The organism is Streptomyces sp. IBSNAI002, from assembly GCF_052244475.1.
Lineage (GTDB): Bacteria > Actinomycetota > Actinomycetes > Streptomycetales > Streptomycetaceae > Streptomyces.
Genome location: NZ_JBQPXG010000002.1, coordinates 3,264,263 through 3,374,310, shown reverse-complemented (window position 1 = coordinate 3,374,310; position 110,048 = coordinate 3,264,263). Strand labels below are relative to the sequence as shown.

Genomic DNA, 110,048 nt, shown 5'->3' with positions numbered 1-110,048 from the left:
AACTGGCCGAGCTGGGTGGAGGTCGTCTTGAAGCCCGCCGTCAGCTCGGGCATGACGGTGTCGATCAGTTCCTTGATCGGCTTCTTCGCCTCTGCCCAGAACTTCTCGCTGATCAGGTCCTGGAGGGAGGCCAGTTGGCCTTTCACTCCGGGAAGGACCTTGTTGAAGTCCTTGAAGGCGGCGACGGTGGCACCGATGCCGATCGCCATGCCGCCGAGAATTCCCGGCAGCGCAAGGGACGTTGCCCCGATCTGCGCGAGCGAGGCGGACATCGTGAACAGGTTGGAAGCCGCGGTGATGCCCCAGCCGGCGAGGCCCGCTATCGCGGTCGCCAGGGTGCCGATCATCGGCGCCGACTTGTCGAGGTTGCGGACCATGCGGCCCAGGCGCTCGAACATGTCCCCCAGGACACGGGCGCCGGATAGGGCCTGGAGCATCGCCGCAGCGGTGGCCGCAGCCGACAGCTTGACGCGCGGGATCAGGTCTACGAAGCGGTCCCGCGTGAGGACCGCCATGTGCGCGATCGTGGCCATGACGCCGGTACGCGACAGCTCCGGCTCGATCTCTGCCTTCAGGCCGTCGATGCGGTCCTGGAGGTCGTCGATGTCCCGCTTGACCTTCTGCGTGGCGAGCGCGTCGAGTTCGGGCGTGAGCTGGGCCCGCAGGGTCCGCATCTGCTCGAAGGCTGCTTCGAGCTGCCGCTTCACCTGGGCGACCTTCTGCTCGTCCAGCTTGGGGCGGATCAGAATGCCGTCGAGCTGGTCCTGAATTTCGCCGGCAGCCTGCAGAGCTGCCGCGCGGGACTCCGCGACGAGGTTCCGCTTGGCCTCTTCGAGGGAGTCGCGGTCGAGGCTGACCTTCAGCTCGGTCTCGGCGAGGCGCTGCAACTCGCGGTCGATCGCGGCGACTGCGGCCTTGACCGACGACTCGCTCTCCTGGTCGACCTGGAGCTTGATGTGCCCGATCTCGTCGAGGCGCTCCTCGAACATGTCGATCGCCGCGTTCAGCGAGCCCTCGTCGAGGTCGATGTCGATGTCCGTCTCGCCGATCGCAACGAGGGCGGCCTTGACCCGGCCGATGGCCGCCAGGACAGAGCCCTGGTTGTCGAGGTTCACGCCGATGCGCAGGTCGGACAGTTCCGCCTGCGCCTGGCGCTGAGTCCTGCGGGCTTCCTGTACGACCTGGCGGCCGGTGGCGGAGAAGGTGATGCGGTGCTGGTTCGCTCGGGCCTGGTACTCGCGTACGGCCCTCGTCACCTCGCCGGACATCCCGGCCAGGTCGAGCTTCGTGTAGAAGCGGATCTTTCGGGTGTCGGTCTTCTTGTTGTCGGCGTTGATCGCCCGGACCGCTTCGAGCACATCCTTGCGGGCGCCGGTCGCGTCGGCCTTTGTGCGGATCGTGATCGCGAGATCGTGCTCAATCTTTTCGAGCTTCTTCTTCAGGTCTTCCTTGAAGCCGGACGTGTCCGGCATCACCTTGACCGCGATCCTGCCGACAATATTCGGTTCCGACGCCACGGGCTTACCTCCGCTGGAAGTGCTTGTAAATCTCCGCGACCGAGCGCGGCTTCTTGGCCTTCTTCTTTTCGGCCTTCGTCGCCTGCGGTCTCGGGTACTGCGGGATCTTCGGGGCCTTGCCCTTGCCCCACTGGCCGGTGGCGCGGGTATTCTGATTGATTGCGTCGAAGAGATCAGCCGACAGATGCCGGTCCTGACCCCATCCGAAATTCTCACGACCGCCAGACGCGAGGGCGACCGTAAGGCAGGTATCGGGAAGCCTCTGCACGAGCAGAAGGACGAGAGCTGGAGAAGGGCCCCGTCCTGCGATCACGTCGGACAGGTCAATGCCGAAGTGAAAAAGCAGGTCCGGGTAAAGGCCCTCTCCATACTCATCAATCAGTCCTGCGAGGCCGAGGCTTCCCCCACCTGAGTGCTCTCGCCGTAGTGGCCGAAGATTTCCGCGAGGATCGCGAGGTCGCCGTCTACCTCGTCCAGGAGCTTCGCAGCCCCCTTCTCCGAAGCGGCGATGGTGAGGATTGCCTCCGACAGAAGCTCGGCCTGGTCGGACTCCTCCTTGCCCATCTGCTCCTGAAGGGACATCAGCGCGTCACGCCGGGCCTTGGGCAGGCGAAGCGGGTTGAGGAGCCGAACCGTGTCGTCGCCGACCTGGATATCGGTGCTGCCGTACTTGCGCTCCGTGGCGGCGCGGATGTCATCGAGAGAGTAAGAAGCCATGGGGTTGCGGACCTCCGGAAGAAAGGGGAAAGGGGGGAGCGGACCGAGGGGGAAAGCCCGGCGCGGGCGGGTCCGCAATGCGCCCGCGCCGGGAGTCAGGAGGATCAGGTGGCTGTGCCGGCGGCCCAGGCCGTGGTGTTCCAGAACGCCTTCGAGCCGTCGCCGAGGTTCACGTGCTGCCCGGTGGTCCACTTCGTGGTCGGCGTCGCGATGACACCCGCCAGAGCAGCCAGGTTGGCCGGGACGACAGCGCCCTCCGGAGTGAAGGAGCCCGGCGAGCCAGCAGTCGCGCCGGTTGCCAGGACGCCACCGAGGGGCGTGATCGCGTACGTCCAGGTGTTGTTGCCGTGGACCATGGGCTTGACGCCGATCGGCAGTCCGGCGAGAGACTCGGTGTCCGAGATCGCCATGTCGTCGGATCGGTAGATTTCCGCGCGCGGGGCGTAGAAGGCGAAGTGGTTATCGCCGTCCACGAATACGGCCAGGAATGCAGACTGAGTCGGCTCGGGATTGGTCGGAACGCCGACCGAACCGTCAGGAAGAATGGGAGCGTTGGAGCCGAAATAGAGCTTCAGGCCAGCAGTATCAAACTGCTGCAAAGTGAACGTCATGGTTTCGGTCCGTGCGCTGTACTTCGTGCGCAGGCTCTTGTTCTGAAGGCTTCCGATCGTGGTCGCCTCGCCACCCTCGGACGCAATGCCGAAAATGTCTTCAAGGGAGGTGTGGCCGACGTTCTGCCACGGGCTGAGGGGCGTCAGGAGATCCGCCGGCATGGTCGTGCCGACGGGCGCCGTCAGATAGTTGCCACTGCCCACAACGAGGGTGGCCAGGTCATTGATTGCCAAGAGGCTGAATCCTTACTCGCGCACGCAAAAGGCCCGGCGCCCCGTGCTGGGGTCCGGGCCTTGCGTGATGGGAACTGTCAGGGGGTGTAAGGGCGAGTCCGCGGCTTTCGGATGTGCACGTCGTAGATTGACTCGTAGCGCCACACCCCAGTGGGGAGGTCCGCGTATTGCACTGGGCCTGTAGCTGTCGCCCAGTCCGTCGCCCGCCTGGGCGCGGAATTCAGATCCACGCGGATGATGTGCCCTCTGCGGGGATAGACCTTCTGATTTAGCCAGGCATTCCGCAAGGCGACGCGAACGGCCTCGCTGAGAATTGCCGCCTCTTCGTCTCCATTGGGGTCGGGGACGAAGCAGTTGATGACAACTCGGGCGGCATCTGTAAACCGTGTGTCGCCCTGCCATTGGCCCCAGGTTGGGTCTCGGCGGACAAGCACGAGAGGGAATTCTTCGTGAAGGTCAACGAGCGACTTGACCCTGACTCCGGGCAGGCCCTCGCGCAGTACGGCGAGGAGGAGATCCTCGACGGGTGACAGTTCCGCCATGGCTTTGATGTGGTCGGGGAGTCCTGCCATCAGTCGAGGTGCACCTTCCCCTTCCGCTTCTTCGGGAGGCTCGCGGCACGGGCGAGGATGAACAGGCCCTCGCTGGCGGGGATCACGTCGAGGTAGGTGGTGCCGTCCTTGCGCTTCTTCACCACGATGGACTCGGCCCGGCCGTACTCGATCGACAGAGCGGCGTCCTTGCCCCGCTCGTCGTCGAGGATCACGTACTTGTCGATCCGGCCGTCCTCGACATCGATCGACGCATGGCCTTCTTGGCGGTGCTGGAGAAGCAGGGCCTCGGCCCGTGCGGCGACTTCGAAGCGGGCCTCGTCGAGCGACCGCTGCACGCCGGGCATACGGGCGATGAACTCCTCCAGCTTTTTGCCGCCCACTTCGTCGTAGATTTCTGCCATCAGGGCCGCTCCCGTATGTCGATCGACCAGTGCCTCGTGCGGCGCTCGCCGTGGTGGTAGGAGGGCGGCGTCACGATGTCCCACATGCGGCCCTGGTACTCGACGCGGGACCACAGGGTGACGCCCTCGACGTGGGCGTCCACGATCATGCGAGTCACGTTGATCTGCTGCTGGCCGGGCACCTCGGCCTTGCCGCTGCGCTGGGGGATGAAGGCGGCTCTGACGGTGACGGGGTTGTTCTCGTCCACGGCGATGACCGTGTTGCCGCGCCGGTCGACGGTCTCGGTCGTCCGCCACACGCGCGCGGTCTGGCCGCGTCTGCGCTGCACGCTCACCAGGGGCCCTCGTTCCCGAAGAGAGGGAAGGGCGAGGCAGGGGAGTAGTCGACGGGTACGAGCCCGCTGGTGTCCGCCCGCTGCGGCTTCGTGCCCCAGGCGGAGACGACCACGCTGGTGATGCCGCGCTTGCGGCCGGCAAGCTCCTCCAGGAGCCGGATCTCCTCGCGCGTGAAGTACACGCTGCCTGCGTCCCGGCCGTGCGCGTCGGACCAGGCGAGCGTCTCGTCGCCCGCCCTCGACTGCGTGTAGCCGTTCGGGTTGCGCAGGTACCTCGCCGCGGACTTCAGCACCAGCGTGCGGACGAGGCGGGGCGGGGTGGCCTCGGGCCAGTCGCGGCCGTAGGTGGCCGCGAGGTCTGAGGCGTCTTCCAGGGCTCCGGCCGCGATGCGCAGCTCGTCGTGGTCGAGGTCCCAGTCCAAGCGGCTCTTGAGCTCGTCAAGAGTCGCGTATGCCACTTTCGCCCTCCTTTGGGTGGGTGGATATCTGACGCGAGTTGACCGGCTGCCGAACGTCCAAGACCATCGAGCGATGAACAGAATTCGCCAGATTGGCTTGAAGCGAGCCCTACGCCGAGAGCGCAGCCGCCTCCACGACACTTGCGTCGCAATCAGGCTTGAGCACGGCTTCGGGGATAGGCCCAAGGCTTTGCAGGGGCTCCCCGACGAGGAGTACGAGGCGGTCGTGCGGGCCGAGGCGCTCAGGCGGAGGTCCGCCCAGCGCCGTCGCCGCGCGGCGCAGCTCGTTACTGAGCGTGCGCATCGCGCGGCGACGGGCTGATCATCAGGCGTTGGCCGGGTCGGTCTCGGCCTTCATGCCGGTCGGGGTCCACACCTTCGCGTCGGAGACGCCGGTGATCACGGCCAGCTCGGACGCAGCAGCCGGGTAGTCGGACTTGCCGTCGAGCGTCAGGCGGATGCCGCGCACGAAGTGCTCCTGGGTGGAGACGATCTCCTTCTCGTTGACCTTGTCCCAGCCGACCAGCACGTCAGGCACCGACCGGAAACCGGCGTAGGTGTTCACGACGGAGCGGTCCTGCATGTAGAGCGGGTCGTAGTCGCGGACCCAGCGCAGGGCGATCGACTCGAACGAGGTGGTCGCGCCGTACGGAACGGACTGCGGCACGCTCGGGGCGCCGGAGAGGAAGATGAAGCCGGAGGAGGAGAAGGCGTAGGCCGCGTCCGCCGGGATGGTCTGGTCGACGACGATGTTGAAGCCGAAGCGCTGGCCGATCGAGGCGGTGCGGAGCGCAGTCTCGGCCTCGGAGTCGCCGACGTTCTGCGCCAGGTTGAGCTTCTCGTCGGACAGGAGGGCCGACTCGAACTCGGTGCCGACCAGGAGGTAGCGGCCTTCCTTGGGGGCGTGGAAGGCGTTGAGTACGCGACGGGCCTCGATGAGTGCACCGCGAAGGGCCTGACCGGCGTTGCCGATGGTGACGTTGTACGCCTGGCTGGTCAGCATGTTGACCGCGCGGCGCTGGAGACCGCGCGCGATGGCCTTGGACTGCGGGCGCAGGAGCTTCGACCAGTTGTCGATGTCGAAGTCGTTCTGCTCGTCGGTGAGCTTGACGGCCGAGTAGACGTTTCCGCCGAAGGTCACAGCGAGGGTCCGCTCCGCGTACTCGTCGAAGACGATCGGGTTGGAGCGGTCGTTACGCCACGCGTAGTCGTGGAAGGGCAGGATGCCTTCCACCTTCATGGAGATGGTGTCGTTCTCGGCGCCCTTGAACTGGTCGACGCCCTGCTTGGTGAAGAGGTTGGGAATGAGAAGCTCCTGCTCCAGCATTCCGACAGCCGCATTCACCAGCTTCTGCGGCTTGACTACCTGGTGCTGTGCGGTGGGCAAGGGGGCTACCTCCGAGGGCATGAAGAAACCCCCGGCCGGTCAGCAGGGGGGTTGAGTAAGGGGGGTCATCGGGGCGCTAGAAGCGCCGGGTGCGCCGCGCGAGCTTGCGCGGGTCCATCTCTCCGTCGTCCTCGTCGGACGGGTCCAGGCCGCCGCCGAGGGCTTGCGGAGGTACGGGGGTGAGAAGCGACTGAAGGGCCTTGGCGTCGGCTTCCAGCTCCTCGGGAGTCGAGCCGCGCAGCCGTCCGGCCAGTGCTTCGGGCAGATCGAACTTGCGGGCCACCGTGGCGACGACGAGCGAGTGCTCCAGCTCGGCGTTCTTCGCCTTCACGTCAGCGAGGGCGGCCTCGAAGTCCTCCGGGCTCTTGGCGCCCGACAGCTTCGTCTCGGCGTCCCGCAGCCTGGTGCGGTATCCCGCAGCCTCGCCCCGCACCTTGGCCAGCTCCTTGCGGGCCCAGTCGGGCAGGGCGTCTTCCGCGGTGGTGGTCTCTGCGCCGGCACCGCTCGTGTCGTCCGGCTTGCCGCCGGGCGGGGCTTCCTCGCCTGTGGGCGGGACGGGCGGATTCTCGGCCGCAGCCTCGGGCTTCTCTTCGGGCACTTCACGCCTCCGGGGTCGTGTCAGTGGGAGGCCGCGCCTCCTGGGCTGCGGCTCTCTGCTTTGTGCGGATGAACCGGCGCCAGACGCTCACCGCGCCTTTGCCGGTGTAGCCCTTCGTGACCTTTGGCCACAGGGCCTCGTACTGCCGCGACAGGGCGGTCAGCTCGCTCGACTGGTACTGATCCCGGTTCCAGACCGGCATCGCGTAGCAGTTGCAGTTGTCGTGGTACTTGTCGCCGTCGTTGAAGAGGGCGGACTTCTCGCTCTTGTAGACCGGGCCCCGGCTGATCAACATCGCGCACCAGCCGCAGGGGGTGCCCGTGCGGGAGAGGCGTACGTAGCCGAGGGCTCGCCGGTCCCGGGACATGTGCGTCCAGTTCGAGGACCGGCCCCCGTTCATCGCGACACGGGAGGCGGCAGCCGCCTGCTGTGCGCCCGCCTGGCGGTGGGCGTCATCGGGGTCGGCGTCTTCGACGGTCAGGCGCCGGTCGAGGTTCGCGGGGCCGAGGGCTTCCAGCACGATGCGAAGCTCGGCCTCGGCTTCCCGCTCGATGCGCTCCTCTTCCTCGCGGAGCCCTTCCAGCTCCTCGACGAGGATGCGCTCCCAGTCGGGCTCGTCCTCCTGGTCGTCGCTGTCGAGACCGGGGTCGCTGCTGGATGCCTGGCCCGGCTCGTCCTCGCGGTCCTCCTCGACGACCGGGGCGGGCGAGGCTTCCCCGTCCGTGATGGTCGCGGCCTCACCCGCCGGTTCAGCCGGCGGACGGTAGGTGCCCGCCAGTTCGCCGAACTCCCGCCGAAGGTCGGCGAGGGTCACGTACGCGGGCTCGGGGTGATAGGGGTCGGCGGTCGTCCTGCCGGTCTGGAGTGCCCTCGCGAGCCGGTAGTAGGCCCGAGCGAGATCACGGGACTGGCGTCGCCGTCCCATGACGAGGGTGATCGCCCGGCGCAGCCAGGAGCCAGCCGTAGCGGCCCGCCGGTCGACCGGGACATCCGCCCACAGGGCCATCGCCTCAGCTGTGGTCTGCGCCCCGATCTGCGTCAGCGCGACATGGAAGGCGGCCGAGACCTCGTCGGTCTCGGCCTGCCTCTTCGTTCGCGTCACGCTGCCACCGGGAGCGAATCCGCGGTGACCGGTTCAGCAGTCGCCCGCGTCAGCGCGGAAGCGAGCTGCCCGACCGAATCTTCGTCCTCGGCAAGCTCGTCCCACTCGTCGAGCTCGTTCTGAGTGACGTTCGGAACGCGCTTCCACAAGCCCTTCGCGGGGATGCCGAGCTGCTCCCTCAGCTTGCCCAGCGCGTCAGCGGCCTGGGCGAGGGAGCGCTGCTCCATGTCGCGCCAGAGAACCTCGCCGGAGAAGTCATCAGCCGCCGGCAGATTCTCGAGTTCGGCTGCCAGGCGGAAGACGCGTTCCCATGCTTCGCCGAAGGCCGTCCGGAACTCCTGCACCTTCCGGGACAGGGAAATCTCGGCGGCCTGGAGGGCCTCGGCCGACAAGTTGGCGATCTGGCCAAGCAGCACGTGCGGAGGGACCTGGGCGACCGCGCTGAGGTGGCGGATGCTCATGTCCACCGACTCGATGAACCCACCGAGCGGGGTCTCGTCGAGGCTGCCGAAGCGCACGTCCGGGTCCTCGGCGAAAAGGAACCGCTTCGCGTTGTGGTTGATCGGCAACGGGATTGGGTTGCCCTGCTCGTCGTAGACGACCTCGCCCGTCTCCGGGTCGCGCTGGACCGGCGGAGCCATACCTGTGGCCGTCCGTACCTTCACCGAGGCGTAGGTCTGGGCGACGAGGAGATCAAAGATCGTCTGGTTGATCCGGTTCTGGAGCGGGATCATGGGCTCGACCACACCGACCGTGCGGCCCTCAAGGTCGACGGAGGCCGCGAACCTGGTCACGGGGCATTCGGTCGCGCCGTGGGCCTTGCCCTTGCCGACCTTGACGCCGTCGCTGTCCTCCAGGCCCTTGAAGGTCACCGCGTACTCGAAGCGCCCATCCCACATGCGGGCCCTGCCGACCCGCTCGCCGACAGGCCAGGCAACCACGGTCATGGAGGCGTACGGGGTGTCGTCGTTGGCCGGGTCCTCGTAGAGCGCGCTGGTCCTGAGCGCGGACAGGCCCTTCGTCAGGACCACACCCTTCACGCGCTCGGTGAGGGTGAAGCTGTGCCCGTACGTCAGCGCGCCCTTGTAGACCGCCGACTGTCGCGCGTCGAGGCGCGAGCGCTGCCAGTGCTTCCACTGCGGCGAGGACAGGTCTGTCGCAGCGCCCTTACCCTCCTCGTCGCCCGCGCGGTAGCCATCCACATAGAGGGCCTGCGCTGGGGTGTTGACGAGAAGGGGGGCCCAGTTGGAGACGGCCCTCTTCGCGAGGAGCCGGTACTCGTCATCGGCCTGCGCCGGCATGTACGGATCGTCGTGCCGCCCGTGAAGGTAGTCGTCGATCCGGGACAGCCGGTCCTTGTCCCTGCCGAGGATGGCGAGGAGCTGCACCGCAAGGGCGGCAGGCGTGTGGTCAGCCATGGTTCACCACCCTTGTTCAATGTTTACACTGCTACAGGAAGAAGCCCCGGCCGGTCCGCTTGCGGACCCGCTTGCCACGGGCTCGGAGATCGACGAGGGCCTCGTGCGCGAGCATGAGCGCCGCGTACAGGTCGACCTTCTTCGGGGACTCGCGGCTCTCCTTGCCGAAGGAGAGACCGAAGTTGTTGCTTCGCCGCCGCGCGTTCAGCACGTGCCGGCGCAGCTTGCGGTCGCCGTCGTGCACGATCTTGCGGTCCAGGACCGAGCGAACGAGGCGCTCGTGCGCCATGGTTGAAGCCTTCAAACTCGACCGCATGTCCCAGCCGATCGCGTCCTTGCCCGGCGCCTTCACGGCCAGGCCCTCGCCGTACGTCTCGGACCACTCGCTGATGTAGCTCTCCCAGAGAGCAACGTCGGCGTACATGCCCTGCACTTCGAACGCGGCGAACGCCTCGTGCACAGCGGAGTCGACCTGCGCGCGGGGGACTTCCCAGTCCTTCCCTGCCGGGCCGTCCGGCTTCTCCCACAGCCCCAGCACGAAGGCGCACATGTCGCTCACGCGAAGTGCCACCAAGGCTGTGGAGTCGTCTCGGAGGCCGCCATCGAACCCGATGGTGATCTCGTCGCCGGCACGGAGCTGCCGGTCGTCGTCCCGCAAAACATCCCAGTCGGCCGGGGAGAACAGGGCGTCCTCGCTGGCCACGATCTGATTCAGCCACATCCGCCGCGAGCGCGAAGGAGCGATCGTCGTGTCGAGGATCGACTGAAGGATCGTCTCGACACGAAGCCAGGTGGCATCGCCGCGAATCTTCGGCAGGACGATCCGAATTGCTTCGGGCGTCAGGGGCGTTGCCGGGTGCGCCTCGATGCTGTCGTACATGAAGCCGATGTCCGCAGCGCGGCCTTCGAGGATCTTCTCGAACGCCTCACGCATCTTCTCGGCCACGGAGTCTTCGCCGGGAAGGTAGGCGTTCGTGATCGCCAGATACCGCGAGTCCTTCTTCGTCGCGTTACCGTCGATCGTCTCGTACATGCGGTCGCCCGAGTTGCCCTGCACCCAGTGGTGCGTCTCGTTCAGCACGGTGAAGGTGACTCGGCCACCTTCGAGCGCGCGGAACGAGCTGGTGACCGCTTCGAGTCTCTGCCGGCCGCCGTTCGCACGGATCAGCTCGGCGCCCGCCTTGACGCCGTACGTCTCGATGAACTTGTCGCTCATGAGGCTTGGCATCAGGGTCATGGTGTTGCGGGTCTGGTCGCGGCTGACGGCCGCGATCTGCACCCATGCTTGAGGGTGCGGCACGCCGACCGGCTGCCCGTCCGGGCCCCAGTGTGAGACGCGGCTCGGGCCGACGAACTCGACGAGCGAGATCACGGCGAGGAGAGGGTCTTTCCCCCAGCCCTTGAGTCTCTGCAAGACGCCCTTGCGATAGATGAAGCGTCCTGTGTCATCGACGGCGTACCACCAGAGCACGAAGCGGAGCTGCTCGCGCGTGAAGCGCCAGGGCCCGCCGTCCTCGGCCTTCAGATGCTCTGCGCACCATCCAGCGACCTGCCAGCCGAGTGTGTGCTGCGGAAGCTTCCACGAGCCGCTCGACTCGCGTGTCCAGGTAGGACCGAGGAATGTTGGTTGCAGGGCGTCTATCTCCGACGCGGACATCACTAGGGGAGCGGCCATAACCACCCCCTGAACTTCATGTGCCCCGTTCTCTATGGTGGAGGCAGGCCCATGGTCGCACTTTCGTGGGACATGCTGACAGACGAAGAGAGGTACAGGTGGATAATGCATAAACAGAGGGCTGACCGCGATATCTACGACGAAATAGAGAAGTGCGTCGAAGGCGTAAAAGGGTGGGAAGGTGTCCTGAACCTGCCAGCCGTTCCCTACCGCTGCGTGAAGGGCCTCGTGTTGATCGGATTCGCGTACTGCAAGAAGGATCCAGTAAGGGCTGTCGCCATGCAGGGATGGCGCAACTACGGGGTCGACCTTCTAGGCAAATACCACTGCTCGGAGTTTAGCGACGACGCCAGATGGCCGCTTGCGGGCCATGGGTCAATAGATCCTAGGGCGGAAATCGAGGCCGCCGTAAAATACAGGTCTTAGAGTCCGAGATCCTTCTTGTAGTCGGCGATGGCGAGCACGGCCGCGGACTGCTCCTCAGGCTCAGGCTCGTGCAGCTCGACGCGCACACGGCGCCGGTCGCCCTCGGCGACGAGCAGCCTTTCGAACGCGCTGTAAATGGTCTGGAGCATCTGGCCCGACCTCTTCCCCGACTTCTTGTAGAAGGAGAGGTCTTCACACAGGGAGTAGGCGAGGGCCCAGTCGCTCGCCTGGTAGAAGTCGGCCTGGCCGGACTCCTTCAGGGAGTCCCACAGTCGCTTCGCGATGGGGTGCCAGGTGCGGTCGGCGTTCGGGATCTTCGTGGGCCGGCAACGCCTCGCGTCACGGGCTGCACGCCTCCACCCTGGCGCTCGCGCGGGCGGGCGAGGTCGTCCTCGCGGTTCGGCACAGGGCCGGGCATAGCTCACCTCCTAGCCGATCAGGCCGGGGTGAGCCTCCGTCCTGCGGAATTTACGGTCGTTGCGTCGCCGCTTCGCGGCCAGAGCGAGGGCACCCTCGCGAGAGGACTTGGCCTGGTGATGAAACCCGCAGAGCGCTCGTAGGTTGGTCTCTCGATGGTCATCACCAGGCACGATGTGGTCCACGTCAGTGGCGACTTCCTCGCACCGCTGCCCGTACTGATCGCGGGCAGTGCAGCGGTTGCCGTCCCGCCGCAGTACACGGAGTCGGATACGCGGCCAGTCCGCCGGCAGGCGCTCGCGCCTGTCCGATGAAGCCCAGTTCGGCATCACACCCCCAGGTCGAGCAGTGCGGCGAATGCCGTCGATGCCTGCTGGGGGACGACTCCGTTGCCGAGGATCTGGAGCTGCTGCCCGCGCGTGAGGCCGGGGATCGCGGTGACGTGTCCAAGGGGCAGGCCCATCAGCCACTCGACCCACTCGGCGGTCACTCGGGGGCCGCCCTTGCGTCCCGCCTCTGTGGGCGGGGGAGCGGCGCGGCCGGTCACGCCCTCCCACTGCCGGATGGCGGGGAGGTACTCGCCCCACCAGTGCGCGGGGGAGCTGGGGCCGTGGACCGCAGGCTCGGGCTCGCGGCCATCGCGGATGGCCTCGGAGTACGGGAGGAGGTAGCACGCCTCGTCGTCGAGGGTGGGGCCGTGACCACCAGCTCGACGTTCGGCAGGGTGGCGGGCGCCGCCGTTACTGCCGAGGTTCGAGGTCGGTGTCTTCAGGGGTCGCGACACAGAACCACCGGTCACGGAGGTGAGGTGCGCTAGCTGCGGTAGCTCGTACGCACACCCATCGCGCGCTGTACCCAATCTCGGCCAGGTCACCGAGGACAACTTCGAGGCCCCGCGTCCGGATATTCGAGACGTTTTCCAGGAAGAGGATTCGCGGTCGTACGATGCGAACTGCTTCAACGACGTTGACCCAAACTCCAGAGCGAGCACCTCGAATTCCAACCCGATTCCCCGCAATGCTGATGTCCTGGCAGGGAAACCCTGCGGTGATTGCGTCCACCTCGCCGACGAGCTGATCCCAATCGATCGCACGGATGTCCCCGAGATTCGGAGCATCCGGATACCTCTCAGCGAGGACCGCGCTCGGGCCTGGAGCGCTCTCCGCGACGTACGCGATTCGTCCGTTCACCAGAGGGGCGACAGCCATTCCAAGGCCGCCATACCCAGCGCAGAGTTCAAGGATCTTCAGGCTGACCCCCTACGTGAAAGACGTACTTACCGTGAACGCGTCTTCCTTCAGGTGGCCCTTCGGGCCCCAGCCTGCGAATTACGCAAGGCGTCTTCCTGCTGGCGAGCCCCTCCGGGGCTCAAGCCTCGCGAGCCTTGCGACTTACGTACTTACATATATAAGTCGCAAGTTGATCTTGATTCCGGAAAGACGAATGCCTGTGACTCCCGTCACGCTTCGACGGCGCCCGCAGGGCGACGGCGGTAGAGCAGCGGCGAAGAGAGATGCCGCCCGGAGGGCGGACTCCAGGAAGACGGCAAACGGCTGTAGCGGCCGGAGGCCGCCCCTTCGCGAAGACGTCTTACGTACTTGCGAGCGCCGATAGAGTCGGCGGCATGGACAGCACCTTCACGTACGAGCTTCGTGTGCCGGCGGCAGCCAACGCCGCCGAGGGATGGGAGAAGCCCGCTCACGACGGCGAGATGACCACCTGGGGCGGCACAGCTCACGATCTCGGGCGCCTGGTCCTCCAGCGCTGGCGCGAGACGTGCGAGGGGAAGTACGAGGGACTTCCCGCTGTCGTCGAGGTGCACAGCGACGATGGGCGCTTCGCGATGATCGAGGACCCTACCCCGGCACACGGGCCGACGCTCGCGCTTGAGTGCGCGCTCGAAGACTCCCAGGCCGCAGACTTCGCCCGCGATGTCAAGCGGCAGGAGCTTGCCGAGGCGATGCGGGACGCAAAGGAGTTCGACGGCCTGTCCGTGCGGAACATCGAGCACCGCGTCCGCTCCGTGATGTCCTCGATGGAGGCGCGGAAGATCCTCGGGGAGGACAAGGACTGACCTCGCCGCGGCCTTCATTCTTGTGCAGTGCCGGCGGTTGCCCTGGAAGACGCCTGCACCCCTGCTGACCTGCGTATACGTGCCCAGCGGCGGGGGGTGCGTCGAGGCCCTGATCGACCTTGGAACCCCGGCAACTTGCGTGCTGCTAAGACGCGGCGGACGGGAAAGCCTCGCCGGCTGGGTCATACCCCCACCCCCCGGCCTATGTCTGACCAATGCGGACATGCCATCGCTTTAAGGTGTACATCAGGCAGATATCCAGAACTGTGGATATCAACTGCATCACTGCGCATAGGTGCACGTTAGTAGCGAATGTGCAGAGAAAAGCCAGAGCGGTACGTAAGGCCATAGAGCAGTACACACATGGCAATACATCGCACAGCGGGCGCGTACGCACGCGCGCAAGAGGCTAAGGACTCAGGCCCTCACCAGCGGGCGCGGTTGCGGCGCACCCCGGGCAACGTGTTAAGGTGTAGCCACATCGACCGAACGAACCGGCAACGGGACGGACGGAACGGCGCGCATGATGGGTAAAACCGCAGCTCACAAAGGGAGTTGCGGAACAGCCCGGGGAACGTGTTAAGATGTAGCCACATCGAACGGACCGCAAGGTTCGGGGGAGCGCCAGGCCAAGGGTCCTGGCGGTAGGACATGGGAGTGCCTACCGCTGACCAGGCCGAATGCGAAACTCCACACGATGGATGGTGTAAAGTTGGAACCAACGCCGAGCCAGCCGGTTCGGCGAAACTCTCCGGCTAGTGTAAACTTTGAACCAGCCGGTTCCGAAAGGTAAGGCCACATGAGCGAGTTCGTCTTCTCCGACCGCGATCGGCAGTACGGCAAAGCCGTAGGGCTCAAGCGGGCAGACGGCGACTTCCGGTGCTACCAGTGCGTCGACTTCAGCTTCTACGAGCGGGAGGTCACCGCACGGGATGCAGGGGAGAAGTGCACCTACTGTGCCGGCCCCGTGTTCCTCACGGTCGAGGCCATCGCAGAGATCGAGCGGCCGAAGCGTCCGGTCAACCTCGCAAAGACCGAGGTCCAGCGCTTCCCCCTGCTGACCATGGCCTACAACCTCGGCCGCCGAGCCGAAGACCTGGCCATAGCTCTCGACCGGGCCAACCGCGTCATAGCCCAGCAGGCCGCCGAGATCGACCGCCTGAACGGCATCGAGCCCAAGACAGAAGAGGAGATGGAGGTCATCTTCATCGCGGTCGACCTTGACGCCTAGGTGTGAAGTTTGACCCTACGAAGGCGAAACGCCCTGTGGTCCCACCGTGCCCCTGGTCTGGGTGCGGTGGGGGGTGTCGGCGGGAGGTTCGGTGCCTCCCCCCTGACGAGCCAGCCCGTCAGCCCTACCCCTGGATTCGAGGTCCCATGAGCGCGAAGGTCGTCGCCCCGAGCGACGCGAAGTTCAATCTGATGCTGGTCATCGGGCAGCCATACAAGGGCGTGCCGGGAGCCACACAGACCACGTACGTGCAGGAGTACCTCTCGGAGGAGCCGGACGACATCGATCTGTTCGTGCCGGATGGGTGGGAGCTTCTCGAAGACGAGTCCGAAGAGATCATCCGAGGCGCTCACGACTGCGACTGCTGCGGGATGCACATCATGAACGCCCGCGAGTGTGAAGCCTGCCGGAACGAGGACTGCGACCCGGCCAACTCGTGGCACTGCTTCACCGGCCACTGTGACGGCTCCGGCTGCGCCTTTGAGGGCGAGTGCGAACCGAACCACGAGGTCCGGGTCTGGCGTGAGAGCGGCGACCTGGTCGGCCTGTGGGAGGTCCAGGCTGAGGGGACCGGCCGAATCCTCGTCACGCAGCGCAAGGGGTACGAGCGCGACTCAGAGTCCCGCTTCACCTCCCTCTGGTCCGCCTGGCAGTACGCCCAGGGCTGCGCCGAGATGCACGCCCAGACGCTCCGCGAAGAGTGCGAGTGCGGCGAGGACGACTGCGGCGTCCTGCACGAGCACGGGATCTCCGTGCAAGAGGTCACCTCGAACAGCGACCTCGCACGGGCCTGATCACCCGGCCGCCCCTTCCCACACAGGGAGAGGGCGGGGGCGGCCACCCATGGATGCAAAGGCGAAACGCCCCTCGGGGCGTCAGCGGGAGGCGGTTCCTCCCCTCTGACGATGCCAGCCCGCATCGAACCATCCCCGTACGTGAGGATCACATGAGCACGTCCCTGCCCGACGCGATCAAGGCTGCCGCCGGCATGGTGGACCAGCACCGCGGAGTGGTCTGTCTCGCTCTGGCCACCGACAGCGAGGAACTGCGGCTCGCCGCCCTCCGGTTCCGCAGCAACGCGATTCACAACCTCGCCAACGAGCGCGACGACGAGTCGGGCCTCGCCGGTCACGTCGCTACCGCGCTGGCGAACTTCGCCAACACCCCGGCCTTCTGGGTCGAGCACCACTGGCAGACCATCTTGGCCGCCACTGTCCGCCGTGAGGCGGCAGACCTCGCGCATCGCAGTTCGATCCTGAAGTGGCTCGGCGGGTATGGGGGCCCGACCGACGCCCCGGTCTTCAAGGCGCAGTCCTGGCAGTACAAGTCGGCCGGTCAGCGTGCCAAGGCGCTCGCCGAGGTCAAGGCCGCGCTGACCAAGGTGCGCGACGCGATGCGAGCGGCAGGACTCGCCTCCGTCGAGGGCTGACCTCCCCCCCAACCTTCTCCGGCCGCCCCTGCCCAAACAGGGAGTGGGAGGGGTGGCCCCTACCTCGAAAGAGAGCGCACATGAGCAAGGCAGACTGCGACTTCTGCAACCTCACTGGCACCGCCCGATGGCTCTACGTCCTGCCCGAGGACCGCCCCGTCGTCGGCCTCGCCAACGCCGCAGGCGAAGCGATCATCTTCGACGACGACGGCCTCTGGCACGCCTGCATCGGATGCGCGGGCCTGGTCGACCGCGAGGACATCACCGGCCTCGTCCAGCGAGCCCAGCGACACATAACGAACACCTTCCCCGAGATGTTCGGGCCGGGCGCGGACGACACCTGGAAGGCCATCTCGGCTGCCCGCTACGCCGCCGTGATGTCACCCGGAACCCGCAAGCAGCGGATCTAACAGCCTCCCCACGCAAAGGCGAAACCTCCCGAAGGGAGGTCGGCGGTAGGCGGGCCCTACCCCCTGACGAGCCAACCAGCGTCAGCCCATCTCCAAGAAGAGGACCCATGTTCACGGCCACCCGAGTGCAGCCCCGCGTCTGGATCGGCTGCCTCTCCTGCTACAACGGCGGGCGCCTGGTCGGCGACTGGTACGAAGCCGACACCGCCGCCCTCGTGACACCTGACGATCTTCACGGCCGACCCACGAGCCACGAAGAACTGTGGGTCTTCGATCACGAAGGCTTCTTGGGCGCCATCGAATGCGAGTGCTCCCCGGACGAGGCAGCCGAGATCGCCGAAGCCCTCTCCGAACTGACCGACGACGAGTCGGAAGCGTTCGCGGCCTGGTTCCCGGTTTACGCCGAGCGCGGCGAGCGCTCCGAATGGGTCGCGAAGTTCCGGGACTGCTATCGCGGATTCCATGACAGCGAAGCCGACTTCGCCCGCGAGTGGTTCGAGGAGACCTCCGATCCGGAGGAGGTCGAGCGCCTAGCCGTGTGGCCCTACCGAGACATCGACTGGGAACGCGCCTCGCACGAGCTGTTCACCGGCGGATTCTCGGCAGAGGACGCCCGCGGAGGGGTCCACGTCTTCTGCGTGGACTGATCGCCCCACCTGCCCCGGCCGCCCCCCGCACACAGGGAGAGCAGGGGGCGGCCCCCTCGAACACAGGAAGACGCTCACATGATGCCGTCCATCAAGAACGCCGAGTCGATCGCGTTCAGCAAGATCAAAGAGTTCGTCGCCGAGGTGCTTGCGATCACGCGATTCGTCTCCCAACTCCGGGAGGACTACAACCCCGGAACCGACGACTGGGAAAACCTGTGCGACCTGTCTACGGCTGCTGACCGCCTGGTCCTGGCCCTGCCGGTCGAAATGCTCCCCGACAAGGAGTGGCGTCACGTCAGCCCCGCCGAGTACGCGGCCTGCGACGACATCCTCGCCATCCTCGCCGAGAGCGACTCGAAGTGAACGACGACCCGCACGACATCGTCACGGGCTCGCTCGTCGCGGTGCTGACCCTGGTCGTCATGGGTCACCTGGGACTCATCGGCATCCTCGCCTGATCCACGCAAGAAGCCGCCTCTCCCCACAGGGAGAGGGGAGGGGCGGCCCTGCCCGAAAGGCTACCCAATGTTCACCATCCTCTGCGGCCAGTGCGACAAGGCCCCCTTCGGACTCCAGCCGACCTGCCTCTTCCGCTGCGACCACTGCGGCCACGAGATCACCACCCAAGACATCAGCGTCGACGGCTCCGAGGTCTGGTGCGTCAACCCCTCCGGAACCCTCGGCAAGGTCATCGACCCCGCCGTCTCCATCGCAGACATGGCCGAAGCCATCGACGACTACATGGCCGAGGACCACGACAGCTACGGCGAACTCGAAGCCCTCCGCCGGCACCGCGACGCCACGTACGACCTCATAGCCGCACTCCAGGTCGGCCTTCCCCTGCCCGCCAACGCCTGATCGAGAGACCCCCCATGAAGCACCTGTCCGACCACCCCGACCTGACCGCCGAGAAGCAGCAGATCGACGCCGACATGAAGCACGCCGTGACCTTGGACTTCGGTTCGTACGTCGGCTACCTGGCCCACTACGGGCAGACCCTCGCCCGCATGGCGGAGGAGTACCACCAGCACGAGATCGTCCGCCGACTCCTCACCGAGTACGCCGACGAATCCCTCGACCGCGCCAACGGCAACTGACCGTCCAACTCCACTGAAAGGCAGGGCACATGACCACCGCGCCGTTCCTCTCCTCGTTCCTGCGGCCCAACCCACGCAACGTCGAGAGCCTCCAGGCAGCCTGGGCTCGGAAACTCGAACTCGGCTACACCACCCGCACTGAGCCGGTCGACGAGCCCGAAGGATGCACCCGCACCCGATGCGCCGGAGTCCACCAGGGCTACCCGGGCAGCGAACACCGCTGGGCCCTTCACTGCCTGCTGTGCAACGTCGACATCGAGGTCTTCTACAGCCATATGCGGGAGCGCACCGGCAAGAACCCGGCACCGCCCCGCCGGCACAAGGGGTGCAAGTTCTCCGGCCCCAGCCGCGCCCAGGCCCGCGCCGCCCGCTACGCCGAACTCGGCCTCGCCCTCCCCGCCTGGGACGCCGACGCCCTTGCTCACGCCGCCTGAGCCAACGAAGGAGACCAACATGTCCGACGACGTTCTCGCCACCACCGAAGACGGCCGGTTCCGCGTGCGCCTGGTGCACGACGACCACGCCAAGAACCCGCGCAACGATCGCGACACCCTCGTCCACGTCATCACCATCGACACCCACCACGGCAAGTACCACCCCATCGACCAGGACGGCGGGCCCCTCGCCGCAGCCTGGGACTTCTACGGCTGGAACCGCTGGGGCGGCATCGACAACTTCATCCGCTACGCAGCGATCTACCACGACGCGATCGTCCTCGAATCCAATCCCCACGACGGCCCCCGATCCCTCTGGTACATGACAGGCGAGGAAGCCATAGCCCTCGACTGCGGCCTCCTTACCGAGGGCTACATCGAGGCCGAGATGGAGGAGTACGAAGCCTGGGCCAGCGGGGACGTATGGAGCTTCGTCATCGAACAGCGCGTCGGGTGGACCCGCGACGACGACCCCGACGAGTCCCTGGAGACCTGGGAGCACGTCGACTCCTGCTCCGGCTTCTACGGCGGCACGTACGCCCGAGAGCAGGCCCGCGAAGCTCTCGCCTTCTACGCGGCCCGCTCCACCAACGCCGTCTCGGCCTGACCTCCTAGACCCATCAGCACGGCCGCCCCTGTCCACACAGGGAGAGGGTGGGGGCGGCCCCTCGCGGGAAGAGAGACCATGAACACGACCGAGTCCTTCCAGTACGCCGGGCACGTCGGCCTGTCCTTCGGGACCGTCTACTTCGAGCGCTTGGCCGAGGAGCCCAACGCCAAGCCCTGGGCCGCAAGCGCTCGCCCATGGGTGACCGCATACAGGATCACCGGCCCACGAATCCGCGGGACGGTTCGAATCACCCCCGTCTACGACGAGGCCAGCGAGGACGACTGGGAGTTCCTCCCGTCCGGCTTCTACGTCGGGTACGGCCGGGCCCACTACGCGGCCTGCGAGGGAGACCTCGAAGTGTGGGACTCCCGCCTGACCGAAGGCGTCCACGTCTACCCCAAGCGCACGGCGAAGCGCGAGTTCCCCGTACGCCGCCGACAGACCGGCATCGGGGACTACCCGGCCCCTGCGGGTGTCCGCGACAAGACGCGCGAGCTGATCGGTGCCCTGGTCGAGCTGCACCAGGACGAAGCCGCCCTCCTGCACGAGAAGGCAGCCGCATACGCTCGCCACCAGCGCGAGGCCCGCATCGCCGCCGTCGAGAAGGAGTCCCGCGAGATCGAGGAGCTGCTCCAGACGCTCAACGCACGCGCCGGCACCCTCACGATGCGCCGCATCCAGATGAGCGGCCACGTCTTCGAGAAGACCCTCGCCGACCTCACCCCGACCACGTGAAGCATCACCTTCGCCTGCGCCCGGAAGGCCGACTCCAGTGCACCCAGTGCCGAGCGGCCTTCCGGGACCGCGAAAGCGCCAGCCGCTCGCGCTTCACCTGCCCCGGCGTACACCTCGCCCACGGACTCAGTGGCCAGCGTGAGCACATCGTCTACCCGACATGGGCCCGCGACCGCACCTGCGCAGGGTGGGGCTGCGACGAGCCCGACCCGCAGCACTGGCACGGCCCCGACCCCCTGTGCGACTGGCCCGGATGCGACCTGTGCCTCCACGCCTGCGACTGCGACGTGTGCGAAGGACACGTCTCCGCACCCGGCCTGAACCGACTCCACGACAGCCACGAAGGATGACCACCATGAACACGAAGATCACCGACCTGAAGCCTGGCCAGCACATCCGCGCCACCGGACGCGACACCCGAGGCCACACCGTCACGCGCGAGGGATACCTCGTGCTCGACCCCCAGCTCAAGACCGCCACCTGGGACGGCACCCGAACGAAGGTCTACCGCCTCCACGTCGACCCGGAGCCCGGCGCCGAGGCGACCCGACAGAACTGGGTCTCGATGCTCATGGACTGGACCGTCGAACTCCTCGACGAGGAAATTCTCGAGTCCGCCGGCACCGCGGAATCCGTCAGCAAGTCCGTGCCGCTCGTCGGCTTCGCGGGGGCCGCACGCTCGGGCAAGGACACCGCTGCCGACGTGCTCCTCAGCGCCGGATGGCAGCGCAAGGCGTTCGCCGACAAGGTCAAGGAGATGCTGTACGCCCTCGACCCCCTCATGGTGGAGAAGGAGTACGCGGAGGGAGTGACCAGCCTCCGCTACGAAGTCGACGGCTACGGGTGGGAGACCACAAAGGACGTCTATCCCGAGGTGCGCCGGTATCTCCAGCAGCTCGGTACGGAGGGCGGCCGGGCGGTCCTCGGGGAGAACGTGTGGGTCGACGCCCTCCTCCGCGACTACGAGTCCTGGGGGCCCACAGTCATCACAGACGTGCGCTTCCCCAACGAGGCGGACGCGATCCGCTCGCGCGGGGGCCTGGTGCTCCTCGTCGAGCGGGCCGGGCAAGACCACATTGCCCATGCCGGGCACGCCAGCGAGAACGCCCTCGCCGGGTACGCGTTCGACGGGGTGATCCGCAACGACGGCACCGTGTGGGACCTGTACGAGGGTGTGAGGGAGGCCATCAACGCGGCAGGTGTAAACATGGAACACCTCTGTTAAGGTGAAGCCATGAGATTGACCCCCCGGAAGGAAGAGGTCGAGGCCCTCAAGGCGGTCCTGGAGGACCCCACCTTCGAGAGCGCCGACCAGATGGCTAAGGCGATCTACAAGACATCCGCCGAACTCCTCCAGATGAGAGACCTGTTCGCCCTCGTCCACACCTGGAAGGACGGCCGAAGGGGCCTGAACTTTGGCGCTTTCGGCAGCGAGGCCGAGATCAAGACCTTCGCCTCGAAGATGGCGTTCGGCGGCACCGGTCGCGTGGTGAAGCTCTACAGCCCCGGCTTGATGCTGGCCAACGTGGACGGCAAGAAGGGATGGAAGGGGTACTGCTTCCATCCCGAATGCGGCCACGCCCCCTTCACCCACTCCCTTGCCGGCGCCGCCCGAGGTGCCTGCCATATCCCCACCTGCCCCTGCGGCAAGTTCCAGCAAAAGTAGCCACAGATACGGACATCAACATGACCAGCACCGACCCGGCCGACATCCTCCGCACCCCGAGCGTCACCGAGGCCGAGATCGCCGAACTGCTAGCCCTACGCGGCAAGACGGCACGGGTGTCCGACGGCTTCCTCATCCGCCTTGCCGCCCACTACACGAAGGCCGAGGCCGAAGGCGTCATCAACCCCGCCCGCCACTTCGCGGACTACCTCGGAGTGCAGCGCAACGCCGTACTCACTTACATGCGGATGGCCCGAAACCGCAGCCTCACGCAGACCCCCCGCACCTGAACAGTCGAAAGGACCAGCCCATGAAGACCGTCGAATTCCACATCTGCGAGTGCTCCGGCAAGCGGGCCTTCGCCGACGAGCGAGCAGCAGAGAAGGCGCTCGGCCGGGCCCAGGCCAAGCGTGATCGCTCCGCCGAACGTCGAGGCCAGCGTCGAGCCATCGACCGCGAGAACCGCGCCTACCAGTGCGACTTCGGCATGTGGCACCTCACGAAGCAGTCCCGCCGCTCCTACGAGGAGAACGCCGCCTACTACGCGGCCTGAGTGTAAAGATTGAACCAGAAAGGCCGTCGTGAACCTCAACCTCCGCTCCGACATGACCGTCCAGCTCGTCGACCACAACCTGTCGGACCAGGCCGTCGTGCGCGCCGCCCGCGTCTCCACGATCGGCCAGACCCACCAATCCCCCGACGAGGCAGCCGACCGCGAAACCGGCCTGATCAACTACCTCATGCGCGAGCGGCACGGCAGCCCCTTCGAGCACGGCGGCCTGACTCTCTACATCGAGGCCCCGATCTTCGTCTTCCGGGAGTGGCAGCGCCACCGCATCGCCTCGTACAACGAGGAGTCCGCCCGCTACCGCGAGCTGCGGCCAGCGTTCTACCTCCCGGCCGTAGGCCGCAACCTCGTCCAGGTCGGCAAGGCAGGCTCCTACCGCTTTGAGCCCGGCACGACCGAACAGTTCTCCACCGTTGACACCGAGCTGGTCACCGCTTACGAGACCGCTTACCGCTCCTACGAGCGGATGCTCTCCGCCGGCATCGCCCGCGAGATCGCCCGCGCAGCCCTGCCGGTCGGCATCTACAGCTCCATGTACGTCACCATGAATCCGCGGGGCCTGATGAACTTCCTCAGCCTCCGCACCCACCGCGAGGGCGCCGCCTTCGTCTCCAACCCTCAGCGCGAGATCGAGATGTGCGCTGAGAAGGCCGAGGCGATCTTCGCCGGACTCATGCCGGTCACCCATGCGGCCTTCGAGAAGAACGGCCGGGTCGCCCCGTGACCACCGAGGAGTGGATCGCCCGTGAACTCGCCAAGGCGCCCGCCCCCCGGCCCGAAGATGTCGAGTGGGTGCGCCAGCGGTTCCGGCTCGAAGCCGACGACTGACGCACCCCCCGCTCACTTCTTCCAGATGATCTCGATCAGGTCCGGCCGGAAGGCGTGGTTACCGCCGCGCGGCTGCTTCTTGATCACCACGGCCTCGATGAACCGCTGAATCACAGCGCGCTTCATCGGGGCCGTATACGTCTTCCACTCGCGGATGATCCGCTCAGCGGCCGAGGCGCCCGTCTGCGGACCCATCGCGTTCAGGCCCGCCACCTTCACGGACAGCTCGTTCTGCTTGGTCTCCAGGCGCTTGATCTCCCGCACGAACTCGCCGAGCGGGAACTCGCCCGCCTCGCGAAGCTGCCGAGCCTCGATCATGTCCGCCTCGACCTGGGCCAGTTCCGCGCGGGCCTTGATCAGTTCGGGGTCATCCAGCGCTTCGCCCGGCCGCGAGTCCTTCGCGAGGTTCATCAGGTGAGCCAGGAGTACGCGCTCGACGTGCTCCTCGACCGGCGGGCCGGATCGCGACACTCCGCCGCACCCGCCGTCCGCCTTCCGGCAGTAGTAGTAATAGCCGTACTTCTCATAGCTCGTCGTGCCTCGCGCGTAGTTCCCCGACTGCACGCCATGCCCGCACTCACCACACCGCCCGATGCGCGTCAGCTTCCGCTTCGAGACCGTCGAGCCCTTCTTGCGGCCCCGCCCCTCGCTCTTGCGTGACTTCAGCACGTCCCGGACCGCCCGCCACTCATCAGGGGTGCAGATGGTCTCCCACGTGCCGATGATCGGCGTGCCGTCCGTACGCTCAAGGAGCCACTCGCCGAGGTCGATCCTGCCTCGCCGCTCCCGCTCCGCCTGCGGCACGTAAGCCCGGTACCCGCAGAGTCGCGGATTCGTGATGATGTACTCAACGCTGGAGAACGAGATCGTCTCGCCGGGCGCGCTTTGGGGGCTACTGATCCCCAGCTCGACCCATTCGGCGTGGACTTCGGAGAGTAGCTTGCCGTTCAGGACATCGCGCTGAGCCTTGCGGATCAGCTCGGCCTCGAACGCTTCGACCTTCTCTCCGCCGTCTTGCCATCCGAACGGCCGCCGCCCCTTGTGTGGCTTTCCCTGCATCGCCTCGGCCTTCTTCTGCCGGGCGACCCGTCGCGCGGCGTCCGCCGAGAACTTGTTCGCGATCATCACGTACAGCCGGGCATTGAAGCGGCCGTCGTCTGTCGACAGGTCGTAGTCGCCGGCGGTCGTAGCGAACACCATCGGACGGCGGGCCGTCGCGTAGATGTCGATGAGCTGCTCCAGCTCGCGCGGCTGCCTCGTTATGCGGTCGATGTTGTAGGCCGCGATGCCTGAGATGACGGAGGTCTCCAGGTCGCTCACGAGTTCCCGGAAGTCCGGTCGGACCACCCTCCGTTTGTAGGCGGACAAGTCGTTGTCCACGTACATCCGGTGCAAGGTCAGATGGCGCCCCTTGACGAGGTCGTGCACGTCGTCCTTCTGGCGGGTGACGCCTTCCTCGCCGTCTCGGCCGTCGCCGAGTTCCCCTACGTCGCTGATGCGCGCGTAGCCGCCGACTACTATCCCCATGTGGACTCTCTCGTTCCGGTTCGTGGGCCAGAGTAATCGAACGATGTTTTGATCGTGCGGGGCGAGACCCGCACCTACAGCTTCGAGGCGATGACGAAGGCGGTCCGCCTGATCAACGCGGGCGCCCGCTTCATCTGCACCAACCCCGACGAGACCGGCCCCTCCACCGAGGGCCCGCTCCCGGCCACCGGCGCCGTCGCCGCGCTGATCACCAAGGCCACCGGCAAGAAGCCGTACTTCGCGGGCAAGCCCAACCCGCTGATGATGCGGACCGGCCTGAACGCGATCGGCGCGCACTCGGAGACCAGCGCGATGATCGGCGACCGGATGGACACCGACGTGCTGGCCGGGCTGGAGGCGGGCATGCAGACCTTCCTGGTCCTCACCGGCCTGACCTCGGTCGCGGACACCGAGAAGTTCCCGTACCGGCCCACCAAGACGGTCGATTCGATCGCCGACCTGGTGGACCTCGTTTAAGTCGTTCGGCTGACACGTACGGCGCCGCTCCGGATGCGGAGCGACGCGCGGCGCGTGAATCTCCTTGTTGAGGAGGTTCACCATGCGCAGTGTTCACATCGCTCTCCGTGCCGCCGGGGTGGCCGTCGCCCTGACAGCGTTCTCCGCGGTGACCGCGCCCGCCGCCCTCGCGGGGGAGGAGGACCGCGGCGGCCGCGGCAGCATCGCGGTCGATCCGAATCCGGCCCACCCGGGAGCGCAGGTCAAGCTGCGCGTCAACGGCTGCGACGGCACCAGGGGCGCGGCCAAGTCCTCCGTCTTCGCGAGGGACGCAGAGCTGTACGGCCGCGAGGGCGGCCGCAGCCCGCTCTACGGCGAGGTGACGGTCAGCTCGCACGCCCAGCCGGGCTGGCACTCCGTACGGGTGACCTGCGACGGCCATGACAAGGTCAGCGGCTCCATCGAGATCACCCACCGCCGTCCGAGCCACCACGCCTCCCCGGTCTGGCCGGTCCACGCGGGCGGCGGCGGCATGTCCGCCCACATCGCGGAGACCTCCCGGCTGGCCGCGGCGGCGAAGAAGGACGACCACGGCGGCGACGGACCGGGGCTGCCGCACACGGTCATCGGCGCCGTCCTGGCCGCGGCCGCCACCCTCGCCGTCGCGGGCCGGGCCCTGGCCCTGCGCCGCCGCCGCAGCGGTGACTGAGCGCGTGCGGGCGGACGACGGCCGGGTGGATTGCGGCCGGGTGGGCGACGGCCGGGCGGGTGGCCGCCGGGCGGGCCGCGGATGAACGAGTGGCGCACGAGCGAGGGGCGCATGAGCGAGCCCAGATCCTCCGGAAGCGGCCGACTGCTGACCTTCGCCGCCTGGTCGGTGCTGGTCCTGGGCCTGTGGCTGTGGGGCCGCCAGATCACCGGGGTCCCGGCCCCGCTCGCCGGGCAGGCCGGCGGTGCGGTGGGCCCGGCCCTGCCCGCGGCCCACAGTCCGCTGGCCGCGGCCCTGCCGCAGCGGGTCGACGTGCCGTCCATAGGCGTCCAGGCCCCGGTGATCTCCCGGGGCCTGGACGCGGACGGCGCGATCGAGCCGCCCCCGTACGACAGCCCGGGCACGGTCGGCTGGTGGAGCAACGGCGTGCAGCCGGGGGCCGCCGGGGCCGCGCTGATGGTGGGGCACGTGGACACGAAGTCCAAGCCGGCCGTGTTCTACGGGCTGAGCTCGGCGCAGCCGGGCGAGAAGGTGCGGGTGGTGCGGGCGGACGGTTCGGTCGCCGAGTTCACCATCGAGGACGTACGGGTCTACGAGCGCGCGGCCTTCGACGCGCACAAGGTCTACGGCCAGCGGATCCGGGGCCGGGCCGAGCTGAGGCTGGTGACCTGCGGCGGCACCTATGACAAGGCGGCCAAGGAGTACACGGCGAACGTGGTGGTCTCCGCCTATCTGACGGGCGCCGGGGTCCGGCCGGGCACGGCCGCTTAGCCTCCGCCCCGGAAACACGAAGAAGCCCCTCGCAGTTCTCACTGCGAGGGGCTTCTTCCGTCTGTGCGCCGCCAGGGACTCGAACCCCGGACCCGCTGATTAAGAGTCAGCTGCTCTAACCAACTGAGCTAGCGGCGCTTGCTGACAGGGAAAACTCTACCGCACCTCGAGAGGTGCTCGTGACCAGCCACGCCCGCCTTGTCCGATTAACCCATGTTTAAGGGGTTTATCGTGCACGATATGTCTGGCCGTGCCGCATCTGATGACCCGCCAGATGCGGTTCCGGCTGACCAGTGGACGAGCAGGGGAGTGGACGGAACCGCATGACGATGCAGCCGCCGACGCATGTGCAGACGCCGCCGATGCCGATGCCGATGCCCGCCTTCGAGGAGTACGAGCCCGCGGGCGACTGTGCGTGCCGGGGGTGCGCCCAGCGCCGCCGCACCCTGGCCCGCGCGCGGGCCATACGGCTGCGCGACGGGGGCCACCCCGCCGCCCGCGGGGCCCGCCGGGCGCTGGTCCTGGCCACCGCCGCCGGGGTGGTCCTGGGCGGTGGCGGCGGAGCCGCGGTGGCGGTGACCGCCCCGGCCGCCGGGCCGGTGGCGCCGGACGACCCGGGCCCCGGCAGCCCGCAGGGCGGCCGGACCCCGCTGCACGGGCCGAAGGGCGGTCCCGTCGGCAAGCCGGGCGCGCCCTCCGGGGTGAAGCGGATCGACCGGACGACGATCATCAACCGGGCGAAGCTGTGGCTGGACGCGAAGGTTCCGTACAGCATGTCCGAGTACTGGACGGACGGATACCGGCAGGACTGCTCGGGCTACGTCTCGATGGTCTGGAACCTCGGCTCGAACGAGTGGACCGGCAGCCTCGACAAATTCGCCACGAAGATCACCAAGGCCGATCTGCTGCCCGGGGACATGCTCCTCTTCCACAACCCGGCGGACCCCAACAACGGCTCCCACGTGGTCGTCTTCGGCGGCTGGGCCGACGAGACGCAGACGCACTACATCGCCTACGAGCAGACCCGCCCGACGACGCGCAAGCTGGCCACGCCCTACGGGTACTGGAGCAACGGGTCGAAGTACATCCCGTACCGGTTCAACGGGGTCACGGGCGGGATCGTGCCCGACGACCCGGCGCCGCCGGTGCCCGCGCCGGGGGACTCGGCGGTGTTCCCGGGCGCCGCGAAGTTCGGGCCGGGGCAGACCAACGACCACGTGGCCCGGCTGGGCCGGATGCTGATCGAGCGCGGCGCGTTCCGCTTCTACCCGAAGGGGGTGGCCGACCGGGTGTGGAGCGACCACGACCGGCTGGCGACCCAGGCCTTCCAGACCGCCCAGGGCTGGACCGGCGCCGACGCGGACGGCATCCCCGGGGCGCACACCTGGCGGCTGCTGGTCGAGCGCACCGGCAGGAACATCCCGCCGCTGGTGGGTGCCGCGCCGGGGCCGGGCGGGGTGCGGGCGTACCCCGGCGCCTCGGTGTTCCGCCCGGGCACCTCGCACGACGCGATCGCCGCCCTCGGCCGCCAACTGGTCAAGAAGGGCTTCGGCAAGCACTACACGTCCGGTCCCGGGCCGCGCTGGAGCGAGGCGGACCGCCGCAACGTCGAGGCCTTCCAGCGCGCGCAGGGCTGGCGCGGTGCCGCGGCCAACGGCTATCCGGGCCCGGAAACCTGGCGCCGGCTGTTCGCATGACGGAGGACACGATGTACCCCACGCACACCACCTCGGTCACGGGCACCTTCCGGGTGCCGGCGGTGTCCGCCCCTGCCCCCGCGGCTGCCGCCGCCCCCGCACCGGTGTGGGGCGCGGCCCCGCCCCGCGAGGCCGTCCAGCCGCCGGCCGCGCCGCCTCCGCTCTCGGGCGAGACCTCGACGGGCTGGGCCACCGGCCCGGCGGTGCTCCTCGCGGCCGGGCCCGAGGTGCCGGCCGCCCGCGCCCAGACCGAACCCGAACCGCTGCACGCGGGCCCGGACATCCCGCACCCGCAGGCCGAGGCGACCCACGCCGGCCCGGCCACCCTCCGCCTCCGGATCGCCGACCCCGTCCCGCCCACGACCGTCCCGCCCGCGACCGTCCCGGCCCCCGCACACGCGAAGGCCGAGTTCGCGCCCACCCCCGTACGCCCGCCCGCGCAGGCGGAGCCGAACGCCCCGGCCGCCCCCGCCCCGACGGCGGCGGCAGCCCGCGCGACCACGGCGTGGCAGGCCACGGCCGCGCCCGAGCCGGCGCCCCGGCCCGTGGGCACCCCCGCGCCCGCGCAGTGGCAGACCACGGCCGCGCCCGAGCCGGCCCCCCGGCCCGCCCGCACGCCGCCTGCGGCCGCGACCGTGCCCGCCCCGACGGCCGCGCCCGTCTGTCCGGCCGCACCTTCGGAGCCGGATCCCGCGCCCGGGCCGGACAGCCGGTCCGCGCACCCGGTCGCACCTGAGTCGGACCCGCTGCCCGCGCCCGCACCCGCGCCCGCCGCGATCGTGCCCGCGCCCGCGCGCCCGGGCGGGTCCGCGGAGGCGGGGGCCGCAGGCGAGTCCCGGCCGGAACTCCGGCGTCCGGCGCCCTCGCCCGCGCAGCCGCAGCCGGAGCCGCAGTCGCAGCCCGAGCCGCTGCCGGAGCCGGAGCCGGAGCCGCGGTCGGAGGCGGAGGCCGAAGCCGAGGCCGAAGCCGAGACCGAAGCCGCGACGGAGGCCGAGGCCGAAGCCTGCGCAGGGCGGGCCGGGGTGCCGGGGCCCGGGGTGGTCGAGATCGTCGCGCAGGCCGTGGCGCGCGGGCTGGCGGAGGAGGCGGCCGACGCCCGTGACCTCCCCGTCCCGCACACGGCGCCGCTCCGCGGTAGCGCCGTCACCGAGGTGCCCGTCCACCTGCCGTTCCGCGGCGAGCGGCGGACGTTCCCGCCCGCCCCGGCCGCCACCGCGGCCCGCGCCCCCCGGCAGGCCGCGGCCCCCCGCCCCGCCCCCGGCCGACGGGTCCCGAGGGGCGACGACCGGCTCCGGGAGCACCGCGGTCCGGTGCTGCCCGGGTGGATCGGCGTCGGCATCGGCGGGCTCGCCCTGGCCGGCTGCGCGGCAGTGCTCTGGCGGGCCGGGGCCGTCCCCGACGCGGTCGTGGCCGCCTTCGGCGCCGCCCCGCGCGCCTACCAGGGCCTGCGCGCCACCCATTGGCCCCCGCTCGCCTTCCTCGGCATCGTCGCCCTCCTCGCGCTCGGCGGCCTCGGCCGTTCCCGGGCCGGCCACGCCTGGGTGCTCACGCTCTTCGGCCGCTACCGCGGCACGGTCCGCCGTACCGGGCTCACCTGGATCAGCCCGCTCCTCCTGCGCCGCCGGGTGGACGTACGGCTGCGGCACTGGCGCAGCGAGCCCATGCCCGCCGTGGACTCCGGCGGCCTCGCCCTCCAGGTCGTCGTCCAGGTGGTCTGGCAGGTCAAGGACACGGCCAGGGCCGCGCTGGCCGTCGAGGACCACGTGGAGTACCTGGCCGAGCAGGTCGAGTCGGCCATGGCCCGCGTACTGTCCCAGCTCCCGGCCGACGCCTTCCACGAGGACGCCCCGACCCTGCGCGACGCCGAAGCCGTCGGCGACGCGCTGACCCGGATGCTGGCGGCCGAGACCGAGGCCGTCGGGATCGACGTGTTCTCGGCCCAGCCGACCCGGATCGAGTACGCGCCCGAGGTCGCGGAGGCCATGCGCCGCCGCCGGGTCGCGGCGATCGACGCCAAGCACCGGGACGCCGTGCTGTCCTCGGTCGTGGACGCCGTAGACGACACCGTCCACCGGCTGACCTCGCGCGGGCTCGTCGAGCTCGACGACTACGAGCGCAAGGCGCTCGTGAAGGACCTCACGGTCGCCTTCTACACGGGCCGCTGCGAGTAGCGCGCCCGGCGGTACGGGAACGGGTGGCCGGATCCGACCGGACCACCCGTTCTTCCGTTGGTATGGACACGGCCAACTGCCGTCAATAGTCTGGAACTTGGTCTAGACCTGAGATCGCCATCCCCACGCGTGCGCACGCTCTCACCGAACTCCCCCCACGTTCAAGGAGCATCATGCGTCACTTCCGCATGCCCGGACGGGCGGGCGCCGCCGCGCTCGGCCTCGGACTCGTCGCCGGAATCACCCTCCTCGGCGCCCCCAGTGCCAGTAGCCACGGCTACACCGACACCCCCATCAGCCGCCAGAAGCTCTGCGCCAACAAGACCGTCGCCGACTGCGGCGCGATCCAGTGGGAGCCGCAGAGCGTCGAGGGCTTCAAGGGCTTCCCGGCCGCCGGCCCCGCCGACGGCAAGATATGTTCCGGCGGGCTCTCCCAGTTCGCCGAGCTCGACAACCCGCGCGGCGGCGCCTGGCCCACCACCAAGGTGACCAGTGGGCAGAGCTACGCCTTCCGGTGGCAGTTCACCGCCAACCACTCCACCACCGACTTCAAGTACTACGTCACCAAGAACGGGTGGAACGGCACCAAGGCCCTCACCCGTGCCGATCTCGAACCCCAGCCCTTCCTCACCGTCGCCTACAACGGCGCCCGGCCCGCCATGACCACCGTCCACCAGGGAGCCATGCCGAGCGGCAAGAGCGGCCGGCACCTGATCCTGGCCGTCTGGACCGTCAACGACACCCCGATGGCCTTCTACGCCTGCTCCGACGTTCAGTTCTGACGGAACGTCAGTTACCCTCCGGCGGCATGCGGACGACGACTGCACCCGAAACCGTCGCGGAGCTCGTGGCGCGCCGATGGGGCGACCACCGGCCCGGGCTGATGTACGAGGACGACGCCGGACGGCACGCCCTCACCCACCACCGGACCGCCCAGGAGGCCGCCGCGCGGGCCGCGCTCCTCGTCGACCTCATGCCTCCGGGGGCCGAGCCGCACCTCGGGGTGCTGCTGGACAACACCCCGGAGTTCCCGTTCTGGCTCGGCGCGGCGGCCCTCGCGGGGGCCGCCGTCGCCGGGATCAACCCCACCCGGCGCGGGGCCGAGCTGGCCCGCGACATCCTGCACACCGACTGCCGGATCCTGGTCACCGAGCGCGCCCACCTGCCGCTGCTGCGCGGCCTCGACCTGCCGGGCGTACGCCTCCTGGTCACCGGCACCGAGGAGTACGCGGCCCTGCTCGCGCCCTACGCCGCCGCCAAGCCCGGCGAGGCGGTGCTGGGCGCCCCCGGCCCGGCCACCCGGATGCTCCTCTACTTCACCTCCGGCTCCACCGGCGCGCCCAAGGCCGCCATCTGCACCCAGGGCCGGCTCGCGGCGGCCGGGTCCGCGCTGGCCCGCCGGTTCTCGGTCACCCCGCAGGACGTCCACTACGTCTGCATGCCGCTCTTCCACGGCAACGCGGTCATCGCCGACTGGCTCCCGGCGCTCGTGGGCGGGGCCTCGGTGGCGCTGCGCCGGCGCTTCTCCGCCTCCGCGTTCCTGGACGACGTACGGGCGTACGGGGCGACCTACTTCACCTACGTCGGGCGGGCCGTCCAGTACCTGCTGGCCACCGAGCCGCGCCCCGACGACCGTGCGCACACCCTGCGGCTCGGCTTCGGCACCGAGGCGGGGGCGGTGGACGCGGCGCGCTTCGCCGAACGGTTCGGGGTCCCGCTGGTGGAGGGCTACGGCGCCACCGAGGGCGGCGCCTCCGTCCAGCACACGCCGGACACCCCGCCGGGTGCGCTGGGCCGGGCGGGGGAGGGGGACGACCTGGCGGTGATCGACCCGGAGACGGGCGCCGAGTGCCAGCCCGCGGTGCTGGACGCGCAGGGCCGGCTGCTGAACGGCTCGGAGGCCATCGGGGAGCTGGTCAACCGGGGCCGGAGCCTGTTCGAGGGGTACTGGCGCAACCCGGGGGCGGAGGCCGCCCGTACCCGGGAGGGCTGGTACTGGACCGGGGACCTCTTCTTCCGGGACGCGGCGGGCTTCCTCTACTTCGCGGGCCGTACGGACGACCGGCTGCGGGTCGACAGCGAGAACCTGGCCGCGGCGGTGATCGAGAACATCCTGGCGCGGTGGTCCGACGCGGCGGCGGTCGCGGTGTACGCGGTGCCGGACGAGGTGGCGGGGGACCAGGTGATGGCGGCGGTCGCCCTCCGGGCGGGCACGGACTTCGACCCCGGCGCGTTCGCGGCGTTCCTGGCCGCGCAGCCCGACCTGGGCACGAAGATGTCCCCGCGCTACGTCAGGGTCGTCCCGGCCATGCCGGTCACGGCGACGAACAAGGTCCACCGGGTGGCCCTGCGCCGGGCCGGATTCCTCCCCCAGCCGCCGCCCGGGGGCGCCGCCGGCCCCGACCCGATCTGGCACCGGCCGCCCGGCGCGAGGTCCTACCGCCCCCTGTCGGAGCCGGATCTCGCCGCTCTCCTGTCGGCGTACGAGGCCCAGGGCCGGGCGGACCTCCTGGACCGCTGGTTTTGAGCACCCTGGAGGACCAGGTAGTATTTTCTCTGTCAGCAGGCGCCGCTAGCTCAGTTGGTTAGAGCAGCTGACTCTTAATCAGCGGGTCCGGGGTTCGAGTCCCTGGCGGCGCACCTGTCCTTCGGGCGGTTTCCGGTCACCGGGAACCGCCCGAAGTGTTTTCCGGCCCCCCGCCCCCCGGCTGCCCCGCCCGGCCGCCCCGCTAGAGGGTGAGCGACAGCAGCAGCGGCGCGGCCTTCCGGTTCAGGGTGTCCGCCGCGGCGCGCAGCCGGTGCGCGTGCTCGACCGGCATCGACAGGGCCAGGCAGCCCACCGAGGCCCCGGCCGTGATCGGTACGGCCGCGCAGACGGTGCCCACGGCGTACTCCTGGAGGTCCAGCATGGGCACGGTGGCCGGCTGGGCGTCGAGCTTGGAGAACAGGATCCGCTCGTTCACGATCGTCTTCGACGTGAGCCGGGCGATCTTGTGGCGGGACAGGTGGTCGCGCCGCCCGTTCAGGTCGAGCTGGGTCAGCAGGCACTTGCCGACCGCGCTGGCGTGCGCCGCGGAGCGGAAGTCGACCCACTCGTGGACCTTCGGCGTGCGCGGGCTGTCCGCGAACTGCGTGATCCTGACCTCGCCGTCCACGTACCGGCTGATGTAGACCGCCGCCCCCACGGAGTCCCGCAGCCGGTCCAGGGTCTCCTGGAGCTTGTCCGTCAGGGCCTGCTGCCGGTCGACGCCGGAACCGAGCAGGACCAGGGAATCCCCTATGGCGTAGGCGCCGTCCGACACCTGCAGGACGTACCCCTCCCGGCGCAGCATGAGCAGCATCGGGGCGAGATGGACTGCGGGCAGGCCGGTCTCACGCGCGATCTGCACATCGGTCACACCACCGGTGTGCCGTGCGATCGTTTCGAGTACGCGTAGTGCGTACTGCACCGAGTGGAACGGCGCGGTCGGCTCGGGCTTCAGCGCCACGGTTTCCCCCTAGCAGGTTGTTACCGCTTGCCCTACCACGATAGCCATCAAGAGGCCCATGTGGAGCGCCTGTTGAGGAGATTGATGGCTCAATCGCATCGCCCTGCCAGGATCTACTCCATTGGCATATGCCATGGTCAAGCTCACTGTCCCGGTGTGCCGGGAATGCCCCGGCGACGCCGACGGTTCGAGTTCTTCGTACGGACGAGGATTCGAGACGGGAGCGACGATGAGTGACACCGGTGACGCGTATGGACAGGAGGGCCGCGACGCCGTCCGCGGCACGGCGCGGGGCAGCGCACCCGTACCGTTCTCGGTCCTGGACCTCGTCACCGTGGGGGCCGGCAGCACCGCGCACGCCTCCCTGCGCACCAGCGTGGACATCGCCCGGCTCGCCGAGTCGCGCGGCTACCACCGCCACTGGGTCGCCGAGCACCACTCGATGCCCGGGGTGGCCAGCTCCTCCCCGGCCGTGATCCTGGCCCACCTCGCCGCGCACACCTCCCGCATCCGGCTGGGCTCGGGCGGGGTCATGCTGCCCAACCACGCCCCGCTCGCCGTCGCCGAGCAGTTCGGCACCCTGGAGGCGCTCGCCCCGGGCCGGATCGACCTCGGCCTCGGCCGGGCTCCCGGCACCGACGGGCGCACGGCCATGGCGCTGCGCGGGCCCGGCCGCCTCGACGAGGCGGCCGGGGAGTTCCCCCGGCAGCTCGCCGAGCTGACCCGCTTCCTCGACGACGACTTCCCCGACGGGCACCCGTACGCCCGCGTGCACGCCGTGCCGGGCCCGGTCCAGGGGCCGGCCGGGCGGCCGCCCCTGTGGCTGCTGGGCTCCTCGGGCTTCAGCGCCCGCCTCGCCGGCGAGCTCGGCCTGCCCTTCGCCTACGCCCACCACTTCTCGGCGGCCGGCACCCTGCCCGCGCTCGACCTCTACCGGCAGACCTTCCGGCCCTCGGCCGTCCTGGACGCCCCGTACGCCGTCATCGGGGCCGCGGCGCTGGCGGCGGACACCGCCGAGGAGGCCCGTGCCCAAGTGCTCACCGGAGCGCTGTCGATGCTGCGGCTGCGGACCGGGCGGCCCGGACTGGTCCCGACCCCCGAGGAGGCCGCGGCCTACGCGTACTCGCCGCCGGAGCGGGAGTTCGTGGACGGCTGGCTCGCGAACATCGTCCACGGCACCCCCGACGAGGTGCGCGCCGGACTCGACGGGCTGGCCGCGCGGACGGGCGCGGACGAGCTGATGCTGACCGCCAACGCCCACAGCGGCGCGGCCCGGCTGCGGTCCTACGGGCTCGTCGCAGATGCGTACGGGATGCCGGTGCAGGGCCCGGCCGAGGGGTGAGCGCCGGAAAACGGGGTTCGGCTGGTTTGTTGCCGAAACCTTGCCGGGAGATGGCCTAAGACACCCTTAAACCGCTCGTCACCCGGGGTGGCGGGCGGTCCCTGATGTGCCTTCAGGTCTCTGACGAGCGCATTTGGCTGCTCAGTGGTCTAGTCCTTCTTTGGTCCAAACCATTGACTGGGGCGCGGCGTGATCGCTATCACTTCTCTCACCTGAAGCTGATGCTCCCCCCTCCCACTCCCCGGAGGCAGTTCATGCACATCCGTAAACCCCTCATCGCGGCCGCCGCCACGGCCGCGCTGGCAGCCGGTGCGCTCGCCTCCTTCGCGGGGCTCGGCACCGCCCAGGCGGCCGACGCCTCGGCGGGTGCCGCGGCCGGCGGTGTCCGCATCGCCTACTACGACCAGTGGAGCGTGTACGGGAACGCCTTCTACCCCAAGCACCTGGACACGCGGGGGATAGCCGGCAAGCTGGACGTGATCAACTACTCGTTCGGCAACATCCACCCCACCGACCTCACCTGTTTCGAGGCGAACAAGGCCGCGGGTGACGACAACAACCCCAACGCCGGTGACGGCGCGGGCGATTCGTACGCCGACTACCAGAAGTCCTTCAGCGCGGCGGACAGCGTGGACGGCGTCGCCGACAAGTGGGACCAGCCGATCGTGGGCGTCTTCAACCAGTTCAAGGAACTGAAGGCCAAGTACCCCCACCTGAAGATCAACATCTCGCTGGGCGGCTGGACCTACTCCAAGTTCTTCCACGACGCGGCCAAGACCGACGCCTCCCGCAAGAAGCTCGTCGCCTCCTGCATCAAGCAGTACATCAAGGGCGACCTCCCGGTGGAGGGCGGCTACGGCGGCCCCGGCACCGCGGCCGGCATCTTCGACGGCATCGACATCGACTGGGAGTACCCCGGCTCCTCCGGTGGCCACCTGGGCAACCACTACGGCCCCGAGGACAAGCAGAACTTCACCCTGCTGCTGGCGGAGTTCCGCAAGCAGCTCGACGCCGAGGGCGCGGCCAACGGCGGCAAGAAGTACCTGCTGACCGCGGCGCTCCCGGCCGGCCAGGACAAGATCAAGTACATCGAGACGGACAAGATCGGCGCGTACCTCGACTACGCGAACATCATGACGTACGACATGCACGGCGCCTGGGACGGCGACGGGCCGACGTACCACCAGTCCCCGCTGTACCCGTCCGCGGCCGACCCGACCGACCCGATCGCCCCGGGCACCGAGAAGTACAGCATCGACAACGCCATCGACTCCTGGATCGACGGCAACCCGGCCTACGGCATCACCGGCGGCTTCCCCGCCAACAAGCTGACGCTGGGCTACGAGTTCTACTACCGCGGCTGGAAGGGCGTGCCCGCCGGCACCGCCAACGGCCTGGCGCAGAGCGCGACCGGCGGCTCGGCGGCCCGGCCGCTCAGCCAGCAGGCGGGCATCGCGCACTACAAGGAGCTCGGCGGGATCGTCGACAACGCGGCGACCACCTTCTGGGACGACCAGTCCAAGTCCTCGTACTTCTACAAGGACGGCGAGTTCTTCACGGGCCTGAACCAGCGCTCCGTCCAGGCCCGGGTCGACTACGGCAAGCAGCGCGGCCTGGCCGGCGCGATGATGTACTCGCTCCTCGGCCTGGACAACAACACCACGCTGCTGAACCAGATCTCGGACGCCCTCGGCGGGACCACCGTGCCGCCGACCACCCCGCCCACGACGCCTCCCACCACCCCGCCGACCACGCCGCCGACGACCCCGCCGACCACGGGATGCGGTTCGACCCCGGCCTACGTCGCGGGCACGGTCTACACCGGTGGCACCGAGGTCGCGCACAACGGCCGCAAGTACAAGGCCCAGTGGTGGACGCAGAACGAGACGCCGGGCACCACCGGTGAATGGGGTGTCTGGAAGGACCTCGGCGCCTGCTGATCTCCCCCCACCCCGCGCCGAGCGGCGGCCTGCCCCGCATCCCCCTCAGACGAGGGGGTGCGGGGCAGGTCCGTCGGACGGCGCGGACGCGGTGACGGCGGACGAAGCCGGGGCCGCGGCCGTCCCGGAGACGGCGGAAGCCGCGGCCTGGCGGCCGATCATGCGGGCGATCACGTCCGGGGCCACCGCACGGGAGTAGAGCCAGCCCTGCCCCGTGTCGCAGCCGACGCGGCGCAGCCGGGCCGCCTGCCCCGCGGTCTCCACGCACTCCGCCGTGACCGTCAGGCCCAGCCGGTGCGCGAGCTGGACCAGCGCCTCGACGATCGTCTCGTCGGCCGGATTCGGGTGCGTGCCCTCCTCGTAGCGGAAGCCCCGTACGAAGGACCCGTCCAGCTTCAGCACCGACACCGGCAGCCGGCTGAGGTAGGCCAGGTTCGAGTAGCCGGTGCCGAAGTCGTCGATCGCGATGCGCACGCCCATGTCGCTGAGGGCCTGGAGGGCCTGGAGCGGCCGGCCCGCCGAGCCCATCACGGCCGACTCGGTCAGCTCCAGCTGGAGCAGCTGCGGGGCGAGCCCCGTCTCGGCGAGGATCTCCGCGACGTCGCCCACCAGGTCGGAGTCCCACACCTGCCGCACGGCCACGTTGACCGACACGAAGACGGGAGCGTCGCTGGGCTGCTCGATCTGCCAGCGCCGCGCCTGGCGGCAGGCCGTGCGCAGCACCCACTGCCCCAACTGGACGATGGACCCGTCCTCTTCGGCGATGCCGATGAACCGATTCGGCGTCAGCGTGCCGAACTGCGGGTGCTTCCAGCGCACCAGGGCCTCGACCCCGCGCACCGCCCCGCTCTCCAGGTCGACCAGCGGCTGGTACTCGAGCTCGAACTCCCCCCGCTCCACGGCCGGCCGCAGCGTCGAGGACAGGGCCTGGCGCGTCATGCGGTGCGCGTTGCGCTCCGGGTCGAAGAGGGTCCAGCGGGCCTTGCCGTCCGCCTTCGCCCAGTACAGGGTCGTGTCGGCGGCCTGCATCAGCCCCGTCGCCGAGGTGCCGGTGGTGGCCCGCTCCACCACCCCGATCGACGCGGAGACCGACAGCCGCTGCCCGGACAGGTCGAACGGCTCCTGGACGGCGGCCAGTACGCTGCGCGCCAGGTCCGCGAGTTGTTCCGTACCCGTGGAGTCCTCGACCAGCAGGGCGAACTCGTCGCCCCCGAGCCGCGCGACCAGGTGCCCGCTGGTGCGCCCGTAGCCGGACTGGTCGGCGCACTGGGTCAGCCGGGCGGCGACGGCCGCCAGCAGCCGGTCGCCGACGCGGTGGCCGAGGGTGTCGTTGACCGCCTTGAAACCGTCGAGGTCCAGGTAGCACAGCCCGATCCGGCCGGTCCCGCCGCCGTGTTCGTACGAGGAGGCCTCCAGCGCGGCCGAGAGCCGCTCGAAGAACAGCGCCCGGTTGGGCAGCCGGGTGACGGGGTCGTGCATCTGGAGGTGGCGCAGGCGTGCCTGGAGGTCGCGCCGGTCGCTGATGTCGGCGACGGACAGCAGGACGTCGCCGGTCCCCGGCACCGGCCCCAGGGTGACCTCGGTCCACAGCGAATGCCCGTCGGGGTGTTTGAGGCGGCGGGTGCAGCGCAGCCGGGCCTGCCGCCCGCGGAGCACCTCCTGGTACGCGGCCCAGGTGCGGGCCTCCGCGGCCAGGTCCACCAGGTCGGCGGCGCACCGGTGGACGAGCGCGTGCGGCTCGGCGCCCAGCAGGCCGGCGAAGGCGTCGTTGGCGGCGACGACGTACCCCTCGCGGTCGACGACGGCCATGGGCAGGTGGGCCGCGTTGAACGCGGCGCGGTAGTCGCGCCGCTCGGACTCGGCGCGCGGCGGGATTGCCGTTGCCGACACTGCCGCGTGACGCTCCGTAATGGCCGATCGGATGCTGTCGGCCGCCGAACCGGTTCCTTCAGAGGTTCCGCTCACCGTTGGCTCCCGCAGTGCTCGTGAGTGTCCGTGCAGGAAAGTGTGCCGATCATAGAGGCTGCCGGGAGGCCCTATCCAGCGGCGTCGCCGTGCGGGGGGCGGGAGTTCGGCGTGATGACGGAGTGACGGCCCCACTCCGGGCGATCGTTTCTGCGCGGCTCTGAGCATGGAGGGGCCCCTGCTGATCTCGCGTGATCGGTCGTGACGTTCTGTAGGCAACCGGGTGAAGGTCAAGGGTCACTGGCTTGCCGGATTGCTCACTCGTGTGGGGCAGGGCAACAGGGCATTGGTACGACAAGCACCTCAAGGTGGACGAACAGGTACGAATCCACCACCGGAGGTCGATGTGGCGCGACAGCTGACACCCGGGGGAGTGGACCGCCCCCGCCTCCGGAGCACGGCGGCGGCGCTCACCTCCCTGACGGCACTCGCCGCCATGTCGCTCGTCGCGGGCCCCGCGGTGGCCGATTCCGGTGCCGGCCCCTGCGCGCTGACCCGTACGGCCGCACACCACTCACTGGGCCTCGACACCTGGAACGGCGCCTACCCGCGGCCCGAGCGCACCCTCGACGCTGTCATGGTCTTCCTCTCCTTCCCCGACCACCGGACCGCCCTCACCCCCGAGGAGATCGCGGGCGACTACTTCCCGGCCACCAGTGACTTCTTCGAGCGGGCCTCGTACGGCCGGTTCCGCCTCGTCCCGCACCCGCAGAAGCAGTGGATCCGGATGCCCAGGCCGTCCACCGCGTACGGGATACAGCGTGACTGGGCCCCGGAGGACCGGGCGGCCTACCTGCGGGACGCGGTCGCGGCCGCCGACCCCCAGGTGGACTTCGGCAAGTACGACGTCGTCTACTTCGTCGCCGATCCGGACGCGCCCGGGGTGGACTCCGACGCCACGAAGGTCGTCAACTTCGACCGCCCGATCCGCGCCGACGGCACGGACCTGCGGCGGATCGTCACCGTCTTCGAACGGCACCCGCCGGACCGCAACGTCCTCGCCCACGAGACCGGCCACGTCTTCGACCTGCCCGACCTCTACCACCGGCCGACGGACGGCAAGGGCGACTGGGACACCTACGTCGGGGACTGGGACGTGATGGGCAGCCAGTTCGGGATGGCCCCCGACCTGTTCGCCTGGCACAAGTGGAAGCTCGGCTGGCTGGACCCCGGCCAGGTGGACTGCGTCCAGTCGGGCTCCTCGCTGCACACCCTCCAGCCGCTGGCCGCGGCCCCGGTGCGGGGCGGCACGGGAGGGACCCGGCTCGCCGTGGTCCGCACGGGCCCCGGCAGCGCGATCGCCGTCGAGGCGCGCGGCTCCGCCGGCAACGACGGGGACACCTGCATGGAAGGGGTCCTGGTCTACCGGGTGCGCAACGAGGCGGCGTCGGGCGGCGGTCCCATCGAGGTCCTGGACGCGCATCCGGCGACGGAGGCGTGCTGGGACCGCTCGGTGTACCCGCCGCTCGCGGACGCGCCGCTGGAGGTGGGCGAGACGTACACCGTGCCGGGGGAGCGGATCACCATCGAGGTGGCCGACCGCACCCAGTCGGGCGCGTACACGGTGAAGATCACCACCTAGCCGGCCGACGGCGGAACGAAGAAGGCCCCCACTCCGAGGAGCGGGGGCCTTCTTCCGTCTGTGCGCCGCCAGGGACTCGAACCCCGGACCCGCTGATTAAGAGTCAGCTGCTCTAACCAACTGAGCTAGCGGCGCTTGCTGACGTCGTAGACATTACCAGGAGGTTCCGCGGAACTAAAAATCGATATCCGCAGCTCGGGCCGCGCGGACGAACGCCCACAGCAGGGCCTCCGGGCCGGGCAGCCAGGGCCTGCGCGCGTCGGGGGCCACCAGCCAGCGCGACGGGCCCGGGGCGGCGGCCAGCGGCGGCACGGTGACGGCGTCGCCGAGCCCGTGGCACAGCGGCGCCGGGGCGGTACGGGAGGCCCCCCATTCTTCCCAGGCCAGCAGGGCGGGGAGCCGGTGGGCGGTCCCGGTGGCGGCGAACAGCAGCATCCGGCCCCGGTGCACGGCCACCGGTCCCGATCCGGGGCCCTCGGCCCACAACAGGTCCAGGATCCGGCGGCCGAACACGGCCGGGACGTTGACGACGTCGAAGGCGCTGCCGCAGGGCAGTACCGCGGCCGCGGTGGGCCGGGCCTCCCAGGCCGCGAGGGTGACCTGCGGCCGGGCGCACGCCGAGGCGAGCCAGGCGGCGCCCTGAGGGGTGACGTGGGTGGCGGGTGCCGCGCGTACGTCGAGGGCGGGGCAACCGGGAGCCGTCGTCAGCGTCGTCATGCCTACAGGTCTACCGGGCGTAACGTTCCCGTTCCCACGAGTTACCGGAATCCCGGACGCGGCGGGCACCGCTGGGGTATGTTGCGCCGCGCATATGCCAGCCGCCCGGTGTCAGCTCGCTTCCGGACCCGCGTCGCGCTGGAGGGACTCGCCGAACTCGATCATCTTGCGGGCGTAGTCCTCGGTCCACTCCGCCTGCTCTGCGATCAGCGCCGGCGAGAGCCGGTCGAACCGGCGCGGATCCGCCAGCTGCGCCGCCGCCAGGGCCTGGAACTCCACCGCCCGCTCCTGGGCGGCCCGGAAGGCCAGCGTCAGCTCGGTCGCGCGGGCCAGCAGCTCGCGGGGGTCCTCGATGGACTCCAGGTCGAAGAAGTGCTCCGGGTCCGTGGTGGCCTCGGAGGGCTCGAAGAGCAGTGGTGCGGGCCGAAGCCTCCGCTCGGTCCGCTCGGGCTCTGCCATGCCTGTCCTCCTGCTGCGCGTGCGATGCTTCCGGGCCACCGTCCATTGTCCAACGCCCCGCAAGAGCGCACCGAGACGGGGCTCACACATCGAGCGCCCCCCACCCCTCCCCGGGCCGGTTCAAGGCCGCCAGCGCACCCGGTGTTCCGCCAGGTGGGCCAGGACCGAATGGTTCGCCTCCCAGCCCTCAGAAAACAGGATCACCATGTAGCCTCATTGGAAGTAGATGGGGACTACGTAGGGGGTAACGACATGTCGTACCGGCCGTCACCGGGTACTCGCGTCCTGAAAATGCGGCGGATCAGCCGGGACTCCGAGGACAGTTCCGCTCTGGCGCGTCAGGCTGAAGCCCTGGACGGCGTGGCCGCTGAAGGCCGGTTCGATGTTGTGGGGGACGTAGAGGACTCGTTCATCTCGGGTGCGGTCCGCCCCGAGGAGCGGCCTGGCCTCGGCAGGTGGATGCGTGAGCCACTCTGGTACGAGTGGGACGCGATCATGGTCACCTCTCTGGATCGCATTACTCGCAACCAGATGCACTGGGAGATGTTCGCGGACAAGTGCTACCAGGGCGGCAAAGACATCATCTGCCTGGATGACCCCGCACTGGACATCACCCCCGGCAATGGCCGGATGATCGCCTACATCAAAGCGACGCAAGCGCAGGAGTACCGGGAAGCCATCGTGCAGAAGCGCCGGAACCAGACTCAGTACTACCGTGATGAATCCCTGTGGGGTGGCGGTACTTGGCCCTTCGGCTACCGCCCGGTGCTCACGGAGTACCAGGGCGGGCAACGCTACAAACTGGATATCGACCCCGTGACAGGGCCCCTGATCCGTGAGGCGTACGAGCGAGTCGGTGTCCAGGGGTGGAGCATGAGTCGCCTCTGCGAGGACTGGAACAAGCGGGGTGTCCTCACGTCGCAGGACTACCAGCGGAGCGTGAACGCAGGAGAGAAGAAGGCCGGCGTCAAGACGGCCATCAAGGGAACCAGGTGGACGACTTCCACCTTGGGGAAGATTCTGAAGAAGCCGATCCTTCAAGGAATCGCCATGCACAAGGGCGAGCCGCTTCTTCGTGACGGCATTCCCGTGCGCTGGGCAGACCCAATCCTCAGTGATGAGGAATTCGCCAAGTTGCAGGTAGCCGTTGCCGCACTTGGTCGGCATCGTGCGGGGATCAAGTCCAACGCATCTCCTATGGCGGGTGTTCTCCACTGTCCGTGCGGAAGGAAGATGTACGAGAACAGCTCGGTTGGGAAGCTGAACACGGGAGAGATTCGACCCCATAAATACTTCCGTTGTTCCTCGTGGTCCAACGGCAAGGCGTGTGAGTTCTCCGTCTCCTGGCCACAGGATCACCTCTACGCCATGGCGGAGCATGCGTTCCTCGCCAAGCTGGGGGATGAGGAAATCATGGAACGTCAGTATGTCCCAGGAAGGGATAACAGGAAGCAGATCAAGGAGCTTGAGCGCGCCATCGACAATCTGGCGCAGTCAATCGCATTGGCCGCTTCCCCTGCGGTGGTTTCTTCCCTGACCGGGACGATGGAGCGGCATGCGGCCAACCTCGAAGCGCTGATGGGTGAACCCTTCGTGCCGGGGCGGTGGCAGGTGGCCGGCACCGGCCAGACCTACGCCGAGAAGTGGTCCACCATGAGAGGCTGGAAGGAGCGGGGGTCATTCCTTCGCGAGGCGGGCTTTCGGCTCTTCGTTTGGGGTCACCCCAAGGCGCAGGGAGACATGGCTGTCTATGTCATCTCTCCGAATGATGTCGCCGAGAGGGCCAGTAGCGCCCTGGCTGGATCCGTTGAGCCGAGCGACGAAGAAGCGTGGAATCTGGAAGCTTTGAAAATCTTCACAGAAGTCCTGGAAGCGGAGATTGGCCAGTTGAGGGTTAGTTCCTCTTAGTCGAACTTGGGCCCCTGTTCGGGCAGGGGCCCTACCTTTTGCTACTTGGATACTGGTAGTAGATATATAACCAACCGCATAAATAATGTACGTGTCCTCTCGGGGTATCTCGGACAAGCTTCGAGGTGAATGAGATGGGGATCACAAAGTCGGGATGGAGATGGCGCAAGTCGTCCCGGCGCCTCCGGGGTCATGGGGGCAGGGAAGGGCCCTGTAGGCCCCTCTGGCGACCCCGGAGTGATCACGAGTCCCTCTTGCCGTTCCGGAGGGGAGAAGGCTTGCCGGATGGCTCACGATCTCTTGCAACCCGTACGGGCTTCGAGGGTGGCTCTCCACCTCATCGGCTATTCACGAGTCTCGACAGACGAACAAGAGGCGCAGCTACAGGTCGATGCCCTCAATGTTGCTGGGTGCTCCCGGGTCTTCATCGACAAGGCGTCCGGCAAGAACGCAGAGCGCCCGGAACTCATGGCGGCCATGGACTACCTCCGAAGCGGAGACAGTCTCTGCGTTTGGAAGCTGGACCGCTTCGCACGATCCCTGATCGACCTCGTGACCCTGGTGGACGAACTCAGTAGGCGTGGTATCGGCTTCAAGGTGCTCACTGGCGCCCTGGCCAACATCGACCCTGCCACGGCGGACGGTCGTCTCATGCTTCAAGTGGTTGGCGCCATGGCGGAGTTCGAGCGATCCCTCATCAAGGAGAGGGCGAAAGCCGGACTGCAAGCCGCCAAGGCTCAAGGCCGGACTGGTGGCCGTCCCACTGTCATTACTGACGACAAGCTCACCGTGGCGAGGGCTCGGAAGGCCAAGGGGGAGAGCGTCAGCGCCATCGCCAAGGCGATTGGAGTGTCCAGGGCAACCCTTTACAGGCACCCTGAAGAAGCCTAGGCGCGGGTGACTCGCGCGTGGTCGGTAGCCAGTCGGCGGAACAGCGCGTGGCCAGTCCGTCCGGAGTGTCGTAAGGCCCAGTCCTGGGCTGTCTCCTGTTCTTCCTGCGGGCCGGAGTCGGCTCCGCAGTCAACGGCGGTACAGAAGACCTCCCAGGTGACTCCGCCTTCGGGGGCGTGGCGAATGGAGTGCTCGACGTATCGGAAGGTGGTGGGCATCAACGGGCGGCCCGACCGTGCGGATGCTGGCGGATCTCTACGTTGCAGTCCACGACTCCGGACAAGTCGCGTAGCCGGTAGTACTCCGTCCACTGCTCGTTCAGGGCGGCGCAGACGGCACAGTTGGGAGCCGGCTTGGGGTCGGGCTTCGGGAAGGGATCGCGTTGCGGAATCTGGCGCCACTGCCTTGTCGTCGTGTCGCTCATGCTGCACTCCGTTCACGTCGCCCTCTGGTGTCCGTGATCGTCCCGCCGATCGGCGGCGCGACCTAGTGTGATTCCTAGTGCGAAGTAGCCGCATCGGTAGGCAATTTGGCCGTCTAGTGGCACCTGTGGTGGCAGGCTGGGGGCATGGACGTAGGGGAGCTGATCAGGGACCTGCGGAAGGCTCGTGGGTGGAGCCAGGGGCGGCTGGCTTCTGAGATCAACAAGGCGCACGGGACGGCACTCTCCCGGGAGTACGTCAGCAACTGGGAGCGTTCGAAGATCCGGCCCGGCGGGTTCTGCCTCGCTGCACTGTCCGGCGTTCTGGATGTGCCCCTAGCTGTCCTGGAAGGTGAAGTGGACCGACGTCAGTTCCTCACCGATGTTGCGGGAGCTTCCATAGCTCCTGTGGTTGCCTCGGATCTCCTGACCAAGGGATTCGCTGCTCGGCTGCAAGGTGGCCCGACAGCGGACGTCTGGGAAGGCAAGCTGGCGACCTACGGAACCGAGTACATGTCGCTGGGAGCGGCTGACATCCAGCGCCGGGTGTCCGGCGAACTGGTCGTCGTTCAGCAGCAACTGGAGAACCCTCGGCTCTGGTCTGTCGCTTCCCGGCTCATGACCCTGTACGCCAAGACCTTTCCAGGGTCGGACGGATCGAAGGCAGTGCACTGGTACCGCATGGCCGCGAAGGCCGCAGACGAGTCCGGCGACAACGAAGCCAGAGTGTGGGTCCGAGGCAGGGCGGCCATCGCTCTGGGCTATGAAGGCGCTTCCCTGGGCGTTGCCGATGTGCTCGCCGATCAGGCCCTGGCCATGGGGGGAAGTCTCTCCCTGGGGTTGCTCAATGCTGTGATGGGCAAGGCCCACGCCGCAGCACTCCGAGGTGACAGGGACTCGGCCATGAAGCTTGCCGACCATGGGCGGCGCATCTTCGACGGAGCAGGTTCGTACGAACAGACCTCGGACTACGCCGTTCCCTGGTGGAGGATGAACGTCTTCCTGTCGCTGCTACTCGCCCGACTCGGTGATGAGAAGGGGGCAGTCAACGCACAGGAGGAAGCCCTTCGAGAACTTCCCGAAACGCTTCCACGCTTCCGTACGCACCTGGAGATGCACCGGGGTCTGATGCTGGCTCGGTCCGGTGACCGGGCAGGCGGAGCAGCACATGCACGGGCTGCCTTGGCTGCACTGCCACCCGAGAAGCACTCCCTGACTCTGCGGATGCTCATGGACGAAGTGACCGGGCCCTGAGACCACCGGCGCCCTATGGCCGCCACGAGACGCGGTGGTTGGACCAGAAATCCCACGTGGACATCATCGCCTCCCAGCCGTCGGGGAACTTCACCGTCACGCCCAGCTGCACCGGCTCCGTCGAGGGGTGGTCGTCCAGGAGCTCCGCTATGCCAGCCCGGGCCACCACCACACAGGCGTGCCGGTGCCGGGAGGCCAGTACGCACAGCCGGCCCGTCTCCAGGTGGAAGGCCGTCGCGTCGGGACGGCCCGACAGCGGGTGCAGGATCACCGTGAGGTCGTACTCCCGCCCCTGAAGGCGGTTCGCGGTGTCCACCGTGACCCCGGTGACCCCGTGCCCGGCCAGCGCCGTCCGGATCGCCGACGCCTGGTCGCGGTGCGCCGTGCCCACCGCGACCCGGTCCGCGGTCAGCGGCGAGGGCCCCGCCGACTGTTCGTCCGAGGTCACCGCCCCGCGGTCCAGGGCCCGGCGGACCACCAGGGCCACCGCCGCCACCGCCTCCGGATCGGTGCGCGGGGTGTGCCGCGCGGGCAGCTCCAGCAGGCCCCAGCCCGACTCGGCGGCCTCGTCGAGCACCCGGTCCGGACCCGACCCGTCCGAGGGCACCCCGTACGACAGCCGCCGCTCGCCCGGGCCCGTACCGCTGCGGAACTGGGTGTACGGGTAGAACGCCCGGGAGACCAGCGGCGCGGCCGTCGCCGGGAGCCGCCACGACACCGGCAGCCGGTGCTGAGGCAGCTGCGGGTTGTGGGCGAGCAGGGTGCTGACCGCCGAGGCGGACGGGTCGTACGACAGGCCCGCCCACTGCTCCGCGCCCACCACGCTGAACGGGTCCAGCTGCCCCGGGTCGCCCACGAACAGCGCCCGGTCGAACAGCCCGGCCACGGCCAGCAGCGCGTCCGAACGCATCTGGTACGCCTCGTCGACGATGGCGTGCTCCCAGGGCTCCGCGTCCTTGACGTACGCCCACTTCGCGGCCGTGGAGATGGTGATCGGCAGCTCCGCGAGGTCGCCCGGCTTGGCGGAGAGCGTGACCGAGGGCAGCTCGCGCAGCGCGGGGTCGTACGCGTCGCCCTCACTGCTGTGCAGCCGGCCGACCTTCAGCTCCGGATCCTTGTCGGCGAGCCGCAGTACCAGGTCGTCGACCTGCGCGTTCGTCTGTGCCACCACCATCAGCCGGCGTCCGGCCGCGGCCAGTTCCCGGGCGGCCCGGACCACGAGCGTGGACTTGCCGGCCCCGGGCGGGGAGTCGACGACCACGCCCCGCTCGGTCCCGTGCAGGGTGTCGCGCAGGATGGCGGCGGTCGCCTCGGCGGCCGCCGCCCCCGGGTCGAAGGAGTTCACAGCACGTCCTCGTCGGTCACGGAGTCGGGCAGCACGGGGGCGGTCAGGTGTCCCGGCGGGCCGCCGTGGGTCCACGGGGTCCGCTCCGGATCCGGCAGCTTCGGGCCGCCGCGCGCGTCGTGCTCGAAGAGCGTCCAGCACACCCGGTCGCCCTTCTCCGGCACCGAGCCCGGCTCCGGCTCCCGGCCGCGGCCCATCTTGTCCAGGATCCGCAGCACCAGCCGCCCGTCCTCCTCGAAGCGGACGAACTGTGCGCTCTGCGGGCGCCCGTCCAGCGAGCGGAACACCTTCCCGCCGCCCCCGTCCGCGAGCTGCGGACGGTCCTCGGTGGCCACGGTCACCAGCGGGCGCGGGCTCGGGCGCTTCGACTCCGTCCACTCCATCACCACCTCGGTGACCTCACCGGCGAAGGCCTCCCCCGTGAGCCGCCGGCCCGCCATCACCAGCGGGTCGTCCAGCGCCTCCTGGGCGTCGAGCCGCACCTGCTCGGTCTCCCGCGTGGCCAGCTTCTGCGCCGCCGTCACCGCGTCGTCGCGGCGCGGCTGCGGCGGCTCGCCCGCCCGGACCCGGTCCCGGTGGCCGGTGTACGACCAGCGGTCGCGCGTCCAGCGCTCCTCGGCGCGCTCGCCGGGCGGCAGGGTGCGCAACAGGTCGATCGCCTCCCACGTCATCCACCAGGTGCTCGACATCTGCTCCACGACCAGCCGGCGGACGGCCCGCTCGGCGATCCGGGCGTCGCGGTCGTCGTCCCCGGGCCCGGCCGCCAGGGCCGCGCGCGCCGCGTCGTAGCGGGCGATCGCCGGGGCCAGCAGCCTGTTGTCGAAGGCCGGGTCGGTGGCCGGACCGGCCGGCGGGCACAGCAGCTGCCCGTCCTTGTCGCGGCCCAGCTCCGTGCGCAGCGCCGTCTCGGCGCCGGACCTGCCCTCCGGCGGATCGATCCAGGCCAGCAGGGCGCCCAGGTGCTGGTCCTCCAGATTGCTCTGGCCGCTCGCCCAGTGGCGCCCCAGCAGGTCCGTCGCCGACAGCAGCATTGAGGAGCCGGGGACCCGCGCCCGCTCGCCGAGGTGCGTGAACCAGCGGCCCAGCAGCGGCACCTTCGGCGGCGCCGGATACGGATTCTCCGGATCCTCCTCGGCCGTCCGCCGGAACCGCATCGACCGGCCCAGCAGGCGCACGTACTCGATGCCCGCCCGGCTCGGCACGATCAGCTGCGGCGCGTCCCGGCACAGCTCGGCCTCGACCTTGACCCGCTTGCCCGTCTCCGGGTCGGTCTCGGTGCGCTCGGCCGGCTCCACGTCGTCCGCGTACGCGTCGATGTGGGCCAGGACGTGGACCGCCAGGTCCGCGAGGAACGCCCAGCGCAGCTCCCGGTCGCGCGGCTGGGGTATCACGAACACCCGCGGCTCGTGCCGGTCGGTGCCGACCAGCGCGCCCAGCGGGGCCCCGGCCTCACCGGCCGTGGTCAGCGGCACGAAGACCATCGGGGTCTCGGACAGGTGGCGGTGCCGCACGGTCGCGAGCGGCTGGGCGCGGCCCGCGCGGACCGCCTCCAGCCGGGCCAGGGTGCTCAGCAGGGACATTCGGGGGTCTCCGGGGGGTGGTACGGCGGACGGGCGGCGGCCAGGTCCAGTGCCTCGGCCCGCAGCCGGGCCGCCCGGTGCAGTGCGGCGGCGGTCGGATCCTCGCCGCAGCCGGCGCCGGAGGCCGCCGCGAGGGCCTGCTCCACGGTGGTCAGCGCGCCCAGTTCGCCCCGTACGGAACGGCCCAGCGCGGTCACCTCGTCGGCGGCGCGGGCCCGGTCCCGGCAGTGGAAGGCGAGTTCGCAGGCGGCCAGGCACTCGGGGGCGTACGAGGCGTCCACCGCGGCCACGGCGCCGGCCAGCTCCTCGGCGGTGCGCGCCGGGTCGAAGCTGAGGCCCTCGGGGAGCGCGGCGGCCAGCTCCTCGACCCGGGTCAGCCGCTCCAGCTGGCGCCGGGTCACGGAGCGCTCGCGGCGGACGTCGACGGGCGAGGCGGTGGGCAGGTTGGAGAAGTCCTTGGGGCAGACCAGCAGCACGGTGTGCCCGACCTCGGCGCCGGCCAGCTTCTCCGCGGTCTTCTCCAGGGCCAGTACGTACACGGCGGCCTGGCGGGCGGCGGCGCCGACCTTCGCCGCGTCGGCGGCCCCGTCGATCATCGGGAACGACTTGATCTCCACCACGGTCCAGCGGCCGTCGGGATGGACGACGACGGCGTCCGGCTCCAGGTAGGCGGGGGTGCCCGCGACCTCCAGGGCCAGCATCGGGTGGTCGAGCAGCGTCCACCCGGTGCCGGCCCTGGAGTCGCGCCCGGCGGCGGTGGCCTCGCGCAGGGCGAGGGCGGTCCGCGCGGCGCGGCCTTCGGGCCCGGCGGCGGTCAGGTCGGGGACGACGGCTCCCGCGCCGGGGGGCTCGGCCCCGGCACCGAGGTGCCCGTGGACCAGCCGCAGCAGCTCGGCGCCGCCGTCGGCCTTGACCCTGGCCTCGAAGGAGTTCCCGCGGACGATGGCGAACTGCGACTGCCCGAACGGTGCGGGCGAGCCGAGGGCCGAGGCCAGGGCGGTCTTGTCCACGCCGGCCCCGTCGAGCAGGGCGCGTCTGCCGCAGCCCGGGTTGGCGGCGAGCGCGGCCAGGGCCCGGGCATCGAGCGGGCGGGGCGGCACGGCCGGGCCGCGCAGGCCGGCGAGCCGCTGCCGCAGGGTCGTCTGCGGAGCGCTGCTGGTCGGGTAGGAGCTCACCCGCGGAAGTGTCCCATCCGGCACTGACAATCGTGCACTTACGGCGGAAACGGGCTGCGGGGCGGCCGGCGGGCCGCCGGGGGACGGCCGCGGGTGAGCGCGCCGTTCACGTGTTGGATGATGGACGGACGACGGAATCCCCGTAAAACCGCACCAACGCTTACATACCGGGAGAACTCACATGGCCCCCCGCATCCTGCTGGCCCGCCACGGCCAGACGGCGTGGTCCCAGCTCGGCAAGCACACCGGACGCACGGACGTGCCCCTGCTGGAGGAGGGCAAGCGGGGCGCCGAGCTGCTCGGCGAGCGGCTGGCCCGGGAGCCGTGGAAGGGCCTGCCCGGAGTGGAGGTCCGCACCAGCCCGCTGGTCCGCGCGAGCGAGAGCTGCGACCTCGCGGGCTTCGGCGTCCAGGCGCAGCCGTGGGACGCGCTGCTGGAATGGGACTACGGGGACTACGAGGGCATGACCCCGGCCGAGATCCAGGCCGTCCGCCCCGGCTGGCTGATCTGGCGCGACGGCGTCCCGGGCGGCGAGTCCGTGGCCGACGTGGCGGCGCGCGCCGACGAGGTGGTCGCCTGGGCCCGCTCGGCGGAGCGGGACGTCCTGGTCTTCGCCCACGGGCACATCCTGCGCACCCTGGCCGCCCGCTGGCTCGGCTTCGAGGCCTCGTTCGGCGCCCGCATCCGCCTGGAACCCACCTCGCTGTCGGTGCTCGGCTGGGCGTACGGGGCCCCCGCGCTCGAGCGCTGGAACGACACCGGGCACCTGGACGCGTAGGGCGGGCCGGTCCGCCGAAAGAGAGCCGAAAAGGGCCTCTCCGTAAGGGAGTTGTCTCGCTGTGTGACTGCGAGGATGGGCCCATGACGATTACTTCCGTGGTGCTGCGGCGGCGCGTGGACGATCTCGGTCCGGCCCTGGACTTCTACGTACGGCTGACCGGCCAGCCGGCGACCCGCTTCGAGTTCGCCGGCCTGGACCTGGCGACCGTCGGACCGTTCCTGCTGTTCAGCGGGCCCGACGCGCTCGCCGAGCGGTTCGCGGGCGTGGCGGCCACGCTGGCCGTGGCCGACCTCGACGCGGCGGTCGCGCACTGCGCGGCCTCCGGGGGCGAGGTCATCGCCGCGCCCGCCCGCACCCCCAACGGGCGCCGCGCGGTGGTCCGCCATCCCGAGGGAGGGGTCTACGAGTACCTCGGCGCCTGACCCCCGGGCCGGTCAGACCGCGGCGTGCCGGGTCAGGAAGGCGCCCACGCGCGGGGAGCGCTGGTGCGGGATCAGGGTGCGGGCCGTCTCCGAGAGCAGGGACCGCACCCGGGTGGACTGCACCTCCGCCAGCAGGTCCAGCACCCGCCCGCCCGCCCAGGCGGCCTCGTCGGGGGCCCCCGCGTGCGCCAGGTCACCGGCCAGCTCGGCGGTGTAGAGGGCCACGTTCCGGGCGAAGTGCGGATCCTGGAGGTCGGCGGCGCGGCGGGCGTGCCGGGCCGCGCGGGCGTGCTCGCCGAGCGTCGCCCAGCACCTGGCCTCCAGGGACTCCAGCTCGGCCTCGCCGAAGAAGGACATCCACTCCGGGTCCGCGCCCGCCGCGCCCCGGGAGAACTCGGTGTGGGCCCGGGTCAGCGCTTCCTCGCAGGCCTTGCGGTCGGCCAGCCCCGCCCAGCCGCCCGCCTCGCGCAGGGCCAGCAGCGACAGCAGCCGCGGGGACCCGAGGGAGCGGGCGGCGCGGCGGCCCGCCTGGGCCGCCCGTACGGCCTCGCGGGAGCGGCCGCGGTCCCGGGCCAGGAAGGCCATGTTGCTGAACGCGTGCGCCTCCAGGGCCGCGTCCCCCGACACCCGGGCCGTCGCCAGGGCCTCCGCGTAGTGCGAGCGGGCGTCGTCGAAGCGGCCGGAGTCGTGGGCGAGCCAGCCGACCGAGACGGCCAGTTCCCCGGCGCCCGCGTGCAGCCGGTCCTCGGTGGACTGCCGGCTGGCCCCCGCGTCGAGCAGTGCGTACGCGGCGCGCAGCGGCCCCGCGGCCCTGCGGTACAGCGCGTCGGCCCCGTGCCGGTCGTCCAGCAGCCGGATCTGGCGTACGGCGTCCTCGACGGCCGCGGCCTCGGACTCTCCGGCGCGGGAGGGGAGCCGGCGGGTGTCGCCGAGCAGGGTGAGGCTGAGCGTCGCGGCCGCCACGGTCGCGGAGCCGCCCGCCATGAACGCGCGACGCAGCACGTCGCTCTCCTTGGAACGGGAAGGGGAAGAGGAAGGGGACGGATGGGGGGAGCGGGCGGACGGGTCGCGCAGCGCCGAGCGCCCGCGGACGGCCTCGCGCGGTGAGAAGCCCAGGTCGGCCAGGGTGCGGCCGGGGAACATGTGGAGGAAGACCCGCTCGTACGCGTAGTTGGGGCAGCGGATCTCGCCGGACTCGACGCGGCCGATGTAGCGGGCGTCGCAGGAAACCGTTTCGCCGATCTCCTTCGCGGCCCGGCGCACCAGCGCCGCGAACTCGGCCGGGGAGTGCTGCCCGCGCAGCCGCCGGAACGTGGAGTTGGGTGAGTGGGGGGACGCCGCCATGGACGTGGCCTCTCTGGCAAGGAACGCAGCGCCGGTACGGGGAGGGGTGCGGAGGAGTCGCCCGGCGCGCATGAACGTACCGCCAGTACGGGTCCCTTCATACGATGTTTGGTTACAAACGGGATATCTCACCCGCGATCTGCCATGAACTGCCATCCTTTGCAGCGTCTTGCCGCCGCACCCGTTGACGTTCCGGGGCGTTGAACCCATGCGGAGTGGGAGGCGACTCCCCGCTCCCGGCTCGTACGCGGATCGAGGAGGGGTTCCCTTGGTGGAGGCCGGCATGGAGAGCACTGGAACGAACACCGCGCCCGAGCCCGGTGCGACCGCGACGGCGACGGCGACCGTGACCGTGACCGGGGCCGACGCTCCGGACCTGGTGACCGTGCCCACCCGGCAGGGGCTGGAGGCGGTCGACATCATCCGCCGCGCCAGTCGGGCCGGCGGGGTGGGGCCCGTCCTGCACGACGGATCGGGCGACACCCTCGGCTTCCTCGTCCCGCCCGGCACCGCCGACGCCTGGGACATGCCGGGCAGCGCGTGTACGCAGACCAACGGGCGCGGGATGCGCTTCGGCGACGCGGTCCCGCCCGCCACCGGGGCCACCGGCTGGCTGCTCCCGCCCGAGGCGGTCGAGCCGGTCACCGACCCCGCCGTGCTGCGCGAGGCACTCGGGGAGGCGGCCCGGCTGATCGAGGCCGCCGACAACTGCCGCTGACCGGCCACAATGGGGTGGTGGCAGGCAGAGACAGAGGCAAGGGCCGGAACAAGGGCGAGCAGCAGCAGCGCGGACGCGGCGGCGGCGCCGCCGAGCCGCTCGCCGGGCAGGTGGGCGGCGGGCTGGCGGAGCTGACGCCCGACCGCGAGCGCGCGGACGCCTGGACCCTGCTGATCGACGGCGCCCCGCAGTCGCACGTGGACCTGGCCGACCCCGGGTACCTGGACTTCTCCTACCAGCGGCGGATCGGCCACCTGATCGACCTCGCCGCACCCGCCCGGCAGCCCCTGAACGTGGTGCACCTGGGCGGCGGCGCCTTCACCCTCGCCCGCTACACCGCGGCCTCCCGCCCCCGCTCCACCCAGCAGATCGTGGAGATCGACGCCGCGCTGGTGGCCTTCGTGCGCGAGCACCTGCCGCTGGATCCGCAGGCGCGGATCCGGGTCCGCGCGGTGGACGCCCGGGCGGGCCTGGCCAAGGTGCCGGACGGCTGGGCGGACCTGGTGATCGCGGACGTGTTCAGCGGTGCGCGCACCCCGGCGCACCTGACGAGCACCGAGTTCCTGGACGACGTACGCCGTGCCCTCGCGCCCACCGGGTGGTACGTGGCCAACCTCGCGGACGGTCCGCCGCTGGCCCATCTGCGCGGCCAGATCGCGACGGCCGCGTCCCGGTTCGCGGAGCTGGCGCTGGCGGCCGATCCCGTGGTGTGGCGGGGGAAGCGCTTCGGCAACGCGGTCCTGGTGGCCGCGGACCGCGAACTGCCCGTCGCGGAGTTCACCCGCCGGGTCGCGAGCGATCCGCATCCGGGCCGGGTGGAGCACGGCCGGGCGCTGGCGGACTTCGCGGGAGGGGCCGCGCCGGTGGCGGACGCCTCGGCGGTGGCCTCGCCGCAGCCGCCGCCCTCCGTTTTCCGCTAGACCGGGTCCGACCAGCGTCGACGGCCGCGCGCGATGGCCGTCGGGGGCCGACAATGAAAAGAGGTCTCCCGACAATCGGTCCTGATGCGTAGTGTGTTGATCCCTAGGAGGCCCGCTCCTCCTACGACGCGCTCAGGAGACGGCCAACGATGTCTGATTCCCACGCTGGAAACCCGGGAACCCCTTCACCCAGCACCGCGACGTCCGACTACACCAGGCGGCTCGCCCGCCTCGAGCAGTCGGGACTCAAGCGGTTCGTGCCCACCCAGGCGCCCTACAAGTGGAACCTGCGGAGGCTGAAACTCGGCCGGGTCCTCGACATCGGGTGTGGCCTGGGTCGGAACCTGCTCAACTGCGGCCCCGAAAGCGTCGGGGTCGACCACAATCCGCACTCCGTGCAGACCTGCCGCGACCGCGGGCTGACCGCCTACACCCCGGACCAGCTCGCCGAGGCCCCGGACTGCGGGCCCGGCTCCTTCGACAGCCTGCTGGCCTCGCACGTGCTGGAGCACGTCGACGAGGAGACCGCGGCCGCGCTGCTGGACCAGTACCTCCCGCTCGTGAAGCCGGGCGGCTCGCTCGTCCTCATCACGCCGCAGGAGGTCGGCTTCCGCTCCGACGCCACCCACATCCGCTGGGTCGGCTTCGAGGAGCTGCGGACGGCGGCGGCGCGGCACGGGATCGCGGTGCGGCGGACGTACTCGTTCCCCTTCCCCCGCCCGATGGGCAAGGTCTTCCCGTACAACGAGTTCGTGCTGGTGGGGACCGTTCCGGGGGCCACCAGCTAGGGGCGGACGCTCAGGGCTCGCGCCCCTCAGGGATCGACGGTCTCGACGACCGGCGGGTGGTCGTGCCAGGTGCAGAAGACCGAGACCTCGCTGCCGTCCCGGGTGAAGGTGACCCGGATCCAGTAGTCCTGCTTCCACACCTGCATCCGCCAGCCGGCGGCCGGGGTCGCGGAGACCAGCTCGGCCGAGGAAGCGCCCAGGTCGAAGACGACCCGGCCGCCCGAGACCGGATAGGCCTTCACCTGCCCCGCGCGCGCGGACGCCTTCGGTGACGGCCTGGCGGAGGAGGAGGGGGCCCCGGCGGACGGCGGCGGGCCGGATGCGGGCGTCGACGCCGCAGCCTGCGGGCTCGGCGAGGCGGACGGGGAGGCCTCCGGCGACGGGGACTGCGGGTTCCGCGTCGAGGACGACAGCGGCAGCGTGGTCAGCGGAACGGCGAGCGGGCGGTCGTAGGCCGTGCCGGACATGACCGTGTGCACGCCCCACCACGACAGCGTCACCGCTGCTCCGGTCGCCAGCGTCCAAGCCATGGCATGTACAAGACCTCGCTGCATCAGGGGACATACTGCACCACCCGTCACAGACGTGGCCCGGCACCTCCCCGGGTCGCCCGAATGGACTACGGTGCGGGCCATGGCAAGTGTGCTCGTGGTCGAGGACGACCAGTTCGTACGTTCCGCCCTCATCCGGCACCTGACCGAGGCCTCGCACACCGTGCGGAGCGTCGGCACGGCCCTGGAGGCCCTGCGCGAGGTCGCACACCACCGGTTCGACGTGGTCATCCTCGACCTCGGGCTGCCCGACCTCGACGGGTCGGAAGCGCTGAAGATGCTGCGCGGCATCACCGACGTGCCGGTGATCATCGCGACCGCTCGCGACGACGAGGCGGAGATCGTCCGGCTGCTCAACGACGGCGCCGACGACTACCTGACCAAACCCTTCTCCGTGGAGCACCTCTCGGCCCGCATGGCCGCCGTCCTGCGCCGCGCCCGGGCCGCCGCCGGGGCCGAACCGCCCTCGCGCGTGCTGCGCGTCGGCGGACTGGCCATCGACCCGCTGCGCCGCCAGGCCGAGCTCGACGGGACGGTACTGGACCTCACCCGCCGGGAGTTCGACCTGCTGGCCTTTCTCGCCGGGCGGCCCGGGGTGGTCGTGGCCCGGCGGGAGCTGCTCGCCGAGGTCTGGCAGCAGTCGTACGGGGACGACCAGACCATCGACGTCCACCTCTCCTGGCTCCGCCGCAAGCTCGGCGAGACCGCCGCCCGCCCGCGCTACCTGCACACGCTGCGGGGGGTCGGCGTGAAGCTGGAGCCGCCGCTGTGAGATGGGCCCTGGTCAAGGTGTGCCTGGCGGTCACGGCCATGGTGGTCGTGGCCTTCGCCGTACCGCTGGGGCTGGTGGTGCAGGAGATGGCCAGCGACCGGGCGTTCTCCAACGCCGAACGGCAGGCGGCCACCATCGGGCCGACGCTGTCCATCACCACCGACCCGGTGCAGCTGCGCAAGGCCGTGGAGTCCACCCAGATGGGCGCGGCCCGGCGGATGGCCGTCCACGTGCCCGCGATCGGCGACAGCCCGCCGGCGGACATCGGCGAGGGCCGCGCGGGCGCGCACGCCGTCGCGGAGACCCGGCGGATCGGCCGGGCCACGACGGCCTCGGTGCCCGGCGGGGGTTCGGCGCTGCTCCAGCCGACCGCGCTCGGGTCCGGTGACATCGCGGTGGTGGAGGTGTTCGTACCGGAGAGCGAGGTCAGCAACGGCGTCACCACCGCCTGGCTGGTCCTCGCGGGCGTCGGGGCGGCACTGATCGTGGGTTCCGTCGGGGTCGCCGACCGGCTCGGCGCGCGGCTGGTCCGGCCGGCCGAGCGGCTCGCGGACGCGGCGCACCAGCTCGGCGAGGGACGGCTCGGGGCGCGCGTGCCCGAGGACGGCCCGAAGGAACTGCGCTCGGCGGCCGCGGCCTTCAACGCGATGGCGGACCAGGTGGTGGAACTCCTCGCCAACGAGCGGGAGCTGGCCGCCGACCTGTCGCACCGCCTGCGCACGCCGCTCACCGTGCTGCGGCTCAACGCCGCCTCCCTCGGCGAGGGCCCCGCCGCCGAGCAGACCCGCGAGGCCGTGGAGCAGCTGGAACGGGAGGTCGACACGATCATCCGTACCGCCCGCGAACAGCGCCCGCCCGCCGCCGCGGTGGCCGGCGCCGGATGCGACGCCTCCGAGGTCATCCGGGACCGGATGGCCTTCTGGTCGGCGCTCGCCGAGGACGAGGGCCGCGAGGTGCGCCTCGCGGGCGTGGACCGTACGGTACGGATCCCCGTGGCGCGGCCCGAACTCGCCGCGGCCCTCGACGCGATGCTCGGCAACGTCTTCCGGCACACCCCCGAGGGCACCCCCTTCGCGGTGGACGTCCACGACGCCTCGGACGCGGTCATCGTGCTCGTCTCGGACGCGGGCCCCGGCATCGCCGACCCGGACGCCGCCCTGCGCCGCGGCAACGACGGCGGACGCGACGGCTCGACCGGCCTCGGCCTGGACATCGTGCGCCGGGTCGCGGAGTCGACGGGCGGCGACGTCCGGCTGGGGCGCTCGGTGCTGGGCGGCACCGAGGTGCGGGTCTGGATCGGCCTGGACGGGCGGACCCGCGGCGCCGCGGGCGGGGTGCGGGCCCGGCGCGGCCGGCGCAAGCGGCGCAGCAACTGACGCAACGGGGCGGGGGCGGGGGCGCGCCTCGCGGGCGGGGTGTCCGTGGATCGGTACGGTCCGCGGCATGGACACCCTCATCTTCGGCGGCATCCTCGCCACGTTCCTCGCCATGTACCGGGAATCGCCCCGGATGGTGGTGCTCGGAGCGTGGTGGGTGATGCTGCTGGCCGTGATCCTGCTGATGGCGCACCACATCACCAGCAGTCTCGCCCTGAACCTGAGTTACTGACGGTGGCCGTGATGCACAGCCTCCTCCCGGAGGAGGCGCCGACGGGCGGACTGCTGGGGCGGGTCCAGTTCTGGTTCGCCTGCGTCTTCGCCATCGGCTGGACGGGCGTGGTCTGCGGCGGCCTGTTCTACCAGTTCGGGCTGTGGGAGTACCCGTGCCCGCTCTGCATCGTGCAGCGGATGTTCATGCTGCTGGCGGCGATGGGCGCCGCGTACATCGTCCGGACGGCGCTCGCGTACGGGACGGTCACCGGCCGGGACTACATGATGGGCTGGGGCCTGTCCCTGGTGGCGGTGATCGCCGGCTCCTTCGCGTCCTGGCGGCAGACGATGCTGCACATCCTGCCGGGGGCCAAGGGGTACGGGAGCGAGGTGTTCGGCCTGCACCTGTACGTGTGGGCGTGGATCCTCTTCCAGGCCTCGGTGGTGGCCATCGGCATCGCCCTGGCCTTCGCCCACTCGACGGCCGACCGCTCCGTCCCGGCGGACGGGCCGGGGGCGCCGCGGACGGTGGGGATGTTCGCGCTGGGGTTCCTGGGCCTGGTCATCGCCGTCAACCTGGTGGCCGTGTTCTTCGAGGAGGGCTTCCACTGGTTCCTGCCGGACGACCCGAGCCGCTACCAGTTCTTCTACGACGTGGGGATCCTCGGCTAGTGCCGTGGCCCCGGACGGTGGCGGAGATGTTGCCGCCACCGCCGGGGCCGCACAGGGTGGGCCTGACGGAAGGAGTCGGCATGAGAGTCATGCTCCGCGCCCACATCGACACGGCCGCCGGCAACGAGGGCATCAGGACCGGCACCCTGCCCCAGGCCATGAAGTCGCTGATGGAGAAGTTGCAGCCGGAGGCCGCCTACTTCGGCCTGCACGAGGGCGTCCGCTCCTGCTGGATCGTCTTCGACCTGCAGGACAGCGCGCAGATGCCGCCGCTGATGGAGGGCCTGTTGCTGGAGTTCAACGCGGAGGTCGAGGTCGCTCCGGTCATGACCGCCGAGGACCTGGCGAAGGGACTGGCGGCGATGGAGTCCTCGCACTAGGCCGCCTCTTTCGGATCTTGCCTGACTCACGCTTGCGGCGTTTCTCCCGCTTGAACGAGGGCCGCAGCCGCTCTGCCCCGCCCCATGTCCATGCCATCGATGTCATAGTCTGACGTTGTGTGGACAACGCTTGCGCCGCTCATCGGCGTCCTGCTCGGCGGGCTCATGTCGATGCTGACCCAGCGCTCGGCAGGACACGCCCTGGAGCGCGGCGAGACGCGGCGCGGTGCTCGTGAACTTGCCGAGGCGCGCCGTAACGAGCGCCTCACTCACCTCATCGAGTTTCTGACTGCGGTGCAGGAAGCAGAACGGGTCGCGGTGGACCGGCATCACCACAACCTGGCTGACGAGCAGTGGCAGGCCCGGGCACAGCAGGTCCTTGACAGGGTGTGGGTGACGCAGAAGACGATCCACGTACTGTGCGCGCCCGAGGTCGGCGAAGCGGCACGCAGCCTCGCCTGGGCAGTACAGGAGGTGATCAGAAAGGGCCCCGAAGACCCGGAAGATCCGCAGGACGAGAAGGTCTGGGCGCACATTCATCCGAGCCGACAGGCATTCCTTGATCTCGTGCGCGACCAGCTGAATTGAACTCCGGGAGGGATTCAGTGAGCGTCATCTGCTTCGCCGGCTCCTCGAGGGACGCAAAGCTGTCACGATCGCTTCGGAATGACTCGTCCAGGCCGCCCGGCCGTTCCGCGGGCCGGCGTACTCCTTCCCGCCAGGGCCAGCGCGGCGCCCGTGAACCCCCGGAGCGGTCAGAGGGCTCCCGTTCTCGCCACCCGCGCGTACCAGTGGGCGCTGGAGCGCGGGGTGCGGACCTGGGTGTCGTAGTCCACGTGGACGATGCCGAAGCGCTTGCTGTAGCCGTAGGACCATTCGAAGTTGTCCATCAGCGACCAGAGGAAGTACCCCTCCACCGGGGCGCCGTCCGCCAAGGCCCGGTGCAGGGCGGCCAGATGGGCTTCCAGGTAGTCGATCCGCGCCGGGTCGTGCAGCTCGGGGGCGTACGCGGCGCCGTTCTCGGTGACCAGCAGCGGCAGCCCGGGCGCCTCCCGGGAGAAGCGCATCAGCAGGTCGTACAGCCCCGTCGGGTCGATCGACCAGCCCATGTCGGTCCGCTCGCCCGGGGGCTGGTGGAAGGCCACGGTGTCGGCGCAGGGCCAGGGGGAGTGCCCCGTGGCCCCGTGGCCGTCCGCGCGGGGCCCGGTGCCGGCCGGAGCCGCCGAAACCACCGCCGGGGAGTAGTAGTTCACGCCGAGGTAGCCCAGCGGCTGGTGGATCAGCGCCTCGTCTCCGGGGCGGACGAAGGACCAGTCCGTCACGGCTGCGGTGTCCGCGAGGAGGTCCTGCGGATAGGCGCCGTGCAACAGTGGCCCGGTGAAGATCCGGTTGGCCAGGGCGTCGATGCGGCGCCGCGCGTCGAGGTCGGCCTCGGAACCGGTCAGCGGCCGGACCGCGCTCGGGTTGAGCGCGATCCCGACCCGCGCCGAAGCGGGCAGGGCGGCAGCGGCCATGCCGTGGGCCAGGTTGAGGTGGTGGGCGGCGCGCAGGGAGTCGGCGGGGGAGGTGCGGCCGGGGGCGTGGACCCCCGAGGCGTAGCCGAGGAAGGCGCTGCACCACGGCTCGTTGAGGGTGGTCCACAGCTCCACCCGGTCGCCCAGCACCTTCGCGACCTGCTCGGTGTACGCGGCGAAGGCGTAGGCCGTCTCCCGTTCGGGCCAGCCGCCCCCGGTCTCCAGCTCCTGCGGCAGGTCCCAGTGGTACAGGGTCACGCAGGGCCGGATCCCGGACGAGAGCAGCTCGTCCACCAGGGCGTCGTAGAAGCCGATCCCGCCGGAGAGCACCCGCGGCCAGGACACCGAGAAACGGTAGGCCCCGAGCCCCAGTTCGCCCATGAGCCGCACGTCGTCCCGCCACAGCCGGTGGTGGTCGGCCGCCACGTCGCCCGTGTCACCGCCGTGCACCTTGCCCGGCGTACGGCAGAAGGTGTCCCAGATCGAGGGCCCGCGCAGGGCGGCCGCGCCCTCGATCTGGAAGGCCGCGGTGGCCGCGCCCCACAGGAACCCGTCCGGGAAGCGCAGGCTTCCCCTCGGCACACTCGTCATCCCTTGACAGCTCCCTGCATGATGCCGCCCACGATCTGGCGGCCGAAGATGAGGAACACCAGCAGCAGCGGGAGCGTGCCCAGCAGCGCGCCCGCCATGATCACCGACTGGTCGGGGATGTAGCCCCGGCCCAGCCCGGTCAAGGCCACCTGCACCGTCGGGCTGCCGTTCTGGGTCAGCGCGACGATCGGCCAGAAGAAGTCGTTCCAGGCCATCACGAAGGTCAGCATGGCCAGCACGGCCATCGCGGGCCTGGCGACGGGGAACACCACGTGCCACACGATCCGCAGCGAACTCGCCCCGTCCGTGCGCGCCGCCTCCACCAGTTCCATCGGCAGGGCCTGCGCCAGGTACTGCCGCATGAAGAAGACGCCGAACGCGGACACCAGGGTCGGCAGGATCACCGCCTGGAGCCGGTCCGTCCACGACAGCTCCGCGATCAGCATGTACAGCGGGACCACGCTCAGCTGCGGCGGAATCAGCATCGTCCCGACCACCAGCCCCAGCAGCAGCCTGCTGCCGCGGAAGCGGAGCTTGGCGAAGGCGAAGCCCGCCAGGGTGGAGAACACCACCGTGCCCGCGGCGACGGTGCCGGCCACGATCACGGTGTTCAGCAGGGCCGTGCCCATGTTCGCGTCGGTCCACGCGACCTGGAGGTTGCGGCCCAGGTTCCCGCCGAACCAGAACGGCGGCGGGGTCTGCGCCAGCCGCGTATTGCTCCGCGAGGCCGCGATCGCCGTCCAGACGAGCGGGAAGAGCGAGCCGACGGTGAACAGGGCCAGCACCGCGTACGCGAGCCTGCCCGCGCGCAGCGATTTCATCGGGAAGCCCCCCGTCCGCGCAGCAGCCGCGCCGCGCCCGCGATGACCAGCAGGATCAGGAACATCGCCCAGGCGATGGCCGAGGCCCGCCCCAGGTGCAGGTTCACCCAGCCCTGCTCGTACAGGTACAGCCCGAGCGTCTGGAACTGGTGCTCCGAGCCGCCCGTCGCGCCCGCCCCGCCGTTGAACAGCAGCGGCTCGCCGAACAGCTGGGTCGCCCCGATCGTCGAGACCACACAGGTGAAGAAGATCGTCGGCCGCAGCGAGGGCACGGTCACGTGCAGGAACTGCTGCCAGCGCGAGGCCCCGTCGAGCGCGGCCGACTCGTACAGCTCGTTCGGCACGGCCTGCATCGCGGCCAGGTAGATCAGCGCGTTGTAGCCGGTCCACCGCCAGATCACGATGGTGGAGACCGCCAGCTGGGAGGCGAAGGTGCCGTTCTGCCAGTCCACCGCCCCCAGACCGACCGAGGACAGCGCCCAGTTGACCATCCCGTGGTCCCGGCCGAAGAGCAGCACGAAGACGAGCGTGGCCGCCGCGACCGAGGTGGCGTACGGGGTGAGCACGGCCACCCGGAAGAAGGCGGAGCCGCGCATCCGGTAGTTGAGCAGGTGGGCCAGGCCGAGCGCGACGGCCAGCTGCGGCACCGTGGACAGCAGCCCGATGGTGACCGTGTTGCGCAGGGCGTTCCAGAAGAACTCGTCGTCCCACAGCCGGGTGAAGTTCTTCAGCCCCACCCACGTCATGCTGTCCGGATCGGTCAGCTCCACCTGGTGCAGCGCCGCCCATCCCGTGTACAGCAGCGGGAACAGCCCGAAGGCGGCGAAGAACAGGAAGAAGGGCGCCACGAAGGCGTACGGGCTCCAGCGCAGGTCCCACCGGTAGCGGCGCGAGCGCCACGCCTGGCGCCGGCCGTCCCCCTCCGCCGCCGGCAGCTTCGAGCCGGCGGCGGAGGGGGACAGGACAGCCGTCTCGTCCGTCACCTGAGCCTCACTGATCCAGGGCGTTGTCGATCGCCTTCACCGCGGCCTCCCAGCCCTCCTGGGCACTACGGCCCTTCTGGTCGACCTGGAGCATGCCGATGTCCGACAGGTTCTGCGCGATCACCAGGTCCTTCGGGCCGACCACCGTCACCGGCACCCCCTCCGCCGCCTTCGCGAAGATCTCGCCGATCGGGGCCCCGCCGAAGTACGCGTGCTGCGCCCCCGACACCGCCGGCAGCTTGTAGGCGGCGCTCGCGCTCGGGAAGCTGCCCCGCTTCTCGAAGAGCTTCGCCTGCTGCGCCGGAGCCGTCAGCCAGGCCGCCAGCTTCGCCGCCTCCCCGGTCTGCTTGCCCGCCTTCGGCACCACCAGGAACGAGCCGCCCCAGTTGCTCGGCTTCGGCGCCTGCGCCACGTCCCACTTGTCCTTGCCCGCCGGGCCCGCCTTGTCCTGGATGTAGCCCAGCATCCAGGCCGGGCAGGAGACCGTGGCGAACGAGCCGTTGGCGAAGCCCTGGTCCCAGGCCGGGGTGAACTGCTGGAGCTTGGCGCTCAGCCCCTCGCCCGCGAAGGAGGCCGCCAGGTCGAAGGCCCCGCGCACCGCCGGGTTGGTCTTGTAGACGATCTTGCCTGGTCGTCGTAGAACCGCTGCGCGCTGCCGCCCGTCACCGCCGCCATCACGCCCGACGCGGAGTCCACGAAGGCCTTGCCCGCGCCCGCCTTCGCCTTGTAGGCCTTGCCCGTCTCCAGGTACTTGTTCCAGTCGCCCGCCCACAGCGCCCCGACCGCCGCCCGGTCGGTGGGCAGCCCGGCCGCCTCGAAGAGGTCCTTGCGGTAGCAGATCCCCTGCGGCCCGATGTCGGTGCCGAGGCCGACGGTCGCCCCGCCCTTCGCCGCGCTCGCCGTGCCCTGCGCCCACTTCCAGGGCAGGTACGCGGCCTTGTCCACCCCCGGCGCCTTGCCCAGGTCCACCAGCTTGTCGGCCTGCGTGGCGGTGATCTCGGCGATGTTGTTGACCTCGACGGCCTGGATGTCGGCGAGCCCGCTGCCGGTCCCCAGGTGCGTGAGGAGCTGGGGGTAGTAGTTCTCGTTCCGCTCGATGGAGGTCTGCTCGATGCGGATCCCGGGATTCTGCGCCATGTACTCGTCGTAGAGCCCGGCCTCCTGGAGGCCGAACGCGCCGAAGACCCCGACGGTCAGGGTGGTCTTCGCCTTCTCGCCGGCCGGTCCGCCGCTCTGCGGCTGCTCTTGCGGATCCTGCGCGCACCCCGTGAGCAGCAGGGCGGCCGCTCCCACCGCGGTGACTGCGGTGGCAAGGGTTCTTCGGGCTCGGGCGTGGGCTCGCATGTGCATCCTCCTTGAAGGACGGAACGGGGAAGGAAGAAACGTGCCGGGTGTCGTGTGCCACACTGTGGGAGCGCTCCCACAGCCGTCAAGGGGTAGATTCGCACAAGGGAGGAAGCCATGAAGGGGTACGGGGGCAGCAGGGGACGGCCGACCTTGGAAGAGGTCGCCGCGCACGCCGGGGTCGGGCGCGGCACGGCCTCCCGGGTGATCAACGGCTCCTCCAAGGTCAGCGAGCACACCAGGAGCGCCGTGGAGGCGGCCGTCGCCAAGCTGGGCTACGTGCCCAACCGCGCGGCCCGCGCCCTCGCGGCCAACCGCACCGACGCCATCGCCCTCGTGATCCCCGAGCCGGAGGCCCGCTTCTTCGCCGAGCCGTACTTCTCGGACGTGGTGCGCGGGGTCGGCGCCGCCCTCGCCGAGACCGAGGTGCAGCTCGTCCTCACCCTGGCCGGCAGCGACCGCGAGCGCCGACGCCTCTCCCAGTACCTGTCGGGGCACCGAGTCGACGGGGTGCTCCTCGTCTCCGTCCACGCCGGGGACCCGCTGCCGGAGCTGCTGGCCGAGCTGGGCATCCCGACCGTGATCAGCGGCCGCCGCTCGGCCGCCGAGCCCCTGCCCTCGGTGGACTCCGACAACCTGGGCGGCGCGGCCGAGGCCGTGGGGCACCTCCTGGGCCGGGGCCGCCGGGCGATCGCCACGATCACCGGACCGCTGGACGTGTACGGGGCCCAGTGCCGCCTCGACGGCTACCGGCAGGCGCTGGCCGCCGCCGGACACCGGGCCGACGAGGGGCTGGTCGCGGTCGGCGACTTCACCGAGGAGGGCGGCCGCCGGGCCATGCGCGAGCTGCTGGAGCGCCGTGCGGGGCTCGACGCGGTCTTCGCGGCCTCGGACGTCATGGCGGCGGGCGCCCGGCGGGAGCTGCGGGCGGCCGGCCGGCGGATCCCCGAGGACGTGGCGCTGGTGGGTTTCGACGACTCCGTGGTGGCCCGGCACATGGACCCGCCGCTGACCAGCGTCCGCCAGCCGATCGAGGAGATGGGCCGGACCATGGCGCGGGTGCTGCTGGCCAGGATCGCGGGGGAGACGGGCGGGGACAAGGGCGCGGAGACGGCCGTCGTACTGCCGAACCGGCTGGTGGTCCGGGAGTCCTCGTGAGCCCGTGCGGCACGGGCCGGGCTGGGACCGGCCGGGAACGGGAAGAGGGGTCTCCGTCCGCTCTCGCGGACGGAGACCCCTCTTCCGTACAGGGTGAGTGACGGGACTTGAACCCGCGGCCACCTGGACCACAACCAGGTGCTCTACCAACTGAGCTACACCCACCATGTCCGGTCGGAGAACCGACCGGCCGAAGAAAAGGGTACAGGGTCCGGGAGGGTGCTCGCTCCCTCCCGGACCCGCCCTGTCTCCGGGTCGGGCTATTCGGCGGCCTCGGCGGGCAGCACGTGCTTGGCGGCGATGCTCCGGGCCGTGTCCGAGTCGGGTCCGGGCTGCGGGACGAAGACCGCCTCCCGGTAGTAGCGCAGCTCGGCGATGGACTCCCTGATGTCCGCCAGCGCCCGGTGGTTGCCGTTCTTCGGCGGGCTGTTGAAGTACGCCCGCGGGTACCAGCGGCGCGCCAGCTCCTTGACCGAGGACACGTCCACGATCCGGTAGTGCATGTAGCTCTCCAGCGCGGCCATGTCGCGCAGCAGGAAGCCGCGGTCGGTGCCGACCGAGTTGCCGCACAGCGGCGCCTTGCGGGGCTCCTTCACGTGCTCCCGTACGTAGGCCAGGACCTGCGCCTCGGCGTCCGCGAGGGTGGTCCCGCCGGCCAGCTCCTCGAGCAGTCCGGATGCGGTGTGCATGTCGCGCACCACGTCGGGCATGGTCTCCAGGGCCGCGTCCGGCGGGCGGATCACGATGTCCACGCCTTCGCCGAGCACGTTGAGCTCCGAGTCGGTGACCAGTGCGGCCACCTCGATAAGTGCGTCGTCCGTCAACGAGAGCCCGGTCATCTCGCAGTCGATCCACACCATGCGATCGTTCATGTGTCCCACCTTATGCGGTCCCCTCGGGACCGGACCGCATATGCGGAAGGTCCCCCGTCGGCGGTGGCCGAAGGAGGACCTTCCTCGTCGTACCCGTTGTGAGGGTTACGCGTGTTCCCGCAGGACCCGGCCCGGGGCGTACAGCTCCGTCACCGTCGGGCCCGCGGCGGCCAGGGCCGCCGCCGCCCGCTGGGGCTGCGGAGTGCGCTGGTGCGGGACCGGGCTCTCCTGGAGCTGGGACACCTGGGCCACGTCGGCCTGCGGCCGCCGTGCCCGGTAGGCGGAGCGGTAGGCGGCCGGGGAGGACCCCAGCTGCCGCCGGAAGTGCCCGCGCAGGGCGACCGGCGAACGGAAACCGCAGCGTCCGGCGACCTCGTCGACCGAGTAGTCGGAGGTCTCCAGCAGCCGCTGTGCCTGGAGCACCCGCTGGGTGATCAGCCACTGGAGCGGCGCGCTGCCCGTCAGGGAGCGGAACCGGCGGTCGAAGGTGCGCCTGCTCATGTAGGCGCGGGCCGCCAGGGTCTCCACGTCGAACTGCTCGTGGAGGTGTTCCAGTGCCCAGGCGACGACCTCGGCCAGCGGGTCGGCGCCGATCTCCTCCGGCAGCGACCGGTCGAGGTACCGCTCCTGTCCGCCCGTACGGCGCGGCGGCACGACGAGCCTGCGGGCCAGGGCCCCGGCCGCCTCGCTGCCGTGGTCCGTACGCACGATGTGCAGGCACAGGTCGATTCCGGCCGCCGTGCCGGCGGACGTGAGCACGTCGCCGTCGTCGACGAACAGCTCGCGCGGGTCGACATGGACGGACGGGTACCGCTTGGCCAGCGTCGGCGCGTACATCCAGTGCGTCGTCGCGGGCCGGCCGTCCAGCAGACCTGCGGCCGCGAGCACGAAGGCCCCGGTGCACAGTCCGACGATCCGGGCCCCCTCCTCGTGCGCCAGACGCAGTGCGTCGAGCGCCTCGGGAGGCGGCGGTGAAGTGATGGAACGCCATGCGGGCACGACGACCGTGCCTGCCCGGGCGATCGCCTCCAACCCGTACGGCGCGGTCAGTTCGAGTCCGCCGGTGGTCCTGAGCGGACCGTCCTCACCGGCGCACACGAGCAATCGGTAGCGTGGAACTCCCGCGTCCTGCCGGTCAATGCCGAACACGGAAAGTGGAATGGAGCTCTCGAAGATCGGTCCGCCGCTGAAGAGCAGCACCGCGACGATCTCCCTGCGGCGACGCCCCGCGAGCTTCCGGCCGGCGTCTGCGACGACGGCGGTGGAATCCTGGCTCATGGCGCTAAGCCCCCCTTGGGTGTCGCGACTCCTTGGTCTGGTCGCACCTGCACGTTTCCCCTCGGCCTTGCACGTGGATCCCCCGCCGTAAATACATGATCGAATCTACTGCGTCCCGTGGTGTCGGCGTGACAAGTTCAGCACGCAGCGCTATGTCGACTTCTCAACTTGGCGAAAAGCATTCGATCAGGAAGCGTTCCGCTCCGCTACCCGCGCGAGAAGCGTACGGTCCGCTCGTGGCCAGTACCCGTAGGGTCACGGCGCCCCCCGGTGCTCGTCGTCGCTGGTGGTAGGGGGGTTGGGGGGACATTCCGGCAAGAGGGGCATCCTGCCGGGAAGTTGGCTGAAAACATGCGGGTGTGGGTGTGCGAATAAGTCAGTCCTGCGGGGACGGCACCGCACGCGGGGCCGAACCGCCGCAGACTCGATGTCCACCCGCGCCCCCGCGTGAGTGCCTGCCGCGCGCGGCGGCGGGCAGCCGCTCCTGGGCCGGGACCCGGGCCAGGGCCCGTTCCGCCCGTTCGGCCCGCTCCGAGTGGCGCAGCAGTGCCCGGCAGGCGGCCGTCACGGCGACCAGGCCGAGCGTGGCGACCGCCGCTCCGCCGAAGGAGGTCCCGTAGACGACGAGGACGACGGGGACGAGCAGGCAGCTGAAGGCGGCCCAGCGCACGACGTCACCCGCGGGGTCGTCCTGGCGGCGTCCTGCGGGGTGCACGGACGAGTGAAGGGCGGAAGGGCGGGCAGGGGCGTGGGGCGGGACGGTGTCGGCGTAGTGGTGGACGGACTGCGTCGGCTGAGCTGGCTGGACGGGGTGTACCGGATGGCCGGGCACGGCGTGCTCCCTGCGGGCTCTTCCTGAACGGTCGGACCCGTGTCCAACGCCGCTCGGGCGGGCTCGGTCACTGCGCGCACGGGTGGCGCCCGGCCCGATCGTCACTGGCTGTAGGGGGCAGCGGGCATTGCCAAGGCGCGCTCGCTCCGGCATGCTCCCTGGGACGCTCTCCAAGGGCGGCAAGCCCTGTGCAGGACAGGAGTGTCGCCGTACCCTGGTGGGTATGGGCTTGGGAAGATGCTTCCCGGACGAGCTCCGTCACCCAGCGTCGCCGAATTTCGCCCCTGTTGCTTCCTCCAAGGACCTCTTCGCCGAGACACCCATGGCCGGTCACGAATTCTCCGAACCCGCGGACCGCAAGCGCAAACGCGTCGCCGACCCCGCGTCGGCCGCCGATCTGCGCGCGGTGGAACAGACACGCCTACCCTGCGATCCGGCCTTCCGGCACGGGGTCGTTGTGGGATTCGACGGATCCACGTCCAGTGAGCGCGCACTCGCGTACGCGATCGGCATGGCCCGTCGCTCCGGCGCCGGTCTGATCATCGTCCATGTCGCCAACCGGCTGCCGACCACCGTCTGGGCCGGCTGCGAGCCGCCCGTCTTCGTCGACGTGCCGGACCACCGCACGGAGGTGCTCGGGCTGGAGCTCGCGTGCGCGGACTACCTGGCCGAGGTGCCGTGGATCCTGGTCGAGCGCGGCGGTGACATCTGCCACGAACTGGAGGAGGTCGGCCGGGAGTATTCGGCCGACGCCATCGTGGTCGGCTCCACGCACGGGATCGTGGGCCGCATCTTCGGCTCGGTGGCGGGCCGCCTGGCCAAACGCGCACAGCGACCCGTCGTTGTCATTCCCTGACTGCTCCCCTCCCTGAAGGGAGGGGATCCCTGGCTTGCGCAGCCTCCCGCGGCGGCGCCTCGGGAGTGCTTCCGCGATCAGTGCCGACCGGGGTCGGACCAGCCCGGACGAGCGTCACGCGCGCGGATTTCTTGTCCCGGGGGGACACGGCTCCGCACGCGGTGCAGGTGTATGTGCGCTCTCCCAGCGGCAGCGCGTGCCGACCCGACCACTTACCGTTGTCGTCTCGTGACCTTTCGTTAAGCCGATTGTGCGGTTGTGCCCCCGTGTAAAGGGTAGATAAATGCTGCTGGGACGCAGCAAACAACTGCAGATCGAAGGGAGCCCGCCGTGGACAATGGTGTCTCTGCGGGAAGCACGGCCTCGACTTCGACCCTGGGGAACATCGCCCTGGGGCTGACCCTTCTCGCGTTCGGTATCGGCCACACCGGTGTCATCGACGGGGTGTCCGCCGCCGACTCCGTGTCGCTCGCGATGTACGTCGGCGGCGCGGCCCTCTTCCTCCTCGGGCTCCTCGAGTACCGCGGCGGCAACGGGTTCAACGGCACCGCGTTCGCGGGCCTCGGCGTCTTCTGGTTCACCTGGGCCAAGGGGGCCGGCGCGTCGGTCTCCGAAGAAGCCGCCGGAACGTTTCTGGTCCTGTTCGCCCTGCTCGCACTGACCCTCACGGTCTCCGCGGCGAGCGGTCTGTTCGGCCAGGGCGTCTACGCCCTGCTGACCCTGTCCCTCCTCCTGCTGGCGATAGCCTCGTTCGCCGGGGGCGACGGGCTCGCCAAGGTGGGCGGCTGGGTCGCCGCCGTGGCCGGGCTGCTGGCCTGGTACGGGGCCACCGCGGCCCTGGCGCACTGGCCGATGGCCGTGGGCAAGGGCTCGCGCCGCGGCGCGGTCGCCGCGGGCTGAGCGTCCCCGGCGCAGACGAAGACCCCCGTGCGCGGTGCGCACGGGGGTCTTCGCACGGCTCGGACGGACCGGCCGTGACTACTCGACGGTGACCGACTTCGCCAGGTTGCGCGGCTTGTCGATGTCCCGGCCCATGGCCAGGGCCGTGTGGTACGCCAGGAGCTGGAGCGGGATGCCCATCAGGATCGGGTCCAGCTCGTCCTCGTTCTTCGGGACCACGATGGTGTGGTCCGCCTTCTCCTGCTCGCGGTGGGCGACGGCCAGGATCCGGCCGCTGCGGGCCTTGATCTCCTCCAGCGCCGCGCGGTTCTTCTCCAGCAGGTCGTCGTCCGGGACGATCGCGACGGTCGGCAGCGAGGGCTCGATCAGCGCGAGCGGACCGTGCTTGAGCTCGGAGGCCGGGTAGGCCTCGGCGTGGATGTAGGAGATCTCCTTCAGCTTGAGGGAGGCCTCCAGCGCCACCGGATAGCCGCGCACGCGGCCGATGAACATCATCGACTTGGCCTCGGCGAACTGGGCCGCGAGCTTCTTGATGTCCTCCTCGCCGTCGAGGATCTCCTGGATCTGCGCGGGCAGCTTGCGCAGGCCCTCGATGATCCGCTTGCCGTCGGTGACGGAGAGGTCCCGGATGCGGCCCAGGTGCACGGCCAGCAGTGCGAAGGCCACGACCGTGTTGGTGAAGCACTTGGTGGAGACGACGCAGACCTCGGGTCCGGCGTGCACGTACACGCCGCCGTCGGCCTCGCGGGCGATGGCGGAGCCGACCACGTTGACCACGCCGAGGACGCGGGCGCCCTTGCGCTTGAGCTCCTGCACCGCCGCGAGCACGTCGTACGTCTCACCGGACTGGGAGACGGCGATGTAGAGGGTGTCGGGGTCCACGACCGGGTTGCGGTAGCGGAACTCGGAGGCCGGCTCGGCGTCCGCGGGGATGCGGGCCATGCCCTCGATGAGGCCGGCACCGATCAGGCCCGCGTGGTACGAGGTGCCGCAGCCCAGGATCTTGACCCGGCGGATGCCGCGCGCCTCGCGCGGGTCCAGGTTCAGGCCGCCCAGGTGGACCGTGTTGAAACGGTCGTCGATCCGGCCGCGCAGCACGCGGTCGACCGCGTCGGGCTGCTCGGAGATCTCCTTGTGCATGTAGGTGTCGTGACCGCCCATGTCGTACGAGGCGGCCTCCCACTCCACGGTCTCGGGGGTGGCGGTGGTGGTGGCGCCGCTGGTGGTGTAGGTGCGGAAGTCGTCGGCCTTCAGGGTGGCCATCTCGCCGTCGTCGAGGGTGACGACCTGGCGGGTGTGGGCGACCAGCGCGGCGACGTCCGAGGCGACGAACATCTCCTTCTCGCCGATGCCGAGGACGACCGGGGAGCCGTTGCGGGCGACGACGATGCGGTCGGCGAAGTCGGCGTGCATGACGGCGATGCCGTAGGTGCCCTCGATCGCCTTGACGGCCTCGCGGACCTTCTCCTCGAGGGAGTCGGCCAGGGAGCGGGCGATCAGGTGGACGATCACCTCGGTGTCGGTCTCCGAGACGAAGACGACGCCCTCGGCCTCGAGCTTGGTGCGCAGTTCGGAGGCGTTGTCCACGATGCCGTTGTGGACGACGGCGACCTTGTTCTCGGCGTCGAGGTGGGGGTGCGAGTTGATGTCGCTCGGGGCGCCGTGCGTGGCCCAGCGGGTGTGGGCGATGCCGGTGGTGCCGGCGAAGCGCTTGGGGACGCGGGACTCCAGCTCGCGGACCCGGCCCTTGGCCTTGACGACCTTCAGGGCCGCGGCCTTCGGGCTGTTGACGACGATGCCCGCGGAGTCGTACCCGCGGTACTCGAGGCGCTGCAGGCCTTCCAGCAGCAGTGGTGCCACGTCACGCTTGCCGATGTAACCGACAATTCCGCACATACGGTTCTGCCCCTCCTGAAGTTCGGTACGTGTGCTCGGTGGCTGGGTCTCAGCCGTGGTCGCCGCGGCTGCGTCAGCCGTAGACGATGCGGCGCAGCTGCCGGAGCGAGAGCTCCGGAGGTGCCACGGCGCGGTGCGGCAGCTCGGCCGAGATCCGCTCGAAGATCTCCGCGTTCACCGCTCCGCCGGACTGCAGTTCCCGGTGGCGGCGGCGGACGAACTCCTCGGTCGTCTCGTCGAAGTACGCGAGCACGTCGAGCACCACCCGGGCGGCTTCTCCCCGCTGCAGCGAGGTGCTGCGCACCAGGTGGTCGACGAGGTCGTCATGCGACGGGCGGCGATCGAGCACCCGTAGATACTGTCGGGTCGCGGCGCTGAACGCAAAGATCCTGCCCGAATTCGGGCAGGATCTCGCTGGTCTGGACCAGTGGAATGGATGGATCCGGTCAGAAACGCCGCAAAACGGCCTGTTTGGCCGCCGTGAACTCCTCCACCGTGAGGATCCCCGACTGGTGCAGCTCACCGAGCTCGCGCAGGCGGCGCAGCAGGGTGTCGTGGTCCGCCGCGGTCTCCGCGTCCGATGCCGCCCCCGACGCGGGGCCCGCCGGCCGCCCGGCCGCTCCCGGGGCCAGGGCCGCGGCGGGAGCCGGCTCGGCCGCGCCCGCCGCCGGGTGGGGCATCCGGGCCGCCACCGCCGCCGCGACCAGGGCCATCAGCGGGTCGTTCTTGAAGCCGAAGAGCTCCACCGTGTAGGGGTCGTACTTGGGCGAGGCGGGCGTCGCGGTGCCCGCCGGGAGGAAGCGCAGCCAGCCGCTGCCCAGCCCCTTCGACGGGGACCACTCCACCGACCGCAGGTCCGCCAGCCGGAACTCCCGCGTCCCGCCGGAGCGTTTGGCCTCCTCGGCCGTCCAGTTCCACTCCAGGGACACCCGGTCGCCGTCGAAGGCCACGGTGCCGTCGCCCGCGCCCGCGGTGATCGGCACCGCGGGGCCCGGCAGCAGGTACGCGCCGGCGGGTCCGGTCTCCACCTGCTCCAGCAGCAGGGCGCTGCGGACCTCGTCCACGAAGTACTCCGCCACCCCGGTCCGGTCCGACTCCACGGTCAGCCGGTACGGGTCGGAGGCGTCCGGCAGCCGTCCGCCGGTCACCTGGAGCAGCGGGTCCGCGCCGTCCCGCAGGCGCAGCCGCAACCGGCCCGCCTTGCGGCCCGGTTCGAAGCTGATCCCGGCCAGCGCGCGCAGCGGTACGGCGACTTCGCCGAGCGTCTGGCGCAGCAGGCCCACCCCCTTGTCGCGGCCCGGCACGATGCGCACCGTGTCCCCGTCGAAGGTCCAAGTGCCGTCCTTCTGGATGATTTCCGCCATCCGTCGATTCTCGCACCGGCCGGCGGGGCCCACTTGGCCTATACCTGACCCATGAGAGTCCTGCGACGCACGCTCGGCACCCTCCTCGTCCTCTCCGCCCTCGGCGCGGCGGTGTCCTGTACCGCCGCCCGGGGCGACGACGCCAGACCCGGCGCTGCGCCCCGCGCCGCCCTGGCCCCCTTCGAACGGCTCCTGCCGGCGCCCGTCTCGGCCCGCGCCGAAGGCCCCGGATACTCCTTCGGCGCGGGCACGGTCATCCGCACGGGCTGGCCCGACGAAGAGGTCCGGCGGGTCGGCGAGCTCCTCGCGGAGCAGCTGCGCGGCCCCAGCGGGCTGCCGCTCCCGGTGGTCGACGGGGCCGGGGGGGACGGCATCCGGCTCCGGATCGACGAGGAGGCCGAGGAGGTCGGGGACGAGGGCTACCGGCTGGAGTCCGGGCCGGCCGGGATCACGCTCACCGCGCGGACCCCCGCCGGGCTCTTCCACGCCGGGCAGACCCTGCGCCAGCTGGTCCCGGTGGCCGGGCCGGGGACGGTGCCCGGCGGGACGGTCTCCGACCGGCCGCGCTTCGCGTACCGGGGCGCGATGATCGACATCGCGCGGCACTTCTTCACGGTGGAGCAGGTGAAGAGGTACGTCGACCAGCTCGCCCAGTACAAGGTCAACACCCTGCACGTGCACCTGACCGATGACCAGGGCTGGCGCCTGGCGATCGACTCCCGGCCGCGGCTGGCCGAGTACGGGGGCGGCAGCGAGGTCGGCGGCGGGCCAGGCGGGCACTGGACGAAGGACGAGTACCGGGAGCTCGTCGGGTACGCGGCGGAGCGGTACGTGGACGTGGTCCCGGAGATCGACATGCCGGGGCACACGAACGCGGCGCTCGCCTCGTACGCGGAGCTGAACTGCGACGGGAAGGCGCCGGCCCGGTACACCGGGATCAAGGTGGGCTTCAGCTCGCTGTGCGTGGCCGAGGAGCGGACGTACGAGTTCATCGACCAGGTGCTCGGCGAGCTGGCGGAGCTGACGCCGGGCCGCTACCTGCACATCGGCGGAGACGAGGCGCACTCGACTCCGGCGGCGGACTACGCGGCCTTCATGGACCGGGCGCAGCAGGTGGTGGGCCGGTACGGGAAGACGGTCGTGGCCTGGCACCAGCTGGCGGCGGCGCGGCCCGCGGAGGGGGCGGTGCTGCAGTACTGGGGGCACGACCGGACGCCGGCCGCGGAGAAGGCGGGGGTCGTGGCGGCCGCGAAGGCCGGGCACCGGCTGATCCTGTCGCCGGCGGACCGGCTCTACCTCGACATGAAGTACGACCTGGCGACGAAGCCGGGACTGGCGTGGGCCGGGCTCGTCCCCGTGAAGAGGTCGTACTCCTGGAACCCCGGGTCCTACCTGGCCGGGGTCCCGGAGTCGGCGGTCCTGGGGGTGGAGGCGCCGCTGTGGACGGAGACGATCGCCACGCGGGCCGACTGGGAGCTGATGGCGTTCCCGCGGGTGCTGGGCCTCGCGGAGCTCGGCTGGTCGCCGGCCGCCGCCCTCGACTGGGCGTCGTACAGCCGGCGGCTGGCCGAGCAGGGCCCGCGGATGGACGCGCAGGACATCGCCTACTACCGGGCGCCGGACGTGCCGTGGTCCTAGCGGCAGGGGTCTGCCCCGAGGGGCGGGCGGCAGTCGAGGGACCGTATCGACTGCCGCCCGGGTCCGGCTACCGCCGCGCGGCGAACGGCGCGACGGGGTTCTTGAGGCTGCCGATCAGCTGGAGTGCGGCGGACGGGTCGGCGAGGTCGACCATCTGCTTGTTGTTGCGCAGCTGGAGGCGGTTCAGGCAGGACAGCTGGAACTCCTCGGCGAACAGGTCGTAGCGCTCGAAGCGGTCCGACAGGGCCGGCATGGAGTCCTGGTAGTCGTGGGCGCAGTCCGCGACCGCCCGCCAGAAGGTGTCCTCCTCGCAGATGCCCTCCCTGGCCAGGATCGGGCCCAGGAAGCGGAAGAAGCAGTCGAAGACGTCCGTGAAGATCGACAGCAGCTTCATGTCCTCCGGGATGTCCGCCCGGACCCGCTCGACCGCGGGCGGCAGCACCGCGTCCGGGTCCATGACCACGATCTCCTCGGCGATGTCCTTGAAGATCGCCCGCTTCACCACGCCGCCCTCGATGACGAGGATGGTGTTCTCGCCGTGCGGCATGTAGGCGAGGTCGTACTGGTAGAAGCAGTGCAGCAGCGGGACCAGATAGGCCCGCAGGTAGGAGCGCAGCCACTCGGCGGGGGTCAGGCCCGATTCCTCGATCAGCGCGCCGGCGAAGGACTTGCCCTCGGCGTCGACGTGCAGGAGCGAGGCCATCGTGGCCAGCCGCTCGCCGTCCTGGAGGGAGCCCACCGGGGACTCGCGCCACAGCGCGGCCAGCATCTTGCGGTACGGGGAGTACCGGTCGGTGGCCCGCTCGTACTGGCGGTGGTGGTAGCCGATCGCCGCCCGCTCGCGGATGATCGAGAAGTCGACGGACCGCAGCACCGGGTCCGACCCGATCAGCTGGTGGAGCCAGTCGTTGATGGCCGGGGTGGCCTCCATGTACGCGGCCGACAGGCCCCGCATGAAGCCCATGTTCAGCACCGAGATCGCCGTCTTGACGTAGTGCTTCTCGGGGGCGCTGGTGTTGAAGAAGGTGCGGATCGACTGCTGCGCCAGGTACGCGTCCGTGCCCTCGCCCAGCAGGACCAGGCGGCGGTTGGCGATCTCGGCCGCGAAGGTGATGGTGGTCTTGTTCCACCACTGCCAGGGGTGGACCGGGAACAGGTGGTAGTCCGCCAGGTCCAGGCCGAGGGCGGTCATCCGCGCGGAGAAGGCCGCGATGGCCTCGTCGCCCAGCTCCTCGCGCATGAACGAGTCGTGGTCCAGGCCCGCGCCCGCCGTGAAGGTGGAGACGTCCTTGCGGGCCGCGACCCACACGAGGTGGACCGGGCTCGCGGTCTCCGGGGCGTACGAGAGGTACTCGTGCACGCCGAAGCCGAGGCGGCCGTTGTTCGCGACGAAGCAGGGGTGGCCCTCGGTCATGCCGGTCTCGATGTCCTGGAAGGAGGACTTCGCGAGGACGGCGGAGGAGATCTGCGGCTTCGTGTACTTGAAGCCCGAGCCGGCCAGCGTGGAGGAGATCTCCTCCAGGTACACGGGCAGGACCTCGGCGCTGAGCCCGAGGGACTCCCGGAGCTCGATGTGGAAGTCGAGGGCGTCCAGGGGGAGCTCGGCGCCGGCCTGGTGGCGGGTGATGGACTCCTCGTCCACCGACCAGTGGTCCAGGGCGTGGCGCGTGGCCGCGAAGCGGTACTCCACCGAGGAGTCGTCGCTCAGGACCGAGTAGAGGCCGGAGTCCAGGAGCGCCGGGGTCAGCAGGCGCTCGTGGGAGAACTCCGCGAGGGCCTTGCGGACCAGGGCGCGGTTGGCGCGGGCCCACAGCTCGGGGGAGAGGTGGGAGACGGCGTCGGCGAGACTCATATCGAGAGCTCCTTGGTGGGGCCGGTGGCCGCCTCGAACTGCGCGCGGGTGCAGAAGCTGAGGAGGGCTTCCTTCTCCGGCTTGGTGATCTGGCGCTCCGGCACGAAGCCGACGGCCTCGTTGAGGGCGTGGACGGCGGTGTTGGCGACGTCCGGTTCGACGACGACGCGCTCGGTGGCCGGGTCGGCGAAGACCGCGGCCATGACGGTCGTGATGACCGCGCGGGTGAACCCGTGCAGCGGCCGGTCGCTGGGCGCGACCAGGAAGTGCATGCCGACGTCGCCGGGCTGGGCCTCGTACAGGCCCACCAGCTCCAGCTCGCCCGGGTCGTACGTCTCCATCAGGAAGGCGGGGCGGCCCTCGTGCAGGCCGATGAAGGCCTGGTGGTGCTCGTGGGCCGCGATCCGCATGTACTCGCGCTCGACGTCCGGCAGCGAGGCGTCCTGCATCATCCAGAACGAGGCCTTGGGGTGCGTGACCCAGCCGTGCAGCAGCTCCGCGTCGGCGAAGGGGTCCAGGGGACGGACGGAGAAGGTCCCGAGGGCCGCGTCGGTGCGGGTGTAGAGGGTCTCGGTGGTGGTGCTCATACGTGCGCGCCTTCCGGGGCTGCGAACTGCTGGAACGCGATGGACTTCTCGACCTTGTAGTGCTCGCGGCCGAGGAGCTCGGCGACGATGTAGGCGTTGCGGTACGCGGCCATGCCCAGGTCGGGGGAGGTCAGGGAGTGGTTGTGCGTGGTGCCGTTCTGGAGGTACACCCCGCGGCCCGTGGTGTCGATGCTGTAGTTGCGGGCGGCGTCGAGGCGGCCGCGGCCGTCGAAGTTCAGCCGCTCGCGCACCGGGGCGAGGAACTCCGGGATCCGGTATTTGTAGCCGGTGGCCAGGACCAGGCCCTCGGAGGCGAGGGTGAAGTCGCGCTCCTGCTCCTCCTGGCGCAGACCCAGGGTGTAGGTGCCCGTGGTGGTGTCGTACGCCGTGCTGTTCAGCGAGGTGTTGGTCAGCAGGGTGGTCGGCACCTGGCCCGGCATGCCGATCTTCTTCTGGTAGAGCAGGTCGAAGATCGCGTTGATCAGGTCGCCGTCGATGCCCTTGAAGAGGTTCTTCTGCTGGGTCTCGAGCCGGTAGCGGGTGTCCTCGGGGAGGGCGTGGAAGTAGTCCACGTACTCGGGGGAGGTCATCTCCAGCGTCAGCTTCGTGTACTCCAGCGGGAAGAAGCGCGGGGAGCGCGTGACCCAGTTGAGCTGGTAGCCGTGCACGTCGATCTCGGCGAGGAGGTCGTAGTAGATCTCCGCCGCGCTCTGGCCGGAGCCGACCAGGGTGATCGACTTCTTCTTCTGGAGCTCGGCCTTGTTCTGCATGTAGGCGGAGTTGTGCAGGAAGTCGCCGCCCAGGTTCGCGCAGGCCTCGGGGACGAACGGCGGGGTGCCGGTGCCCAGGACCAGCCGGCGGGCCCGGTGGGTCTCGCCCTTGTCCGTGTGGACCTCGTACAGGCCGGCCTGCTCGTCGTAGGTGACATCGGTGACCGAGGTGGACCACTGGACGTTGTCGAGACGGTCGGCGGCCCAGCGGCAGTAGTCGTTGTACTCGGCCCGCAGCGGGTAGAAGTTCTCCCGGATGTAGAAGGAGTACAGCCGGTCCTTGTCCTTCAGGTAGTTCAGGAAGGAGAAGGGCGAGGTCGGGTCGGCGAGGGTGACCAGGTCCGACATGAAGGGCGTCTGGAGGTGGGCGCCGTCCAGGAACATCCCGGCGTGCCACTCGAAGTGCGGCTTCGACTCGATGAAGAGGCCGTCGAGCTCGTCGATCGGGGCGGTCAGGCAGGCGAGTCCCAGGTTGAACGGGCCGACGCCGATGCCGATGAAGTCGTGGGTCTTAGCGGTGGAGGGCAAGGGATTCTCCCAGGAACTGCTCGGCATGTGCGGCGAGAAGGTCGAGGACGGCCGTGATGTCGGCCGTCGTGGTCTGCGGGTTGAGGAGGGTGAACTTCAGGTACTGGTCCCCGTCCACCTTGGTTCCGGCGACGACGGCCTCACCCGAGGCGAACAGGGCCTTGCGGGCGTGCAGGTTGGCCTCGTCGACGAGTTCCTTGCGGACGTCGCCCCCGGGGACGTAGCGGAAGACCAGGGTGGAGATCTGGGGCTTGACGACGACCTCGAAGCGCGGGTCGGCGTCGATGAGGTCCCAGCCGGCGGCAGCCAGGTCGATGACCTCGTCGAAGAGGGAGCCGATCCCGTCGGCGCCCATGACGCGCAGGGTCATCCAGAGCTTGAGCGCGTCGAAGCGGCGCGTGGTCTGGATGGACTTGTCGACCTGGTTGGGGATGCGCTCCTCGGCCATGCGGCGCGGGTTGAGGTAGTCCGCGTGGTACGTGGCGTGCTTGAGGGTGTCGCGGTCGCGGACCAGCATGGCGCTCGAGCTGACGGGCTGGAAGAACGACTTGTGGTAGTCGACGGTGACCGAGTCGGCGCGCTCGATGCCGTCGAGGAGGTGCCGGCGGGTGGGGGAGGCCAGCAGTCCGCAGCCGTAGGCGGCGTCCACGTGCATCCACGCGGAGTGCGCGTCGGCCAGGCGGGCGATCTCGGGGAGCGGGTCGATGGACCCGAAGTCGGTGGTGCCGGCGGTGGCGACGACGGCCATCGGGAAGAGGCCCTCCGCGGCGCACTCCTCGAGCTCCAGGGCGAGCACCGAGGTGTCCATCCGGCGGTTGCGGTCGACCGGGACCGAGATGACGGCCTCGTAGCCGAGTCCGAGCATGGCGGCCGACTTCTTCACGCTGAAGTGGCTGGCCTCGGAGGTGAAGATGCGCAGCTTCGGGAGGAGTTCGGCCTTCGTGAGCTCGCGGCCCGCGTCCAGCTCCTTCTTCATGACCAGGCGGCAGGCCTCGTCGCGGGCGAGCAGCAGCGCGTGGAAGTTGGACTGGCTGCCGCCGGAGGTGAAGATGCCGTCCGCGGCCGGGCCGAGGCCGATGCGCTGCGCGGTCCAGTCGACGAGGCGGCGCTCGATGAGCGTGCCGCCGATGGACTGGTCCCAGGTGTCGAGGGAGGAGTTGACGGCCGCGAGGACCGCCTCGCCGAGCACCGCCGGGATCACGACCGGGCAGTTGAGGTGGCCGAGGTAGCGCGGGTGGTGGAAGTACACCGCGTCGCGCAGGTACACGTCCTCCAGCTCGTCCAGGACGGCGGCCGCGTCGCCGAGGGGCTGGTCCAGGTCGATCCCGTTGATGACCGGGGCGAGTTCGTCGACGGATATACCGGTGTGGGGACGCTCCGTGGTCGCGAGTTTGGCGGCGACACGAGCGACGCCCTCGGTGACGGAACGCCGGTAGAGGTCCGCGGTCGTCTCGTTCAGCAGATGCGAGCGCATCAACTTTCCTCCGGGCAGGGGGAGAAGGGGAGGGTGGGGGGTGTGTGAGTCTTAGGTTAGCCTAACCTAAGCGAATAGGCCAAATGAAGATGGGCCCTGGCTGAAAACCAGGGCCCATCTCAACTGCCGTACCGTGTGTGGGAACTGACTAGAGCTCGGACGCGGGGTCCTCGCTCGGGGCCTTGCCCGCGTATGCCTCGGCGAGGAGCTGCTCCTCGCTCGCGCCGAGCCGCCAGTAGCCGGTGAAGCGGACCGAGCGGCGGTCGACGGACCGTTCCTGCACGAAGTGGCGGCGCGTGGCGCGCACCGTGCCCGCCTCGCCCGCCAGCCATACGTACGGGGCTTCGGCGGCGAGCGGGCCGGCCGCGCGCAGCGCGTCCAGCACCTGACCGGTGCGCTCCCGGCCGTCGCCCTCGCGGACGATCCAGGTGATGTCCGCCTCGGCGAGCGTCGACAGTGCGAGCCGGTCGTCCTCGTGCGGCACCTCGAACCAGGCCCGGACCCGGGTCCCGGCCGGCAGCCGGTCCAGGATCGCGGCCGCGGCCGGCAGGGCGGTCTCGTCCCCGTACATCCAGACCGCGTCGGCCCCGGCCGGCGGCTGGAACCGTACCGACTTGTTCTCGGCGACGGCCGGGCCGATCGCCAGGATCCGGCGGCCGGTCACCGCGCGGCCCGCCCAGTGGGAGGCGGGGCTCGAGTCCCCGTGCAGGACGAAGTCGATGTCGACCTCGTCCACGCCCTCGGCCGTGCGGCGCTGCTCGCGCACCGTGTAGGAGCGCATCACCGGCCGGTCCTCGTCCGGCATCCCGCGCCAGGCGGCGAACCAGGTGTCCTGGTCCGTGGACGGGAGCACGGTGTGCTCCCGGCCGGGCGGGGGCAGGAAGAGCGACAGGCTCTGGTCGAAGCCGCCCGAGCGGAAGTCCGCGAGGGACTCACCGCCGAACGTCACCCGGAGGAAAGAGTGTCCGAGGCGGCGCGTGCGGAGCACGTCCAGCGCGAAGAACCGGAAGTGCAGAGCGGCCGGGACGTCGGACGCGGTGACGGTCATACGGAGAGTCCCCCCTGGGATTCAGCCGGAAGGAAGGGCGGTCAGCCGACCTTCTTGGCGTTCTGGATGGCCTTCGCGAGGTCCTCGAGGATCGTGGCGCACTTGTCGTACGAGTAGATCGGCTCGGTGACGCGCGGGGTGATCTGGCCGGCCTTGACGGCGGGCAGCTCGGCCCAGGTGGCCTTCGCCTTCAGGTCCTCCGGCTGCAGGGTGCCGGTGCGGTTGTCGAGGAAGACGACGTCGGCCTTGTACTTGCCGGCGTTCTCCCAGCTGAGGCTCTCGAAGAAGCCGCCCTCGTCCAGCTTCTCCGGGGTGACGAACTCGACGCCCAGGGTCTTGAAGTACTTCAGGTCGGCCGAGGTGTCCGGGGTGGACACGTAGAACAGGTCGGCGGAGCCGGAGCCGACGAGGACCTTGATGCCCGGGTTGGCCTTGGTGGCCTCGCGGACCTTCGCCGCGGCCGCCTCGAAGCGGGCCTTGGCGTCGACGGCCTTCTTGTCGTTCATGTCGGCGCCGAGGGACTTGGCGAGCTCGGCGGTGCGCTCCAGGGCCTTGTCCAGGGTGGCGTCGCCGCCCACGGAGATCGCGGCGGCCGGGGCCAGCTGGAGGATCTTGTCCTTGGAGGCCTCGGGCACGTACCAGTAGCTGCCGTCCCACGTGTTGGTGACGAGCAGGTCGGGCTGGAGGGCCGCGTACTTCTCGACGTTGAACTCGTCGTAGACGTTGCCGATGATCTCGACCTTGGAGATGTCCATCGAGCCGGCCTGGACGTCGGGCTTGCCGTCGGCGGTCTTGGTCGGGCCGAAGACGCCCTTGACCGGGACGCCGTAGTCGTACAGCGCGGCGGCGGTGCCGGTGAAGGCGACGATGTTCTTCGGCTTGGCCTTGGTGCTGACGTCCTTGCCGAGGTCGTCCTTGAAGGTCCAGGCGCCCGACGCCGCGGCGCCCTTGTCCGCGCCGCCGTCGCCCTTCGCCGAATCGGTGCCACCGCACGCGGCCAGAGCCGCGACGAGGCCGAGGGCGCCGCCTGCCGCGATGAAACCGCGGCGGGTGAAGGAGAGGGTGCGGGACTTGGGCATGTGGGTGTCCGTTTTCGTGCGTGCCGGGCGGCGCCTGAGCCGTTCGGTGGGAAGGTTAGCCTAACCTTGGCCGAAAACGGTAAGGGGGTCCTAAGTTTTAGGACCCCCGGCGCGCGGCCGTGCCGCGCGCCGTACCGCGTCCGGTGCTGCGACTAGGCGGAGAAGCCCAGTTCGCGCGCGATGAGCATGCGCTGGACCTCGCTGGTGCCCTCGCCGATCTCCAGGATCTTCGAGTCCCGCCACATCCGCGCCACCGGGTACTCGTTCATGAACCCGTAGCCGCCGTGGATCTGCGTCGCGTCCCGGGCGTTGTCCACGGCCACCGTGGAGGAGTACAGCTTGGCGATCGCCGCCTCCTTCTTGAACGGCTCACCGCGGACCAGCCGCGACGCCGCGTCGCGCCAGCCGATGCGGGCCATGTGGGCGCGCGTCTCCATGTCCGCCAGCTTGAACTGGATGGCCTGGTTGTCGCCGATCGCCTTGCCGAAGGCGTGCCGCTCCTTCGCGTACTTCACCGACTCGTCCACACAGCCCTGGGCCAGGCCCGTCGCGAGCGCCGAGATGGCGATCCGGCCCTCGTCGAGGATCCGCAGGAACTGCGCGTAGCCGCGGCCCTCTTCGCCGACCAGGTTGGCGAGCGGCACCCGTACGCCGTCGAAGGACAGCTCGCGGGTGTCCGAGGCGTTCCAGCCGACCTTGGAGTACGGGGCGGCGACGGTGAAGCCGGGGGTGCCGGACGGGACGATGATCGAGGAGATCTCCGGGCGGCCGTCCGCCTTGCGGCCCGTCACGGCGGTGACGGTGACCAGCCCGGTGATGTCCGTACCGGAGTTGGTGATGAAGCACTTCGAGCCGTTGATGACCCACTCGTCGCCCTCGCGGACGGCCGTGGTGCGGGTGCCGCCGGCGTCGCTGCCCGCGCCCGGCTCGGTCAGGCCGAAGGCGCCCAGCACCTCCCCGGAGCACATCCTCGGCAGCCACTCCCGCTTCTGCTCCTCGGACCCGAAGAGGTAGAGGGGCATGGCGCCGAGGGAGACCCCGGCCTCCAGGGTGATGGCGACGGAGGAGTCGACGCGGGCCAGCTCCTCCAGGGCGATGCCGAGGGCGAGGTAGTCCCCGCCCATGCCGCCGTACTCCTCGGGGAAGGGCAGGCCGAACAGGCCCATGCGGCCCATCTCGGCGACGATCTCGTACGGGAACTCGTGGCGCTCGTACAGGTCGCCGATCTTCGGCGCGATCACGTCGTGCGCGAAGGCCTCGACGGTGCGGCGGAGTTCCTCGTGCTCGGGGGCGAGCCGGTGGTCGAGGGACATGAGTCACTTACTCCTTGTGGGAGAGGGCGCGGACGGTACGGGAGGGGCTGGGTCGTCCCAGCCGTTCGGCCATCCACACGCTCGTGGCGGTGAGGGCGGCCAGGTCGACTCCGGTCTCGATGCCGAGGCCGTCGAGCATCCACACCAGGTCCTCGGTGGCGAGGTTCCCGGTGGCGCTCTTGGCGTACGGGCATCCGCCGAGGCCGCCGGCGGAGGCGTCGACCGTGCTCACGCCGTGCTGGAGCGCGGCGAGGGTGTTGGACAGGGCCTGGCCGTAGGTGTCGTGGAAGTGCACGCCGATGCGGTCGGTGGGCACGCCTTCCTCGTTGAGCGCGCTCAGCAGGGCCTGGACGTGGCCGGGCGTGGCCACGCCGATGGTGTCGCCCAGGCTCAGCTCGTCACAGCCGAGGTCGAGCAGGGCCTTGGCGACGCGGACCACCTGGTGGACCGGCACCGGCCCCTCCCAGGGGTCGCCGAAGCACATCGACAGGTACCCGCGGACGTGCGTCCGGCCCTCCTTGGCCCGGGCCACGACGGGCTCGAACATGGCGAGGGACTCGGCGACGGTCCGGTTGAGGTTGCGCGAGGCGAAGGTCTCGGTGGCCGAGCCGAACACGGCGATGCGGGTGGCACCGAGCGCCAGCGCCCGCTCCAGACCGCGTTCGTTGGGCACGAGCACGGGCAGCGCGGCGTCGACGTCGCCGAGCAGCGGGAAGAGCTCCTCGGCGTCGGCGAGCTGCGGAACCCACTTCGGGTGGACGAAGCTGGTCGCCTCGATCGTGGTGAGGCCGGCGGCGGCCAGCCGGTGGATGAACTCGGCCTTGACGGCGGTGGGGACGGCCGTCTTCTCGTTCTGCAGGCCGTCACGGGCGCCGACCTCGTGGATCCTGACCCGGGCCGGCAGGCCGGGCGCCGGGACGGTCATCGGCAGGCCGCTCACGAGCCGTCCTCCTCGTCCGGGGTGACGACGGCCAGGACCTGGTCCATGGCCACGGTGGCGCCGGGGGTGACGTCGAGTTCGGTGACGGTCCCGGCGTGCGGGGAGGAGATGACGTGCTCCATCTTCATGGCCTCGACCACGAGGAGGCTCTGGCCGGCGGCCACCTTGTCGCCGACGGCCACCTTGACGACCGTGACGGTGCCGGGCATCGGGGCGGCGAGGGTGTCCGCGCCGCCGCGCCCGGCCCCGGTGAGGTGGGCCACGACGGGGTCGTACGCCTGCACGTGCCAGCTGTCCGCGTCGCGGCCCAGCCAGACCCCCTCCGGGGAGGCGGCGTGGCTGAAGCGGTGCGTGACGCCGTCGAGTTCGACGGTGACGGTGTCGGGGGTGCGGGTGACGATCCGGCTGCGGGCCGGTACGCCGGGGGCGCTGCCCCCGGGCCCCCGCGCCTCGATCTCCCCCAGACTCCGTCCGGGGGGACCCCCCGGCGAGGCTGAGTTCGGTGCGACGCCGCCGTCGGCCGCGTCCAGCAGGATCTCGTGCTCGGCGCCGAGCAGGCGGGTGCGGACGGTGACCGGGTCCTGGCCGGGCAGGCGGAAGTGGTGCACCGTCCAGGCCGAGGTGCCGCCGAGGCGCCAGCCGTCGGCGGCGTCGAAGGGATCGACCCACCGGTTCAGCCCGTCCGGCGTGTGAGGACCGGGGTCCGGGGCGGAGCCCCGGGTCCTGGAAGGGGCGGGGTGGGGGAGAGAAGCCTTGAGCAGCGCAGCCGCCGCGTACACCTCCGGAGGGACGCCCTCCGGCAGCAGGGTCGGGAGGTCGCGCTCGACCAGGCCCGTGTCCAGGTCCCCGGACACCACGTCCGGGTGCGCCAGCAGCCTCCGCAGGAAACCGGCGTTGGTCTGGACGCCCAGGATCACCGTGTCCGCGAGCGCGGCCCGCAGCATCCGCAGCGCGGTCGCGCGGTCCGGGCCGTGGACGATGACCTTCGACAGCATCGGGTCGTAGGTGGAGCCCACCGGCACACCCGCCGTCAGCCCGGAGTCGGTGCGCACCGCACCGCCCGACGGCTCCGACAGCGCCAGCACCGTACCGCCGGAGGGCAGGAACCCCCGCGCCGGGTCCTCCGCGCACACCCGGGCCTCGATCGCGTGGCCCGTCAGCCGGATCTCGTCCTGGGTGAAGGGCAGGACCCCGCCCGACGCCACCCGCAGCTGCTGCTCCACCAGGTCCAGGCCGGTGACCAGCTCCGTCACCGGGTGTTCGACCTGGAGGCGGGTGTTCATCTCCATGAAGTAGTAGGAGGACGGGTCCCCGCCCGGGACGATGAACTCCACCGTGCCCGCGCCCACGTACCCGCACGAGCGCGCCGCCTCCACCGCCGCCGCGCCCATCGCCGCCCGGGTCTTCTCGTCCAGCAGGACCGACGGTGCCTCCTCGATCACCTTCTGGTGGCGCCGCTGGAGCGAGCACTCGCGCTCGCCCAGGTGGACCACGTTCCCGTGGGAGTCGGCGAGGACCTGGATCTCGATGTGCCGGGGCCGGTCGACCCACCGCTCGACCAGGAGCGTGTCGTCGCCGAAGGAGGAACGGGCCTCGCGGCGGGCCGACGTGATCTCCTCGGCCAGCACGGCCGCGTCCCGCACCAGCCGCATGCCCTTGCCGCCGCCGCCCGCCGAGGGCTTCAGCAGGACGGGCATGCCGATCTCCTCGGCGGCGGCGACCAGTTCGGCGTCGGTCAGGCCGCTGCCCGAGGAGCCCGGGACCACCGGGACGCCTGCGGCGCGCACCGTCTCCTTCGCCCGGATCTTGTCGCCCATCAGGGAGATCGCCGAGGCCGGGGGCCCGATGAAGCCGAGACCGGCCTCCGCGCACGCCTCCGCGAAGGCCGCGTTCTCCGCGAGGAAGCCGTAGCCCGGGTGGACCGCCTCGGCGCCCGTCCGCCGCGCGGCATCCAGCAGCCGCTCCACCGACAGGTAGCTCTCGGCGGCCGCCGCCGGACCGATCCGGACGGCCGTGTCGGCCTCCCGGACGTGGCGGGCGTCCGCGTCCGCGTCGCTGAAGACGGCCACGGAGCGGATGCCGAGCTCGCGCAGGGTGCGGATGACCCGGACCGCGATCTCGCCGCGGTTCGCGACCAGAACAGTGCTGAACATCAGTGAGGTCCTCACGTCACATACGGAAGATGCCGAAGCCCGAGTCGCCCAGCGGGGCGTTCGCGCACGCGGTCAGGGCCAGTCCCAGCACCTGCCGGGTCTCCATGGGGTCGATGACCCCGTCGTCCCACAGCCGCGCCGTGGCGTAGTAGGCGTTGCCCTGCTCCTCGTACTGGGCGCGGACCGGGGCCCTGAAGGCCTCCTCGTCCTCGGCCGGCCACTCCTGGCCGGCGCCCTCGATCTGGTCCCGCTTGACCGTGGCCAGCACCGAGGCCGCCTGCTCGCCGCCCATCACGGAGATCTTGGCGTTGGGCCACATCCACAGGAAGCGGGGCGAGTACGCCCGCCCGCACATCGAGTAGTTGCCGGCGCCGTACGAGCCGCCGACCACCACCGTCAGCTTCGGGACCCGGGCGCAGGCCACGGCCGTCACCATCTTGGCGCCGTGCTTGGCGATGCCGCCCGCCTCGTAGTCGCGGCCGACCATGAAGCCGGAGATGTTCTGGAGGAAGAGGAGCGGGATGCCGCGCTGGTCGCACAGCTCGATGAAGTGCGCGCCCTTCTGGGCGGACTCGGCGAACAGGATGCCGTTGTTCGCGATGATCCCGACCGGGTGGCCGTGGATCCGCGCGAAGCCGGTGACCAGCGTCTGGCCGAACTCGGACTTGAACTCCTGGAAGCGGGAGCCGTCCGTGATCCGCGCGATGATCTCGCGGGCGTCGTACGGGGTGCGGGAGTCGACCGGGACCGCGCCGTACAGCCCGTACGGGTCCACCTTGGGCTCCTCGGGAGCCTCCACCGACCAGGGCAGGGCCCCGCGCCCGGGCAGGGTCGCCACGATGTTCCGTACGATCCGCAGCGCGTGCGCGTCGTCCTCCGCGAGGTGGTCGGTCACGCCGGAGACGCGGGAGTGGACCTCGCCGCCGCCGAGCTCCTCGGCCGTGACCACCTCACCGGTGGCGGCCTTCACCAGCGGCGGGCCGCCGAGGAAGATCGTGCCCTGGTTGCGGACGATGACGGCCTCGTCGCTCATGGCCGGGACGTACGCGCCGCCCGCCGTGCAGGAGCCGAGGACGGCGGCGATCTGCGGGATGCCGGCGCCCGACATGCGCGCCTGGTTGTAGAAGATGCGGCCGAAGTGCTCCCGGTCGGGGAAGACCTCGTCCTGCATCGGCAGGAAGGCGCCGCCCGAGTCGACCAGGTAGAGGCAGGGGAGACGGTTCTCCAGTGCCACCTCCTGGGCGCGCAGGTGCTTCTTGACGGTCATCGGGTAGTACGTGCCGCCCTTGACGGTGGCGTCGTTCGCGACGATCACGCACTCGCGTCCGCTGACCCGTCCGATGCCCGCGATGACCCCGGCGGCGGGGGCCGCGCCCCCGTACATGCCCTCGGCGGCCAGCGGGGCCAGCTCCAGGAAGGGGGACCCGGGGTCCAGGAGGGCGTCCACCCGGTCGCGGGGGAGGAGCTTCCCGCGGGCGGTGTGGCGGGCGCGGGCCTTCTCGCCGCCGCCGAGCCGCGCCGCGTCGAGCCGGGCCCGCAGGCCTTCGGTGAGCTCGCGGTGGGCGGCCTCGTTGGTCCGCCAGGCCTCGGACGCCGGGTCCGCGGCGCTCGTCAGCACTGGTGCCTGCTGCATCGGTCGAGCTCCCTTGCTCGGTGCACGCTGTTAATGAGCGTTAACGCATGTGCCGCCTAGGTTAACGAGCGCTAACGGCCCTGTCTAGAATGGTTTCCCATGAGCACCAGTGCCGCCGCCCCGACACGTCGCGAGCAGATCCTCGGCGAAGCCGCCCGCCTCTTCGCCGCGCGCGGATTCCACGGCGTCGGGGTCGACGAGATAGGGGCCGCGGTCGGCATCAGCGGCCCCGGCCTCTACCGCCACTTCGCGGGCAAGGACGCCATGCTGGCCGAGCTGCTGGTCGGCATCAGCGAACGGCTGCTGACCGGCGGCCGGCGCCGGGTGGAGGAGGCCGCGGGCGATCCCGCGCTGGTCCTGTCCTCGCTCATCGACGGGCACATCGACTTCGCCCTCGACGACCGGGCGCTGATCACCCTGCACGACCGCGAGCTCGACCGGCTGCGCGACGCCGACCGCAAACTCGTCCGGCAGCTCCAGCGCCAGTACGTGGAGCTGTGGGTGGACGTCGTACGGGAACTGCACCCGGAGGTGGGCGAGGCGGAGGTACGCGTCTCCGTGCACGCGGTCTTCGGCCTGCTGAACTCCACCCCGCACCTGGCGGCCCTCGGGCGGGAGGCCACGGAATCCCTGCTCCGGCGGCTCGCGCACGGGGCGTTCGGGGCTCTGACGGTGTGAACCGGCGCGTCCACCGGTCGGAATGGGCACGGCGCCTGCGGCCGGGCGGCGGCAGAATGGGCCGCATGCCGAAGCCGATAGAGACGCCCCCGCCCAGCCGCGCCGAACTCGTCGACCACCTGGTCCGCACGCGCATCGCGGGACAGGTAGCCACGCCGCGCGAGAACAACCTCTCCCACTACCGCAAGCTCGCCAACGGTGACCGGCACTACTGGCTCGGGCTGGAGCTGGGCGACCGCTGGAGCGACGAGCAGGACGTGCTCGCCGTGATGGCGGAGCGCTGCGGGGTCGTGGACGACCCGGCGCACCGCTTCGGCCAGGACACCATCGACCCCGAGCTGACCGTGGCCGGCCTGGACCGGCTGGCGGCCCGGCTGCGCAAGGCCGCGCTGGACCGGCAGAGCGTGCTGCTGGCCACCGGGCACCCGGGCGGGCTGCTGGACGTCCACCGGGCCACGGCGGCGGCCCTGCGGGCGGCGGGCTGCGAGATCGTGGTGATCCCGGCCGGGCTGACCGCCGACGAGGGCTCGGTGTGGCAGTTCGCGGACGTCGCCGTACTGGAGCGGGGCGCGACGCTGTGGCACACCCACTCGCCGGAGCCGATGGCCGCGATCCTGGACGGGCTCGCTGCGGCCGGCCGGCCGCAGCCGGACCTGGTCGTCGCCGACCACGGCTGGGCGGGCTGCGCGGCGCAGCGCGGACTGGACGCGGTGGGGTACGCGGACTGCAACGACCCGGCGCTCTTCCTCGGCGAGGCCGAGGGGACCCTCCAGGTGGCGGTCCCGCTGGACGACCACGTCCGCGACCCGCGTTTCTACGACCCGATGACCGCCTACCTGCTGTCCGTCGCCGGGCTGCTGGACGGCTGACGCCGGGCCGTCCGTGGCCGGACCCAGGGGGTGTCTGACGGGTGTCCGCGGCGTCGCGACGCCGCTCCTTCCCCACGGACACCCGTCAGAGACCCCCTAGGCTCGCGGCCATGACGGACACCCCGCACCCCCTGTCGGCGCCGGACGCCTTCCGGGGGCTTCCGCCCGGCCGGCTCGTCACCCGGGACGCCCGGCGCAGGCGGCTCGGGCGGATCCGGCAGGAGCCGGTGCTGTGGCTCTCCGACGGGCCGGTCGACGCCCCTGCCGCCGCGTACCCGGCGCCGCCCGGGCTGCGGACCGTACTGCTCCACGACCGGCACGGGCCCGCGGACTGGTGGGACACCCCGGAGTTCCTGCGGCCGGGGCAGGTGTCCGGCCCCGGCGGCCACCGGGTCCAGCCGGTGCTCCGGGAGTTCTGGGAGGCCGTGGTCCCGGACCCGGAGGAGGGCCCGGAGGGCGAGGACCTGATCGCCCCCTTCGGCCGCACCTGGCCGGGGCTCGCCGCGGCGGCCCACCCCCGGGAGGCGGACCCCGGCGCGGGCGCCGACGCGCTCGCCCGGCAGCTGATCCGCGACGGCACGCTCGGCCGCCCCCGCCTGGCCCTGGTCCCGGCCGGGCGCGGCGCCGACATCCCGGCCGCGATCGGCTGGGCCGGTCCGGTCAACCACGAGAACGACACGGGCCGGATCAGCGCCGTCCTGCGCTCCTGGGAGGACCGCTACGGCGTCCGGGTCCTGGCCCTCGGTTTCGCCACCCTCGACCTGTACGTCCCCGCTCCGGCCCGCACTCTCGCCGAGGCCCTGCCGCTGGCGGCCGAGCACTTCGCGTTCTGCCCGGACAACGTCCGGCAGGGCTCCGGCACGGTCCGCGACTACGCCCGGGAGGCCCTGGTCGGCGCGGTGCACTGGTCGTTCTGGTGGGACTAGACCGTGCCTTCCGGAGCCGGGGCGCCGGCGGTCATGCGCGCGGAACGCGTACGACACCCTCCTGGATGACGGTCACGGCCAGCCGGCCGTCCTGGGTCCAGATGCGGGCCTGGCCCAGACCCCGGCCGGCCGCCGCCGACGGGGACTCCTGGTCGTACAGCAGCCACTCGTCCGCGCGGAACGGCCGGTGGAACCACATCGCGTGGTCCAGCGAGGCGCCGACCACATCGCCGACCGCCCACCCGCCGCGCCCGTGCGCGAGCAGCACCGAGTCCAGCAGGGTCATGTCGGAGACGTACGTGGCCAGGCAGGTGTGCAGCAGGGAGTCGTCGCTCTCCAGCTTGCCGGCCGTACGGAACCACACCTGGGAGCGCGGCTCCACCGGCTCGCCGACGCTGCCCCAGGGAGGGGTCGTGGCGTACCGCAGGTCCACCGCGCCGCGCGCCTCGATCAGCCGCTCCACCGTGCCGGGGTCGCGGAAGATCTCCCGGTACGCGGGCAGTGACTCGGCCGCGGTCGGCAGCGTCTCCGGGTCGGGCGCGGAGGGCATGGCGGCCTGGTGGTCCAGGCCCTCCTCGTGCGTCTGGAAGGACGCCGAGAGGTGGAAGACCGGCTGGCCGTGCTGGACGGCGACCACCCGGCGCGTGGTGAAGGAGCGCCCGTCGCGGATCCGGTCCACCGAGTAGACGATGGGCGCGCCGGGATCCCCGGCGCGCAGGAAGTACGAGTGCAACGAGTGCGCGGTGCGGTCCTCGGGCACGGTGCGGCCGGCCGCGACCAGCGCCTGGGCCGCGACCTGGCCGCCGAAGACCCGCGGTACCACCGCCGAACGGCTGGTGCCGCGGAAGATGTTCTCCTCGATCTGCTCGAGGTCGAGCAGATCGAGGAGCGTCGTCAGTGCCTCGTTCATGGGGGAAGGGTAGGTGCCCCGACTCCCTTACAGGCCCATGGACTTGGCGATGATGGACTTCATGACCTCGCTGGTGCCGCCGTAGATGCGGTTCACGCGGTTGTCGGCGTACAGGCGGGCGATCGGGTACTCGTTCATGTAGCCGTAGCCGCCGTGCAGCTGGAGGCACTTGTCGATCACGCGGTGCGCGACCTCGGTGCAGAAGAGCTTGGCGGAGGCGGCCTCGGCGGCGGTCAGCTCACCGGCGTCCAGGGCCTCGAGGGCGCGGTCGGCGACGGCCTCGGCGGCGTCCACCTCGGCCTGGCAGGCGGCCAGCTCGAACTTGGTGTTCTGGAAGTGCGCGACGGGCTTGCCGAAGACGGTGCGCTCCGTCACGTACTGCTGGGCGAACCGGATGGCGGCCTTGGCCTGCGCGTACGCGCCGAAGGCGATGCCCCAGCGCTCGGAGGGCAGGTTGGCGCCGAGGTAGTAGAAGCCCTTGTTCTCCTCGCCGAGCAGGTCCTCGACCGGCACCTTCACGTCGACGAACGCCAGCTCGGCGGTGTCGGAGGTGCGCAGGCCGAGCTTGTCCAGCTTGCGGCCGATGGAGTAGCCCTCGGACTTGGTGTCCACGGCGAACAGGGAGATGCCGAAGCGGCGGTCCTCCGCGCTCGGGGCGGAGGTGCGGGCGCAGACGATCACGCGGTCGGCGTGGACGCCACCGGTGATGAAGGTCTTGGCGCCGTTGAGGACGTAGTGCGTGCCGTCCTCGGAGAGCTTGGCGGTGGTCTTCATGCCCGCGACGTCGGAACCGGTGCCCGGCTCGGTCATCGCCAGTGCCCACATCTCCTCGCCGGAGACGAACTTCGGGAGGTAACGCTTCTTCTGCTCGTCGTCGGCGAGCATCTTGATGTAGGGGAGGGCGAGCAGCACGTGCACGCCGGATCCGCCGAAGTTCACGCCCGCGCGCGAGGTCTCCTCGTAGAGCACGGCCTCGAACTTGTGGGTGTCCAGACCCGCGCCGCCGAACTCCTCGGGGACGTTGATGCCGAAGACACCGAGCTCGCCGAGCTTGTAGTAGAAGTCGCGCGGCGCCTGGCCGGCCTGGAACCACTCGTCGTAGACCGGGACGACCTCGGCCTCGATGAAGGCGCGGATGGTCTCGCGGAACGCCTCGTGGTCCTCGTTGAAAACGGTACGGCGCACGGCCGACTCCTCTCGGTGGCGGCGCTACGCCGCTTATGCCTAAGCGCTTGCTCAGACTAAGTTACCGGCGGGTTGTCGTCCCTGTCCATACCGGGTTCGCGACCGTCAGTACGAGAACGCCATGGGCCGGTCGGGGTCCTCGTCGTCGCCGCCGATCCGGCGGGGCGTCGCGAGGTCGGACGCGGTGACCTCCGGCGGGCCCGCCATGACGGCCCTGGCCAGGAGGCGGACCTCGATGAAGGCGAGGAGCGCGTACAGCAGGCCGAACGCGGTGAGGGAGGCGATGACCTCGCCGTGGGACACGCCGGGCGAGACGGCGTCGGCGGTGCGCAGGACCCCGTAGACCACCCAGGGCTGGCGGCCCATCTCGGTGAAGATCCAGCCCCAGGAGCAGGCGATCAGCGGGAAGGCCAGCGTCCACACGGCCGCCCGCCAGTACCAGGTGGTCAGCAGGGACCCCAGGGTCCTGCCGCGGGTCAGCGCCAGGTGCGGGACCTCGTCCTCGCCGGTCCGCAGCTCCGGGGCGAGCAGGATCTTGCGGCGGGTCAGCCACAGCCCCACCGCGCCGACGGCGAGCGAGGTCATCCCGAAGCCCATCATGAAGCGGAATCCCCAGAACGCGACCGGGATGTCGGGCTTGTAGTCCCCGGGCCCGTACTTCGCCTGCTCGGCCGCCTCCGTGTCGTTGATGCCCGCCACGTACGCCGTGAAGTTGCCCTCCGCGAGGAAGGACAGCAGCCCCGGCACCGACCACTCCACCCGGTTGTGCCCCTCGGAGACGTCCCCGATGGCGAAGACGGAGAAGGGCGCCGACGTCTGGCCGTCCCAGAGGGCCTCGGCCGCGGCCATCTTCATCGGCTGCTGCTGGACCATCACCTTGCCGAGGCTGTCCCCGCTGAAGGCCACCAGCACCCCCGCAACCACCATCGTCACCATGCCCAGCCGCATCGAGGCGCGCATCACCGGCACGTGCCGGCCGCGCCGCAGGTGCAGGGCCGAGATGCCCAGCATGAAGGCGCCTCCGGTCAGGAAGGCGGCGGTGAGGGTGTGGTAGACGACGACCAGGGTGGTGTTCTGGGTGAGGACGAGCCAGAAGTCGGTGAGTTCGGCGCGGCCGCGTTCCCCGTTGATGCGGTAGCCGACGGGGTGCTGCATCCAGGAGTTGGCGGCCAGGATGAAGTAGGCGGACAGGATGGTGCCGAGGGAGACCATCCAGATGCAGGCCAGGTGGATCCTCTTCGGCAGTCTGTCCCAGCCGAAGATCCACAGGCCGACGAAGGTCGACTCGAAGAAGAAGGCGATCAGCGCCTCGAAGGCCAGCGGGGCCCCGAAGACGTCACCGACGAACCGCGAGTAGGCGGACCAGTTCATCCCGAACTGGAACTCCAGCACGATCCCGGTGACCACCCCCACCGCCATGTTGATCAGGAGCAGCGTTCCCCAGAACTTCGTGGCCGCGAGGTACTTCTCCCGCCCCGTGCGCACCCACGCCGTCTGGAGCACCGCGACCAGGGTCGCGAGGGAGATCGTGAGCGGGACGAACAGGAAGTGGTAGACGGTCGTCATGGCGAACTGCCACCGGGCCATCGTGTCGAAGGCCACTGCCAGCTCCATCCGGATCCTCCCTCGCCTCGCCGGCCCCGTCCGCAGGGGACACTCTCGCCCCGGGCGGCCGCGCCGCCCGGCAGCGGCGGCCCGACGGCCCGGTATGTACACCGGACGGCCGAGGCTCCCGCCCCGCGCGAGCCGCCCCGGGCGCGCTCAGCCCGCGGCCGGATCCGGGTCCGGGCCTGGGTCCGGGTCCGGGCCTGGGTCCGGGCTTGGGTCCGCATACGCGGCCAGCTCCTCGTGGGTGAGGTGGATCCCGGCCCGCAGCGCGGCGTCGCGGCGGGCGGGATGCGCCGCCCGGTGCCCCGCTTCGAGCTCCCGGGCCCGCCGCAGCAGCTCCGCGCAGTCCTCGCCGCGCAGGGCCGCGTCCAGGGCCGAGGCGGTCGCCTCCACGAGCGGGGCCATGGCGCACACCGCCCCGTCGGCCCCGCCGGCGGACCGGGCCTCCAGCTCCCGCGCGAGGAAGTACAGGGCCGGGGCCGTCCGCGCGGCCAGCCGCAGGCGGGGGCGCAGGGCGTCCGCCGCCCCGGCGGGGGCCCGCCGGGGCGGCAGCAGGAGCAGCCGCGCCGACCGGTGGTCCAGTGCGGCGGACAGCTCGTACGGGCGGTGCCACAGCGCGAAGGACTCCGCGGGCGCGGCCGCGGTGGCGGGGGCGGGCGCGGGCGCGGCCGCGAGCGCCGGAGCCGGGCCCGTGCGGCGCCCGGCGGCGGCCAGGGCGGCGATCCGCTCCAGGCGGGCGCGCAGAGCGGCGCGGTACGCCTCCAGGCCGTCCGCCGCCTCGCCGTACGGGTCGGGCGGCCACAGCAGCGGGCCGAGGAGCGCCACGACGGCGATGCCGACCGCGCTCTCCCACAGCCGGGCCTGCGGATACCCGGGCACCGGCGTCGCGTAGATCACCAGGGCCGTGACCAGCACCTGCTGGTTGGGGGAGCCGCCGTGGCGCAGCAGGTACGTCCCGGCGCAGCCGCCCACCAGGAGGAGCACGAACGACAGGGAGCCCAGCGGCAGCCAGTGCAGGACCAGCACGCTCAGTGCCACGCCCGCGACCACGCCCACGAGCCGTTCCAGAGCCAGCCGGGGCGCCGCGGACACGTCCCCGCGCAGGATCAGGACGGCCGGCAGCGCGGCGGGCACCGGGGCCGTGCTCGTGCCGATCCACAGGCACACGAACCAGGGCAGGGCCGCGCACACCACCATCCGGGCGGCCGGTCCCAGCTGCTCACGGAGGAGGAGCCTCCGCGCCGGTACGGACATCCTGGACATGCGGCACATCGTAGGGGCGGGCCCCGCCTCCCGGGGGCCGGTGCGGCGCGCGCGGGGCCGCCGTCAGCCGGCCGGCCGGGCGTACGGGGCGGGCCCCGGGCCGCTTCCGGCCCCCGGGGGACCGGCCCAGCGCAGCGCGAACCACAACTCCATCCGGACGTCCGGGTCGTCCAGGTCCCGCTCCAGCAGCGCGGCGCAGCGGGCGACGCGCTGGCGCACCGTGTTGCGGTGCACCCCCAGGTCCGCGGCCGTGCGGTCCCAGCCGCCGTGGTGGGCCAGCCAGCCGCGCAGCGTGTCCCGCAGCGCGGGCGGCAGCGGAGCCAGCAGGGCCGCCGCGTGCGCGCGGGCCTCCGCCTCGCCGACCAGGCCCGCGAAGCCGGGGTCGGAATGCCGGGCCAGCGGGGTGCGGGCCGCCTCCGCGCGCTCCAGGGCGCGGGCGGCCTGCGCGTCGGCGCCGGCCAGGGCCCCCGGCGCGGCCGGGGCGCTGACCCCGAGCCGCCAGCCCGGCTGCGGGACGGGCGCCCGGTCGGTCAGCAGCCGCACGCCGCCCTCGTACGGGTCGAGCAGTACGGTCCCCAGCGCGGCCCCGAGGGCCCGCGGGTCGCCGGCTCCCCGGGCGTGGACCACGTGCCAGGGCCCGGGCGCCAGGGCGTCGGCCGGGCCGGCGCCGAGCAGGAGCCGGGTCAGCGCCGAGGCCTCGTCCCCGGCCGGGCGGGGGGCGGTGAGCAGGGACAGCAGGACGGCCGCGACGGAGGCGACGGTGTGGTCCCCCGGGGCCCGGGCCGGGGTGGCGAGGACCAGCACCCGGCCGCCGCCGACGGCGTAGGCGGCCAGATGCGTGCCGGCCAGGGTGTCGGTGGCGGTCGCCGCGGAGCCGGGTGCCACCCGGTCCGCGAGCGCGCCCACCGCGGCCCGCGCTTGCGCACGGGGCGCGACCCCGGCGCCTCGCACCACATCCCACCCGGAGCCGTAACGCACGGCCGCCGCCCCGGCCCCGGCCGGGTCGGGCGCCGCCGGTGTGGCTGCGGTCCCCGGGCCCGGGGACGAGGCCGGTGCGAGCAGGGCCGTCCAGCCGCCCAGGCTCGCCGCCAGGCGGGCGAGGACCGCCGGGACCGGATCGGGCCGGGCGGCCGCCGCCGCGAGCGACTGCTGCGCCTCGGTCACACGGCGCAGTTCGCGCGTACGGGCCTCCTCCATCAGCCGCCACACGGCCCGGCCCACGGCCGTGAACGGCGTCGCGGGCGGCACCTCGACCAGCGGCAGCCCGTGCCGGGCGCAGGCGTCGGCCAGGGCCCGCGGCACCCTCTCGTGCACCGGGGTGACCCCGAAGCCGATCGCGGCCGCCCCGGCCCGCACGAGCCGCTCGACGTACGGCCCGGCCTCCGCGCCGCCGGCCTCCGCGCCGCCGCCCTCCGCCCCCGCCAGGCCCGCCCCCGCCGTGAGCAGCAGCTCCCCGCCCAGCAGGTACGGCGACGGGTCCGCCATCTCCGAGGCGTGCACCCCGTGCACCTCGGCCTCGGCGGGCCCGGCCAGCGGGCGCAGCCCTAGCTCCGCGTCGGCGAGCAGCCGCCCGAGGGCGACCGGCGGGGTGGGGGCCTCCATGGATACTCCGTACACATCGAAGGGCTGTAGTGGATGAAACGTACACTTCGCGGCCCGAGGGCACCGGCTTACGCTCGAAGGACCGCACTTGTAGGACCTCCAGAAGGGCACCCCCCATGAGCACGCAGCCGCGCGGCCCCGTCGACTCCTCCCGCATCCCGCGCTACGCGGGCCCCGCGACCTTCGCCCGGCTGCCGCGCCTCGACGAGGTCGGCTCCGCCGACGTCGCCGTCGTCGGCGTGCCCTTCGACTCCGGTGTCTCCTACCGCCCCGGCGCCCGCTTCGGCGGCAACGCGATCCGTGAGGCCTCGCGCCTGCTGCGCCCGTACAACCCGGCCCAGGACGCCTCCCCCTTCGCCCTCGCGCAGGTCGCGGACGCCGGCGACATCGCCGTGAACCCCTTCAACATCAACGAGGCCGTCGAGACGGTCGAGGCCGCGGCCGACGAGCTGCTCGGCGCCGGCTCCCGCCTGATGACCCTCGGCGGCGACCACACCATCGCCCTTCCGCTGCTGCGTTCCGTCGCCAAGAAGCACGGCCCGGTCGCGCTCCTCCACTTCGACGCGCACCTGGACACCTGGGACACCTACTTCGGTGCCGAGTACACCCACGGCACCCCGTTCCGCCGCGCCGTCGAGGAGGGCATCCTCGACACCGAGGCGCTCTCGCACGTCGGCACGCGCGGCCCGCTGTACGGCAAGCAGGACCTCGACGACGACGCCAAGATGGGCTTCGGCATCGTCACCTCCGCGGACGTCTACCGCCGCGGCGCCGACGAGGTGGCCGACCAGCTGCGCCAGCGCATCGGCGACCGCCCCCTCTACATCTCCATCGACATCGACGTGCTCGACCCGGCCCACGCGCCCGGCACCGGCACCCCGGAGGCGGGCGGCATGACCTCCCGCGAGCTGCTGGAGATCATCCGCGGTCTGTCCTCCTGCAACCTCGTTTCCGCCGACGTGGTGGAGGTGGCCCCGGCGTACGATCACGCGGAGATCACCTCGGTCGCGGCCTCGCACACCGCGTACGAGCTCACCACGATCATGAGCCGACAGATCGCGCAGTCGAAGGGCAAGTAAGACAAGTGACGCACGACCACGACCTGGTTCTCCGTCCCACCGAGGCCCAGACGGCCGCCGCGCTGTCGCCGCCGCCGGGCCGCACGGGCGGGGACCTGGTCGTGGAGACCCTGCGTTCGCTGGGCGCCACCACCGTCTTCGGACTGCCCGGCCAGCACGCGCTGGCCGTCTTCGACGCGGTCGGCCGCTCGGACCTGCGCCTCGTCACCCTGCGCACGGAGAACAACGCGGGGTTCGCTGCGGACGCGTACGGCCGCATCACCGGCGAGGCCGTGCCGCTGCTGCTGTCGACGGGGCCGGGCGCGCTGATGGCCCTGCCCGCGCTCGCCGAGGCGGCGGCCGCCTCCGCCCCGGTCCTCGCCCTCTCCTCCCAGGTGCCGGTGGCGGGCCTGGGCGGCGGGCGCCGGGGGCACCTGCACGAACTGCGCGACCAGTCGGCCTCCTTCCGGGACGTGGTCAAGTCGATCCACGTGGCCCGCACCCCCTCGCAGATCCCGTCCGTGGTCGCCGAGGCCTGGGAATCGGCCCTGACCGCACCCCACGGCCCGGTCTGGGTGGAGATCCCGGAGGACGTGCTCCGCGCCGAGACGCTCATCCCGCAGGTCACCGGCATGGACGCGACCCCGCACGAGCTCGCCCCGCGCCCGGAGCTGACCGCCGTCGCCGCCCACTGGCTGTCCGGGGCCTCCCGGCCGGTGATCATCGCGGGCGGCGGGGTCGTCCGCTCCGACGCCTCGGGCAAGCTCAGGCAGCTCGCGGAACGCCTGAACGCACCCGTGGTCACCACCTTCGGCGGCAAGGGCGCCTTCCCGTGGACGCACCCGCTCTCCCTCCAGTCCTGGCTGGAGGACCGCCACATGACCGACTTCCTGGAGGACGCGGACGTCCTCCTCGTCGTCGGCTCGGGCCTGGGTGAACTGTCCTCTAACTACCACACGTTCTTCCCCACCGGCCGGGTCGTCCAGATCGAGGCGGACCTCGGGAAGCTGGAGTCCAACCACCCGGCCCTGGGCATCCACGCCGACGCCCGCCTCGCCCTCCAGGCCCTGCTGGAGACGGTGGCCGAGCGTCCGGACCCGTACGCCCCGGACCGCGTCAGGATGGTCCTGTCCGACATCGCGGACCGCCTGTCCGCCCAGGACCTCACCCTGGAGCAGGGCCTCCTGGCCTCGATCCGGGCCGCCCTCCCGCCGCGCTCCCCGTCCTTCTGGGACATGACGATCCTGTCCTACTGGGCGTGGTCGGCCTTCGACGCCAAGCACCCCAACACCATGCACTCGGCCCAGGGCGCGGGCGGCCTCGGCTACGCCTTCCCCGCGGCCCTCGGCGCCGCCCTCGCCGAACCGGGCACCCCGGTCCTCGCCGTGTCCGGCGACGGCGGCGCGATGTACTCCGTGGCCGAGCTGGCCACCGCGCGCCAGCACGACCTGGACGTCACCTGGCTGATCGTGGACGACGGCGGCTACGGCATCCTGCGCGAGTACATGACGGAGTCCTACGGCCGGTCCACCGGCACCGAGCTCACCCGCCCCGACTTCGGCGCACTGGCGGCCTCCTTCGACGTGCCGGCGACCACCACCACCCCCGAGTCCCTGACGGCCGACCTCAAGAAGGCCCTCGCCACCCCCGGCCCCTCGGTCGTGGTCCTCCCGGCCACCCTCAGGATGTTCGCGCCGACCCACCTCTGAGCCCCCGCCCGCCCCCGACGGGCGACGCCCGCTCGCGGCACCCGGACACCGGTGCGATTGTTGCGGCGGGATGAAATCCGCCGGTCCGGGCGTTGGGGCTTGTCGGTAGTACGGACGAACGGGGAGGCTTCACGTGACGGCGGCTGGGGAAAAACAGGGCTGGGGCAGGCGGCTCGCCGCGTACACGTGGCGCTACAAGGTCAACGTGCTCCTCGCGCTCGGGTCCTCGCTGGCCGGCATGGCCGTCATGGCGCTGGTGCCGCTGGTCACCAAGGTGATCATCGACGACGTCATCGGGGACCGGTCCAAGCCCATGGGGCCCTGGGCGGGCATGCTCATAGCCGCAGCCCTCCTCGTGTACGTACTGACCTACATCCGCAGGTACTACGGCGGGCGGCTCGCCCTCGACGTCCAGCACGACCTGCGCACCGACATGTACGACACCATCGCCCGCCTCGACGGGCGGCGGCAGGACGAGCTGTCCACCGGGCAGGTCGTCGGCCGGGCCACGAGCGACCTCCAGCTGATCCAGGGCCTGCTCTTCATGCTCCCGATGACCATCGGGAACTTCCTGCTCTTCGGGATATCCCTCGGGATCATGCTGACGCTGTCCCCGCTGCTGACCCTCGTCGCGCTGCTGATGGCCCCCGCCCTGTGGTTCATCGCCAAGCGCAGCCGCAAGAAGCTCTTCCCCGCCACCTGGTACGCCCAGGGGCAGGCCGCCGCCGTCGCGACCGTCGTCGACGGCGCCGTGACCGGCGTCCGCGTGGTCAAGGGCTTCGGCCAGGAGGAGCAGGAGTCCGCCAAGCTGCGGACCGCCGGGCAGCGGCTGTTCGCCGGCCGGATGCGGACCATCCGGCTGAACTCGCGCTACACCCCCGCCCTCCAGGCGGTGCCCGCCCTCGCCCAGGTCGCCATGCTGGCGCTCGGCGGCTGGATGGCCACCCGCGGCCAGGTCACCCTCGGCACCTTCGTGGCCTTCTCCACCTACCTCGCCCAGCTCGTCGGCCCCGTCCGGCTGCTCGCCATGGTGCTGACGGTGGGACAGCAGGCGCGTGCCGGTGTGGAGCGCGTCTTCGAGCTCATCGACACCGAGCCCGTCATCCGCGAGGGCACGCACGAACTGCCCGCCGACGCGCCCGCCACCATCGCGTTCGACGAGGTCCGCTTCGGCTACGACCCCGAGCGGCCCGTCCTCGACGGGTTCTCGCTCTCCGTCGCCGAGGGCGAGACCGTGGCCGTCGTCGGCGCCTCCGGGAGCGGGAAGTCCACCGTCTCGCTGCTCCTGCCGCGCTTCTACGACGCCGACGCCGGATCCGTCCGCGTCGGCGGGCACGACGTGCGCGAGCTGACCTACGGATCCCTGCGCGCCGCCATCGGACTGGTCCCGGAGGACTCGTTCCTCTTCTCCGACACCATCCGCGCCAACATCGCCTACGGGCATCCCGGCGCCACCGACGAGCAGATCGAGGCCGCCGCCCGCGCCGCCCAGGCCGACGGTTTCATCCGGGCCCTGCCCGCCGGGTACGACACCAAGGTCGGCGAACAGGGGCTCACCCTCTCCGGCGGCCAGCGCCAGCGCGTCGCGCTCGCCCGGGCCATCCTCACTGACCCGAGGCTGCTCCTCCTCGACGACGCCACCTCCGCCGTCGACGCCCGCGTCGAGCACGAGATCCACGAGGCGCTGCGCTCGGTCATGGCCGGCCGGACCACCCTGCTGATCGCCCACCGGCGCTCCACGCTCGCCCTGGCCGACCGGATCGCCGTACTCGACCGCGGCCGGCTCTCCGACATCGGCACCCACGAGGAACTGGAGCGCCGCTCCGCCCTCTACCGCAGGCTGCTGACCGACCCCGACGCGCTCGGCGCCGGCTCGCCGCGGACCCGCGACGCGCTGCCGATGGCCGAGTTCGAGCGGGACGTCGACCGCGACATCGAGCGGGACATCGAGCTCGAGGCGGAGATCGACTCCGAGCCCGTCAGCGCCAAGCGCCGGGTCGCCGGCGGGATCACCCCCGAGCTCTGGCGGCGTCAGGAGGAGTCCGACGGCGCGGCCGCCACGGCTTCCGTACCGGGTATGCCAGCCACTCCCGAACTGCTCGCCCAGGTCGCCGCCCTGCCGCCCGCCGACGACGAGCCCGACGTGGACGAGACCCGCGCCGCGGCCGCCGAGCAGAGCTACGGCCTGCGCCGCCTGCTCCGCGGATTCGGGGCGCCGCTCGCGATCAGCCTCGGCCTCGTCGCCGTCGACGCGGGCTCCGGACTGCTCCTGCCGATCATGATCAGGCACGGTATCGACCAGGGCGTCGAGAAGGCCGCCCTGGGCGCGGTCTGGGCCGCCGCCGCCCTCGCCCTCGTGGTCGTCCTCGGGCAGTGGGCCGCACAGTTCGCCGAGACCCGGATGACGGGCCGCACCGGCGAGCGCGTGCTCTACTCGCTCCGCGTCAAGATCTTCGCCCAGCTCCAGCGCCTCGGCCTCGACTTCTACGAGCGCGAGCTGACCGGCAAGATCATGACCCGGATGACCACCGACGTGGACGCCCTCTCCAGCTTCCTGCAGACCGGGCTCGTCACCGCCGTCGTCGCCGTCCTCACCTTCTTCGGCATCCTGGTCGCCCTCCTCGTCCTCGACGTCGAACTCGCCCTGATCGTCTTCGCCACGCTGCCGCTGCTGGTGGTCGGCACGATCGTCTTCCGCCGCAAGTCGGTCGCCGCGTACGAACTCGCCCGCGACCGGGTCAGCCTGGTCAACGCCGACCTCCAGGAGTCCGTCGCCGGGCTCCGCATCGTCCAGGCCTTCCGCCGCGAGGGCTCCGGCGCCCGCCGCTTCGCAGAGCGCAGCCACTCGTACCGCGAGGCCCGGGTGCGCGGCCAGTGGCTGATATCCGTCTACTTCCCGTTCGTGCAGCTGCTGTCCTCGGGCGCCGCGGCCGCCGTGCTGATCGCCGGCGCCGGCCGGGTCGAGGCGGGCACGCTCACCACCGGTGCGCTGGTCGCCTACCTGCTCTACATCGACCTGTTCTTCGCCCCGGTCCAGCAGCTGTCCCAGGTCTTCGACGGCTACCAGCAGGCCACCGTCTCCCTCGGCCGCATCCAGGGGCTGCTGCGTGAGCCGACCAGTACCCCGCACGCCGAAGAGCCGCACCCGGTGCCCGAGCTGCGCGGCGAGATCGCCTTCGAGGACGTCCGCTTCGCGTACGGCACGGCACAGGAGCGGGGGGAGAAGGGCGACGCGCTGGCCGGAATCAGCCTGCGCATACCCGCCGGGCAGACCGTCGCCTTCGTCGGCGAGACCGGAGCGGGCAAGTCCACACTGGTCAAGATGGTGGCCCGGTTCTACGATCCGACCTCCGGCCGGATCACCGCCGACGGGGCCGATCTGCGGGAGCTCGACCTGACGGCCTACCGCCACCGGCTGGGCGTCGTCCCCCAGGAGCCCTACCTGTTCCCCGGCACCGTGCGCGACGCCATCGCCTACGGGCGGCCCGACGCGCAGGACGCCGAGGTGGAGGCGGCCGCCCGCGCGGTCGGCGCCCACGACATGATCGCCACGCTCGGCGGCGGTTACCTGCACACCGTGGCCGAACGCGGCCGCAACCTCTCCGCCGGGCAGCGCCAGCTGATCGCACTGGCCCGGGCCGAGCTCGTCGACCCGGACGTGCTGCTGCTCGACGAGGCCACCGCCGCCCTGGACCTGGCCACGGAGGACCAGGTCAACCAGGCCACCGAACGGCTCGCCGGCAAGCGCACCACCCTGGTGGTGGCGCACCGGCTGACCACGGCCGCCCGCGCCGACCGGGTCGTGGTCATGGACCGCGGCCGGGTCGTCGAGGACGGCACCCACGCCGAACTCCTGGCGCACGACGGCAGGTACGCACGGCTGTGGCGCACCTTCGTCGGGGAGGACGAGCGCGCCGCGGCCTGACCGCCGGGCGGGTCAGAGCTCGCCGAAGAACAGGTTGCCGGGGGCGTCCTGGTCGCTGCCGGTGTAGTACTCGCGTACGGCGTCGAGGAGTTCGTCCACGGTCAGCGTGCCGTCCCCGTCGGCGTCGATGCGCCGGAACAGCGCCTCGGCCTCGTCGGGGCTCAGCTCCGTGTCGAAGGCCTCCTGGGCCCGGTGGAACTCCTCCGGGCTGATGCGCCCGTCGTTGTCGGTGTCGACGACGGTGAGGATCGCCTGCATCATCGGCCGCAGCGAGCGGTCGTACGCGGGGCCGCCCTGCTGGTACAGCCGCGTCATGCCCACCTTGTACTCCTCGGGCGTGACCACGCTGTCCCGGTCGGTGTCCAGCTCCGTGAAGAGGTCCTGCCAGAAGTTGGCGATCCCCTGGATCACCGCGTCCGCCTTGGGCGAGTCCTCGGGCTCGGACAGGGCCGTCAGCATCCGGGCGCCGAGCGCGAAGATGTCCTTCGCGTCGATCACGCCGTTCCCGTCCGCGTCGAGGCGGTTGAAGGAGCGCTCCAGCTTGCGGTCGAGCAGGTCGTTCGTCACGTGAGTGCCTTTCACGGCTACGGAGAGAGGGGACGGGTAACCCAGCGTAATGGCCCCTCCGGTCGCGAACTCCCGTTCTCCCGCCGGGGGATGGCGGATGCACCCTTACGGGCGACGGGCGCCGCCTCGCAACCTTCCGGGCGCCGTGCGCGTCGTACGTCCGTGCGCACGTTGTACGTACGGCCGGATCGGGGGACAGGGTGTTGCGGGGATCGAGGAGGTGGCGGGGGTGCGGCCGGAGGGCCGCGGCCCTCGGGGTGTTCGCCACCGCGCTGTGGCTCGGCGTCGGCGGGCTGTTCGCCGCGCCGCCCGCGTGGGCGGCGCCGGGGGAGGGGGCCGCCGGCGGCACCTGCGCGGGCCGGCTGGCCAGGACGCTGCCGCTCGCGGAGGGCGAGGTGCGCGTGTACAAGAGCCGCACCGCCGCGTGCGCGCTCACCGTGGCCCGGGCCCCCGGTGAGCGGCGGGAGATGGCGGTGAGCATCCAGGGCCGCGGCGGTGCGCCGATCCGCGATATCGGGCGATTCACCCATTACGCCGGTCCCGTCACCGTGGGCGCGATCGGCCGCTGCGTGTATGTAAAGGGGAGCGTGGGGGCCGAATCGGCCGAATCCGGCTGGATCCTGTGCTGACGGACCGGCCCAACTAGGTCTGTTCAGCAGCATGTTCACCCGTTAGGTTCACCGCGACCGAAGTGAACTCAAGGGGAGGGTGAATGCGCAAGACGCTCGGATGGCTGCTGTCGCTCGTGATGCTGATCGGCACCATGGGCGCGGTCGGCTCCACGGCACAAGCGGCCACCGCCGCGGGGCCCGCGGCCGCCACGGACATCAAGGACCAGATCCTCGGCATTCCCGGCATGAGCCTGATAGAGGAGAAGCCGTACCCCGGCTACCGCTTCTTCGTACTGAACTACGAGCAGCCGGTCGACCACCGGAAGCCGTGGAAGGGCACCTTCAAGCAGCGTCTGACCCTGCTGCACAAGGACGTCTCGCGCCCGACGGTGTTCTTCACCTCCGGCTACAACGTCAACACCAACCCGCGCCGCAGCGAGCCGACGACCATCATCGACGGCAACCAGGTGTCCATGGAGTATCGCTTCTTCACTCCCTCCCGGCCCGACCCGGCCAACTGGGGGAACCTGGACATCTGGCAGGCCGCCAGCGACCAGCACCGCATCTTCGGCGCGCTGAAGAAGATCTACCCGAAGAACTGGCTGTCCACGGGCGGCAGCAAGGGCGGAATGACGGCGACGTACTACGAGCGCTTCTACCCGCGCGACATGGACGGCGTGGTCGCGTACGTCGCACCGAACGACGTCGTCAACAACGAGGACTCGGCCTACGACCGGTTCTTCGCCAAGGTCGGCACCAAGGAGTGCCGCGACAGGCTGAACGCCGTGCAGCGCGAGGCGCTGGTGCGCCGCGAGCCGCTGGAGGCCAAGTACGCGGCCGCCGCCGCCGAGAACGGCTGGACCTTCACCACCGTCGGCAACCTCGACAAGGCCTACGAGGCCGTCGTGCTGGACTACGTGTGGGCCTTCTGGCAGTACAGCCTGCTCGCCGACTGCGCCTCGATCCCGGCCGCCGCCACCGCGAGCGACCAGGAGATCTGGGACACGATCGACGCGATCTCGGGCTTCTCCGCCTACGCCGACCAGGGCCTGGCCACGTACACGCCGTACTACTACCAGGCCGGCACCCAGCTCGGCTCGCCCGACATCAAGCAGCCCCACCTCAAGGGCCTGAGCCGCTACGGCTACCAGCCGCCGCGCAACTTCGTGCCCCGCGACATCCCCATGACCTTCCAGCCGGGAGCCATGAAGGACATCGACGGCTGGGTGCGTGACAACGCGAACCAGATGCTGTTCGTGTACGGGCAGAACGACCCGTGGGGCGCCGAGCCGTTCCGCATCGGGTACGGGGCGCGCGACAGCCACGTGATGATCGCGCCGGGCGCCAACCACGGGGCCAACGTCGCCCAGCTCCTCGAGGGCGAGAAGGCCCTGGCGACCGCGAAGATCCTCCAGTGGGCCGGGGTCGCCCCGGCCGCCGCGATCGCCGACGAGGCGAAGGCGGCGCCGCTGGCCGCGCCGGACGCCACGCTCGACCAGCGCGACCTGGAGCGCGAGCCGCAGCTGCGGCCGTAGCCTCCTGGCCCGGCCCCCGGCCCCCGGCCCCCGGCCCCCGGTCCGCCGCGGGTGACGGGGTGGCGTCTAGTACGTCACCCCGTGGCCCAGCGGGTAGCGGCCCGGGACCGGGACCGGAAGGCGGCCGGCCGGCCGCACCGCACCGGTGAGCACCCGGGCGGCCGCCCGCATCTCCGCGTCCCCCCAGGTGTAGGTCGCCACCTCCGCCGCACACGCCGGCAGCCGGGCCGTGTCGTACGGATTGCGGATCGCGACCACGACCACCGGCACTCCGGTGGCCAGCAGGCCGGCCACCAGCGTGCGCTGCGGGCTCTCGCCCTCGGGCACGTTGTTCGTGCACACCAGCACCGCCGCGTGACCGGGCGCGGCGGCCGCCGCGCGGGCGGGCGGCAGGGCCGTGGCCCGGCAGCCCAGGGCGGTCAGCTCCCGCGCCAGGACGGCCGTCGGGGGCCCCGTGGTGCCGCTGGGCGACACCGGGTCCGTCCCGGTGACCAGCAGCCGGGGAGCGGCCGCGGCGTCCAGCGGCAGCAGCCCGGCCGGATTGGCCAGGACGGTGGTCGTGCCCTCGGCGATCGCGGCGGCGGCCGCGAGGTGCTCCGGGATGCCGACGCTCCCGTCCACCGTCCCGGCCGGGGCGCCCGCCCCGTCGAACAGGCCCCGGCGCGCCTTCAGTTCCAGGATCCGCAGCACGGACTCGTCGATCCGCTCCTCCGTCAGCTCGCCGCTCTCCACGGCCGCCAGCACGCTGCGGTGGGCGAGCCCCAGGTCCGGCGGGTTCAGCAGCTGGTCGCAGCCCGCGAGCAGGGCCAGCACCGGCACCCGGTCGTCCCCGTACTTCTGCCGGACCCCGGCCATGTCGAGGGCGTCGGTGACCACCACCCCCCGGAAGCCCAGGCGTTCGCGCAGGATGCCGGTCACGATCGGCCGGGACAGGGTCGCCGGATCCCCGGAGGGGTCCAGCGCCGGGAAGACGATGTGGGCCGTCATGACCGCGTCCACGCCCGCCTCCACCGCGGCCCTGAACGACGGTTCGTCCAGCTCCTCCCAGACGGCCCGGCTGTGCCGCATCACCGGCAGCCCGACATGGCTGTCGGTCTCGGTGTCCCCGTGCCCCGGGAAGTGCTTCGCGGTCGCCGCGACGCCGGCCGCCTGGTAGCCGCGGACCTGGGCGGCGACGAGCTCCGCCACCGCACCGGGGTCGGCGCCGAAGGACCGTACGCCGATCACCGGATTGGCCGGATTCACGTTGACGTCCGCCACCGGCGCGTAATCCTGCCGGATGCCCATGGCCGCCAGCTCGGTGCCCGCGATGCGCGCGGCCCGCCGGGCGTCGGCGGTGGAACCGGTCGCGCGGTGCTGGGCGCCGAGCGCCATCGCCCCCGGGAGCAGGGTCGCGGGCTTGCCGACGCGGGCCACCGCGCCGTGCTCCTGGTCCGTGGAGAGCAGCAGCGGGATGCCGGGGCCGGAGGCGAGGGCGGCCTGCTGGAGGCCGGCCGAGAGCGCGGCGATCTGGTGCGGGCTGCGGGTGTTGTGGGCCCAGGCGAAGTAGATGATCCCGCCCAGGTGGTAGCGGGAGACCAGCTCGGCCGCGGTGCGCACCCCGAACAGCTCCAGGTTCTTCTCGGCGTCCGCCGGGTCCGGCTCGGTCGCCGAGTGCCCGTACGCGCGGGACACGAAGAGCTGCCCGACCTTCTCGGCGAGGCCCATCCGGTCGAGCAGGCGGCGAACCGGCCGGGCGGGGGCGCGCCCGGGGGCCCGCCCGTCGTCCGTGGTGCGCCCGGCGTCCGCGGTGCGGTCGGCGCCCGCGGTGGCGGTGGCGGCCCCGGCGCCCGCGACGGCGGCCATGGCGGCCGCGGCGAGCAGGGTCCGGCGTGAGGCGTGGTTCGGCACGCGCCGGACCCTACTGCGGGGCCGCGGCCGCCGGGGGAGGGACACTCGGGAGTTCCCCCGGATGACCTGATCGTGCGGGCCAGTGCTCCTGGAGCGTCCGGACGGCCTCGGTGATCGCCGGGCGGCGGGCCGCCCCCGTCCGCCACAGCGCGTACAGCCGGCGCACCGGGCCCGGCTCCAGCGGGACGGCCACCGCGCCGGGCGGCAGCGCGCCGGTGCCCAGCCGCGGTACGACGGCCACCCCGAGCCCGGCCGCGACCAGGGCGACGATCGTGTGGTTCTCCTCCGCCACGTGCGCGATGTCCGGCTCGAGGCCGGCCGTGCGCAGGGTCCGCATCAGCCAGTCGTGGCAGACCCGCCCCGGCGGCTGG

The 110,048-nt window shown here is 71.0% G+C and carries 109 protein-coding genes, 4 tRNA genes, 1 other RNA gene and 3 pseudogenes (2 of these 117 running past the window's edge); 58 read left to right on the top strand and 59 right to left on the bottom strand.

Annotated elements, in window-relative coordinates; all coding sequences use genetic code 11:
• The 4 genes from ACTVZO_RS16325 to ACTVZO_RS16310 all read right to left on the bottom strand — a co-directional run.
• A protein-coding gene (locus tag ACTVZO_RS16325) for a hypothetical protein (protein WP_443299079.1) crosses the window boundary here: on the bottom strand, positions 1–1,517 show its 5' end (the start). Its footprint begins 2,911 nt before the window's first position; only the first 1,517 of its 4,428 coding nucleotides appear in the window; the start codon lies at positions 1,515–1,517; the stop codon falls past the left edge of the window.
• 4 nt (positions 1,518–1,521) lie between these two features.
• Complete coding sequence (locus ACTVZO_RS16320; RefSeq protein WP_443299078.1) at positions 1,522–1,785, bottom strand: hypothetical protein; 264 nt, start codon at positions 1,783–1,785, stop codon at positions 1,522–1,524.
• Positions 1,786–1,895: 110 nt separating this feature from the next.
• Positions 1,896–2,234, bottom strand: coding sequence for a phage tail assembly protein (locus ACTVZO_RS16315; protein ID WP_443299077.1), 339 nt, complete (start codon positions 2,232–2,234; stop codon positions 1,896–1,898).
• 104 nt (positions 2,235–2,338) lie between these two features.
• Positions 2,339–3,079 carry a phage tail tube protein gene (locus ACTVZO_RS16310; protein ID WP_443299076.1) on the bottom strand — a complete coding sequence of 247 codons (741 nt, stop codon included), beginning with the start codon at positions 3,077–3,079 and terminating at the stop codon, positions 2,339–2,341.
• 401 nt (positions 3,080–3,480) lie between these two features.
• Between ACTVZO_RS16310 and ACTVZO_RS16305 the strand changes: the two genes are divergently transcribed.
• Complete coding sequence (locus ACTVZO_RS16305) at positions 3,481–3,609, top strand: hypothetical protein (protein ID WP_443299075.1); 129 nt, start codon at positions 3,481–3,483, stop codon at positions 3,607–3,609.
• 41 nt (positions 3,610–3,650) lie between these two features.
• Here the strand turns inward: ACTVZO_RS16305 and ACTVZO_RS16300 are convergent, their stop codons facing one another.
• The 8 genes from ACTVZO_RS16300 to ACTVZO_RS16265 all read right to left on the bottom strand — a co-directional run bounded on the left by ACTVZO_RS16300 (position 3,651) and on the right by ACTVZO_RS16265 (position 11,007).
• Positions 3,651–4,034 (bottom strand): DUF5403 family protein, encoded by a 384-nt coding sequence (locus tag ACTVZO_RS16300; protein ID WP_443299074.1) that lies wholly within the window; start codon positions 4,032–4,034, stop codon positions 3,651–3,653.
• Complete coding sequence (locus ACTVZO_RS16295) at positions 4,034–4,369, bottom strand: phage head-tail adapter protein (protein ID WP_443299073.1); 336 nt, start codon at positions 4,367–4,369, stop codon at positions 4,034–4,036. The genes ACTVZO_RS16300 and ACTVZO_RS16295 overlap by 1 nt, the downstream gene beginning before the upstream one ends.
• Complete coding sequence (locus ACTVZO_RS16290) at positions 4,366–4,827, bottom strand: hypothetical protein (RefSeq protein ID WP_443299072.1); 462 nt, start codon at positions 4,825–4,827, stop codon at positions 4,366–4,368. The genes ACTVZO_RS16295 and ACTVZO_RS16290 overlap by 4 nt, the downstream gene beginning before the upstream one ends.
• A gap of 325 nt (positions 4,828–5,152) precedes the next feature.
• On the bottom strand, positions 5,153–6,214 hold the full coding sequence (locus ACTVZO_RS16285; protein WP_443299071.1) for a hypothetical protein: 1,062 nt from the start codon (positions 6,212–6,214) through the stop codon (positions 5,153–5,155).
• A 76-nt stretch (positions 6,215–6,290) separates the two neighbouring features.
• Positions 6,291–6,812 carry a hypothetical protein gene (locus tag ACTVZO_RS16280; RefSeq protein ID WP_443299070.1) on the bottom strand — a complete coding sequence of 174 codons (522 nt, stop codon included), beginning with the start codon at positions 6,810–6,812 and terminating at the stop codon, positions 6,291–6,293.
• Position 6,813: 1 nt separating this feature from the next.
• Positions 6,814–7,914, bottom strand: a complete 1,101-nt coding sequence (locus tag ACTVZO_RS16275) for a VG15 protein (protein ID WP_443299069.1) — start codon at positions 7,912–7,914, stop codon at positions 6,814–6,816.
• The gene (locus ACTVZO_RS16270) at positions 7,911–9,332 is read right to left on the bottom strand and encodes a phage portal protein (protein ID WP_443299068.1); all 1,422 of its coding nucleotides are present in this window, start codon (positions 9,330–9,332) and stop codon (positions 7,911–7,913) included. The genes ACTVZO_RS16275 and ACTVZO_RS16270 overlap by 4 nt, the downstream gene beginning before the upstream one ends.
• 31 nt (positions 9,333–9,363) lie before the next feature.
• Positions 9,364–11,007, bottom strand: coding sequence for a terminase (locus ACTVZO_RS16265; protein ID WP_443299067.1), 1,644 nt, complete (start codon positions 11,005–11,007; stop codon positions 9,364–9,366).
• 51 nt (positions 11,008–11,058) lie between these two features.
• On the opposite strand from ACTVZO_RS16265, the gene ACTVZO_RS16260 reads away from it, so the two are divergent.
• Positions 11,059–11,433, top strand: a complete 375-nt coding sequence (locus ACTVZO_RS16260) for a hypothetical protein (RefSeq protein WP_443299066.1) — start codon at positions 11,059–11,061, stop codon at positions 11,431–11,433.
• Here the strand turns inward: ACTVZO_RS16260 and ACTVZO_RS16255 are convergent.
• The 3 genes from ACTVZO_RS16255 to ACTVZO_RS16245 all read right to left on the bottom strand — a co-directional run bounded on the left by ACTVZO_RS16255 (position 11,430) and on the right by ACTVZO_RS16245 (position 13,058).
• Positions 11,430–11,858 carry a phage terminase small subunit gene (locus ACTVZO_RS16255; protein ID WP_443299065.1) on the bottom strand — a complete coding sequence of 143 codons (429 nt, stop codon included), beginning with the start codon at positions 11,856–11,858 and terminating at the stop codon, positions 11,430–11,432. The genes ACTVZO_RS16260 and ACTVZO_RS16255 overlap by 4 nt on opposite strands.
• Positions 11,859–12,178: 320 nt before the next feature.
• Complete coding sequence (locus tag ACTVZO_RS16250; RefSeq protein ID WP_443299064.1) at positions 12,179–12,634, bottom strand: DNA (cytosine-5-)-methyltransferase; 456 nt, start codon at positions 12,632–12,634, stop codon at positions 12,179–12,181.
• On the bottom strand, positions 12,591–13,058 hold the full coding sequence (locus tag ACTVZO_RS16245) for a DNA cytosine methyltransferase (protein ID WP_443299063.1): 468 nt from the start codon (positions 13,056–13,058) through the stop codon (positions 12,591–12,593). The genes ACTVZO_RS16250 and ACTVZO_RS16245 overlap by 44 nt, the downstream gene beginning before the upstream one ends.
• Before the next feature lie 416 nt (positions 13,059–13,474).
• Here ACTVZO_RS16245 and ACTVZO_RS16240 point away from each other — a divergent pair, with 416 nt between their 5' ends.
• From ACTVZO_RS16240 to thyX, 19 genes are all read left to right on the top strand, one after another.
• Positions 13,475–13,924, top strand: a complete 450-nt coding sequence (locus ACTVZO_RS16240) for a hypothetical protein (RefSeq protein ID WP_443299062.1) — start codon at positions 13,475–13,477, stop codon at positions 13,922–13,924.
• 799 nt (positions 13,925–14,723) lie between these two features.
• Complete coding sequence (locus tag ACTVZO_RS16235; RefSeq protein WP_443299061.1) at positions 14,724–15,155, top strand: hypothetical protein; 432 nt, start codon at positions 14,724–14,726, stop codon at positions 15,153–15,155.
• A gap of 146 nt (positions 15,156–15,301) precedes the next feature.
• Positions 15,302–15,949 carry a hypothetical protein gene (locus tag ACTVZO_RS16230; RefSeq protein ID WP_443299060.1) on the top strand — a complete coding sequence of 216 codons (648 nt, stop codon included), beginning with the start codon at positions 15,302–15,304 and terminating at the stop codon, positions 15,947–15,949.
• Positions 15,950–16,008: 59 nt separating this feature from the next.
• An RNA gene (locus tag ACTVZO_RS16225) (hammerhead ribozyme type II) lies at positions 16,009–16,073 on the top strand.
• A gap of 28 nt (positions 16,074–16,101) precedes the next feature.
• Positions 16,102–16,584, top strand: a complete 483-nt coding sequence (locus tag ACTVZO_RS16220) for a hypothetical protein (protein WP_443299059.1) — start codon at positions 16,102–16,104, stop codon at positions 16,582–16,584.
• A gap of 80 nt (positions 16,585–16,664) precedes the next feature.
• Positions 16,665–16,994, top strand: coding sequence for a hypothetical protein (locus ACTVZO_RS16215; protein WP_443299058.1), 330 nt, complete (start codon positions 16,665–16,667; stop codon positions 16,992–16,994).
• Between the two features lie 107 nt (positions 16,995–17,101).
• Positions 17,102–17,641: an antirestriction protein ArdA gene (locus ACTVZO_RS16210; RefSeq protein ID WP_443299057.1), complete on the top strand. Its 540-nt coding sequence runs from the start codon at positions 17,102–17,104 to the stop codon at positions 17,639–17,641.
• A gap of 78 nt (positions 17,642–17,719) precedes the next feature.
• Entirely contained in the window at positions 17,720–18,007 is a 288-nt protein-coding gene (locus ACTVZO_RS16205) for a hypothetical protein (protein ID WP_443299056.1), read from the top strand.
• Positions 18,008–18,169: 162 nt separating this feature from the next.
• Complete coding sequence (locus tag ACTVZO_RS16200; protein ID WP_443299055.1) at positions 18,170–18,502, top strand: hypothetical protein; 333 nt, start codon at positions 18,170–18,172, stop codon at positions 18,500–18,502.
• Positions 18,503–18,516: 14 nt separating this feature from the next.
• A complete protein-coding gene (locus ACTVZO_RS16195) occupies positions 18,517–18,741 on the top strand; it encodes a hypothetical protein (RefSeq protein WP_443299054.1) in 225 nt (74 codons plus the stop codon).
• Between the two features lie 29 nt (positions 18,742–18,770).
• Entirely contained in the window at positions 18,771–19,175 is a 405-nt protein-coding gene (locus ACTVZO_RS16190; protein ID WP_443299053.1) for a hypothetical protein, read from the top strand.
• 19 nt (positions 19,176–19,194) lie between these two features.
• On the top strand, positions 19,195–19,782 hold the full coding sequence (locus ACTVZO_RS16185) for a hypothetical protein (protein WP_443299052.1): 588 nt from the start codon (positions 19,195–19,197) through the stop codon (positions 19,780–19,782).
• A 78-nt stretch (positions 19,783–19,860) separates the two neighbouring features.
• The gene (locus tag ACTVZO_RS16180; protein WP_443299051.1) at positions 19,861–20,520 is read left to right on the top strand and encodes a hypothetical protein; all 660 of its coding nucleotides are present in this window, start codon (positions 19,861–19,863) and stop codon (positions 20,518–20,520) included.
• Complete coding sequence (locus tag ACTVZO_RS16175) at positions 20,517–20,870, top strand: hypothetical protein (RefSeq protein ID WP_443299050.1); 354 nt, start codon at positions 20,517–20,519, stop codon at positions 20,868–20,870. The genes ACTVZO_RS16180 and ACTVZO_RS16175 overlap by 4 nt, the downstream gene beginning before the upstream one ends.
• A 5-nt stretch (positions 20,871–20,875) precedes the next feature.
• Positions 20,876–21,745 carry a deoxynucleotide monophosphate kinase family protein gene (locus tag ACTVZO_RS16170; protein WP_443299049.1) on the top strand — a complete coding sequence of 290 codons (870 nt, stop codon included), beginning with the start codon at positions 20,876–20,878 and terminating at the stop codon, positions 21,743–21,745.
• Between the two features lie 9 nt (positions 21,746–21,754).
• Positions 21,755–22,186: a hypothetical protein gene (locus ACTVZO_RS16165; protein WP_443299048.1), complete on the top strand. Its 432-nt coding sequence runs from the start codon at positions 21,755–21,757 to the stop codon at positions 22,184–22,186.
• Positions 22,187–22,206: 20 nt separating this feature from the next.
• The gene (locus tag ACTVZO_RS16160) at positions 22,207–22,476 is read left to right on the top strand and encodes a hypothetical protein (RefSeq protein ID WP_443299047.1); all 270 of its coding nucleotides are present in this window, start codon (positions 22,207–22,209) and stop codon (positions 22,474–22,476) included.
• A 20-nt stretch (positions 22,477–22,496) separates the two neighbouring features.
• Positions 22,497–22,739 carry a hypothetical protein gene (locus tag ACTVZO_RS16155; RefSeq protein ID WP_215147501.1) on the top strand — a complete coding sequence of 81 codons (243 nt, stop codon included), beginning with the start codon at positions 22,497–22,499 and terminating at the stop codon, positions 22,737–22,739.
• A gap of 52 nt (positions 22,740–22,791) precedes the next feature.
• Positions 22,792–23,478 (top strand): FAD-dependent thymidylate synthase, encoded by a 687-nt coding sequence (gene thyX / locus ACTVZO_RS16150; RefSeq protein ID WP_443303192.1) that lies wholly within the window; start codon positions 22,792–22,794, stop codon positions 23,476–23,478.
• A 116-nt stretch (positions 23,479–23,594) separates the two neighbouring features.
• On the opposite strand, the gene ACTVZO_RS16145 is transcribed toward thyX, so the two are convergent.
• A complete protein-coding gene (locus ACTVZO_RS16145) occupies positions 23,595–25,109 on the bottom strand; it encodes a recombinase family protein (protein WP_269288139.1) in 1,515 nt (504 codons plus the stop codon).
• Positions 25,110–25,199: 90 nt separating this feature from the next.
• On the opposite strand from ACTVZO_RS16145, the gene ACTVZO_RS16140 reads away from it, so the two are divergent.
• The 3 genes from ACTVZO_RS16140 (at position 25,200) to ACTVZO_RS16130 (ending at position 27,045) form a co-directional block, all read left to right on the top strand.
• On the top strand, positions 25,200–25,586 hold the full coding sequence (locus ACTVZO_RS16140) for an HAD hydrolase-like protein (protein WP_443303191.1): 387 nt from the start codon (positions 25,200–25,202) through the stop codon (positions 25,584–25,586).
• An 82-nt stretch (positions 25,587–25,668) separates the two neighbouring features.
• Positions 25,669–26,274: a hypothetical protein gene (locus tag ACTVZO_RS16135; RefSeq protein WP_443299046.1), complete on the top strand. Its 606-nt coding sequence runs from the start codon at positions 25,669–25,671 to the stop codon at positions 26,272–26,274.
• A 111-nt stretch (positions 26,275–26,385) separates the two neighbouring features.
• Complete coding sequence (locus ACTVZO_RS16130) at positions 26,386–27,045, top strand: class F sortase (protein WP_443299045.1); 660 nt, start codon at positions 26,386–26,388, stop codon at positions 27,043–27,045.
• Positions 27,046–27,109: 64 nt separating this feature from the next.
• Here ACTVZO_RS16130 and ACTVZO_RS16125 read toward each other — a convergent pair.
• Positions 27,110–27,183: transfer RNA gene (locus ACTVZO_RS16125), tRNA-Lys, on the bottom strand.
• A gap of 230 nt (positions 27,184–27,413) precedes the next feature.
• On the opposite strand from ACTVZO_RS16125, the gene ACTVZO_RS16120 reads away from it, so the two are divergent.
• From ACTVZO_RS16120 to ACTVZO_RS16100, 5 genes are all read left to right on the top strand, one after another.
• Positions 27,414–28,742, top strand: a complete 1,329-nt coding sequence (locus tag ACTVZO_RS16120) for a peptidoglycan-binding protein (protein ID WP_443303190.1) — start codon at positions 27,414–27,416, stop codon at positions 28,740–28,742.
• An 11-nt stretch (positions 28,743–28,753) separates the two neighbouring features.
• A complete protein-coding gene (locus ACTVZO_RS16115; protein ID WP_443299044.1) occupies positions 28,754–30,913 on the top strand; it encodes an SPFH domain-containing protein in 2,160 nt (719 codons plus the stop codon).
• A 188-nt stretch (positions 30,914–31,101) separates the two neighbouring features.
• On the top strand, positions 31,102–31,695 hold the full coding sequence (locus ACTVZO_RS16110; protein WP_443303189.1) for a lytic polysaccharide monooxygenase auxiliary activity family 9 protein: 594 nt from the start codon (positions 31,102–31,104) through the stop codon (positions 31,693–31,695).
• A gap of 26 nt (positions 31,696–31,721) precedes the next feature.
• Positions 31,722–33,440 carry an AMP-binding protein gene (locus ACTVZO_RS16105; RefSeq protein WP_443299043.1) on the top strand — a complete coding sequence of 573 codons (1,719 nt, stop codon included), beginning with the start codon at positions 31,722–31,724 and terminating at the stop codon, positions 33,438–33,440.
• Positions 33,441–33,479: 39 nt separating this feature from the next.
• Positions 33,480–33,553 (top strand) — tRNA-Lys (locus ACTVZO_RS16100).
• An 89-nt stretch (positions 33,554–33,642) separates the two neighbouring features.
• Here the strand turns inward: ACTVZO_RS16100 and ACTVZO_RS16095 are convergent.
• Entirely contained in the window at positions 33,643–34,401 is a 759-nt protein-coding gene (locus tag ACTVZO_RS16095) for an IclR family transcriptional regulator (RefSeq protein ID WP_215147493.1), read from the bottom strand.
• Positions 34,402–34,630: 229 nt separating this feature from the next.
• On the opposite strand from ACTVZO_RS16095, the gene ACTVZO_RS16090 reads away from it, so the two are divergent.
• Both ACTVZO_RS16090 and ACTVZO_RS16085 read left to right on the top strand, forming a co-directional pair.
• Positions 34,631–35,743 carry an LLM class flavin-dependent oxidoreductase gene (locus tag ACTVZO_RS16090; RefSeq protein ID WP_443299042.1) on the top strand — a complete coding sequence of 371 codons (1,113 nt, stop codon included), beginning with the start codon at positions 34,631–34,633 and terminating at the stop codon, positions 35,741–35,743.
• Positions 35,744–35,997: 254 nt separating this feature from the next.
• Entirely contained in the window at positions 35,998–37,683 is a 1,686-nt protein-coding gene (locus ACTVZO_RS16085) for a glycosyl hydrolase family 18 protein (protein WP_443299041.1), read from the top strand.
• A gap of 45 nt (positions 37,684–37,728) precedes the next feature.
• Here ACTVZO_RS16085 and ACTVZO_RS16080 read toward each other — a convergent pair whose 3' ends face one another.
• Positions 37,729–39,648: a putative bifunctional diguanylate cyclase/phosphodiesterase gene (locus ACTVZO_RS16080; protein ID WP_443299040.1), complete on the bottom strand. Its 1,920-nt coding sequence runs from the start codon at positions 39,646–39,648 to the stop codon at positions 37,729–37,731.
• A gap of 346 nt (positions 39,649–39,994) precedes the next feature.
• On the opposite strand from ACTVZO_RS16080, the gene ACTVZO_RS16075 reads away from it, so the two are divergent.
• On the top strand, positions 39,995–41,230 hold the full coding sequence (locus ACTVZO_RS16075; RefSeq protein ID WP_443299039.1) for a M6 family metalloprotease domain-containing protein: 1,236 nt from the start codon (positions 39,995–39,997) through the stop codon (positions 41,228–41,230).
• 61 nt (positions 41,231–41,291) lie between these two features.
• Here ACTVZO_RS16075 and ACTVZO_RS16070 read toward each other — a convergent pair.
• The 3 genes and pseudogenes from ACTVZO_RS16070 to ACTVZO_RS16060 all read right to left on the bottom strand — a co-directional run bounded on the left by ACTVZO_RS16070 (position 41,292) and on the right by ACTVZO_RS16060 (position 42,406).
• A tRNA-Lys gene (locus ACTVZO_RS16070) sits at positions 41,292–41,365 on the bottom strand.
• A pseudogene (locus tag ACTVZO_RS16065) lies at positions 41,356–41,947 on the bottom strand (bifunctional DNA primase/polymerase). Before ACTVZO_RS16065 ends, ACTVZO_RS16070 begins: the two are co-directional and overlap by 10 nt.
• A 111-nt stretch (positions 41,948–42,058) precedes the next feature.
• Positions 42,059–42,406, bottom strand: a complete 348-nt coding sequence (locus tag ACTVZO_RS16060; RefSeq protein ID WP_443299038.1) for a hypothetical protein — start codon at positions 42,404–42,406, stop codon at positions 42,059–42,061.
• Positions 42,407–42,658: 252 nt separating this feature from the next.
• On the opposite strand from ACTVZO_RS16060, the gene ACTVZO_RS16055 reads away from it, so the two are divergent.
• Together ACTVZO_RS16055 and ACTVZO_RS16050 are read left to right on the top strand one after the other, a co-directional pair.
• Entirely contained in the window at positions 42,659–44,314 is a 1,656-nt protein-coding gene (locus ACTVZO_RS16055) for a recombinase family protein (RefSeq protein ID WP_443299036.1), read from the top strand.
• Between the two features lie 285 nt (positions 44,315–44,599).
• Positions 44,600–45,205, top strand: coding sequence for a recombinase family protein (locus ACTVZO_RS16050; protein ID WP_443299034.1), 606 nt, complete (start codon positions 44,600–44,602; stop codon positions 45,203–45,205).
• Here the strand turns inward: ACTVZO_RS16050 and ACTVZO_RS16045 are convergent.
• Positions 45,202–45,423 carry a DUF7848 domain-containing protein gene (locus tag ACTVZO_RS16045; RefSeq protein WP_443299033.1) on the bottom strand — a complete coding sequence of 74 codons (222 nt, stop codon included), beginning with the start codon at positions 45,421–45,423 and terminating at the stop codon, positions 45,202–45,204. The genes ACTVZO_RS16050 and ACTVZO_RS16045 overlap by 4 nt on opposite strands.
• Positions 45,423–45,629 (bottom strand): hypothetical protein, encoded by a 207-nt coding sequence (locus tag ACTVZO_RS16040; protein WP_443299031.1) that lies wholly within the window; start codon positions 45,627–45,629, stop codon positions 45,423–45,425. The genes ACTVZO_RS16045 and ACTVZO_RS16040 overlap by 1 nt, the downstream gene beginning before the upstream one ends.
• 144 nt (positions 45,630–45,773) lie before the next feature.
• On the opposite strand from ACTVZO_RS16040, the gene ACTVZO_RS16035 reads away from it, so the two are divergent.
• Positions 45,774–46,880 carry a helix-turn-helix domain-containing protein gene (locus ACTVZO_RS16035; protein WP_443299029.1) on the top strand — a complete coding sequence of 369 codons (1,107 nt, stop codon included), beginning with the start codon at positions 45,774–45,776 and terminating at the stop codon, positions 46,878–46,880.
• A gap of 13 nt (positions 46,881–46,893) precedes the next feature.
• Here the strand turns inward: ACTVZO_RS16035 and ACTVZO_RS16030 are convergent, their stop codons facing one another.
• Genes ACTVZO_RS16030 through ACTVZO_RS16020 form a run of 3 tightly spaced genes read right to left on the bottom strand, consistent with a single transcriptional unit; the run spans position 46,894 to position 50,980 of the window.
• A complete protein-coding gene (locus ACTVZO_RS16030; protein ID WP_443299028.1) occupies positions 46,894–48,225 on the bottom strand; it encodes an AAA domain-containing protein in 1,332 nt (443 codons plus the stop codon).
• The gene (locus tag ACTVZO_RS16025) at positions 48,222–49,805 is read right to left on the bottom strand and encodes a hypothetical protein (RefSeq protein ID WP_443299027.1); all 1,584 of its coding nucleotides are present in this window, start codon (positions 49,803–49,805) and stop codon (positions 48,222–48,224) included. Before ACTVZO_RS16025 ends, ACTVZO_RS16030 begins: the two co-directional genes overlap by 4 nt.
• Positions 49,793–50,980, bottom strand: a complete 1,188-nt coding sequence (locus tag ACTVZO_RS16020; protein ID WP_443299026.1) for a hypothetical protein — start codon at positions 50,978–50,980, stop codon at positions 49,793–49,795. The genes ACTVZO_RS16025 and ACTVZO_RS16020 overlap by 13 nt, the downstream gene beginning before the upstream one ends.
• A 181-nt stretch (positions 50,981–51,161) precedes the next feature.
• On the opposite strand from ACTVZO_RS16020, the gene ACTVZO_RS16015 reads away from it, so the two are divergent.
• Positions 51,162–51,758, top strand: coding sequence for a histidine phosphatase family protein (locus ACTVZO_RS16015; protein ID WP_443299024.1), 597 nt, complete (start codon positions 51,162–51,164; stop codon positions 51,756–51,758).
• 83 nt (positions 51,759–51,841) lie between these two features.
• On the top strand, positions 51,842–52,183 hold the full coding sequence (locus ACTVZO_RS16010) for a VOC family protein (protein WP_443299023.1): 342 nt from the start codon (positions 51,842–51,844) through the stop codon (positions 52,181–52,183).
• Between the two features lie 12 nt (positions 52,184–52,195).
• Here the strand turns inward: ACTVZO_RS16010 and ACTVZO_RS16005 are convergent, their stop codons facing one another.
• Complete coding sequence (locus ACTVZO_RS16005) at positions 52,196–53,527, bottom strand: tetratricopeptide repeat protein (protein ID WP_443299022.1); 1,332 nt, start codon at positions 53,525–53,527, stop codon at positions 52,196–52,198.
• A gap of 283 nt (positions 53,528–53,810) precedes the next feature.
• Between ACTVZO_RS16005 and ACTVZO_RS16000 the strand changes: the two genes are divergently transcribed.
• The 3 genes from ACTVZO_RS16000 to ACTVZO_RS15990 all read left to right on the top strand — a co-directional run bounded on the left by ACTVZO_RS16000 (position 53,811) and on the right by ACTVZO_RS15990 (position 55,953).
• Entirely contained in the window at positions 53,811–54,245 is a 435-nt protein-coding gene (locus ACTVZO_RS16000) for a hypothetical protein (protein ID WP_443299021.1), read from the top strand.
• Between the two features lie 17 nt (positions 54,246–54,262).
• Positions 54,263–55,165, top strand: a complete 903-nt coding sequence (locus ACTVZO_RS15995; RefSeq protein WP_443299020.1) for a spermidine synthase — start codon at positions 54,263–54,265, stop codon at positions 55,163–55,165.
• A 149-nt stretch (positions 55,166–55,314) separates the two neighbouring features.
• Positions 55,315–55,953 (top strand): class I SAM-dependent methyltransferase, encoded by a 639-nt coding sequence (locus ACTVZO_RS15990; protein WP_443299019.1) that lies wholly within the window; start codon positions 55,315–55,317, stop codon positions 55,951–55,953.
• 26 nt (positions 55,954–55,979) lie between these two features.
• Here the strand turns inward: ACTVZO_RS15990 and ACTVZO_RS15985 are convergent, their stop codons facing one another.
• Positions 55,980–56,507, bottom strand: a complete 528-nt coding sequence (locus tag ACTVZO_RS15985; protein WP_443299018.1) for a hypothetical protein — start codon at positions 56,505–56,507, stop codon at positions 55,980–55,982.
• Between the two features lie 79 nt (positions 56,508–56,586).
• Between ACTVZO_RS15985 and ACTVZO_RS15980 the strand changes: the two genes are divergently transcribed.
• From ACTVZO_RS15980 to ACTVZO_RS15955, 6 genes are all read left to right on the top strand, one after another.
• Complete coding sequence (locus ACTVZO_RS15980) at positions 56,587–57,276, top strand: response regulator transcription factor (RefSeq protein WP_079154168.1); 690 nt, start codon at positions 56,587–56,589, stop codon at positions 57,274–57,276.
• Positions 57,273–58,652: a sensor histidine kinase gene (locus ACTVZO_RS15975; protein WP_443299017.1), complete on the top strand. Its 1,380-nt coding sequence runs from the start codon at positions 57,273–57,275 to the stop codon at positions 58,650–58,652. Before ACTVZO_RS15980 ends, ACTVZO_RS15975 begins: the two co-directional genes overlap by 4 nt.
• Positions 58,653–58,719: 67 nt before the next feature.
• Positions 58,720–58,884, top strand: a complete 165-nt coding sequence (locus tag ACTVZO_RS15970; RefSeq protein ID WP_443299016.1) for a DUF5993 family protein — start codon at positions 58,720–58,722, stop codon at positions 58,882–58,884.
• A gap of 11 nt (positions 58,885–58,895) precedes the next feature.
• On the top strand, positions 58,896–59,537 hold the full coding sequence (locus ACTVZO_RS15965) for a disulfide bond formation protein B (protein WP_384229178.1): 642 nt from the start codon (positions 58,896–58,898) through the stop codon (positions 59,535–59,537).
• Positions 59,538–59,617: 80 nt separating this feature from the next.
• On the top strand, positions 59,618–59,917 hold the full coding sequence (locus ACTVZO_RS15960) for a hypothetical protein (protein ID WP_443299015.1): 300 nt from the start codon (positions 59,618–59,620) through the stop codon (positions 59,915–59,917).
• 117 nt (positions 59,918–60,034) lie between these two features.
• Positions 60,035–60,505, top strand: coding sequence for a hypothetical protein (locus ACTVZO_RS15955; protein ID WP_443299014.1), 471 nt, complete (start codon positions 60,035–60,037; stop codon positions 60,503–60,505).
• Positions 60,506–60,672: 167 nt separating this feature from the next.
• On the opposite strand, the gene ACTVZO_RS15950 is transcribed toward ACTVZO_RS15955, so the two are convergent.
• The 4 genes and pseudogenes from ACTVZO_RS15950 to ACTVZO_RS15935 form a co-directional block, all read right to left on the bottom strand.
• Positions 60,673–62,022, bottom strand: a complete 1,350-nt coding sequence (locus ACTVZO_RS15950) for a GH1 family beta-glucosidase (RefSeq protein WP_443299013.1) — start codon at positions 62,020–62,022, stop codon at positions 60,673–60,675.
• On the bottom strand, positions 62,019–62,843 hold the full coding sequence (locus tag ACTVZO_RS15945; protein ID WP_443299012.1) for a carbohydrate ABC transporter permease: 825 nt from the start codon (positions 62,841–62,843) through the stop codon (positions 62,019–62,021). Before ACTVZO_RS15945 ends, ACTVZO_RS15950 begins: the two co-directional genes overlap by 4 nt.
• Entirely contained in the window at positions 62,840–63,826 is a 987-nt protein-coding gene (locus ACTVZO_RS15940) for a carbohydrate ABC transporter permease (RefSeq protein WP_443299011.1), read from the bottom strand. Before ACTVZO_RS15940 ends, ACTVZO_RS15945 begins: the two co-directional genes overlap by 4 nt.
• 7 nt (positions 63,827–63,833) lie before the next feature.
• A pseudogene (locus ACTVZO_RS15935) lies at positions 63,834–65,170 on the bottom strand (ABC transporter substrate-binding protein).
• A gap of 117 nt (positions 65,171–65,287) precedes the next feature.
• Between ACTVZO_RS15935 and ACTVZO_RS15930 the strand changes: the two are divergent.
• On the top strand, positions 65,288–66,328 hold the full coding sequence (locus ACTVZO_RS15930) for a LacI family DNA-binding transcriptional regulator (RefSeq protein WP_443299010.1): 1,041 nt from the start codon (positions 65,288–65,290) through the stop codon (positions 66,326–66,328).
• Between the two features lie 92 nt (positions 66,329–66,420).
• Here the strand turns inward: ACTVZO_RS15930 and ACTVZO_RS15925 are convergent.
• From ACTVZO_RS15925 to ACTVZO_RS15910, 4 genes are all read right to left on the bottom strand, one after another.
• A tRNA-His gene (locus tag ACTVZO_RS15925) sits at positions 66,421–66,493 on the bottom strand.
• 95 nt (positions 66,494–66,588) lie between these two features.
• A complete protein-coding gene (gene orn / locus ACTVZO_RS15920; RefSeq protein ID WP_443299009.1) occupies positions 66,589–67,200 on the bottom strand; it encodes an oligoribonuclease in 612 nt (203 codons plus the stop codon).
• A gap of 105 nt (positions 67,201–67,305) precedes the next feature.
• Entirely contained in the window at positions 67,306–68,478 is a 1,173-nt protein-coding gene (locus ACTVZO_RS15915; protein ID WP_215147416.1) for a helix-turn-helix domain-containing protein, read from the bottom strand.
• 376 nt (positions 68,479–68,854) lie between these two features.
• The gene (locus tag ACTVZO_RS15910) at positions 68,855–69,310 is read right to left on the bottom strand and encodes a hypothetical protein (RefSeq protein ID WP_443299008.1); all 456 of its coding nucleotides are present in this window, start codon (positions 69,308–69,310) and stop codon (positions 68,855–68,857) included.
• A 322-nt stretch (positions 69,311–69,632) separates the two neighbouring features.
• Here ACTVZO_RS15910 and ACTVZO_RS15905 point away from each other — a divergent pair, with 322 nt between their 5' ends.
• Positions 69,633–70,166 carry a universal stress protein gene (locus ACTVZO_RS15905; protein WP_384223281.1) on the top strand — a complete coding sequence of 178 codons (534 nt, stop codon included), beginning with the start codon at positions 69,633–69,635 and terminating at the stop codon, positions 70,164–70,166.
• On the opposite strand, the pseudogene ACTVZO_RS15900 reads toward ACTVZO_RS15905, so the two are convergent.
• A pseudogene (locus tag ACTVZO_RS15900) lies at positions 70,156–70,368 on the bottom strand (RNA-guided endonuclease TnpB family protein); the annotation flags it as partial. The gene ACTVZO_RS15905 and the pseudogene ACTVZO_RS15900 sit on opposite strands and share 11 nt — an antisense overlap.
• A gap of 128 nt (positions 70,369–70,496) precedes the next feature.
• On the opposite strand from ACTVZO_RS15900, the gene ACTVZO_RS15895 reads away from it, so the two are divergent.
• A complete protein-coding gene (locus ACTVZO_RS15895; RefSeq protein WP_443299007.1) occupies positions 70,497–71,066 on the top strand; it encodes an acetate uptake transporter in 570 nt (189 codons plus the stop codon).
• Positions 71,067–71,144: 78 nt separating this feature from the next.
• Here ACTVZO_RS15895 and glmS read toward each other — a convergent pair whose 3' ends face one another.
• The 3 genes from glmS to ACTVZO_RS15880 all read right to left on the bottom strand — a co-directional run bounded on the left by glmS (position 71,145) and on the right by ACTVZO_RS15880 (position 74,326).
• Positions 71,145–72,962, bottom strand: coding sequence for a glutamine--fructose-6-phosphate transaminase (isomerizing) (glmS, locus tag ACTVZO_RS15890; protein ID WP_384223276.1), 1,818 nt, complete (start codon positions 72,960–72,962; stop codon positions 71,145–71,147).
• Between the two features lie 73 nt (positions 72,963–73,035).
• On the bottom strand, positions 73,036–73,311 hold the full coding sequence (locus tag ACTVZO_RS15885; protein ID WP_443299006.1) for a hypothetical protein: 276 nt from the start codon (positions 73,309–73,311) through the stop codon (positions 73,036–73,038).
• 97 nt (positions 73,312–73,408) lie between these two features.
• A complete protein-coding gene (locus ACTVZO_RS15880) occupies positions 73,409–74,326 on the bottom strand; it encodes a DUF4429 domain-containing protein (RefSeq protein ID WP_443299005.1) in 918 nt (305 codons plus the stop codon).
• Between the two features lie 51 nt (positions 74,327–74,377).
• On the opposite strand from ACTVZO_RS15880, the gene ACTVZO_RS15875 reads away from it, so the two are divergent.
• On the top strand, positions 74,378–75,964 hold the full coding sequence (locus ACTVZO_RS15875; protein ID WP_443299004.1) for a beta-N-acetylhexosaminidase: 1,587 nt from the start codon (positions 74,378–74,380) through the stop codon (positions 75,962–75,964).
• Between the two features lie 67 nt (positions 75,965–76,031).
• On the opposite strand, the gene ACTVZO_RS15870 is transcribed toward ACTVZO_RS15875, so the two are convergent.
• From ACTVZO_RS15870 to ACTVZO_RS15825, 10 genes are all read right to left on the bottom strand, one after another.
• Positions 76,032–77,816, bottom strand: coding sequence for an IucA/IucC family protein (locus tag ACTVZO_RS15870; protein WP_443299003.1), 1,785 nt, complete (start codon positions 77,814–77,816; stop codon positions 76,032–76,034).
• Complete coding sequence (locus ACTVZO_RS15865; protein ID WP_443299002.1) at positions 77,813–78,403, bottom strand: GNAT family N-acetyltransferase; 591 nt, start codon at positions 78,401–78,403, stop codon at positions 77,813–77,815. Before ACTVZO_RS15865 ends, ACTVZO_RS15870 begins: the two co-directional genes overlap by 4 nt.
• The gene (locus ACTVZO_RS15860) at positions 78,400–79,728 is read right to left on the bottom strand and encodes a lysine N(6)-hydroxylase/L-ornithine N(5)-oxygenase family protein (RefSeq protein WP_443299001.1); all 1,329 of its coding nucleotides are present in this window, start codon (positions 79,726–79,728) and stop codon (positions 78,400–78,402) included. The genes ACTVZO_RS15865 and ACTVZO_RS15860 overlap by 4 nt, the downstream gene beginning before the upstream one ends.
• A complete protein-coding gene (locus ACTVZO_RS15855) occupies positions 79,685–81,175 on the bottom strand; it encodes a pyridoxal phosphate-dependent decarboxylase family protein (RefSeq protein ID WP_443299000.1) in 1,491 nt (496 codons plus the stop codon). Before ACTVZO_RS15855 ends, ACTVZO_RS15860 begins: the two co-directional genes overlap by 44 nt.
• A 148-nt stretch (positions 81,176–81,323) precedes the next feature.
• A complete protein-coding gene (locus ACTVZO_RS15850) occupies positions 81,324–82,223 on the bottom strand; it encodes a siderophore-interacting protein (protein ID WP_443298999.1) in 900 nt (299 codons plus the stop codon).
• A 41-nt stretch (positions 82,224–82,264) separates the two neighbouring features.
• Positions 82,265–83,302: an ABC transporter substrate-binding protein gene (locus tag ACTVZO_RS15845; RefSeq protein WP_443298998.1), complete on the bottom strand. Its 1,038-nt coding sequence runs from the start codon at positions 83,300–83,302 to the stop codon at positions 82,265–82,267.
• A 152-nt stretch (positions 83,303–83,454) separates the two neighbouring features.
• Positions 83,455–84,615 (bottom strand): acyl-CoA dehydrogenase family protein, encoded by a 1,161-nt coding sequence (locus ACTVZO_RS15840; RefSeq protein WP_443298997.1) that lies wholly within the window; start codon positions 84,613–84,615, stop codon positions 83,455–83,457.
• A gap of 7 nt (positions 84,616–84,622) precedes the next feature.
• Complete coding sequence (locus ACTVZO_RS15835) at positions 84,623–85,540, bottom strand: hydroxymethylglutaryl-CoA lyase (RefSeq protein ID WP_443303188.1); 918 nt, start codon at positions 85,538–85,540, stop codon at positions 84,623–84,625.
• A gap of 11 nt (positions 85,541–85,551) precedes the next feature.
• Positions 85,552–87,708 carry an acetyl-CoA carboxylase biotin carboxylase subunit gene (locus ACTVZO_RS15830; protein ID WP_443298996.1) on the bottom strand — a complete coding sequence of 719 codons (2,157 nt, stop codon included), beginning with the start codon at positions 87,706–87,708 and terminating at the stop codon, positions 85,552–85,554.
• A 16-nt stretch (positions 87,709–87,724) separates the two neighbouring features.
• The gene (locus ACTVZO_RS15825; protein WP_443298995.1) at positions 87,725–89,341 is read right to left on the bottom strand and encodes a carboxyl transferase domain-containing protein; all 1,617 of its coding nucleotides are present in this window, start codon (positions 89,339–89,341) and stop codon (positions 87,725–87,727) included.
• Between the two features lie 99 nt (positions 89,342–89,440).
• Between ACTVZO_RS15825 and ACTVZO_RS15820 the strand changes: the two genes are divergently transcribed.
• The 3 genes from ACTVZO_RS15820 (at position 89,441) to ACTVZO_RS15810 (ending at position 91,814) form a co-directional block, all read left to right on the top strand.
• A complete protein-coding gene (locus tag ACTVZO_RS15820; protein ID WP_443298994.1) occupies positions 89,441–90,019 on the top strand; it encodes an SACE_7040 family transcriptional regulator in 579 nt (192 codons plus the stop codon).
• A gap of 56 nt (positions 90,020–90,075) precedes the next feature.
• A complete protein-coding gene (locus ACTVZO_RS15815; protein WP_443298993.1) occupies positions 90,076–90,888 on the top strand; it encodes a phosphatase in 813 nt (270 codons plus the stop codon).
• A 110-nt stretch (positions 90,889–90,998) separates the two neighbouring features.
• The gene (locus tag ACTVZO_RS15810) at positions 90,999–91,814 is read left to right on the top strand and encodes a DUF4253 domain-containing protein (RefSeq protein WP_443298992.1); all 816 of its coding nucleotides are present in this window, start codon (positions 90,999–91,001) and stop codon (positions 91,812–91,814) included.
• Positions 91,815–91,845: 31 nt separating this feature from the next.
• On the opposite strand, the gene tesB is transcribed toward ACTVZO_RS15810, so the two are convergent.
• The 5 genes from tesB to ACTVZO_RS15785 all read right to left on the bottom strand — a co-directional run bounded on the left by tesB (position 91,846) and on the right by ACTVZO_RS15785 (position 98,382).
• Positions 91,846–92,724, bottom strand: a complete 879-nt coding sequence (gene tesB, locus ACTVZO_RS15805) for an acyl-CoA thioesterase II (RefSeq protein ID WP_443298991.1) — start codon at positions 92,722–92,724, stop codon at positions 91,846–91,848.
• 27 nt (positions 92,725–92,751) lie between these two features.
• On the bottom strand, positions 92,752–93,909 hold the full coding sequence (locus tag ACTVZO_RS15800; protein WP_384223232.1) for an acyl-CoA dehydrogenase family protein: 1,158 nt from the start codon (positions 93,907–93,909) through the stop codon (positions 92,752–92,754).
• A 105-nt stretch (positions 93,910–94,014) separates the two neighbouring features.
• Positions 94,015–95,523, bottom strand: coding sequence for a cytochrome ubiquinol oxidase subunit I (locus ACTVZO_RS15795; RefSeq protein ID WP_443298990.1), 1,509 nt, complete (start codon positions 95,521–95,523; stop codon positions 94,015–94,017).
• A gap of 147 nt (positions 95,524–95,670) precedes the next feature.
• Positions 95,671–96,780 carry an FUSC family protein gene (locus tag ACTVZO_RS15790; protein ID WP_443298989.1) on the bottom strand — a complete coding sequence of 370 codons (1,110 nt, stop codon included), beginning with the start codon at positions 96,778–96,780 and terminating at the stop codon, positions 95,671–95,673.
• 63 nt (positions 96,781–96,843) lie between these two features.
• Positions 96,844–98,382: a PucR family transcriptional regulator gene (locus ACTVZO_RS15785; RefSeq protein ID WP_443298988.1), complete on the bottom strand. Its 1,539-nt coding sequence runs from the start codon at positions 98,380–98,382 to the stop codon at positions 96,844–96,846.
• A 116-nt stretch (positions 98,383–98,498) separates the two neighbouring features.
• Here ACTVZO_RS15785 and speB point away from each other — a divergent pair, with 116 nt between their 5' ends.
• From speB to ACTVZO_RS15770, 3 genes are all read left to right on the top strand, one after another.
• Entirely contained in the window at positions 98,499–99,461 is a 963-nt protein-coding gene (gene speB / locus ACTVZO_RS15780) for an agmatinase (protein WP_361713502.1), read from the top strand.
• 5 nt (positions 99,462–99,466) lie between these two features.
• On the top strand, positions 99,467–101,149 hold the full coding sequence (locus ACTVZO_RS15775) for a thiamine pyrophosphate-binding protein (RefSeq protein ID WP_443298987.1): 1,683 nt from the start codon (positions 99,467–99,469) through the stop codon (positions 101,147–101,149).
• 133 nt (positions 101,150–101,282) lie between these two features.
• The gene (locus tag ACTVZO_RS15770; protein ID WP_443298986.1) at positions 101,283–105,074 is read left to right on the top strand and encodes an ABC transporter ATP-binding protein; all 3,792 of its coding nucleotides are present in this window, start codon (positions 101,283–101,285) and stop codon (positions 105,072–105,074) included.
• 12 nt (positions 105,075–105,086) lie between these two features.
• On the opposite strand, the gene ACTVZO_RS15765 is transcribed toward ACTVZO_RS15770, so the two are convergent.
• Positions 105,087–105,641 (bottom strand): EF-hand domain-containing protein, encoded by a 555-nt coding sequence (locus ACTVZO_RS15765; protein ID WP_443298985.1) that lies wholly within the window; start codon positions 105,639–105,641, stop codon positions 105,087–105,089.
• A 257-nt stretch (positions 105,642–105,898) separates the two neighbouring features.
• Here ACTVZO_RS15765 and ACTVZO_RS15760 point away from each other — a divergent pair, with 257 nt between their 5' ends.
• A complete protein-coding gene (locus ACTVZO_RS15760) occupies positions 105,899–106,270 on the top strand; it encodes a hypothetical protein (RefSeq protein WP_443298984.1) in 372 nt (123 codons plus the stop codon).
• 83 nt (positions 106,271–106,353) lie between these two features.
• Positions 106,354–107,787: an aminopeptidase gene (locus ACTVZO_RS15755; RefSeq protein WP_443298983.1), complete on the top strand. Its 1,434-nt coding sequence runs from the start codon at positions 106,354–106,356 to the stop codon at positions 107,785–107,787.
• A gap of 66 nt (positions 107,788–107,853) precedes the next feature.
• Here ACTVZO_RS15755 and ACTVZO_RS15750 read toward each other — a convergent pair whose 3' ends face one another.
• Entirely contained in the window at positions 107,854–109,632 is a 1,779-nt protein-coding gene (locus tag ACTVZO_RS15750; RefSeq protein WP_443303187.1) for a glycoside hydrolase family 3 protein, read from the bottom strand.
• Between the two features lie 55 nt (positions 109,633–109,687).
• On the bottom strand, positions 109,688–110,048 hold the 3' end of the coding sequence (locus tag ACTVZO_RS15745; protein WP_443298982.1) for a LysR substrate-binding domain-containing protein. The gene runs 596 nt beyond the window's last position; 361 of the gene's 957 nt are visible here — the last part of the coding sequence; its start codon lies beyond the right edge, outside the window; the stop codon is at positions 109,688–109,690.

Excerpts from the sequence above, each read along its gene's own strand:
- ACTVZO_RS16315 (WP_443299077.1), bottom strand. The coding sequence starts at position 2,234 with ATGGCTTCTTACTCTCTCGATGACATCCGCGCCGCCACGGAGCGCAAG.
- ACTVZO_RS16300 (WP_443299074.1), bottom strand. The coding sequence starts at position 4,034 with ATGGCAGAAATCTACGACGAAGTGGGCGGCAAAAAGCTGGAGGAGTTC.
- ACTVZO_RS16270 (WP_443299068.1), bottom strand. The coding sequence starts at position 9,332 with ATGGCTGACCACACGCCTGCCGCCCTTGCGGTGCAGCTCCTCGCCATC.
- ACTVZO_RS16265 (WP_443299067.1), bottom strand. The coding sequence starts at position 11,007 with ATGGCCGCTCCCCTAGTGATGTCCGCGTCGGAGATAGACGCCCTGCAA.
- ACTVZO_RS16260 (WP_443299066.1), top strand. The coding sequence starts at position 11,059 with ATGGTCGCACTTTCGTGGGACATGCTGACAGACGAAGAGAGGTACAGG.
- ACTVZO_RS16245 (WP_443299063.1), bottom strand. The coding sequence starts at position 13,058 with ATGGCTGTCGCCCCTCTGGTGAACGGACGAATCGCGTACGTCGCGGAG.
- ACTVZO_RS16240 (WP_443299062.1), top strand. The coding sequence starts at position 13,475 with ATGGACAGCACCTTCACGTACGAGCTTCGTGTGCCGGCGGCAGCCAAC.
- ACTVZO_RS16235 (WP_443299061.1), top strand. The coding sequence starts at position 14,724 with ATGAGCGAGTTCGTCTTCTCCGACCGCGATCGGCAGTACGGCAAAGCC.
- ACTVZO_RS16230 (WP_443299060.1), top strand. The coding sequence starts at position 15,302 with ATGAGCGCGAAGGTCGTCGCCCCGAGCGACGCGAAGTTCAATCTGATG.
- ACTVZO_RS16220 (WP_443299059.1), top strand. The coding sequence starts at position 16,102 with ATGAGCACGTCCCTGCCCGACGCGATCAAGGCTGCCGCCGGCATGGTG.
- ACTVZO_RS16215 (WP_443299058.1), top strand. The coding sequence starts at position 16,665 with ATGAGCAAGGCAGACTGCGACTTCTGCAACCTCACTGGCACCGCCCGA.
- ACTVZO_RS16210 (WP_443299057.1), top strand. The coding sequence starts at position 17,102 with ATGTTCACGGCCACCCGAGTGCAGCCCCGCGTCTGGATCGGCTGCCTC.
- ACTVZO_RS16205 (WP_443299056.1), top strand. The coding sequence starts at position 17,720 with ATGATGCCGTCCATCAAGAACGCCGAGTCGATCGCGTTCAGCAAGATC.
- ACTVZO_RS16200 (WP_443299055.1), top strand. The coding sequence starts at position 18,170 with ATGTTCACCATCCTCTGCGGCCAGTGCGACAAGGCCCCCTTCGGACTC.
- ACTVZO_RS16195 (WP_443299054.1), top strand. The coding sequence starts at position 18,517 with ATGAAGCACCTGTCCGACCACCCCGACCTGACCGCCGAGAAGCAGCAG.
- ACTVZO_RS16190 (WP_443299053.1), top strand. The coding sequence starts at position 18,771 with ATGACCACCGCGCCGTTCCTCTCCTCGTTCCTGCGGCCCAACCCACGC.
- ACTVZO_RS16185 (WP_443299052.1), top strand. The coding sequence starts at position 19,195 with ATGTCCGACGACGTTCTCGCCACCACCGAAGACGGCCGGTTCCGCGTG.
- ACTVZO_RS16180 (WP_443299051.1), top strand. The coding sequence starts at position 19,861 with ATGAACACGACCGAGTCCTTCCAGTACGCCGGGCACGTCGGCCTGTCC.
- ACTVZO_RS16170 (WP_443299049.1), top strand. The coding sequence starts at position 20,876 with ATGAACACGAAGATCACCGACCTGAAGCCTGGCCAGCACATCCGCGCC.
- ACTVZO_RS16165 (WP_443299048.1), top strand. The coding sequence starts at position 21,755 with ATGAGATTGACCCCCCGGAAGGAAGAGGTCGAGGCCCTCAAGGCGGTC.
- ACTVZO_RS16160 (WP_443299047.1), top strand. The coding sequence starts at position 22,207 with ATGACCAGCACCGACCCGGCCGACATCCTCCGCACCCCGAGCGTCACC.
- ACTVZO_RS16155 (WP_215147501.1), top strand. The coding sequence starts at position 22,497 with ATGAAGACCGTCGAATTCCACATCTGCGAGTGCTCCGGCAAGCGGGCC.
- thyX (WP_443303192.1), top strand. The coding sequence starts at position 22,792 with ATGACCGTCCAGCTCGTCGACCACAACCTGTCGGACCAGGCCGTCGTG.
- ACTVZO_RS16145 (WP_269288139.1), bottom strand. The coding sequence starts at position 25,109 with ATGGGGATAGTAGTCGGCGGCTACGCGCGCATCAGCGACGTAGGGGAA.
- ACTVZO_RS16140 (WP_443303191.1), top strand. The coding sequence starts at position 25,200 with ATGACGAAGGCGGTCCGCCTGATCAACGCGGGCGCCCGCTTCATCTGC.
- ACTVZO_RS16135 (WP_443299046.1), top strand. The coding sequence starts at position 25,669 with ATGCGCAGTGTTCACATCGCTCTCCGTGCCGCCGGGGTGGCCGTCGCC.
- ACTVZO_RS16130 (WP_443299045.1), top strand. The coding sequence starts at position 26,386 with ATGAGCGAGCCCAGATCCTCCGGAAGCGGCCGACTGCTGACCTTCGCC.
- ACTVZO_RS16120 (WP_443303190.1), top strand. The coding sequence starts at position 27,414 with ATGCCGATGCCCGCCTTCGAGGAGTACGAGCCCGCGGGCGACTGTGCG.
- ACTVZO_RS16115 (WP_443299044.1), top strand. The coding sequence starts at position 28,754 with ATGTACCCCACGCACACCACCTCGGTCACGGGCACCTTCCGGGTGCCG.
- ACTVZO_RS16110 (WP_443303189.1), top strand. The coding sequence starts at position 31,102 with ATGCCCGGACGGGCGGGCGCCGCCGCGCTCGGCCTCGGACTCGTCGCC.
- ACTVZO_RS16105 (WP_443299043.1), top strand. The coding sequence starts at position 31,722 with ATGCGGACGACGACTGCACCCGAAACCGTCGCGGAGCTCGTGGCGCGC.
- ACTVZO_RS16090 (WP_443299042.1), top strand. The coding sequence starts at position 34,631 with ATGAGTGACACCGGTGACGCGTATGGACAGGAGGGCCGCGACGCCGTC.
- ACTVZO_RS16085 (WP_443299041.1), top strand. The coding sequence starts at position 35,998 with ATGCACATCCGTAAACCCCTCATCGCGGCCGCCGCCACGGCCGCGCTG.
- ACTVZO_RS16060 (WP_443299038.1), bottom strand. The coding sequence starts at position 42,406 with ATGGCAGAGCCCGAGCGGACCGAGCGGAGGCTTCGGCCCGCACCACTG.
- ACTVZO_RS16055 (WP_443299036.1), top strand. The coding sequence starts at position 42,659 with ATGTCGTACCGGCCGTCACCGGGTACTCGCGTCCTGAAAATGCGGCGG.
- ACTVZO_RS16050 (WP_443299034.1), top strand. The coding sequence starts at position 44,600 with ATGGCTCACGATCTCTTGCAACCCGTACGGGCTTCGAGGGTGGCTCTC.
- ACTVZO_RS16045 (WP_443299033.1), bottom strand. The coding sequence starts at position 45,423 with ATGCCCACCACCTTCCGATACGTCGAGCACTCCATTCGCCACGCCCCC.
- ACTVZO_RS16040 (WP_443299031.1), bottom strand. The coding sequence starts at position 45,629 with ATGAGCGACACGACGACAAGGCAGTGGCGCCAGATTCCGCAACGCGAT.
- ACTVZO_RS16035 (WP_443299029.1), top strand. The coding sequence starts at position 45,774 with ATGGACGTAGGGGAGCTGATCAGGGACCTGCGGAAGGCTCGTGGGTGG.
- ACTVZO_RS16025 (WP_443299027.1), bottom strand. The coding sequence starts at position 49,805 with ATGTCCCTGCTGAGCACCCTGGCCCGGCTGGAGGCGGTCCGCGCGGGC.
- ACTVZO_RS16015 (WP_443299024.1), top strand. The coding sequence starts at position 51,162 with ATGGCCCCCCGCATCCTGCTGGCCCGCCACGGCCAGACGGCGTGGTCC.
- ACTVZO_RS16010 (WP_443299023.1), top strand. The coding sequence starts at position 51,842 with ATGACGATTACTTCCGTGGTGCTGCGGCGGCGCGTGGACGATCTCGGT.
- ACTVZO_RS16005 (WP_443299022.1), bottom strand. The coding sequence starts at position 53,527 with ATGGCGGCGTCCCCCCACTCACCCAACTCCACGTTCCGGCGGCTGCGC.
- ACTVZO_RS16000 (WP_443299021.1), top strand. The coding sequence starts at position 53,811 with ATGGAGAGCACTGGAACGAACACCGCGCCCGAGCCCGGTGCGACCGCG.
- ACTVZO_RS15990 (WP_443299019.1), top strand. The coding sequence starts at position 55,315 with ATGTCTGATTCCCACGCTGGAAACCCGGGAACCCCTTCACCCAGCACC.
- ACTVZO_RS15985 (WP_443299018.1), bottom strand. The coding sequence starts at position 56,507 with ATGCAGCGAGGTCTTGTACATGCCATGGCTTGGACGCTGGCGACCGGA.
- ACTVZO_RS15980 (WP_079154168.1), top strand. The coding sequence starts at position 56,587 with ATGGCAAGTGTGCTCGTGGTCGAGGACGACCAGTTCGTACGTTCCGCC.
- ACTVZO_RS15970 (WP_443299016.1), top strand. The coding sequence starts at position 58,720 with ATGGACACCCTCATCTTCGGCGGCATCCTCGCCACGTTCCTCGCCATG.
- ACTVZO_RS15965 (WP_384229178.1), top strand. The coding sequence starts at position 58,896 with ATGCACAGCCTCCTCCCGGAGGAGGCGCCGACGGGCGGACTGCTGGGG.
- ACTVZO_RS15960 (WP_443299015.1), top strand. The coding sequence starts at position 59,618 with ATGAGAGTCATGCTCCGCGCCCACATCGACACGGCCGCCGGCAACGAG.
- ACTVZO_RS15950 (WP_443299013.1), bottom strand. The coding sequence starts at position 62,022 with ATGACGAGTGTGCCGAGGGGAAGCCTGCGCTTCCCGGACGGGTTCCTG.
- ACTVZO_RS15945 (WP_443299012.1), bottom strand. The coding sequence starts at position 62,843 with ATGAAATCGCTGCGCGCGGGCAGGCTCGCGTACGCGGTGCTGGCCCTG.
- ACTVZO_RS15930 (WP_443299010.1), top strand. The coding sequence starts at position 65,288 with ATGAAGGGGTACGGGGGCAGCAGGGGACGGCCGACCTTGGAAGAGGTC.
- orn (WP_443299009.1), bottom strand. The coding sequence starts at position 67,200 with ATGAACGATCGCATGGTGTGGATCGACTGCGAGATGACCGGGCTCTCG.
- ACTVZO_RS15915 (WP_215147416.1), bottom strand. The coding sequence starts at position 68,478 with ATGAGCCAGGATTCCACCGCCGTCGTCGCAGACGCCGGCCGGAAGCTC.
- ACTVZO_RS15905 (WP_384223281.1), top strand. The coding sequence starts at position 69,633 with ATGGCCGGTCACGAATTCTCCGAACCCGCGGACCGCAAGCGCAAACGC.
- glmS (WP_384223276.1), bottom strand. The coding sequence starts at position 72,962 with ATGTGCGGAATTGTCGGTTACATCGGCAAGCGTGACGTGGCACCACTG.
- ACTVZO_RS15880 (WP_443299005.1), bottom strand. The coding sequence starts at position 74,326 with ATGGCGGAAATCATCCAGAAGGACGGCACTTGGACCTTCGACGGGGAC.
- ACTVZO_RS15875 (WP_443299004.1), top strand. The coding sequence starts at position 74,378 with ATGAGAGTCCTGCGACGCACGCTCGGCACCCTCCTCGTCCTCTCCGCC.
- ACTVZO_RS15870 (WP_443299003.1), bottom strand. The coding sequence starts at position 77,816 with ATGAGTCTCGCCGACGCCGTCTCCCACCTCTCCCCCGAGCTGTGGGCC.
- ACTVZO_RS15865 (WP_443299002.1), bottom strand. The coding sequence starts at position 78,403 with ATGAGCACCACCACCGAGACCCTCTACACCCGCACCGACGCGGCCCTC.
- ACTVZO_RS15860 (WP_443299001.1), bottom strand. The coding sequence starts at position 79,728 with ATGCCGAGCAGTTCCTGGGAGAATCCCTTGCCCTCCACCGCTAAGACC.
- ACTVZO_RS15855 (WP_443299000.1), bottom strand. The coding sequence starts at position 81,175 with ATGCGCTCGCATCTGCTGAACGAGACGACCGCGGACCTCTACCGGCGT.
- ACTVZO_RS15850 (WP_443298999.1), bottom strand. The coding sequence starts at position 82,223 with ATGACCGTCACCGCGTCCGACGTCCCGGCCGCTCTGCACTTCCGGTTC.
- ACTVZO_RS15845 (WP_443298998.1), bottom strand. The coding sequence starts at position 83,302 with ATGCCCAAGTCCCGCACCCTCTCCTTCACCCGCCGCGGTTTCATCGCG.
- ACTVZO_RS15840 (WP_443298997.1), bottom strand. The coding sequence starts at position 84,615 with ATGTCCCTCGACCACCGGCTCGCCCCCGAGCACGAGGAACTCCGCCGC.
- ACTVZO_RS15835 (WP_443303188.1), bottom strand. The coding sequence starts at position 85,540 with ATGACCGTCCCGGCGCCCGGCCTGCCGGCCCGGGTCAGGATCCACGAG.
- ACTVZO_RS15830 (WP_443298996.1), bottom strand. The coding sequence starts at position 87,708 with ATGTTCAGCACTGTTCTGGTCGCGAACCGCGGCGAGATCGCGGTCCGG.
- ACTVZO_RS15825 (WP_443298995.1), bottom strand. The coding sequence starts at position 89,341 with ATGCAGCAGGCACCAGTGCTGACGAGCGCCGCGGACCCGGCGTCCGAG.
- ACTVZO_RS15820 (WP_443298994.1), top strand. The coding sequence starts at position 89,441 with ATGAGCACCAGTGCCGCCGCCCCGACACGTCGCGAGCAGATCCTCGGC.
- ACTVZO_RS15815 (WP_443298993.1), top strand. The coding sequence starts at position 90,076 with ATGGGCCGCATGCCGAAGCCGATAGAGACGCCCCCGCCCAGCCGCGCC.
- ACTVZO_RS15810 (WP_443298992.1), top strand. The coding sequence starts at position 90,999 with ATGACGGACACCCCGCACCCCCTGTCGGCGCCGGACGCCTTCCGGGGG.
- tesB (WP_443298991.1), bottom strand. The coding sequence starts at position 92,724 with ATGAACGAGGCACTGACGACGCTCCTCGATCTGCTCGACCTCGAGCAG.
- ACTVZO_RS15795 (WP_443298990.1), bottom strand. The coding sequence starts at position 95,523 with ATGGAGCTGGCAGTGGCCTTCGACACGATGGCCCGGTGGCAGTTCGCC.
- ACTVZO_RS15790 (WP_443298989.1), bottom strand. The coding sequence starts at position 96,780 with ATGTCCAGGATGTCCGTACCGGCGCGGAGGCTCCTCCTCCGTGAGCAG.
- ACTVZO_RS15785 (WP_443298988.1), bottom strand. The coding sequence starts at position 98,382 with ATGGAGGCCCCCACCCCGCCGGTCGCCCTCGGGCGGCTGCTCGCCGAC.
- speB (WP_361713502.1), top strand. The coding sequence starts at position 98,499 with ATGAGCACGCAGCCGCGCGGCCCCGTCGACTCCTCCCGCATCCCGCGC.
- ACTVZO_RS15755 (WP_443298983.1), top strand. The coding sequence starts at position 106,354 with ATGCGCAAGACGCTCGGATGGCTGCTGTCGCTCGTGATGCTGATCGGC.
- ACTVZO_RS15750 (WP_443303187.1), bottom strand. The coding sequence starts at position 109,632 with ATGGCCGCCGTCGCGGGCGCCGGGGCCGCCACCGCCACCGCGGGCGCC.